General features: G+C 64.2%; 114 protein-coding genes, 1 tRNA gene and 1 pseudogene (1 of these 116 running past the window's edge). 48 read left to right on the forward strand and 68 right to left on the reverse strand.

The features are described 5' to 3' along the window. Positions 1-273: 273 nt before the first annotated feature. Positions 274-1,110 (forward strand): amidohydrolase family protein, encoded by an 837-nt coding sequence (locus AB4136_RS00860; RefSeq protein WP_024923013.1) that lies wholly within the window; start codon positions 274-276, stop codon positions 1,108-1,110. A 120-nt stretch (positions 1,111-1,230) separates the two neighbouring features. Here AB4136_RS00860 and AB4136_RS00865 read toward each other — a convergent pair whose 3' ends face one another. From AB4136_RS00865 to AB4136_RS00890, 6 genes and pseudogenes are all read right to left on the reverse strand, one after another. Continuing rightward, a complete protein-coding gene (locus AB4136_RS00865; RefSeq protein WP_024923014.1) occupies positions 1,231-1,638 on the reverse strand; it encodes a F0F1 ATP synthase subunit epsilon in 408 nt (135 codons plus the stop codon). Positions 1,639-1,737: 99 nt separating this feature from the next. After that, the gene (gene atpD, locus AB4136_RS00870; protein ID WP_024923015.1) at positions 1,738-3,330 is read right to left on the reverse strand and encodes a F0F1 ATP synthase subunit beta; all 1,593 of its coding nucleotides are present in this window, start codon (positions 3,328-3,330) and stop codon (positions 1,738-1,740) included. 73 nt (positions 3,331-3,403) lie between these two features. Further along, a complete protein-coding gene (locus AB4136_RS00875) occupies positions 3,404-4,285 on the reverse strand; it encodes a F0F1 ATP synthase subunit gamma (protein ID WP_024923016.1) in 882 nt (293 codons plus the stop codon). Positions 4,286-4,315: 30 nt separating this feature from the next. Further along, the gene (atpA, locus tag AB4136_RS00880; RefSeq protein WP_024923017.1) at positions 4,316-5,845 is read right to left on the reverse strand and encodes a F0F1 ATP synthase subunit alpha; all 1,530 of its coding nucleotides are present in this window, start codon (positions 5,843-5,845) and stop codon (positions 4,316-4,318) included. Further along, entirely contained in the window at positions 5,845-6,405 is a 561-nt protein-coding gene (locus AB4136_RS00885; protein WP_024923018.1) for a F0F1 ATP synthase subunit delta, read from the reverse strand. Before AB4136_RS00885 ends, atpA begins: the two co-directional genes overlap by 1 nt. 255 nt (positions 6,406-6,660) lie before the next feature. Further along, positions 6,661-6,927: pseudogene (locus AB4136_RS00890) on the reverse strand (DUF4345 domain-containing protein); the annotation flags it as partial. Between the two features lie 152 nt (positions 6,928-7,079). Between AB4136_RS00890 and AB4136_RS00895 the strand changes: the two are divergent. From AB4136_RS00895 to AB4136_RS00905, 3 genes are read left to right on the forward strand one after another with little or no spacing between them, the layout of a single operon-like run. Beyond that, positions 7,080-7,814, forward strand: coding sequence for an NAD-dependent epimerase/dehydratase family protein (locus tag AB4136_RS00895; RefSeq protein WP_024923020.1), 735 nt, complete (start codon positions 7,080-7,082; stop codon positions 7,812-7,814). Then, the gene (locus AB4136_RS00900; RefSeq protein WP_024923021.1) at positions 7,811-8,353 is read left to right on the forward strand and encodes a cupin domain-containing protein; all 543 of its coding nucleotides are present in this window, start codon (positions 7,811-7,813) and stop codon (positions 8,351-8,353) included. Before AB4136_RS00895 ends, AB4136_RS00900 begins: the two co-directional genes overlap by 4 nt. Continuing rightward, on the forward strand, positions 8,337-8,846 hold the full coding sequence (locus tag AB4136_RS00905) for a MarR family winged helix-turn-helix transcriptional regulator (protein WP_051504818.1): 510 nt from the start codon (positions 8,337-8,339) through the stop codon (positions 8,844-8,846). Before AB4136_RS00900 ends, AB4136_RS00905 begins: the two co-directional genes overlap by 17 nt. A gap of 37 nt (positions 8,847-8,883) precedes the next feature. Here the strand turns inward: AB4136_RS00905 and AB4136_RS00910 are convergent, their stop codons facing one another. The 6 genes from AB4136_RS00910 to AB4136_RS00935 form a co-directional block, all read right to left on the reverse strand. Continuing rightward, positions 8,884-9,351: an SRPBCC family protein gene (locus tag AB4136_RS00910; RefSeq protein ID WP_081766838.1), complete on the reverse strand. Its 468-nt coding sequence runs from the start codon at positions 9,349-9,351 to the stop codon at positions 8,884-8,886. Between the two features lie 2 nt (positions 9,352-9,353). Then, positions 9,354-9,686, reverse strand: a complete 333-nt coding sequence (locus AB4136_RS00915) for an ArsR/SmtB family transcription factor (RefSeq protein WP_024923024.1) — start codon at positions 9,684-9,686, stop codon at positions 9,354-9,356. A gap of 9 nt (positions 9,687-9,695) precedes the next feature. Then, positions 9,696-10,388, reverse strand: a complete 693-nt coding sequence (locus tag AB4136_RS00920; RefSeq protein WP_024923025.1) for a glutathione S-transferase family protein — start codon at positions 10,386-10,388, stop codon at positions 9,696-9,698. A gap of 137 nt (positions 10,389-10,525) precedes the next feature. Continuing rightward, positions 10,526-11,032 carry a GNAT family N-acetyltransferase gene (locus tag AB4136_RS00925; protein ID WP_137900866.1) on the reverse strand — a complete coding sequence of 169 codons (507 nt, stop codon included), beginning with the start codon at positions 11,030-11,032 and terminating at the stop codon, positions 10,526-10,528. Between the two features lie 60 nt (positions 11,033-11,092). Continuing rightward, positions 11,093-11,788, reverse strand: a complete 696-nt coding sequence (locus AB4136_RS00930; RefSeq protein ID WP_024923027.1) for an aspartate/glutamate racemase family protein — start codon at positions 11,786-11,788, stop codon at positions 11,093-11,095. Positions 11,789-11,799: 11 nt separating this feature from the next. Continuing rightward, positions 11,800-13,983: a primosomal protein N' gene (locus AB4136_RS00935; RefSeq protein WP_024923028.1), complete on the reverse strand. Its 2,184-nt coding sequence runs from the start codon at positions 13,981-13,983 to the stop codon at positions 11,800-11,802. 90 nt (positions 13,984-14,073) lie between these two features. Here AB4136_RS00935 and fsa point away from each other — a divergent pair, with 90 nt between their 5' ends. After that, complete coding sequence (gene fsa / locus AB4136_RS00940; RefSeq protein ID WP_024923029.1) at positions 14,074-14,727, forward strand: fructose-6-phosphate aldolase; 654 nt, start codon at positions 14,074-14,076, stop codon at positions 14,725-14,727. Positions 14,728-14,799: 72 nt separating this feature from the next. Here the strand turns inward: fsa and AB4136_RS00945 are convergent, their stop codons facing one another. Beyond that, positions 14,800-15,237: an Lrp/AsnC family transcriptional regulator gene (locus AB4136_RS00945; protein WP_024923030.1), complete on the reverse strand. Its 438-nt coding sequence runs from the start codon at positions 15,235-15,237 to the stop codon at positions 14,800-14,802. Positions 15,238-15,370: 133 nt separating this feature from the next. On the opposite strand from AB4136_RS00945, the gene AB4136_RS00950 reads away from it, so the two are divergent. Continuing rightward, positions 15,371-16,270: a DMT family transporter gene (locus tag AB4136_RS00950; RefSeq protein WP_024923031.1), complete on the forward strand. Its 900-nt coding sequence runs from the start codon at positions 15,371-15,373 to the stop codon at positions 16,268-16,270. Positions 16,271-16,275: 5 nt separating this feature from the next. On the opposite strand, the gene AB4136_RS00955 is transcribed toward AB4136_RS00950, so the two are convergent. The 3 genes from AB4136_RS00955 to leuS are packed head-to-tail and all read right to left on the reverse strand — an operon-like array spanning position 16,276 to position 20,648. After that, positions 16,276-17,403: an AAA family ATPase gene (locus AB4136_RS00955; protein ID WP_024923032.1), complete on the reverse strand. Its 1,128-nt coding sequence runs from the start codon at positions 17,401-17,403 to the stop codon at positions 16,276-16,278. A gap of 43 nt (positions 17,404-17,446) precedes the next feature. After that, a complete protein-coding gene (lptE, locus tag AB4136_RS00960; protein ID WP_024923033.1) occupies positions 17,447-18,022 on the reverse strand; it encodes an LPS assembly lipoprotein LptE in 576 nt (191 codons plus the stop codon). Next, complete coding sequence (gene leuS, locus AB4136_RS00965) at positions 18,009-20,648, reverse strand: leucine--tRNA ligase (RefSeq protein WP_024923034.1); 2,640 nt, start codon at positions 20,646-20,648, stop codon at positions 18,009-18,011. Before leuS ends, lptE begins: the two co-directional genes overlap by 14 nt. 153 nt (positions 20,649-20,801) lie before the next feature. Here leuS and AB4136_RS00970 point away from each other — a divergent pair, with 153 nt between their 5' ends. From AB4136_RS00970 to AB4136_RS00980, 3 genes are all read left to right on the forward strand, one after another. After that, entirely contained in the window at positions 20,802-21,464 is a 663-nt protein-coding gene (locus AB4136_RS00970) for a YggS family pyridoxal phosphate-dependent enzyme (RefSeq protein ID WP_024923035.1), read from the forward strand. A 69-nt stretch (positions 21,465-21,533) separates the two neighbouring features. Continuing rightward, entirely contained in the window at positions 21,534-21,788 is a 255-nt protein-coding gene (locus AB4136_RS00975; RefSeq protein ID WP_024923036.1) for a type II toxin-antitoxin system Phd/YefM family antitoxin, read from the forward strand. Between the two features lie 11 nt (positions 21,789-21,799). Further along, positions 21,800-22,201, forward strand: a complete 402-nt coding sequence (locus AB4136_RS00980) for a type II toxin-antitoxin system VapC family toxin (protein ID WP_024923037.1) — start codon at positions 21,800-21,802, stop codon at positions 22,199-22,201. 65 nt (positions 22,202-22,266) lie between these two features. On the opposite strand, the gene AB4136_RS00985 is transcribed toward AB4136_RS00980, so the two are convergent. Beyond that, entirely contained in the window at positions 22,267-23,373 is a 1,107-nt protein-coding gene (locus AB4136_RS00985; protein ID WP_024923038.1) for a branched-chain amino acid ABC transporter substrate-binding protein, read from the reverse strand. 128 nt (positions 23,374-23,501) lie between these two features. Then, entirely contained in the window at positions 23,502-23,774 is a 273-nt protein-coding gene (locus AB4136_RS00990; protein ID WP_024923039.1) for an usg protein, read from the reverse strand. A gap of 291 nt (positions 23,775-24,065) precedes the next feature. On the opposite strand from AB4136_RS00990, the gene acs reads away from it, so the two are divergent. Beyond that, positions 24,066-26,021, forward strand: coding sequence for an acetate--CoA ligase (acs, locus tag AB4136_RS00995; protein ID WP_024923040.1), 1,956 nt, complete (start codon positions 24,066-24,068; stop codon positions 26,019-26,021). 10 nt (positions 26,022-26,031) lie between these two features. On the opposite strand, the gene AB4136_RS01000 is transcribed toward acs, so the two are convergent. Next, entirely contained in the window at positions 26,032-26,898 is an 867-nt protein-coding gene (locus AB4136_RS01000) for a LysR substrate-binding domain-containing protein (RefSeq protein ID WP_024923041.1), read from the reverse strand. 88 nt (positions 26,899-26,986) lie between these two features. Between AB4136_RS01000 and AB4136_RS01005 the strand changes: the two genes are divergently transcribed. Then, complete coding sequence (locus AB4136_RS01005; protein WP_024923042.1) at positions 26,987-27,562, forward strand: DUF4865 family protein; 576 nt, start codon at positions 26,987-26,989, stop codon at positions 27,560-27,562. A gap of 290 nt (positions 27,563-27,852) precedes the next feature. Here AB4136_RS01005 and AB4136_RS01010 read toward each other — a convergent pair whose 3' ends face one another. Beyond that, entirely contained in the window at positions 27,853-29,235 is a 1,383-nt protein-coding gene (locus tag AB4136_RS01010) for a TadE/TadG family type IV pilus assembly protein (RefSeq protein ID WP_024923043.1), read from the reverse strand. 258 nt (positions 29,236-29,493) lie between these two features. Then, positions 29,494-29,715 (reverse strand): DUF1674 domain-containing protein, encoded by a 222-nt coding sequence (locus AB4136_RS01015; protein ID WP_024923044.1) that lies wholly within the window; start codon positions 29,713-29,715, stop codon positions 29,494-29,496. A gap of 96 nt (positions 29,716-29,811) precedes the next feature. Here AB4136_RS01015 and htpX point away from each other — a divergent pair, with 96 nt between their 5' ends. From htpX to AB4136_RS01030, 3 genes are all read left to right on the forward strand, one after another. After that, on the forward strand, positions 29,812-30,867 hold the full coding sequence (gene htpX, locus AB4136_RS01020) for a zinc metalloprotease HtpX (RefSeq protein ID WP_024923045.1): 1,056 nt from the start codon (positions 29,812-29,814) through the stop codon (positions 30,865-30,867). After that, the gene (locus AB4136_RS01025; RefSeq protein ID WP_441930238.1) at positions 30,864-32,252 is read left to right on the forward strand and encodes an RsmB/NOP family class I SAM-dependent RNA methyltransferase; all 1,389 of its coding nucleotides are present in this window, start codon (positions 30,864-30,866) and stop codon (positions 32,250-32,252) included. Before htpX ends, AB4136_RS01025 begins: the two co-directional genes overlap by 4 nt. 162 nt (positions 32,253-32,414) lie before the next feature. Beyond that, positions 32,415-34,139 (forward strand): heparinase II/III family protein, encoded by a 1,725-nt coding sequence (locus tag AB4136_RS01030; protein ID WP_024923047.1) that lies wholly within the window; start codon positions 32,415-32,417, stop codon positions 34,137-34,139. Positions 34,140-34,158: 19 nt separating this feature from the next. On the opposite strand, the gene AB4136_RS01035 is transcribed toward AB4136_RS01030, so the two are convergent. Next, on the reverse strand, positions 34,159-34,782 hold the full coding sequence (locus tag AB4136_RS01035) for a DUF2239 family protein (protein ID WP_024923048.1): 624 nt from the start codon (positions 34,780-34,782) through the stop codon (positions 34,159-34,161). A 120-nt stretch (positions 34,783-34,902) separates the two neighbouring features. Between AB4136_RS01035 and AB4136_RS01040 the strand changes: the two genes are divergently transcribed. Both AB4136_RS01040 and purH read left to right on the forward strand, forming a co-directional pair. Continuing rightward, entirely contained in the window at positions 34,903-35,232 is a 330-nt protein-coding gene (locus tag AB4136_RS01040) for a GIY-YIG nuclease family protein (RefSeq protein ID WP_024923049.1), read from the forward strand. Between the two features lie 104 nt (positions 35,233-35,336). Continuing rightward, entirely contained in the window at positions 35,337-36,953 is a 1,617-nt protein-coding gene (gene purH / locus AB4136_RS01045; protein WP_024923050.1) for a bifunctional phosphoribosylaminoimidazolecarboxamide formyltransferase/IMP cyclohydrolase, read from the forward strand. A gap of 140 nt (positions 36,954-37,093) precedes the next feature. On the opposite strand, the gene AB4136_RS01050 is transcribed toward purH, so the two are convergent. Continuing rightward, positions 37,094-38,479, reverse strand: a complete 1,386-nt coding sequence (locus AB4136_RS01050; RefSeq protein WP_024923051.1) for an MFS transporter — start codon at positions 38,477-38,479, stop codon at positions 37,094-37,096. A gap of 200 nt (positions 38,480-38,679) precedes the next feature. Here AB4136_RS01050 and AB4136_RS01055 point away from each other — a divergent pair, with 200 nt between their 5' ends. Beyond that, positions 38,680-39,630 (forward strand): transglutaminase-like domain-containing protein, encoded by a 951-nt coding sequence (locus AB4136_RS01055; RefSeq protein ID WP_024923052.1) that lies wholly within the window; start codon positions 38,680-38,682, stop codon positions 39,628-39,630. A gap of 17 nt (positions 39,631-39,647) precedes the next feature. Continuing rightward, a complete protein-coding gene (locus AB4136_RS01060; RefSeq protein WP_024923053.1) occupies positions 39,648-40,484 on the forward strand; it encodes an AraC family transcriptional regulator in 837 nt (278 codons plus the stop codon). Here the strand turns inward: AB4136_RS01060 and AB4136_RS01065 are convergent. Beyond that, on the reverse strand, positions 40,477-41,361 hold the full coding sequence (locus tag AB4136_RS01065) for an NAD(P)-dependent oxidoreductase (RefSeq protein ID WP_024923054.1): 885 nt from the start codon (positions 41,359-41,361) through the stop codon (positions 40,477-40,479). The genes AB4136_RS01060 and AB4136_RS01065 overlap by 8 nt on opposite strands. A 30-nt stretch (positions 41,362-41,391) precedes the next feature. Continuing rightward, positions 41,392-41,988, reverse strand: a complete 597-nt coding sequence (locus AB4136_RS01070; protein ID WP_024923055.1) for a LysE family translocator — start codon at positions 41,986-41,988, stop codon at positions 41,392-41,394. A gap of 98 nt (positions 41,989-42,086) precedes the next feature. Between AB4136_RS01070 and AB4136_RS01075 the strand changes: the two genes are divergently transcribed. Next, entirely contained in the window at positions 42,087-42,956 is an 870-nt protein-coding gene (locus AB4136_RS01075) for a LysR family transcriptional regulator (protein ID WP_024923056.1), read from the forward strand. Between the two features lie 80 nt (positions 42,957-43,036). On the opposite strand, the gene AB4136_RS01080 is transcribed toward AB4136_RS01075, so the two are convergent. After that, the gene (locus AB4136_RS01080; protein WP_024923057.1) at positions 43,037-47,833 is read right to left on the reverse strand and encodes an NAD-glutamate dehydrogenase; all 4,797 of its coding nucleotides are present in this window, start codon (positions 47,831-47,833) and stop codon (positions 43,037-43,039) included. Positions 47,834-47,973: 140 nt separating this feature from the next. Between AB4136_RS01080 and AB4136_RS01085 the strand changes: the two genes are divergently transcribed. Further along, positions 47,974-48,537, forward strand: a complete 564-nt coding sequence (locus tag AB4136_RS01085) for a peroxidase-related enzyme (RefSeq protein WP_024923058.1) — start codon at positions 47,974-47,976, stop codon at positions 48,535-48,537. Between the two features lie 139 nt (positions 48,538-48,676). Here AB4136_RS01085 and AB4136_RS01090 read toward each other — a convergent pair whose 3' ends face one another. Further along, complete coding sequence (locus tag AB4136_RS01090; RefSeq protein ID WP_024923059.1) at positions 48,677-49,291, reverse strand: LysE family translocator; 615 nt, start codon at positions 49,289-49,291, stop codon at positions 48,677-48,679. A gap of 569 nt (positions 49,292-49,860) precedes the next feature. Here AB4136_RS01090 and AB4136_RS01095 point away from each other — a divergent pair. After that, a complete protein-coding gene (locus AB4136_RS01095) occupies positions 49,861-50,478 on the forward strand; it encodes a DUF1062 domain-containing protein (protein WP_024923060.1) in 618 nt (205 codons plus the stop codon). A gap of 61 nt (positions 50,479-50,539) precedes the next feature. Here AB4136_RS01095 and typA read toward each other — a convergent pair whose 3' ends face one another. Further along, positions 50,540-52,363 carry a translational GTPase TypA gene (gene typA, locus AB4136_RS01100; RefSeq protein ID WP_137900864.1) on the reverse strand — a complete coding sequence of 608 codons (1,824 nt, stop codon included), beginning with the start codon at positions 52,361-52,363 and terminating at the stop codon, positions 50,540-50,542. A gap of 211 nt (positions 52,364-52,574) precedes the next feature. Here typA and AB4136_RS01105 point away from each other — a divergent pair, with 211 nt between their 5' ends. Continuing rightward, positions 52,575-52,850, forward strand: coding sequence for a hypothetical protein (locus AB4136_RS01105; RefSeq protein WP_024923062.1), 276 nt, complete (start codon positions 52,575-52,577; stop codon positions 52,848-52,850). A 9-nt stretch (positions 52,851-52,859) separates the two neighbouring features. Here the strand turns inward: AB4136_RS01105 and AB4136_RS01110 are convergent, their stop codons facing one another. Further along, on the reverse strand, positions 52,860-54,437 hold the full coding sequence (locus AB4136_RS01110) for an alkaline phosphatase D family protein (RefSeq protein ID WP_137900863.1): 1,578 nt from the start codon (positions 54,435-54,437) through the stop codon (positions 52,860-52,862). 109 nt (positions 54,438-54,546) lie between these two features. Next, the gene (locus tag AB4136_RS01115; RefSeq protein WP_137900862.1) at positions 54,547-55,830 is read right to left on the reverse strand and encodes an MFS transporter; all 1,284 of its coding nucleotides are present in this window, start codon (positions 55,828-55,830) and stop codon (positions 54,547-54,549) included. Between the two features lie 71 nt (positions 55,831-55,901). Here AB4136_RS01115 and AB4136_RS01120 point away from each other — a divergent pair, with 71 nt between their 5' ends. After that, positions 55,902-56,516, forward strand: coding sequence for a TetR/AcrR family transcriptional regulator (locus AB4136_RS01120; protein ID WP_137900861.1), 615 nt, complete (start codon positions 55,902-55,904; stop codon positions 56,514-56,516). 34 nt (positions 56,517-56,550) lie between these two features. On the opposite strand, the gene AB4136_RS01125 is transcribed toward AB4136_RS01120, so the two are convergent. From AB4136_RS01125 to AB4136_RS01150, 6 genes are all read right to left on the reverse strand, one after another. After that, positions 56,551-58,605 carry a M3 family metallopeptidase gene (locus tag AB4136_RS01125; RefSeq protein WP_137900860.1) on the reverse strand — a complete coding sequence of 685 codons (2,055 nt, stop codon included), beginning with the start codon at positions 58,603-58,605 and terminating at the stop codon, positions 56,551-56,553. Between the two features lie 116 nt (positions 58,606-58,721). Continuing rightward, the gene (locus AB4136_RS01130; RefSeq protein ID WP_024923067.1) at positions 58,722-59,138 is read right to left on the reverse strand and encodes a DUF4440 domain-containing protein; all 417 of its coding nucleotides are present in this window, start codon (positions 59,136-59,138) and stop codon (positions 58,722-58,724) included. Between the two features lie 59 nt (positions 59,139-59,197). Then, positions 59,198-59,842, reverse strand: coding sequence for a carbonic anhydrase (locus AB4136_RS01135; protein ID WP_024923068.1), 645 nt, complete (start codon positions 59,840-59,842; stop codon positions 59,198-59,200). Positions 59,843-59,993: 151 nt separating this feature from the next. After that, complete coding sequence (locus tag AB4136_RS01140; protein ID WP_275040858.1) at positions 59,994-60,770, reverse strand: DUF429 domain-containing protein; 777 nt, start codon at positions 60,768-60,770, stop codon at positions 59,994-59,996. Continuing rightward, positions 60,767-61,651: a pyridoxal kinase PdxY gene (pdxY, locus tag AB4136_RS01145; protein ID WP_024923070.1), complete on the reverse strand. Its 885-nt coding sequence runs from the start codon at positions 61,649-61,651 to the stop codon at positions 60,767-60,769. The genes AB4136_RS01140 and pdxY overlap by 4 nt, the downstream gene beginning before the upstream one ends. Positions 61,652-61,658: 7 nt before the next feature. Then, positions 61,659-61,889, reverse strand: a complete 231-nt coding sequence (locus tag AB4136_RS01150; protein ID WP_024923071.1) for a hypothetical protein — start codon at positions 61,887-61,889, stop codon at positions 61,659-61,661. A 171-nt stretch (positions 61,890-62,060) separates the two neighbouring features. Between AB4136_RS01150 and AB4136_RS01155 the strand changes: the two genes are divergently transcribed. The 5 genes from AB4136_RS01155 (at position 62,061) to ppa (ending at position 65,593) form a co-directional block, all read left to right on the forward strand. Further along, positions 62,061-62,693 (forward strand): LemA family protein, encoded by a 633-nt coding sequence (locus tag AB4136_RS01155; RefSeq protein WP_024923072.1) that lies wholly within the window; start codon positions 62,061-62,063, stop codon positions 62,691-62,693. A 42-nt stretch (positions 62,694-62,735) separates the two neighbouring features. Beyond that, entirely contained in the window at positions 62,736-63,602 is an 867-nt protein-coding gene (locus tag AB4136_RS01160; RefSeq protein ID WP_024923073.1) for a TPM domain-containing protein, read from the forward strand. A gap of 2 nt (positions 63,603-63,604) precedes the next feature. Continuing rightward, positions 63,605-64,243: a TPM domain-containing protein gene (locus tag AB4136_RS01165; RefSeq protein WP_024923074.1), complete on the forward strand. Its 639-nt coding sequence runs from the start codon at positions 63,605-63,607 to the stop codon at positions 64,241-64,243. A gap of 96 nt (positions 64,244-64,339) precedes the next feature. Next, positions 64,340-64,846 carry a GNAT family N-acetyltransferase gene (locus tag AB4136_RS01170; RefSeq protein ID WP_024923075.1) on the forward strand — a complete coding sequence of 169 codons (507 nt, stop codon included), beginning with the start codon at positions 64,340-64,342 and terminating at the stop codon, positions 64,844-64,846. Between the two features lie 207 nt (positions 64,847-65,053). Further along, the gene (gene ppa / locus AB4136_RS01175) at positions 65,054-65,593 is read left to right on the forward strand and encodes an inorganic diphosphatase (protein ID WP_024923076.1); all 540 of its coding nucleotides are present in this window, start codon (positions 65,054-65,056) and stop codon (positions 65,591-65,593) included. A gap of 51 nt (positions 65,594-65,644) precedes the next feature. On the opposite strand, the gene AB4136_RS01180 is transcribed toward ppa, so the two are convergent. Genes AB4136_RS01180 through AB4136_RS01190 form a run of 3 tightly spaced genes read right to left on the reverse strand, consistent with a single transcriptional unit; the run spans position 65,645 to position 66,904 of the window. After that, the gene (locus AB4136_RS01180) at positions 65,645-66,238 is read right to left on the reverse strand and encodes a hypothetical protein (RefSeq protein WP_137900377.1); all 594 of its coding nucleotides are present in this window, start codon (positions 66,236-66,238) and stop codon (positions 65,645-65,647) included. Between the two features lie 52 nt (positions 66,239-66,290). Continuing rightward, positions 66,291-66,605 (reverse strand): DUF167 family protein, encoded by a 315-nt coding sequence (locus AB4136_RS01185; RefSeq protein WP_024923078.1) that lies wholly within the window; start codon positions 66,603-66,605, stop codon positions 66,291-66,293. An 8-nt stretch (positions 66,606-66,613) separates the two neighbouring features. Next, positions 66,614-66,904, reverse strand: a complete 291-nt coding sequence (locus AB4136_RS01190; protein WP_024923079.1) for a YggT family protein — start codon at positions 66,902-66,904, stop codon at positions 66,614-66,616. 250 nt (positions 66,905-67,154) lie between these two features. Between AB4136_RS01190 and AB4136_RS01195 the strand changes: the two genes are divergently transcribed. Further along, a tRNA-Ala gene (locus AB4136_RS01195) sits at positions 67,155-67,230 on the forward strand. Positions 67,231-67,594: 364 nt separating this feature from the next. Further along, positions 67,595-67,891: a hypothetical protein gene (locus tag AB4136_RS01200; protein ID WP_024923080.1), complete on the forward strand. Its 297-nt coding sequence runs from the start codon at positions 67,595-67,597 to the stop codon at positions 67,889-67,891. A gap of 288 nt (positions 67,892-68,179) precedes the next feature. Here AB4136_RS01200 and AB4136_RS01205 read toward each other — a convergent pair whose 3' ends face one another. Together AB4136_RS01205 and AB4136_RS01210 are read right to left on the reverse strand one after the other, a co-directional pair. Beyond that, complete coding sequence (locus AB4136_RS01205) at positions 68,180-69,340, reverse strand: glycosyltransferase family 87 protein (RefSeq protein ID WP_137900376.1); 1,161 nt, start codon at positions 69,338-69,340, stop codon at positions 68,180-68,182. A gap of 209 nt (positions 69,341-69,549) precedes the next feature. Beyond that, positions 69,550-69,732 carry a hypothetical protein gene (locus AB4136_RS01210; RefSeq protein ID WP_024923082.1) on the reverse strand — a complete coding sequence of 61 codons (183 nt, stop codon included), beginning with the start codon at positions 69,730-69,732 and terminating at the stop codon, positions 69,550-69,552. Positions 69,733-69,812: 80 nt separating this feature from the next. On the opposite strand from AB4136_RS01210, the gene AB4136_RS01215 reads away from it, so the two are divergent. Next, a complete protein-coding gene (locus AB4136_RS01215; protein ID WP_024923083.1) occupies positions 69,813-70,622 on the forward strand; it encodes an FkbM family methyltransferase in 810 nt (269 codons plus the stop codon). A 484-nt stretch (positions 70,623-71,106) separates the two neighbouring features. On the opposite strand, the gene AB4136_RS01220 is transcribed toward AB4136_RS01215, so the two are convergent. Then, positions 71,107-73,176, reverse strand: a complete 2,070-nt coding sequence (locus tag AB4136_RS01220) for a 3-hydroxyacyl-CoA dehydrogenase NAD-binding domain-containing protein (RefSeq protein ID WP_137900375.1) — start codon at positions 73,174-73,176, stop codon at positions 71,107-71,109. Between the two features lie 160 nt (positions 73,177-73,336). On the opposite strand from AB4136_RS01220, the gene AB4136_RS01225 reads away from it, so the two are divergent. The 3 genes from AB4136_RS01225 (at position 73,337) to AB4136_RS01235 (ending at position 76,460) form a co-directional block, all read left to right on the forward strand. Further along, the gene (locus tag AB4136_RS01225; protein ID WP_024923085.1) at positions 73,337-73,912 is read left to right on the forward strand and encodes a TetR/AcrR family transcriptional regulator; all 576 of its coding nucleotides are present in this window, start codon (positions 73,337-73,339) and stop codon (positions 73,910-73,912) included. Positions 73,913-73,988: 76 nt separating this feature from the next. Then, complete coding sequence (locus tag AB4136_RS01230) at positions 73,989-75,089, forward strand: aminotransferase class I/II-fold pyridoxal phosphate-dependent enzyme (protein WP_024923086.1); 1,101 nt, start codon at positions 73,989-73,991, stop codon at positions 75,087-75,089. 129 nt (positions 75,090-75,218) lie between these two features. Beyond that, entirely contained in the window at positions 75,219-76,460 is a 1,242-nt protein-coding gene (locus tag AB4136_RS01235) for an MFS transporter (RefSeq protein WP_024923087.1), read from the forward strand. A gap of 13 nt (positions 76,461-76,473) precedes the next feature. Here AB4136_RS01235 and AB4136_RS01240 read toward each other — a convergent pair whose 3' ends face one another. The 6 genes from AB4136_RS01240 to hemC all read right to left on the reverse strand — a co-directional run bounded on the left by AB4136_RS01240 (position 76,474) and on the right by hemC (position 82,425). Then, the gene (locus AB4136_RS01240) at positions 76,474-77,208 is read right to left on the reverse strand and encodes a glutamine amidotransferase (protein ID WP_024923088.1); all 735 of its coding nucleotides are present in this window, start codon (positions 77,206-77,208) and stop codon (positions 76,474-76,476) included. Then, complete coding sequence (locus AB4136_RS01245) at positions 77,205-77,687, reverse strand: TerB family tellurite resistance protein (RefSeq protein ID WP_024923089.1); 483 nt, start codon at positions 77,685-77,687, stop codon at positions 77,205-77,207. Before AB4136_RS01245 ends, AB4136_RS01240 begins: the two co-directional genes overlap by 4 nt. 45 nt (positions 77,688-77,732) lie before the next feature. Beyond that, positions 77,733-79,286 carry a heme biosynthesis protein HemY gene (locus tag AB4136_RS01250; RefSeq protein WP_024923090.1) on the reverse strand — a complete coding sequence of 518 codons (1,554 nt, stop codon included), beginning with the start codon at positions 79,284-79,286 and terminating at the stop codon, positions 77,733-77,735. Positions 79,287-79,290: 4 nt separating this feature from the next. Further along, positions 79,291-80,652, reverse strand: a complete 1,362-nt coding sequence (locus AB4136_RS01255) for a COG4223 family protein (protein ID WP_024923091.1) — start codon at positions 80,650-80,652, stop codon at positions 79,291-79,293. Positions 80,653-80,750: 98 nt separating this feature from the next. Beyond that, positions 80,751-81,467, reverse strand: coding sequence for a uroporphyrinogen-III synthase (locus tag AB4136_RS01260; protein ID WP_024923092.1), 717 nt, complete (start codon positions 81,465-81,467; stop codon positions 80,751-80,753). A gap of 31 nt (positions 81,468-81,498) precedes the next feature. Next, positions 81,499-82,425 carry a hydroxymethylbilane synthase gene (gene hemC / locus AB4136_RS01265; protein ID WP_137900374.1) on the reverse strand — a complete coding sequence of 309 codons (927 nt, stop codon included), beginning with the start codon at positions 82,423-82,425 and terminating at the stop codon, positions 81,499-81,501. Between the two features lie 109 nt (positions 82,426-82,534). On the opposite strand from hemC, the gene tsaD reads away from it, so the two are divergent. The 6 genes from tsaD to AB4136_RS01295 are packed head-to-tail and all read left to right on the forward strand — an operon-like array spanning position 82,535 to position 86,488. Beyond that, positions 82,535-83,620, forward strand: coding sequence for a tRNA (adenosine(37)-N6)-threonylcarbamoyltransferase complex transferase subunit TsaD (gene tsaD, locus AB4136_RS01270; RefSeq protein WP_171020920.1), 1,086 nt, complete (start codon positions 82,535-82,537; stop codon positions 83,618-83,620). Further along, positions 83,617-84,615 (forward strand): NAD(P)H-dependent glycerol-3-phosphate dehydrogenase, encoded by a 999-nt coding sequence (locus tag AB4136_RS01275; protein ID WP_137900372.1) that lies wholly within the window; start codon positions 83,617-83,619, stop codon positions 84,613-84,615. The genes tsaD and AB4136_RS01275 overlap by 4 nt, the downstream gene beginning before the upstream one ends. Positions 84,616-84,630: 15 nt before the next feature. Next, positions 84,631-84,927: a YciI-like protein gene (locus AB4136_RS01280; protein ID WP_024923096.1), complete on the forward strand. Its 297-nt coding sequence runs from the start codon at positions 84,631-84,633 to the stop codon at positions 84,925-84,927. A gap of 20 nt (positions 84,928-84,947) precedes the next feature. Beyond that, the gene (locus AB4136_RS01285; RefSeq protein WP_024923097.1) at positions 84,948-85,373 is read left to right on the forward strand and encodes an EVE domain-containing protein; all 426 of its coding nucleotides are present in this window, start codon (positions 84,948-84,950) and stop codon (positions 85,371-85,373) included. Beyond that, positions 85,328-86,023 carry a class I SAM-dependent methyltransferase gene (locus AB4136_RS01290; RefSeq protein WP_171020914.1) on the forward strand — a complete coding sequence of 232 codons (696 nt, stop codon included), beginning with the start codon at positions 85,328-85,330 and terminating at the stop codon, positions 86,021-86,023. Before AB4136_RS01285 ends, AB4136_RS01290 begins: the two co-directional genes overlap by 46 nt. Positions 86,024-86,071: 48 nt before the next feature. Then, on the forward strand, positions 86,072-86,488 hold the full coding sequence (locus tag AB4136_RS01295; protein ID WP_024923099.1) for a DUF1761 domain-containing protein: 417 nt from the start codon (positions 86,072-86,074) through the stop codon (positions 86,486-86,488). A 27-nt stretch (positions 86,489-86,515) separates the two neighbouring features. Here the strand turns inward: AB4136_RS01295 and AB4136_RS01300 are convergent, their stop codons facing one another. Next, positions 86,516-87,466 (reverse strand): LysR substrate-binding domain-containing protein, encoded by a 951-nt coding sequence (locus AB4136_RS01300; protein ID WP_024923100.1) that lies wholly within the window; start codon positions 87,464-87,466, stop codon positions 86,516-86,518. Between the two features lie 135 nt (positions 87,467-87,601). Here AB4136_RS01300 and AB4136_RS01305 point away from each other — a divergent pair, with 135 nt between their 5' ends. Then, positions 87,602-87,850: a hypothetical protein gene (locus AB4136_RS01305; RefSeq protein WP_024923101.1), complete on the forward strand. Its 249-nt coding sequence runs from the start codon at positions 87,602-87,604 to the stop codon at positions 87,848-87,850. Positions 87,851-87,917: 67 nt separating this feature from the next. Here the strand turns inward: AB4136_RS01305 and AB4136_RS01310 are convergent, their stop codons facing one another. After that, positions 87,918-88,433, reverse strand: a complete 516-nt coding sequence (locus AB4136_RS01310) for a L,D-transpeptidase family protein (protein WP_024923102.1) — start codon at positions 88,431-88,433, stop codon at positions 87,918-87,920. 175 nt (positions 88,434-88,608) lie between these two features. Between AB4136_RS01310 and AB4136_RS01315 the strand changes: the two genes are divergently transcribed. The 3 genes from AB4136_RS01315 to AB4136_RS01325 all read left to right on the forward strand — a co-directional run bounded on the left by AB4136_RS01315 (position 88,609) and on the right by AB4136_RS01325 (position 90,578). Beyond that, complete coding sequence (locus AB4136_RS01315) at positions 88,609-89,292, forward strand: response regulator transcription factor (RefSeq protein WP_024923103.1); 684 nt, start codon at positions 88,609-88,611, stop codon at positions 89,290-89,292. Between the two features lie 294 nt (positions 89,293-89,586). Beyond that, positions 89,587-90,042, forward strand: a complete 456-nt coding sequence (locus AB4136_RS01320) for a cyclic nucleotide-binding domain-containing protein (protein ID WP_024923104.1) — start codon at positions 89,587-89,589, stop codon at positions 90,040-90,042. Positions 90,043-90,053: 11 nt separating this feature from the next. Further along, positions 90,054-90,578, forward strand: a complete 525-nt coding sequence (locus tag AB4136_RS01325; RefSeq protein WP_024923105.1) for a GNAT family N-acetyltransferase — start codon at positions 90,054-90,056, stop codon at positions 90,576-90,578. On the opposite strand, the gene AB4136_RS01330 is transcribed toward AB4136_RS01325, so the two are convergent. The 6 genes from AB4136_RS01330 to tesB form a co-directional block, all read right to left on the reverse strand. Continuing rightward, entirely contained in the window at positions 90,568-91,371 is an 804-nt protein-coding gene (locus AB4136_RS01330) for an exodeoxyribonuclease III (RefSeq protein WP_024923106.1), read from the reverse strand. The two genes, AB4136_RS01325 and AB4136_RS01330, sit on opposite strands and share 11 nt — an antisense overlap. A 193-nt stretch (positions 91,372-91,564) precedes the next feature. Beyond that, positions 91,565-92,254, reverse strand: coding sequence for an outer membrane lipoprotein carrier protein LolA (locus tag AB4136_RS01335; protein WP_024923107.1), 690 nt, complete (start codon positions 92,252-92,254; stop codon positions 91,565-91,567). 74 nt (positions 92,255-92,328) lie between these two features. Continuing rightward, positions 92,329-95,061 (reverse strand): DNA translocase FtsK, encoded by a 2,733-nt coding sequence (locus AB4136_RS01340; protein ID WP_024923108.1) that lies wholly within the window; start codon positions 95,059-95,061, stop codon positions 92,329-92,331. A 234-nt stretch (positions 95,062-95,295) separates the two neighbouring features. Then, a complete protein-coding gene (locus tag AB4136_RS01345) occupies positions 95,296-96,636 on the reverse strand; it encodes an ammonium transporter (RefSeq protein WP_024923109.1) in 1,341 nt (446 codons plus the stop codon). A gap of 29 nt (positions 96,637-96,665) precedes the next feature. Next, positions 96,666-97,004: a P-II family nitrogen regulator gene (locus AB4136_RS01350; protein WP_024923110.1), complete on the reverse strand. Its 339-nt coding sequence runs from the start codon at positions 97,002-97,004 to the stop codon at positions 96,666-96,668. A gap of 219 nt (positions 97,005-97,223) precedes the next feature. After that, positions 97,224-98,099 carry an acyl-CoA thioesterase II gene (gene tesB / locus AB4136_RS01355; protein ID WP_024923111.1) on the reverse strand — a complete coding sequence of 292 codons (876 nt, stop codon included), beginning with the start codon at positions 98,097-98,099 and terminating at the stop codon, positions 97,224-97,226. Positions 98,100-98,207: 108 nt separating this feature from the next. On the opposite strand from tesB, the gene AB4136_RS01360 reads away from it, so the two are divergent. Continuing rightward, complete coding sequence (locus AB4136_RS01360; protein ID WP_137900370.1) at positions 98,208-99,473, forward strand: ubiquinone biosynthesis hydroxylase; 1,266 nt, start codon at positions 98,208-98,210, stop codon at positions 99,471-99,473. A 130-nt stretch (positions 99,474-99,603) separates the two neighbouring features. After that, positions 99,604-100,086: a YbaK/EbsC family protein gene (locus AB4136_RS01365; RefSeq protein WP_024923113.1), complete on the forward strand. Its 483-nt coding sequence runs from the start codon at positions 99,604-99,606 to the stop codon at positions 100,084-100,086. A 9-nt stretch (positions 100,087-100,095) separates the two neighbouring features. Here the strand turns inward: AB4136_RS01365 and AB4136_RS01370 are convergent, their stop codons facing one another. Continuing rightward, positions 100,096-100,452 (reverse strand): YciI family protein, encoded by a 357-nt coding sequence (locus AB4136_RS01370; RefSeq protein ID WP_024923114.1) that lies wholly within the window; start codon positions 100,450-100,452, stop codon positions 100,096-100,098. Between the two features lie 199 nt (positions 100,453-100,651). Here AB4136_RS01370 and AB4136_RS01375 point away from each other — a divergent pair, with 199 nt between their 5' ends. Then, positions 100,652-101,077, forward strand: a complete 426-nt coding sequence (locus tag AB4136_RS01375; RefSeq protein WP_024923115.1) for an OsmC family protein — start codon at positions 100,652-100,654, stop codon at positions 101,075-101,077. A 126-nt stretch (positions 101,078-101,203) separates the two neighbouring features. On the opposite strand, the gene AB4136_RS01380 is transcribed toward AB4136_RS01375, so the two are convergent. The 10 genes from AB4136_RS01380 to AB4136_RS01425 all read right to left on the reverse strand — a co-directional run bounded on the left by AB4136_RS01380 (position 101,204) and on the right by AB4136_RS01425 (position 108,324). Then, positions 101,204-102,307 carry an NAD(P)-binding domain-containing protein gene (locus AB4136_RS01380; RefSeq protein ID WP_024923116.1) on the reverse strand — a complete coding sequence of 368 codons (1,104 nt, stop codon included), beginning with the start codon at positions 102,305-102,307 and terminating at the stop codon, positions 101,204-101,206. A 2-nt stretch (positions 102,308-102,309) separates the two neighbouring features. After that, positions 102,310-102,954, reverse strand: coding sequence for a YceH family protein (locus tag AB4136_RS01385; protein ID WP_024923117.1), 645 nt, complete (start codon positions 102,952-102,954; stop codon positions 102,310-102,312). Positions 102,955-102,961: 7 nt separating this feature from the next. Continuing rightward, positions 102,962-103,453 carry a hypothetical protein gene (locus AB4136_RS01390; RefSeq protein WP_137900369.1) on the reverse strand — a complete coding sequence of 164 codons (492 nt, stop codon included), beginning with the start codon at positions 103,451-103,453 and terminating at the stop codon, positions 102,962-102,964. 47 nt (positions 103,454-103,500) lie between these two features. Further along, positions 103,501-104,280: a succinate dehydrogenase iron-sulfur subunit gene (locus AB4136_RS01395; RefSeq protein WP_024923119.1), complete on the reverse strand. Its 780-nt coding sequence runs from the start codon at positions 104,278-104,280 to the stop codon at positions 103,501-103,503. Beyond that, a complete protein-coding gene (locus AB4136_RS01400; RefSeq protein ID WP_024923120.1) occupies positions 104,280-104,714 on the reverse strand; it encodes a DUF3052 family protein in 435 nt (144 codons plus the stop codon). The genes AB4136_RS01395 and AB4136_RS01400 overlap by 1 nt, the downstream gene beginning before the upstream one ends. 1 nt (position 104,715) lies before the next feature. Beyond that, positions 104,716-105,033, reverse strand: a complete 318-nt coding sequence (locus AB4136_RS01405) for a hypothetical protein (protein ID WP_024923121.1) — start codon at positions 105,031-105,033, stop codon at positions 104,716-104,718. Positions 105,034-105,037: 4 nt separating this feature from the next. Next, positions 105,038-106,876: a succinate dehydrogenase flavoprotein subunit gene (gene sdhA / locus AB4136_RS01410; RefSeq protein WP_024923122.1), complete on the reverse strand. Its 1,839-nt coding sequence runs from the start codon at positions 106,874-106,876 to the stop codon at positions 105,038-105,040. Positions 106,877-106,880: 4 nt separating this feature from the next. Then, positions 106,881-107,276, reverse strand: a complete 396-nt coding sequence (sdhD, locus tag AB4136_RS01415) for a succinate dehydrogenase, hydrophobic membrane anchor protein (protein WP_024923123.1) — start codon at positions 107,274-107,276, stop codon at positions 106,881-106,883. Between the two features lie 3 nt (positions 107,277-107,279). Beyond that, a complete protein-coding gene (gene sdhC / locus AB4136_RS01420; protein WP_024923124.1) occupies positions 107,280-107,684 on the reverse strand; it encodes a succinate dehydrogenase, cytochrome b556 subunit in 405 nt (134 codons plus the stop codon). A gap of 235 nt (positions 107,685-107,919) precedes the next feature. Continuing rightward, positions 107,920-108,324, reverse strand: coding sequence for a hypothetical protein (locus AB4136_RS01425; RefSeq protein WP_024923125.1), 405 nt, complete (start codon positions 108,322-108,324; stop codon positions 107,920-107,922). Between the two features lie 175 nt (positions 108,325-108,499). Between AB4136_RS01425 and AB4136_RS01430 the strand changes: the two genes are divergently transcribed. Continuing rightward, positions 108,500-108,862, forward strand: a complete 363-nt coding sequence (locus AB4136_RS01430) for a hypothetical protein (RefSeq protein ID WP_137900368.1) — start codon at positions 108,500-108,502, stop codon at positions 108,860-108,862. Here the strand turns inward: AB4136_RS01430 and AB4136_RS01435 are convergent. Further along, positions 108,846-109,589, reverse strand: the 3' portion of a protein-coding gene (locus AB4136_RS01435) for a GGDEF domain-containing protein (RefSeq protein WP_024923127.1). The gene runs 480 nt beyond the window's last position; only the last 744 of its 1,224 coding nucleotides appear in the window; its start codon lies beyond the right edge, outside the window; it ends in the stop codon at positions 108,846-108,848. The genes AB4136_RS01430 and AB4136_RS01435 overlap by 17 nt on opposite strands.

Raw genomic sequence — 109,589 nt, forward strand, 5'->3', positions numbered from 1 at the left:
GCGATCCGCAAGATGGACGCCGCGGCCGCCTCCTGGCCGTTCCGTCCGCATCCCTCGCCATGATGATCGCACGCACGGATAGTGCAGCCGATAGGGCCGGTCCTTGAGGGCCGACCGGCCGTACCTTACGGAAAGGCCATTGTCTTGGCCACCTCGTCTTGACGCCGGCATTGCAAAAAAGCTTCCCGGCAAGAAGCATTTCCTTCCCGTCCGATTGATGCTCTCATGGACAAAATGGGAGGCATGCCTTCCGCCGTTTCGAGGGAAGCAGCCATGATCGTCGACACCCATCTGCATCTGATCGACAGGCGGGCGCTGCGCTATCCCTGGCTGACCGGTGCACCAGCACTCAACCGGGATTTTTCGCATGCGGACTATGCGGTCGAAGCGCGCCGCGCCGGCATCGAGACGGCCATGCATATGGAGGTCGATGTCGATCCCGCCGACATCGAAGCCGAGACGGCCTATGTGAAGGCACTGGCGTCGGACAGGGAAAGCCTGGTCAGCGGCGCCATCGTTTCCTGTCGGCCGGAACTGGCGAGCTTTCCTGCCTATCTGGAGCGTGTGCGCGCCGATCCCTTCGTGAAGGGCTTTCGCCGTGTCCTGCATGTCGTGCCGGACGATGTCTCGGAAGGCGCGCTGTTTCGCGAGAATATCCGCAAGATCGGCGGCAGCGGTCTTACTTTCGACCTCTGCGTACAGCCGCATCAGATCCCGAAAGCGATCGCGCTCGCCGACCTCGCCCCGGATGTCCGCTTCGTGCTCGACCATTGCGGCGTGCCGGACATCAGGGGCAAGGCCGATCATCCCTGGCGCGCGCATGTCGCCGAGATCGCCCGCCGGCCGAATGTGATCGCCAAGATCTCCGGCATCGTCGCCTATGCCGATCCGTCGAGCTGGACGGTCGCCACCTTGCGCCCCTATGTCGAACACGTCATCGCCAGTTTCGGCTGGGATCGCGTGGTCTGGGGCAGCGACTGGCCGGTCTGCACCCTTGGCGGCGGCCTTTCGACATGGGTAGCAGCAACGCACGCTTTGCTCGAAGGCTGTAGCGAGGACGAACGCAGCCGGCTTCTGTCGGCGAATGCGAGACGGTTCTGGAATCTGTAGCGGCCGGGTATTTCCCACCCTGGCGGGAGACACTCCAACCCGCCCGAAACTGCGAAACACGGGCCAAAAAACAAAAAAGCCGGGCTGAGACCCGGCTTTTCGTTCTTTGATGCAGGCCGCTCAGGCCGGCAGGATGGCGCCTTCCAGCGTGGTCAGCTGGTGCAGGAACTGCTCTGCCTTGGTGCGCGATGCATCGTCCTTGGCGTCGTTCATGTCCTCGCGCGCTTCCTGGATGCGGCGAGCGATGTCGGCGCGGTCGATGTCCTTCACGGCCACCGCCGATTCGGCCAGCAGCGTGCAGCCCGAGGGCAGGATGTCGGCGAAACCGCCGAATACCACGTAGCGCTGTTCCTGGCCGCCGGCGGTCTTCACCGTCACGACACCCGGCTTGATGGTGGTCATGACCGGCGCGTGCTGCGCCATCACGGTCATCTCGCCTTCCGCACCCGGAATGACGACGGACTCGACCTGTTCCGAGACCAGCAGGCGCTCGGGCGAGACCAGTTCGAATTTGAAAGCTTCAGCCATGTCGTTCTAGCGAACAGCGAATAGTGATTAGCGAATAGATTTCGCCACTGGCCATCACATCTTCCTTATTCGCTACTCCCTATTCGCTTTTCGCTCCGATCAAGCCGCTTCGGCGGCCAGACGCTGGGCCTTCTCGACCGCCTCGTCGATGTTGCCGACCATGTAGAAGGCGGCTTCCGGCAGGTGGTCGTAGTCGCCGTTGCAAAGGCCCTTGAAGCCCTTGATGGTGTCGGCGAGGTCGACCAGCTTGCCCGGCGCACCGGTGAACACTTCGGCGACGAAGAACGGCTGCGACAAGAAGCGCTCGATCTTGCGGGCGCGCGCCACCGTCTGCTTGTCCTCTTCCGAAAGCTCGTCCATGCCCAGGATGGCGATGATGTCCTGCAGCGACTTGTAGCGCTGGAGGATCGACTGCACCTGGCGGGCGACCTGGTAGTGCTCGTCGCCGACGATCAGCGGGTCGAGCATGCGCGAGGTCGAGTCGAGCGGATCGACGGCCGGGTAGATACCCTTTTCCGAGATGGCGCGGTTCAACACGGTCGTCGCGTCAAGGTGGGCGAACGAGGTTGCCGGCGCCGGGTCGGTCAAGTCGTCGGCGGGCACGTAGATGGCCTGCACCGAGGTGATCGAACCCTTGGTCGTGGTGGTGATGCGTTCCTGCAGCGCGCCCATGTCGGTGGCGAGCGTCGGCTGATAACCCACGGCCGAAGGAATACGGCCGAGCAGAGCCGACACTTCCGAACCCGCCTGGGTGAAGCGGAAGATGTTGTCGACGAAGAACAGCACGTCCTGGCCCTGGTCGCGGAAATATTCAGCGACCGTCAGACCGGTCAGAGCGACGCGGGCGCGGGCTCCCGGCGGCTCGTTCATCTGGCCGTAAACCAGCGCTGCCTTCGAGCCCTGGCCGCCGCCCTTCTTGTTGACGCCCGACTCGATGAACTCGTGATAGAGATCGTTGCCTTCGCGGGTGCGCTCGCCGACGCCGGCGAACACCGAATAACCGCCATGCGCCTTGGCGACGTTGTTGATCAGTTCCTGGATCAGAACGGTCTTGCCGACGCCAGCGCCGCCGAACAGGCCGATCTTGCCGCCGCGGGCGTAAGGTGCCAGCAGGTCGAGAACCTTGATGCCGGTGACGAGGATCTGTGCCTCGGTCGACTGATCGACATAGGCCGGGGCCGGCTGGTGGATGGCGCGGATTTCAACGCCGTCGACCGGACCGGCTTCGTCAACCGGCTCGCCGATGACGTTGATGATGCGGCCGAGCATGCCCGGACCGACCGGAACCGAAATCGGCGCGCCGGTGTCGTAGACGGCCTGTCCGCGAACCAGACCTTCCGAGGTGTCCATGGCGATGCAGCGCACGGTGTTTTCGCCGAGGTGCTGGGCGACTTCGAGAACCAGGCGGTTGCCGACGTTCTCGGTCTCCAGCGCGTTCAGAATCGCCGGCAGGTGATCTTCGAACTGCACGTCGACGACGGCGCCGATGACCTGACGGACCTTGCCGGCGGCACCGACCGGCTTCTTGACCGGAGCCGGCGCCTTGACGCTTGCCACGGCCTTGGCCGGAGCTGCCGCCTTGGCGGGAGCCGCTGCCTTCTTAGCCGGAGCGGCCTTTGCCGCCGCCGGCGCCTTGGGAGCGGCCGCGGCCTTGGCCGGTGCTTCCTTCTTCGGGGTCGCTGCTTTCGCCATCGTCTTTACCCTTTTTCGTCCGTTTGGTTACCGCGTGATCCGTGCGAAGGCGGCGTGCCTTCGCGGTTCACGCTTAGAGCGCTTCGGCGCCCGAAATGATTTCGATCAGTTCCTTGGTGATCTGCGCCTGGCGCTGGCGGTTATACGTGATCGACAGCCTGTTGATCATGTCGCCTGCGTTGCGCGTCGCACTGTCCATTGCGCTCATCTTGGCGCCCATCTCGCCGGCCGCGTTTTCAAGCAGCGCCCGGAAGATCTGCACCGCGATGTTGCGCGGGATGAGGTCGGAGAGGATTTCGCCCGGCTCCGGCTCGTATTCATAGACGGCGGCGCCGTTCGCGGCCTCGCCCGAAGACTGAGCGGAAGCGGCGGGAATGATCTGCTGCGCGGTCGGAACCTGGCTGATCACCGACTTGAACTGCGAATAGAACAGCGTGCAGACGTCGAACTGGCCGTCATTGAACAGGCCGATCACCTTCTTGGCGATCCCGTCGGCGTTGACGAAGCCCAGCGTGCGCACTTCGCGCAGGTCGACGCGGTCGAGGATTTGCCCGGCGAAGTCGCGACGCAGGATATCGTAGCCCTTCTTGCCGACGCAGATGATCTTCACCTGCTTGCCATTGGCGAGCAGCCGGCGGATGTGGTCGCGCGCCAGTCGGGCGATCTGCGAGTTGAAGCCGCCGCACAGGCCGCGCTCGGCCGTGCAGACGACGAGCAGATGCACGTCGTCCTTGCCGGTGCCGGTCATCAGCGCAGGAGCGTCGCCGCCACCGCCGACCGCCTGGGTGATGTTGGCCAGCACCGCGCCCATCCGCTCGGAATAGGGACGCGCCGCTTCCGCGGCCTCCTGGGCACGACGCAGCTTCGCCGCGGCGACCATCTGCATCGCCTTGGTGATTTTCTGCGTCGCCTTGACGGAGGCGATGCGGTTACGAAGGTCTTTTAGTGAAGCCATGCTCCGAACCCGGTCCCGTCTTCCGCCGCTTTACGCGAAGGTCTTGGCGAAGTTGTCGATTTCGGCCTTGAGCTTGCCGCGCAGATCGTCCGACAGCGCCTTCTCCTTGCGGATCGCATCGAGAATGGCCTTGCCGGCCGTGCGCATATGGGTGAGCAGGCCCTGCTCGAACTTGCTGACCTGGTTCAGCGCCAGCTTGTCGAGATAGCCGTTCACGCCGGCGAAGATCACCGCGACCTGCTCTTCGGTCTTGAGCGGCGAGAACTGCGGCTGCTTGAGGAGTTCCGTCAGACGCGAACCGCGGTTCAACAGGCGCTGCGTGGCGGCGTCGAGATCCGAGCCGAACTGAGCGAAGGCCGCCATTTCACGATACTGGGCGAGCTCGCCCTTGATCGAGCCGGCAACCTGCTTCATCGCCTTGATCTGCGCCGACGAACCGACGCGCGACACCGACAGACCGACGTTCACGGCCGGACGGATGCCCTGGAAGAACAGATTGGTCTCGAGGAAGATCTGGCCGTCGGTGATCGAGATCACGTTGGTCGGGATGTAGGCCGAGACGTCGTTGGCCTGCGTCTCGATGACCGGCAGCGCGGTCAGCGAACCGTTGCCCATGTCGTCGTTGAGCTTGGCGGCGCGCTCGAGCAGGCGCGAGTGCAGGTAGAAGACGTCGCCCGGATAGGCTTCGCGGCCCGGAGGACGGCGCAGCAGCAGCGACATCTGGCGGTAGGCGACGGCCTGCTTGGACAGATCGTCATAACCGATCAGCGCGTGCTGGCCGTTGTCGCGGAAATATTCGCCCATGGTGCAGGCGGTGAACGGCGCCAGGAACTGCATCGGAGCCGGGTCCGAAGCGGTGGCGGCGACGATGATCGAGTAGTCGAGCGCGCCGCGCTCTTCCAGAACCTTGACGAACTGCGCGACGGTCGAGCGCTTCTGGCCGACAGCGACGTAGACGCAGAACAGCTTCTCCGATTCAGGGCCGGTCTCGTGCACCGACTTCTGGTTCAGCATGGTGTCGAGAATGATGGCTGTCTTGCCGGTCTGACGGTCACCGATGACCAGCTCGCGCTGGCCGCGACCGACCGGGATGAGCGCGTCGATGGCCTTGAGGCCGGTCGACATCGGCTCGTGCACCGACTTGCGCGGAATGATGCCGGGGGCCTTGACGTCGACGCGCATACGCTTGTCGGCCTTGATCGGGCCCTTGCCGTCGATCGGGTTGCCGAGGGCGTCGACGACGCGGCCGAGCAGGCCCGGACCGACCGGAACGTCCACGATGGCGCCGGTGCGCTTGACGGTGTCGCCTTCCTTGATGTCGCGGTCGGCACCGAAGATGACGACGCCGACATTGTCGGCTTCGAGGTTGAGCGCCATGCCGCGGATGCCGCCGGGGAACTCGACCATTTCGCCCGCCTGGACGTTGTCGAGACCGTAGACGCGGGCGATACCGTCACCCACCGACAGAACCTGACCGACTTCGGAAACTTCGGCTTCCTTGCCGAAATTCTTGATCTGGTCTTTCAGAATTGCGGAAATTTCCGCGGCGCGGATGTCCATCAGCCGACCTCTTTCAGTGCAAGCTTGAGCGAATTGAGTTTGGTTTTGAGCGACGTATCGATCTGGCGCGAGCCCATCTTCACGACCATGCCGCCGAGCAGCGAGGGATCGACCGTAACGGCGATCGTCACATCCTTGCCCGCGACGCTTTTCAGCGCGGCCTTGAGTTCGGTTTCCTGGGCGGAAGTCAGCGCATGCGCCGACGTAACCTCGGCCGCCACTTCGCCGCGGTGTTCGGCGGCGATACGGCGGAACGCCTTGATCATGCCAGGCACTGCGAACAGGCGGCGGTTGCCGGCCACGACACGCAGGAAGTCACCGGCGAGACCGCCGATCTTGGCCTTGTCGACGATGGCGGAAATGGCACGGACCTGCTCCTCGGTCGAGAAGACCGGGCTGCCGATGAGGCGCGTCAGGTCGGCACTGCCGGCAAGCATCGCGTCGAAGCTGTTAAGGTCGGCCTCGACCTTGGCAACGGATTTCGCTTCGAGCGCGAGCTCGAAAAGCGATGACGCGTAGCGTTCAGCGACAGCGGAGATTGGCGAGGACGTTTGGGCCACGGACCGTCTTTTCTCTTGTCTGACAGGCCGCAGATTGTTGGCGCGAGCGAAAACTCTGGCTAAATCTTTGACCTTACTAAATTTTTCCAAGCCAAGGGACGTGGCTTCCGCTGTTCCCCGGCCGAAAGTCGGTTGCCGTCTAGCACAGGCTTTTCAGGACCGCAATGCGTCCACGGACACGCTTTCAAGGCACTTTTGTCGCATCCAGCGGTCGAGTTCAATGGGCGCGGCCGGATTCGGCGCGATTCAGGGCAAAAAGCCGAAGGCGAAGGCGAGCGCCATGTAGAGCAGCGGCTGGGCAAGCAGGATCGCGCACAGCCCGACGCCCAGGTAGAAACCGGCCATGCGGGCGCGCCCCTCGGCGATCGCCTCGGGTTTCTCCGGCTTGGGCTGGAGCCGCAGGAGCTTGAAGCAGAGGCCGGGCGCGAAGAACAGCGCCAGACCCAGGACGAGCGTGACGGCCGCGCTCGACCAGGCGAGCCATTCACCGTGGCTGGTCGGCCATGGAAACGAAAATGCCATTTGCTCGGATCCCCTCGAAAGCGTGCGCCGCATTGAAGATCATCGCCTTGGGAAGTCAAGCACGGCCGGCGCCTGGCCGGCAGCGCACGGTGCCCGATTGACTTATTATCAGCACACTGATATCAGTGCTTTGATACATGAAGGAGAGCGAGATGGCTCATCGGATTTTCGTCGCTGGCGCCACCGGGGCGATTGGACGCCGCCTCGTGCCGCTTTTGATCGAGGCAGGCCATACGGTCTGGGGCACGACCCGCTCCGCTTCCAAGGCGACGGAACTGCAGAGCGCCGGCGCCAATCCGGTGATCGTCGACGTGTTCGATGCAGCGGCCCTGTCGGCGGCGATGCTTGCCGCCCGCCCGACCATCGTCGTCCACCAGTTGACCGACCTGCCGCAAGGCCTCGACCCGGCGCGGATGGCCACCGCGATCGCCGGCAACGCCCGCATCCGCGACGAGGGCACCCGCAATCTGATCGAGGCGGCGAGAAAAGCCGACGTGAAGCGGCTGATCGCGCAGAGCATCGCCTGGGCCTATGCGCCCGGGCCACTGCCGCACGGCGAACAGGACCCGCTCGACGCCGGCGCTGAAGGTCCACGCGCCATAAGCGTGAACGGCGTCATCGCGCTGGAACGCCAGGTTCTTGGCGCACCCGGCATGGACGGCATCGTGCTGCGATACGGCCAGCTCTACGGCCCCGGCACCGGGGCGGACGCGCCGAAACCAGGCGCGTCGGTGCATGTCGACGCCGCAGCCCATGCCGCCCTGCTTGCCGTCGAGCGCGGCACGGCCGGCGCCTACAACATCGCCGAACCGAACGAGCAGGTGTCCACCGACAAGGCCGTCGCCGAGCTCGGCTGGCGTGCCGGTTTCAGGAGGGCCCGGGCATGAGCAGCCAGGGTTTCGAAGCCGAGATCTTCAGCGGCCGGCGCAAGCGGTACTATCTCGGCGGCCTGACCGCCGCCGCGGCGATCGGCGCCAGCATCGCCGGTTTCCATGCGCTGGCGACATCGCCGCGCCCGGCAACAATCCATATGGCCGAAAGCGCCTCGCCTGTCAGCGCGTCCGGCCGGCCGGTCACCGAGATCAAGCCGATTTCCTGCACGCCGCTGCCCGACATTACCGGCAAGGCCGTCACCATGGCGATCGTCAACTTCCCGCCCGACGCCTACACGCCGCGCCATCGCCATCCCGGCAATGTCACTGCCTTCGTGCTCAAGGGCACGCTCAAGTCACAGCTCGCCGGCGAGCCGCCAATGACCTACACCGAGGGGCAGAGCTGGTTCGAGCCGACCGGGGCGATCCACCTCTATGCCGAGAACGCCAGCAAGACCGAGCCGGCATCGCTGCTCGCCATGTTCATCGCCGACGAGAATTGCGGCCCCTTGACGATCCCGATGCCCGACGGACACGATGGCCACGCCAGTTAAGCAGGGGGACGGCATCATAACCAGGACAAAGCCCGAGAAACCGATACCGCGTGCCGGCGAGGGCAAGCGTGGCGAGGATGGCTATTTCGGCTATCTGCTGCGCCAGGCCGCGGGTGCCTATCGCTACCGCATGGAGGCAGCCCTGGTCGATCTCGGCATCACCCAGCCGCAATTCGCGGTGATGGCGATGCTGGGCGCCTATCCCGGCCTCTCCAATGCCGATCTGGCGCGCACCGCGCTTTTGACGCCGCAGACGCTCAGCGTCATCATCGCCAATCTCGAAAAGGCCGGATTGATCGTCAAGCGCCGCCACGCCGCCAACGAACGCATCCGCCAGCTCGAATTGAGCGAAAAGGGCAAAACCATCTATGCCGAGGCGCGCGACCGCGTGCGTCTCCTGGAAGCCGACCTCGCCGCCGGCTATTCGCAGGACGAGCAGAAGATCGTCCGCCGCTGGCTCGCCGCCGTCACCGCCGGCACCCGGGACGGCTAGCCGTCATCGGCGGTCGATTTCGGCGACGCCGTGCTGTTCAATGCACGCTGGCGACATCCATGGCGATGATATCGACCAGCCGGTCCAGACCGTCGCCGGTACCGGCAATGCGCTGGCGCATCGAGGCCGCATCGCCGAGATAGGCCATCTGCTCGGTGAACACCATGCGGGTGCCGGCGCCCTCCGCCATCAGCTCGACGGTGGCCAGCGAGGCCGAGACGCGCTCGCCCGCGGACGTCATGTCGAAGGCATAGATGATGCGCCGGGCCGGCACGATATCGAGATAATGGGCGAGGAAGGTTTGTTCCTGTCCGTTGGTCATGCGCCAGCGTTTGGCCTCGACGCCGCCGATCTGGAAATCGAAGCGCTCCTCCAGCACCGTCCAGTCGGGGTGACAGCCGGTCCAGCGCTCCTTCAGCGCCGGCTCGGAAAAGAAGCGGAAGGCGTGTTTCGGACTTGCCGCCAACATGCGCTCGACGACGAAGGTCTTGTGTTCGATAGCCATGATCATTCCTCTTCGGGCATATCGGCGATGGCTTGGACGAGCCGGTCGAAGGCCGCATTAAGCGCGGTCTCGCGCGCCTGCACCCAGTCGTTGACGGCCAGGAACGCATCCCGCCGCATGCTATAGGTGCGGGTGCGGCCGGCCTTGCGCGACGCCACGATGCCGCCCTCCTCCAGCACTTTCAGGTGTTTCACCGCCGACGGCAGGCGCATGTTGGTTGGTCGCGCCAGTTCTTTCACCGTGGCCGGCCCGCGCGCCAGCTGTTCGATCATGCCGCGCCGGCCGGGATCGGCGAGCGCCAGGAAGATGCGGTCGAGAGTTTGGGCTTGCTGCATCGCACCACCTCAGGCGAAAGCGGAGCCGTTCGCGAAACGCTCCGGCATCACTTCGCGATAGGGGAACATCGAGAAGAACGGCCGCGCTTCCTCGAGCGTTCTCTTGATCGAAGGCCGTGCCAGCAGGCGCTCGAAATAGGCGCGCAGATGATGCTGGTCGGGCGCGAATGGATGGACCATCGAGCCGAAGAACAGGCCGGGCGTCGCGGCGCAATCGGCAATGGTGAAATCGTCGCCGGTCGCCCATGTCTTGTCGGCCATCTGGCCGTCGATCATCGCATAGGCGGTGTCGAGCGCGCGATGCGCGTCGGCAACGCCGATGGCATCGTTGCCGCCGGCTGGGCGCAGCCGGTCGGTGACGATCTTCTGCATCGGCACGCCGACATAAAGGTCGAAGAAGCGATCCCACAGGCGGGCGTCCAGCCGCTGCTCCTCGTTGCGGGGCAGCATCGGCAGCGAACCGGGGTAATGCTGCTGGACATATTCGATGATGATGCTGGTTTCCGGCACCACGCGGTTGCGGGCGCCATCGTGCAGCACCGGGATCTTGCCCACCGGCCAGCGAGCCAGATGGTCCGCCGTCGAGCCGGCTTCCATCAGGTCAACCGTCTCGGAACGGAAGTCGACAGCGTTCTCATAGAAGGCGATCAGCACCTTGTGGCAGAACGAGGCGAGCGGATGGATGTAGAGCGTCAGCGACATGAGCAAATCCAGATAGTTTCCCTCCAAAGAAACTATCTGGATGACCTTCCAGTCGCAATCAAAAGTTTCCATGCAAGGAAACTGTCCTGACAAACCTTGCCACTAGGCGTTGTGGACAGAACCGATGAGGAACGGGTTCACAAGGCTCTGGTCAGCCGGTGTAACACGTGGACTTTGGAACCGATCTGTCGTGGTTCAAAACTCTTCTCGATCACAAATCCCTCGCGTTCCCAGAAGGCCCGACCGCGCGCATTTTCATCCAGCACCGCGACCAGCATCCGCTTGCACTTCCGCAACCGCGCCTCGTTGACGAGGCACTCCAGGAACTGCCGACCAACACCTTGCGAACGGACGCCGGGATCGATGAGCAGGAGCCCGATATAGGCATCGGGTTTTTCCGGATAGCCGAAAGACATGTCGGCAATGCCAATGATTCCGCCGTCCGCCCTGGCGCACGCGGATTTCAACGAATCGCCGGGATCGCAGCCGGGCGCACGGTCTTCGAAGAAGGCGCCGGCTGTCGACGCATCGGCAAGCTGCCCGCTCTCGAACATCACATAGTCGGCCGCCCGCTCGAAAAATGCCGCCACCGCATCGACGTGCCGTTCACGCGAGAGTGGATGAAAGTCGAGTTCGGTTTTCATGGACAATGGCGGCTCGCGAAATCAGCCCAATGATCGAAAAACGGGCAGGTCAAAGCTTTTTCAACCCAGCGCGAACTCCACCGCCGCTTCGGCGTGGATCCTGGTCGTGTCGAACACCGGTAGGTCAAAATCGTCCTGGCCGATCAGCATGGTGATTTCGGTGCAACCCATGATGACGCTGTCGATCTCGTTGGCCTGCCGCATCTTCGCGACCTCGGCGATATAGGCCGTCTTCGATGCCTTGCTCACCACGCCACGGCACAGTTCCTCATAGATGACGCGGTGGACCATGGCGCGGCCTTCCGCGTCGGGAACGACCGGGGCCATGCCGTGCCTGCGCGCCAGCCTGCCCTTGTAGAAATCCTGTTCCATGGTGAAGGCGGTGGCGAGCAGCGCCGGCTTCGTCGCCCCGGCCCGCTTCATCGTACCGGCCGTGGCATCCGCGATATGGATGAGCGGGATGGAAACGGCGGCCTGCACCTCGTCCGCCATGCGGTGCATGGTGTTGGTGCAGATCAGAAGGCCTTCCGCTCCGGCGCCCTCCAGTCGGCGCGCGACATCGGCAAGCAGCCTGGCGGCGGCATCCCAATCGCCGGCGCTCTGATGCGCCGCGATGGCGGCGAAATCGAATGAGTAGAGCAAAAGCTCGGCCGAATGCAGCCCACCAAGCCGTTCCCGCACGATCTCGTTGAGCAGGCGATAGTAGATCGCCGTCGATTCCCAGCTCATGCCGCCGATCAGGCCAAGCGTCTTCATGGACGTCCTCCTCAAAGGAAACTCTGCGGGTCGATGTCGACGCTCACCCGCACCGAGCCGCGCAGCTTTGGCCCGTCGGCCAGCATGCGGCGCACGAAGCCCTGAATGTCCGAACGCTTCTCGCCATGGATCAAAAGACGGAACCGGTGGCGGCCGCCGACCAGCGCCAGCGGCGCTTCGGCGGGACCCAGCACGAAGATATCCGACGCCTCGGGCACCGCGCGACGCAGGCCGCGCGCATGCGCCTCCGCTTCCTGCCGGGTCTCCGCGCTGACGATGATGCCGGCCAGCCGGCCGAAGGGCGGCAGCGCGGCACGTTCGCGCTCGGCGATCTCGCGCTCGTAGAAGGCAGCGGCATCGCCCGAAACGATCGCCTTCATCACCGGGTGGTCCGGTTGATAGGTCTGCAAAAGGCCGAGGCTCTTCTTGCCGGTGCGCCCGGCGCGGCCGGTGACCTGCGACAAGAGCTGGAACGTGCGCTCGGCGGCGCGCGGGTCGCCATTGGCGAGGCCGAGATCGGCATCGACGACGCCGACCAGCGTCATGTTCGGGAAATTGTGACCCTTGGCGACGAGTTGCGTGCCGATGACGATATCGGCGTCGCCGTTGGCGATCGCCTCAAGTTCGAGCCGCAGCCGCCGCACGCCCCCGACGAGGTCGGAGGAGAGCACGATGGTCCGCGCTTCCGGAAAGGTTGCCACCACCTCTTCGGCGATGCGCTCCACGCCCGGCCCGCATGCCACCAGATGGTCGAACGTGCCGCATTCCGGGCAGGCGTCAGGCCGTTTCTCGTTGTGCCCGCAATGATGACAGACGAGCTGTCCGCGGAACCGGTGTTCGACCAGCCAGGACGAGCAGACCGGACAGCCGAAACGGTGACCGCAGACCCGGCACAGCGTCAGCGGCGCATAACCGCGCCGGTTGAGGAACAGCAGCGACTGCTCGCCCTTTTCCAGGGTCTTGCCCATCTCCGCCACGAGCAGCGGCGACAGGAAGCCGCCGCGCGGCGGCGGCGCGCGGCGCATGTCGATCGAGCGCAAGGTGGGCAGCGCCGCCTCCGCGAAGCGCGTCGGCAGGTCGACCCGGCCATAACGGCCCTGATTGGCATTGACCTGGCTTTCCACCGAAGGCGTGGCGGAAGCCAGCACGACCGGGAACGCGCCGATATGGCCGCGCACCACCGCCATGTCGCGCGCATTGTAGAAGACACGGTCCTCCTGCTTGTAGGCCGGGTCGTGTTCTTCGTCGACGACGATCAGGCCAAGCTCCTTGAACGGCAGGAACAATGCCGAGCGCGCGCCGGCCACCACCCGCACCGTACCTTCCGCCACCTGCCGCCACACCCGTTCGCGGGTCTTTGGCGCGAGGTCGGAATGCCATTCCGCCGGCTTGGCGCCGAAGCGCGACTGGAAGCGTTCCAGGAAGGCATGGGTGAGCGCGATTTCCGGCAGCAGGATGAGCACCTGCCTGCCCTTGTCGAGCGCCGCCGCCACCGCCTCGAAATAGACCTCCGTCTTGCCCGAGCCGGTGACGCCGTCCAGCAGGGTGACGCCGAAGGCCCCGGCCGATGCGCTGGCGTGCAGCGTTTCCGCCGCCGCGGCCTGGTCCGGCGTCAGTTCCGACCGGGCATAGGTCGGGTCCGGCGGCGCCACGACGGGCCGTGGCGGGATCATCACCGTCTCGAACGCGCCTTGTGCCTTCAGCCCGTCGATGACGGTCGAGGAAACGCCGGCCGCGTGCGCGAGGCCCGACCGGGTCCAGGCCAGCCCGCCATCGGCGGTTTCCAGCACCCGCGCCCGCGCCGCCGTCATCCGGTCGGGCGCGATCGCGGTGCGCTGCAGCCCTTCGATCCACGGCTCGGGGTCGAAAGCTTCCGGCGCACGCAACAGCATGCGCGCGACAAGGCCCGGCGGCGTCAGCGTGTATTGCGCGATCCAGTCGACGAAGCGTCGCATGTCGTGGTCGATCGGCGGGCAATCGAAGACGTGGTCGATGGGTCTCAGCTTCTTCGCCTCGACCCGTTCGACCGCCCCGTCCCAGACGACACCCGCCACCAGCCTCGGTCCCAGCGGCACGCGCACGATGGAACCCGGCACCACCAGCATGCCTTCGGGCACGGCATAGGTATAGGCGCGTTCGGCGGGCATCGGCACCAGCACCGGTGCGGCCGTCATGAAGGGCGAATCTTCTTTCATCAGGCGTGACCTTGCCCCGACTTTGGTCTAGAGCAAAGGGCGGCGCCAAACCCCGGGCGAACTGCCTTATTCCTTCCCAAGGAGATCACCATGAAATTCTTCGTCGACACTGCTGATGTAAAAGAGATCCAGGAACTCAACGCGCTTGGTTTGCTGGACGGCGTCACCACCAACCCGTCGCTGATCCTGAAATCCGGCGGCAAGATCGACGAAGTCACCAAGCAGATCTGCGACATCGTCGAAGGCCCGGTTTCGGCCGAAGTCACCGCCACCGACTACGACGGAATGATGAAGGAAGCCAAGGTGCTCGCCAAGATCGCCGACAATGTCTGCATCAAGGTGCCGCTGACGCTTGACGGCCTCAAGGCCTGCCGCGCCATCCGCGCCGAGGGCCGCATGGTCAATGTCACGCTCTGCTTCTCGGCCAACCAGGCGCTGCTCGCCGCCAAGGCCGGCGCCACCTTCATCTCGCCCTTCATCGGCCGTCTCGACGACATGGGCTTTGACGGCATGGAGGTGATCGCCGAGATCCGCCAGGTCTATGACAATTACGGCTTCGACACCGAGATCCTGGCCGCGTCGATCCGCACGCCCGACCACGTCAAGCGCGCCGCATTGATCGGCGCCGACGTCGCCACCATCCCGCCGGCGACGCTGAAGGCATTGGTCAAGCATCCGCTCACCGACAAGGGCCTCGAGCAGTTCCTCGCCGACTGGGCAAAGACCGGCCAGAAGATCAGCTGATTTCGACAAGCCGTCGAATGAAGACCGAAACCGGCGCCCTCGCGGCGCCGGTTTTTTCATGCCCGAAAATGCTCAGGAAAATGGCGGCAGCCGTCGCTTCACCGGCTGCGCCTTGACGATGGCGCTGCTGGTCTCGGCCTTGTCGGTGATCTTGTCGAGGATCTGGTCAAGGTCGCTGATCGAACGGATAAGCAGCCGCGCGACGAAACAGTCGTCGCCCGTCACCTTGTCGCATTCGGTGAACTCGGGAATCTCCTCGATCAGCTTCTGCACCGCGTGCAGCCTGCCAGGCAGCGGCTTGATGCGCACGATCGCCTGCAGCGTATAGCCGAGCGCGGCGGGATCGATATCCACCGTGAAAGCGCGGATGACACCGCGCTCCTCCAGCCGCCGCAACCGTTCCGACGCACTCGGCGAAGACAGGTTCACGCGGCTCGCCAGTTCCTTCAGCGAAATGCGCGCATCGTCGACCAGGATTTCGACAATGCGTCGGTCAAGATCGTCCAGCATCACACATCCTTAGGATTCTGTGTTTGAGCACCTTACAGAATTAGGCATCGCTCCGCAAACACCTTATCCAAAGCATGGTTTTCGATCCGACCCGGGCTTACAAAAGCGGCCTGTCGGGAAGAAGGGTCGCGAGATGTCAGAGAAGACGCGTGGTACGGTCGAAATGACCGCCGCAATGATGATTTCGGGAACGATAGGACTGTTCGTGGTCCTGTCGGGCCAGCCGGTCATGGACGTGGTCTTCTGGCGCTGCGCCTTCGGCGCCGTCACGCTGCTGATCGTCTGCGCCGCGCTCGGCCTGTTCAGGCCGGATGTGATCTCGCGCCGCCAGTTCGCCTATGCGGTCGTCGGCGGCGTCGCCATCGTTTCCAACTGGCTGCTGCTCTTCGCCGCATTCCCGCGCGCCTCGATTTCGATCGCCACCGCGGTCTACAACACGCAGCCCTTCATGCTGGTGGCTTTGGGCGCATTTTTGTTCGGCGAACGGCTCACCATCGCCAAGCTGACCTGGCTGGCCATTGCCTTTGCCGGAATGCTGCTGATCGTCCAGGCAAAATCGAATGCCGGCCATGTCGGCTCGAACTATCTGGCCGGCATCCTTTTGGCGCTGGGCGCAGCGTTCTTTTATGCGATTGCCGCGATCGTCGCCAAGAAGCTGAAGGGCGTGCCTCCGCATCTCATCGCGCTGATCCAGGTCACGGTCGGCATTCTCATGCTCGCCCCCTTCGCCAATTTGACGGCATTGCCGACGGATTGGCGCAGCTGGGCGCTGCTCGCCGCCATCGGCGTCATCCACACAGGGCTGATGTACATCCTGCTCTACGGCGCCATCCAGAAGCTGCCGACCAACCTCGTCGGGGCATTGTCCTTCATCTACCCGGTCGTCGCCATCGCCGCCGATTTCCTGGCCTTCGGTCAGCGCCTGCAGCCGCTGCAGCTGGTCGGCGCCGCCGCCATCCTCATCGCCGCCGCCGGCATGACGCTGGGATGGAACCTTGTAAGGCCCCGCGTCGCGGTGCCCAGCGCGCGGTAAGGCTGTCAGTCCTCGTCCGACAGCCGGCCGGTGATGCCGAGGCCCTCGATCGCGGTTGCGCCGTCGATCCGCACCATGGCGAGCGCCTGGGCTCCGGTGCGATCCGTGATCAGCGCGGCCAGTTCCTGCGAATGGGTCACCACCCACAGCTGGGTGCGCTCCGCCGCCTTGGCGATCATATCGGCCAGCGCCGGCAGCATGCGCGGATGCAGGCTCGCTTCCGGCTCATTGAGCGCGATCAGCCCCGGCAGGCGATAGGACATCAGCGCACCGGCCAGCGCCAGGAAGCGCATCTGCCCGTCGGACAGTTCTTCCGGCCGAAACAGGCGCTGCGGAAACTCCGGCAACTTCAGGCCGAAGGTTGCCGCCTCTCCCGGTTCGGGAACATCCAGTTCCGCGCCGAGCGCATCGGCCACGGCCCGATCGAGATCGACCGTGTCCTGCCGGATATGGGCCAGCGTCGCGAACACCGCGGCCAGGTTGCCGCCATCCTCATCGAGCATCGTCGAGGTAATCGCGAGAGACGGTTTCCTGGCCGGAGAATCGCGGTCGGTGCGGAAACCATGATAAAAACGCCAGCCGGCAACAGCGGCGCGCAGATCGCCGGCTTCCGGATAACGGCCCGAGGCACCCAGCATCGCCAGCGCTGTCTCCGAGTTGAGCAGACGCACCGGATATTCGACACGCCGTCCGTCGCCGTCGCGGGCAAAGGCGGCCGGGCCTTTGCGTGTCATCATCTCGACCGGTCGACGACCGGCTTCCACGGACAATTTTTCTTCCTTGACCTGCGGCTCGAAGGCAAAGCCGGCTGAAACAGGCGGCGGCAGGCCGATCTCAACCTGATAGGAGAACTTCGCGGCCGTCTCGTCATTCTCGAGCTCGGCGCCGAGGATCACGCGCGCCGGTTGCGCCAGGCGGCGCCCGCCCGACCAAAGCGCCGATTGCATGCCGCCTTCGCGTGCGATCTCGTAGGCAAGCGAGCCCTGGCCCGCGGCTTTGATCAATTGCAGCGCACGATAGAGATTGGATTTGCCAACGCCGTTTTCACCGACGAACAGCCCGACCTGGCCGAATTCCAGCCGGATCGACTTCAACGAACGATAACCCTCGGCGACCAGTCCGGTCAGGCGCATGATGCGACGCTCCGGCGACCCCCTGGCATCGCGGCCCGCAGCTCTATTTGGCGCCTTGTTTTGCCAGATCCTGCGCCAGCGCCAGATGCAGCAGCTCGGCCAGTTCGCGGGCCGCGCGATTCTCGGCATCAATCTGCGCGCGATAGGACGCGAATTCCTGGCTCGGCTTGTCGAAAGATGACGAAATCGAGCGCGAACCCGTCGATACGGACTTGCCGGTCTTGGCGTCGGTGAGCGTATAGGATGCGCTCATAATGACGGTACCGGCAGTCGGCTGATCCTGGTCGGTGGCGACCTGAACGCTCGCCGACGCGATCACCGATTCGGTCACGTTGAGCGTCAGCGAATAGGCGGGCGCGGCCGTCCGTTCGGAACCGCCGGTGAGCCCGAAGATCAGGTTGTTGCGCACCTGCTGCGCGTAGCGCGAAGACACGGGCTTGACCGCGATCGAGGCCAGTTCCTCGCGCGCGCCGACCGTCGAACCCGGCGACAGCGGCGCCTTCGAATAAAGCGGCCGCACCTGGCAGGCCGAAACCAGAGCCATGCCGGCAAGCAGGCCGAACAGAGCAAAGCGGCGCAGAAGCGCCGCGCCTGTCTTGTGATTGTCAGGCAACGACATTGACGATCCTCTGGGGCACGACGATCACCTTGCGCGGCGCCTTGCCCTCGAGCGCCTTCTGAACGAAGTCCAAGGCCATGGTGGCCTGTTCGACGGCAGCTTGGTCCGCGTCGCGGGCGATTGTCAAATCACCGCGTTTCTTGCCGTTGATCTGCACCGGATAGACGACTTCATTGTCGACCACCAGCGCCGGATCAAAGGTTGGCCAAGGCTGATTCGCAATGAACCCCTTGCCGCCGAGCGCCGACCAGCACTCTTCCGCCAGGTGCGGCATCATCGGCGCGATCATCACCACCAGCATCTCGATCGACTGGCGCAGCGCCTGCGCGCTCGCCGCATCGGCCTTGCCCTCTGCAAGCGCCGCCGCCGGCGTCTGGATCGCATTGACCAGTTCGTAGAGCCGGGCGACAGCCTTGTTGAAGGACAGGCGCTCGATGTCCTCGCCAACGGCCTTGACGATCTTGTGGGCGGCCTTCGAGATAGCGCCAGCTTCGCCGTCGACCGCGGTCCTGGGTTCGACGCCAGCCAGTTGCGGCGCGGTTTCGGAAACCAGTCTCCACACACGCTGCACGAAACGATGCGCGCCCTCGACGCCGGCTTCCGTCCAGATCACATCGCGTTCGGGCGGCGAATCCGACAGCACGAACCAGCGTGCCGTATCGGCGCCATAGCTCGCCAGAATATCGTCGGGATCGACGACGTTCTTCTTGGACTTCGACATCTTCTCGATCGGGCCGATCTCGACCGGGCTGCCATCCGACAGCAGCGAAGCGCGGCGCGCGCCATCGATGTCCTCGATCTTGACCTCGACCGGCTGCACCCAGCGAGCGCTGGGGCCGCTGCCGGCGCGGTAGGTCTCGTGCACCACCATGCCCTGGGTGAACATGCCCTCGAACGGCTCCTTCACCTCGTTGAGATGGCCGGTGACGGTCATGGCGCGGGTGAAGAAGCGCGAATAGAGCAGATGCAGGATCGCGTGCTCGATGCCGCCGATATACTGGTTGACCGGCAGCCAGCCTTGCCTGCCGTCGACATGGGCGAGCGTCGTCGGCGCCTTCTCGTTCCACGGGTCGGTGAAACGGGCGAAATACCACGACGAATCGACAAATGTGTCCATCGTGTCGGTATCGCGCCTGGCCGGCTTGCCGCATTGCGGGCAATTGGCGTGCTTCCAGGTCGGATGATGGTCGAGCGGATTGCCCGGCTTGTCGAAGGTGACGTCCGTCGGCAATTCCACCGGCAGGTCCTTGGCCGGCACCGGCACGGCGCCGCAGGCCTCGCAGTGGATGACCGGGATCGGGCAGCCCCAGTAGCGCTGGCGCGAGATCAGCCAGTCGCGCAGGCGGAACTGCACCTTGCGCTCGCCCTGCGGGCGATTGCCGATGGTGACGCCGGACAGCCTTGTCGCGACTTCGTCGAAGGCCTCCTTGAACCGCATGCCGTTGAGGAAGCGCGAATTGATCATCGCGCCATCGTCGACAAAGGCCTCTTCGGTGACCTGGAAACCCTGCGGATCGGCGCCGTCCGGCAGCACCACCGGGACAACCGGCAGACCGTATTTGTTAGCGAAGTCGAGGTCGCGCTGATCGTGCCCCGGGCAGCCGAAAATGGCGCCGGTGCCATAGTCCATCAGAACGAAATTGGCGACATAGACCGGCAGCGTCCAGTTCTCGTCGAACGGGTGGACGACGCGCAGGCCGGTGTCGAAACCTCTCTTCTCGGCTGTCTCAAGCGCGGCCGCCGAAGTGCCCATGTGGCGCACCTCCTCGATGAAGGCGGCGAGGTCGGGATTGTCGGCGGCGGCCTTCTTTGCCAGGGGATGATCGGCGGCGATCGCCACGAAGGAGGCGCCGAAGATGGTATCGGGCCGCGTCGTGTAGACCTCGAGTTCGCTCTCGCCGGCTGGCGGATTGGCCAGTGCCCAGCGAATCAGCATGCCTTCGGAGCGGCCGATCCAGTTGGCCTGCATGACGCGGACTTTCTCCGGCCACTTGTCCAGCGTGTCCAGGCTGTCCAGCAGGTCCTGGCTCATCGAGGTGATCTTGAAGAACCACTGCGTCAGGTCGCGCTGCTCGACCGGCGCGCCCGAGCGCCAGCCACGGCCGTCGATGACCTGCTCGTTGGCGAGCACGGTCATGTCTTCCGGATCCCAGTTGACCTTGGCCGACTTGCGCTCGACCAGGCCGGCGCGCCAGAAGTCCAGGAACATCTTCTGCTGGTGCTTGTAGTAGCTCGGGTCGCAGGTCGCGAGTTCGCGCGCCCAGTCGAGCGACAGGCCCATCGTCTTCAGCTGGGCCTTCATGGTGGCGATGTTGGCGTAGGTCCAGTCGCGCGGGTTGACCTTGTTGTCGCGCGCGGCGTTCTCGGCCGGCAGGCCGAAGGCGTCCCAGCCCATCGGATGCAGCACGTTGTAGCCCATGGCGCGGCGCCAGCGCGCCACCACGTCGCCCATCGTGTAGTTGCGCACATGGCCCATATGGATGCGTCCCGACGGATAGGGGAACATCTCGAGCACATAGTATTTCGGCCGCGGATCGTCGTTCTTCGTCTCGAAGAGCTTGGCCTCGTCCCATGCCGTCTGCCACTTGGGCTCTGCAGCGCGGGGGTTGTATCGTTCGGTTGCCATGGCCGGTTTTTCACTTACAAAGCATGCGGGAAACCGCCGGCTGATCCGGTGGTTCAAGGACATGGTCCGGGTCTTCACCATGCTTTCGGGAACCCGTCAACCATATGGGCCGCAACGCCCGGCAAAAACAGCAGGATCAGGACGGGATGCCACATGAGTGACGCGGTTCAGCAACTCGAGGCGGTCAACGCCAGGATCGCGACAGCCGAGCGCGAAGCGAACCGGACGGCCACGACGGTGACACTGGTCGCCGTCTCCAAGACCTTCGAGGCCGACGCCATCCGCCCGGTGCTTGCCGCCGGCCAGCGCGTCTTCGGCGAAAACCGCGTCCAGGAAGCGCAAGGCAAATGGCCGGCGTTGCGCGAGCAATTCCCCGGCGTCGAGCTCCACCTGATCGGCCCGCTGCAATCGAACAAGGCCAAGGAGGCGGTTGCCCTCTTCGACTGTATCGAAACCGTCGACCGCGAAAAGATCGCCGCGGAACTGGCGAAGGAAATTGCCCGCCAGGGCAAGGCGCCAAAACTCTATGTGCAGGTCAACACCGGCTCGGAACCGCAGAAGGCCGGCATCGAGCCCAAGGACGCCGTCGCCTTCGTCGAACGCTGCCGCGGCGTGCACGGCCTCGCCATCGAGGGGCTGATGTGCATTCCGCCGGCCGATGAGAACCCCGGCCCGCATTTCGCGCTGCTGGAAAAGCTCGCCCGCCAGGCCGGCGTCGAAAAACTGTCGATGGGCATGTCCGGCGACTACGAGCTGGCCGTGGCCTTTGGCGCCACCTCGGTGCGTGTCGGCTCGGCCATTTTCGGGACACGCTAGTCGCGACCCTTGATTGGATTTGGGGCAAGGCGCATATTACAAGCTAGCCAAGCTAGCTAGGTGATGTTTATGAACTGGCATCTTCAGGACGCGAAGAACAATCTATCGAAACTGGTGCAGCGGGCTCGCGAAGAGGGTCCGCAGACTATCACCCTGCGCGGCAAGCCCGCGGCGGTCGTTCTCTCTGCTGAAGAATATGAAGCGCTTTCCGCGAAGAAGCCATCGCTTGCGGAATTCCTGCTCACCGGCCCGGTGTGGGACGACGATTTCGTCGAGGAGGTCAATCGGCGCGACAAAACGCCATCGCGCGACATCGATTTCTGATCGGCAGCCATATGTTTCTTCTCGACACTAATGTGGTTTCGGCCGCTCGCAAGCGCCAACCGGCAGTGACGAAATGGCTAGCCGATCGGGAGCGCGGAGATCTGTCTCTGAGCGTCGTCACACTTGGCGAAATTGCGCGCGGCATTCACATGAAGCAGCGCCACGATCCGACGACGGCTAACCACCTCGCCGTATGGCTGCAAATGCTCAGACACGACTATGGCAATCGAATTCTTGGTATTGACGAACGTATCGCCATCGAATGGGGAAGGATCGCCGCACTACGCACGCGAGGAGTTCCCGACGGCCTGATCGCGGCGACAGCGGCAGTCCACGGATTGACGATCGTGACCCGCAATGTCGCCGACTTCGAAGATACCGGCCTCGCCATAGTCAATCCTTGGGCGGATTGAGTGGCCATCGGATCAAAAGAAAAGGCCGGGAAACTCCCGGCCTTCTTGTTTTTATGCCGCGAACCTTACTCGGCCGCGACGATCTTGCCGTTGTCCCACTTGAACAGCGAGAAGCTCGGGCTGGTCAGGTCGCCGGTCTCGCCATAGGTCAATTTGCCGATGGCGGTCGGGATCGCCTCGCCGCCCTTCAGCGCCTTTGCCACGGCAGCCGCATCGTCGGCCTTGCCGGCCTTTTCGATGCCGGCCTTCAGCACCTGGACGGCGGCATAGGCGTTGAGCGTGAAGGCTTCCGCCGGAATGTTCTTTTCCTTCAGAACGGCGACGGCTTCGGCCGAATCCGGGTTCTTCAGCGCGTCGGTGGCGTTGGTGAAGAGCGTGCCGGCGGCGGCCTGGTTGCCGATCGCCCAGTATTCGGTGTTGGACAGGCCTTCGCCGCCGATGATCAGCGCCTTGACGCCGGCGTCGGCGAGCTGACGGGCGAGCAGGCCGCCTTCAGGGTGATAGCCGCCGAAATAGATCACCTCGGCGCCGTCGGACTTCAGGCGCGTGACCAGCGCCGAAAGATCCTTCTCGCCCGGTGTCAGCGAATTGTGGCTGACTTCCTTGACGCCGCCGGCATTGATCGCCTTCTTGAAGGCGTCGGCCAGACCCTTGCCGTAGGTGCCCTTGTCATCGACGATGGCGACCTTCTTGTCCTTCAGGTTCTTCACCACATAGGCAGCGGCCACTTCCGCCTGCTGGTCGTCGCGGCCGCAGGTGCGCAGCACGTTGGTCAGGCCGCGGGCGGTCAGGCCGGGCGCGGTGGCGGTCGGCGTCACCATCAGAACGCCGTTCTCGGCGAACACGTCCGAGGCCGGAATGGCCACGCCCGACGTGACCGGACCGACAACGAACTTCACGCTTTCACCAACCAGCTGGTTGGCGGCGGAAACGCCCTGCTTCGGATCGCCGGCATCGTCGGCCAGCTTCAGCACGACCTTTTCGCCGAGGATGCCGCCGTTCTTGTTGATGGTGTCGACGGCCGCCTGGGCGCCGTTCTTGACCTGGTCGCCATAGGCGGCGACCGGGCCGGTCAGCGGCGCAACGAGGCCGAACACGATATCTGCCCGGGCGGTCGACGCGAAAGCCATAAGGGCGGCAAAGGCAACGCCCGCGAACATCTTGGTTTTCATAAGCTCTTCCTCGAAAAATGGAGTAGGAGCCCGCACATGAAACGTTCGCGGCCGCAAGGCCAATCAGCCAGTCACGGAATTCGATTGACCGGCGCCGACCTCGGTTTCAATTGGTCCGGTCCCGTCGGCTAGTGCAGAACGATCTCGCCGTCGACCTTGCGCCATTCATTGGCCGAAATCAGCGTCTTGTGCGTGAAGCAGATCGAATGCAGCGGCCCTTCCAGCTTCTGTTTCCAGAACTCGATGAAGCCGAACAGCGCCGGGAATTTCGGCGCGATGTCGTAGTCTTGCCAGACATAGGTCTGCAGCAAATGCGGATGATCGGGGAAATGATAGAGGATGCGGGCGGTCGTCAGACCGTAGCCTTTGAGGAGAAGTTCCAGTTCGGGATGGTCGCGCATGGTTGTGCTCGCAAGCTGGTCTTGCAGTTCCTCCTGTAAAGACTGTGCGCTTCGAATGTTAACCACGTCTTTATAACGTTCGGCGCGGCATTTCGGTTCACCGCACTTGGCGCAGTATGAGCATTTTCACGCAAATTTGCTCCAGATGCCCGGCCGTTCGGGGCAGGTATCGCACAAACCCAATGTCTAATATTGCCGCAGCCCCCGAACTGGTAATAAATGCCGGCGATTTCGCGGCTGCCAGCCGTGTTGCCGCCATCGCGCGGCCGATCTCAGGAGGAAGACCAAGACATGTCCGAGGCGAAGGTCCATCGCGTTCAGCCGGCGTGGAAGAAGAATGCGCTGATCGACAACGACACCTATCTCAAATGGTATGCCGACAGCGTGAAGAACCCGGACAAGTTCTGGGGCAAGCACGGCAAGCGCATCGACTGGTTCAAGCCCTACACCAAGGTCAAGAACACCTCGTTCGACGGCAAGGTCTCGATCAAATGGTTCGAGGACGGTCTGACCAACGTCTCCTACAACTGCATCGACCGCCACCTGAAGAAGCGCGGCGACCAGGTGGCGATCATCTGGGAGGGCGACAATCCTTACGACGACAAGAAGATCACCTATAGCGAGCTGCACGAGCATGTCTGCCGGCTCGCCAATGTGATGAAGAAGCACGGCGTCAAGAAGGGCGACCGTGTCACCATCTACATGCCGATGATCCCGGAAGCGGCCTATGCGATGCTGGCCTGCACCCGGCTGGGCGCCGTCCACTCGGTCGTCTTCGGCGGCTTCTCGCCGGACGCACTGGCCGGCCGCATCGTCGACGCCGCCTCGACCTTCGTCATCACCGCCGACGAAGGCCTGCGCGGCGGCAAGACCATTCCGCTGAAGGAGAACACCGACAAGGCGGTGGAGATCGCCGCCAAGCAGAAGATGACCGTGAAGTCGGTGGTCGTGGTGCGTCGCACCGGCGGCAAGATCGGCTGGGTCGAGGGCCGCGACCTCTGGTATCATGACGAAGTCCGGACCGTTAAGGCCGAGTGCAAGCCCGAGAAGATGAAGGCGGAAGACCCGCTGTTCATCCTCTACACCTCGGGCTCGACCGGCAAGCCCAAGGGTGTGCTGCACACCACCGGCGGCTATCTCGTCTACGCCTCGATGACCCACCAATATGTCTTCGACTATCACGACGGCGATATTTACTGGTGCACGGCCGATGTCGGCTGGGTGACTGGCCACAGCTACATTCTCTACGGTCCGCTCGCCAACGGCGCCACCACGCTGATGTTCGAGGGCGTGCCCAACTACCCGAGCGTCTCGCGCTTCTGGGAAGTGGTCGACAAGCACCAGGTCAACATCTTCTACACCGCCCCAACCGCCATCCGCGCGCTGATGGGTGCCGGCGAGGCGCCGGTGAAGAAGACCTCGCGCAAGAGCCTGCGCGTGCTGGGCTCGGTCGGCGAGCCGATCAACCCAGAAGCCTGGGAATGGTATTTCAACGTCGTCGGCGAGAAGAAGGTGCCGATCGTCGACACCTGGTGGCAGACCGAAACCGGCGGCATCCTGATCACGCCGCTGCCCGGCGCCACCGATCTCAAGGCCGGCTCGGCGACGCGTCCCTTCTTCGGCGTGAAGCCTGAACTGGTCGACAATGACGGCAAGGTGCTGGAAGGGGCTGCCGACGGCAATCTCTGCATCACCGACTCTTGGCCGGGCCAGATGCGCACCGTCTATGGCGACCATGAGCGCTTCATCCAGACCTACTTCTCTACCTACAAGGGCAAGTACTTCACCGGTGACGGCTGCCGCCGCGATGCCGATGGCTATTACTGGATCACCGGCCGCGTCGACGACGTCATCAATGTGTCGGGCCACCGCATGGGCACGGCCGAAGTGGAATCCGCGCTCGTCGCCCACGACAAGGTCTCCGAGGCCGCCGTCGTCGGCTACCCGCACGACATCAAGGGCCAGGGCATCTACTCCTATGTCACGCTGATGGCCGGCGTGGTGCCGACGGAGGATCTGCGCAAGGAACTTGTCGCGCATGTGCGCAAGGAGATCGGTGCCATCGCCTCGCCCGACAAGATCCAGTTCGCGCCCGGCCTGCCGAAGACGCGGTCCGGCAAGATCATGCGCCGCATCCTGCGCAAGATCGCCGAGGACGATTTCGGCGCGCTCGGCGACACCTCGACGCTGGCCGACCCGGCCGTGGTCGACGACCTCGTCGCGAACCGCCAGAACAAGAAGGCCTGAGCGGAAATCCCTATCTCGCCGCCGCGCCCCTGAAGGCGGCGGCGAGGACTTTCAGCACGTCGCGGGCTTCGCGCCGCGCCGGTCGCGCCATCAGCACCACATCCTGCGCCGGTAGCCGCGGCAGGCCGAACGCTTCGCCGACCTCGATGGCGCCGGTCGGCGCCACGCGATGCGCCAGCGTGGCCACGGCAAGCCCGGCGCTAACCGCCGCGCCGAGCGCCAGAACCCCGCCGCCGACAAACGCTTCCGTCCACGGCAGGCCGGCCTCGTCCAGCGCGTCGATGGCCAATGTACGGATACCACAGGGTGCGGCCAGCGTTGCGAGCCGAAGCGGCTCGCCCGGGCGATACGCGAAGGACGGGGCCGCGAACCAGCCAAACGGCTCGCGAAACAGCGTCTCGCCGTCGGCGCCTTCCTCGCCGCGCCGTGCAATCGCCGCGTCCAGTTCGCCCTGGCCATAGCGGGCGATCACATCGCGCGATGACGACACCCTCACCTCCACCACCAGCGTCGGATCGTAGGCGTTCAGCCTTGCAAGCAATGTCGGCAGCTCCGCTCCGGCGACATGATCGCTGATGCCAAGCGTCAGCCGGCTGGGCGGCGCGGTTCGGACACCGGCCAGCGCGCGCTGATGGGCATCGAGCAGGTTGCGGGCGGCGGGAAGGAAGCGCTCGCCGTCTCCGGACAAGGCGACATGGCGCGGCGTTCGTTCCAAAAGGCGATGGCCGAGCAGGCCCTCCAGCCGCTTCAGCTTCAGGCTGACCGTCGCCTGCGCGGTATCCAGCGCTTCGGCCGCCCGGGTGAAACTGCCGAGATCGGCGACAAGCACGAACGCCCGCACCGTGTCGATATCGAGGATCTTCGCCGGATTATTCATTTCCAATTCTTATGGCAGATATATGTATACATACATTTTCACAATGACTCAGTGATGGCAAGTTGCTGCCGAGACAAGGAGCACCGCCATGCTGATGAAACAATACATCCACCGTCTGCCGGCCGATTACGACATGGGCAGGATTGTCGAGCGCGCGACGAAGCTCGGACCCGACTGGGACGACACACCCGGCCTCGGCTTCAAGGCCTTCATTGCGCAGCGGCGTGGCGAAAACGGCGCGCTCAACAACGCCTATTCCTCGCTCTATCTGTGGCTGGACGACGAAGCGGCGGTGGATTTCATCACCGGCGAGCGTTTCCGCAAGGTGATCGACGGCTTCGGCCGCCCCGCCATCGAGACGTGGCTGCCGCTGGATATCCATATCGGCTCTTCCGGCATTGCGCGCTCGGTCTACCGCGAGGATATCCTGCTCGACGCCGATACCGATTTTTCGGCGCTGCGCCGCCGCGAGGGCGAACGCAACACGGCGGCCGTCAAGCAGCCGGGCAGCTTCGCCGCCATCACCGCGATCGATCTGGCCAGCTGGCGGCTGTCGCGTTTCCTGCTTTCGGCGGAGGCAGCGCGCCAGCCGGAACGTGGCGCGGCCTATGACGTCCTGCATTTCGCCAAGCCCGGTATGCCGGCGCTTGTCGCGGCGGCCTAAAAACTGTTGCAGCCGTGCACTTGCGCTTCGCCGCGAAACACCCCACCTTGGCGAAGTGTTCAACGAACTGAAAGGAGGTGATCCGATGTCGAGTGATTTCGTTTTCCAGAGCGTGATCCCGGCGGATCGCCTTCACGGAGAGCAGCCTCTCCGCTGAAGCGCGTGACGCGCGGCGCACGGTCCGAAGGGATCGTGGCCACGAGCCGCGCCTGGACGAAAGCCACGGAAGGCCGCCCATCGAAAGATGTGGCGGCCTTTTCCGTTTCGGGCGAAGTGGCTTGGCCGGCCGGCTATTTCGTCAGCGCCAGCCTCTGCATGTTGGAGGCGATCGTCGTGAAGGCCTTTTCCAGCTCCGTCCCCGTCGATGCCTGATAGAAATGCCTCAGCCCGCCGGTATCGGGACTGGCGCAGCTTTGCAGCGTCCCCTTCGCGTTCACCTCTGTCAGGTCGAAGCCGATCGTGAAGATCTCGATGCCTTGCGCCTTCATCTTCGTGCACAGCGTCGTCGCGGCATTCCGCGTCGCAGGTTTGCCGTAGTCGTTGTAGACGGCGTCGGGAGAGTCAACGTCGAAATAGGAGAGGTTGAACTCGCCGTCGGTCATCAGGATCGCATATTTGGAAACCTTGGTGGTGTCGAAAGGCTCCGGCTGCTGCGACTGAGCCAAGGCGCCGGCCCATTTCGGCGACAGCATGTACCAGCCCCATTGGATGCCGATATGGCCCGCCGTGCCGCCGGATGCGGCAAAGGAAGCAATCCTTGACTTCAGTGCCGCCGCGTCCGCCGTCAGCGGCATCATCGCTGCTTCCGGACAATCCCTGGTGCCATAGCCGCGATTGCCTTGCGAGACGAACTCGGCCAGCAGATAATCACGATTGACCATGGACGCCTGCGGCCCGTCGTCGGTATATTGGTAGGCACCCTTGCGTTCGGTGGCGCAACCGTTCGGGTTGTACGAGCTCCCGGGAGGCCGGGGCTCGTTGCTGCCGGGCGCTTGTCCACGATCGTTCGCCGTCGGTTCCACGAAAACGGAACTTGCCGCCAGCGTGCTGCCGACATTGACCGAATTCGCATAAGGCACGACCGCCACCCGCACACGCGGGCGATTGGGATTCTGATCCTTGAAGATGATGTCGACGGCCTTCGCGGCCGCGGTCCTCAGCGCGCCGATCTTGTCGTTTTCTTTCATCGAGCCGGTCACGTCGAGGATCATCGCCACCTCGATCTGCCTGAACGAATAGGCCGCCGCACTTGTCTGTGAAACCCGGCGCGTCTTCTCGAGACCGAACACCGGGAAGAACAGCGGCACGTCGACATGCGCGGCGACCTCGACCGTATAGGCCGAGCGGTTCAGCGTCACCCTGTCGAGCACGATCTTGCCAGATGGCAGAGCACCGCCGCCGCCGCTGTTGGCATCAAGGAACGCCTTCACCGATGCGCTCGCTTGCTGCTCGGTGACGTTTCCAAGGGTGAGATCGCGTGTCGTCGAAGTAACCGCCGCATCGACGGCGGCGCCGAGCGCGGATTTGGCATTCATCAATTGCGCGGTGCCGACGCCGAAGCCCACCGCCAGCACCAAGACCGCGATGACGACCCCGGCCACAACCATGAAATTGCCGCTTCGGTTGTCACCGAAACGGCGGACCAATTGTCTGAACTCGATGAAACGCAACATTGCCCTTCCCGTCCCGCCGGCGGATCGCCCGATCCGTCCGCGCAGGATTCCCGCTTGATCGTCGGCATTTGCCAGAGGACCGGTGGCGGCTTGGTAAATTTCGGACTTTTCGCGACGCCAAAAATGGAAGAGGGGTGAATGCCGGGTAAAGTTTTTCGCGCAACCCGTAACTATCGACCGGTCGCCTGGCGCATTCGCGCCGACAACACCCTGTCCGGGCGCCATCGCGGATCGGGGAACCGGGACGCGAGAGGCCGTTCAGAAATCGCTGGTCAGGCCTTTCACTTCCCAATCGCCGTAGCGGTTGGGATCGTTGCCGCCACGGCCGCCGAATTCCTTGGGCAAGGCCGCCTCGGCCTGCCGGTAGGCCGAGCGCCGCGCTTCCGCCTCGGCCAGCGCCCGCCGCGCTGCCGGCGTCAGCGCCTTGTCCTGGTCGGTTTGCCCCGAAGTCTCGTTCGGCTTGCGGTTTTCGTCCGGCATGCGATCTTTCCGATGGATTGAAACGGGTTGGCCTTCTTCCCATCATATAGTGGAACCAGGGCAAGGGATCGACCCTTCCAGGCGATGGAGAAACATTTGAACACGATGCGCACAGCCATGCTTCTCGCCGCGATGACGGCGCTGTTCATGGGTGTCGGCTATCTGATCGGCGGTTCCGGCGGCATGATGATCGCGCTGATCATCGCCGCGGGCACCAATCTGTTCAGCTATTGGAATGCCGACAAGATGGTGCTGTCGATGAACCACGCCGTCGAGGTCGACGAGCGCAGCGCTCCGGAATTCTACGCCATCGTGAAGAGCCTCGCCGCCAATGCCGGCCTGCCGATGCCGCGCGTCTATCTGATCGACACAGATCAACCCAACGCGTTTGCCACCGGCCGCAATCCGCAGAATGCCGCCGTCGCCGCCTCGACGGGGCTGTTGCAGCGCCTGTCGCATGAAGAGGTCGCCGCCGTCATGGCGCACGAGCTTGCCCATGTGCAGCACCGCGACACGCTGACCATGACCATCGTTGCAACCTTTGCCGGCGCCATTTCCATGCTCGGCAACTTCGCCTTCTTCTTCGGCGGCAGCCGGGAGAACAACAACCCGCTTGGTTTCGTCGGCGTGCTGGTGGCGATGATCGTCGCGCCCTTCGCCGCCATGATCGTGCAGATGGCGGTCAGCCGCACCCGCGAATACGAGGCCGACCGGCGCGGCGCCGAAATCTGCGGCCACCCGCTGTGGCTCGCTTCTGCCCTTGACAAGATCGCTCGCGGAGCCGAACGCATCCGCAACGACGATGCCGAACGCAATCCGGCGACCGCGCATCTGTTCATCATCAACCCGCTTTCCGGCGAGCGCATGGATAATCTTTTCTCCACCCACCCGAATACGGAAAACCGCATTGCCGCGCTGCAGGCGATGGCGGCTCAGATGGGCCCGGCCGGAAACGCGCAGACGAACGGCCGCGACTACGGCCGCGAAGCAACACAGCAGGCAGCACCGCCGTCTCCCCGGCATCCGCAGGCCGATACGACTGGCCCATGGGGCAGCGCTGACGGCGCCGGCCCGCGTGCTGACGAGCCCGAGCAGCCGCAACCCAATCCGTGGGGTCGCAACCCGACCGGGCCGAAGGGCCCGTGGTCGTGAGGCAGGACGGCAGGGCTGCCCGCAAGCCGACGTCGCACCGCCAGGACGACACGCCCGAAGCACCCGGCCTTACCGCGCGCAAGGCGGCGGCGCGGCTGCTGGCTGCCGTGATCGACGCGCATACGCCGCTCGACGGGCTGACCGACAACGAACATGGCCACCCGCAATACCGCGCGCTCGACGGGCGCGACCGCGCGCTGGTGCGCGCCATTCTGGTGACGGCGCTGCGCCATCGCATGACCATTGCGGGCCTGCTCGCGCGCCGGCTGGAAAAACCCTTGCCCGCCAACGCCACCACGCTGTCGCACATCCTGCATGTGGCAGCCGCACAGGTGCTGTTCCTCGATGTGCCCGACAGCGCCGCCGTCGATCTCGCCGTCACCCACGCCAAGGCCGATCCGCGCACCGCGCGTTTTTCCGGCCTCGTCAACGGCGTGCTGAGAACACTGGTACGCGCCAAGAATGCCGAGCTTCCAAAGGTGCTTGCCGCCACCGACGACGCCCCGGCCTGGTTCGCGGAACGCTTGCGCGCCGCCTATGGCTCCGAAGCCGCGCGGACGATCCTCGCCGCGCACCGGCTCGAGGCGCCGGTCGATTTCACGGTGAAAGCCGATCCGACGCTCTGGGCTGAACGGCTCGGCGGCATCGTCCTGCCGACCGGAACGGTGCGCGTGGAAAAGCTGCCCGCGCCGGTGCCCGAACTGCCCGGCTTCGCTGAAGGCGCCTGGTGGGTGCAGGACGCCGCCGCTGCCCTGCCGGCCAGGCTTTTCGGCGATATTGCCGGCAAACGCGTTGCCGACCTATGTGCTGCCCCCGGCGGCAAGACCGCGCAGCTCGTGTTGGCGGGCGCCAGGGTGACGGCAGTCGACGCGTCGAAAAACAGGCTGGTCCGGCTCGGCCAGAATCTCGACCGGCTCGGCATGAAGGCCGAGATCGTCCAATCCGACTTGCTCGCCTTCGCGCCGGCAGAGCTTTTCGATGCCGTTCTGCTCGACGCGCCCTGCTCGTCGACCGGCACCGTGCGCCGTCATCCCGACGTGCCCTGGACCAAGACGCCGGCCGATATCCAGAAGCTGGCCGACCTGCAGCGCCGGCTGCTCGAACGCGCGGTGATGCTGGTGCGTCCCGGCGGCCGCATTGTCTTTTCCAACTGTTCGCTCGACCCCATCGAGGGCGAGGATCTTCATCGCGCCTTCCTGGCGGAAGTGGCGGATGTCGACGACGACCCGATTCGGGCCGACGAGGCCGACGACGCCGAGGGCATCGCCGCCTTCGTCACGCCGCAAGGCACGCTGCGCACCACGCCGGCGGGCTTCGACCTTGGCAATCCAGCTCTTTCCGGTCTCGACGGCTTTTTTGCCGCACGGCTGCGCCGGAAGCCCTGAAAGCCCGCATCCGCACCGTTCCCGGTGCGGAAAAACGGCCCGATACCTCCAAAAAAGGTATGGCCCAGCCCTGATCTGTGGGCTTCCGGTGGAATTCGCTTTCAAGGATATTGCTGAATCCTATAATTCAGCCGGGCGGACGGGACAAATCGAGGAGGTTTTTTGGCACTCGCTGCCGACGACACGACGCGTCTGTGGACGCTCGTCGCGAAGGAGGTTTGGCGCAAGGCGCGCCGACGCCTGCGCGCCGGGCCTGTCTATCGCTGGCGTTATTCGGGACGTACGCCCGAACGCGTGCTGATCGCGCCGCCTGACTTGAGGCTGGCCGACCCGCAGATCGCGCTCGAGATCTATTATGGACGTTTCCCGCTCTCCGGCCATCTGGTCGAGACCGGCGGCCAGTCGCCGTTCCAGCTCGACGTCGCCCACAATGGCTGGCAGCGATCGCTGCACGGCTTCCGCTGGCTGCGCCATATGCGCGCCGCCGGCACGGAGCTTGCCGCCGCCAATGCCCGCGCGCTTGCTTCCGACTGGATCGCCGCGCATGGCAACCGCATTGCCGGCATCGCCTGGGAGCCGGGCACCACGGCCAAGCGCATCATCGCCTGGCAGCAGCATTCTTCCGTAGTGCTGCAGGGCGCCGAGTTCCCCTTCTACCGCGCTTTCTTGAAATCGCTCGCCGTCCAGATCCGCTACCTGCGTTCGGTGACACGCGAGATGCCGGACGGCAAGGACAGGCTGCGCGCCCGCGTCGCGCTCGCCTTCGCGGCGCTGTCGCTGCCGGCGCCAGCCTCGGCGCTGCGCGCGGCGACACGCAATCTCGGCGAGGAACTCGACCGGCAGATCCTGCCCGACGGCGGCCATATCTCGCGCAATCCGTTGGCCGTGCTGGAGCTGCTTGCCGACCTTCTGCCGCTGCGCCAGACTTATGCCAACCAGGCCGAGACACCGCCCGCGGCCTTGATCGGCGCCATCGACCGCATGCTGCCGGCGCTGCGTTTCTTCCGCCACCATGACGGCAGCCTCGCCCGTTTCAACGGCATGGGCGCCACCATCCAGGACCGCATCGCCGCCATCCTGCGCCATGACGACACCGCCGGCCAGCCGCTGCTGCATGCACCCTATTCCGGCTATGAGCGGCTGGCCATGGGCGACGTCACCGTCATCGCCGACACCGGCGCCCCGCCACCGCTCGACGTTTCCAATTCCGCCCATGCCGGCTGCCTGTCCTTCGAACTGTCGTCCGGCCGCCAGCACTACATCGTCAATGCCGGCGTCGACACCTATGGCGCCGCCGAATTCCGGCCGCTGGCGCGCGCCACCGCCGCCCATTCCACGGCAACCCTCAACGACACATCGTCGGCGCGCTTTGCCCTGTCGCTGCGTGTCGGCGGCCTGCCGGGTTCGCCTTTGCTCGGCGGTCCACGCAACGTTTCCAGCCAGCGCCTCGACGACGGTGGCCGGCAAGGCTTCGTCGCCCGCCACGATGGCTACGCGCAGCGTTTCGGCATTGTACACGAGCGCGAGCTGATCCTGTCGGCGAATGGCAATGTGCTGACCGGCCGTGACCGCTTCCTGCGCTCCAGCGGCGGGGCGATCCGCAATGACGGCCGCGACGACGTCGCCATCCGCTTCCACATCCACCCCGACACTAGCCTGTTCCGCGATGAACACGACCGGCTGGTGCTGGCCGCCGAGGGCGGCGACATCTGGGTGTTCACCTCACCGGAAATCCAGCCCGAGGTCGAGGAATCGATCTTCTTCGCCGGTATCGCCGGTCCGCGCCGCAGCCGCCAGATCGTCCTGCATTTCAACGCGTCGGCCTTGGCCGAAGCGCATTGGCAGTTCGTCCGCACCGGCCCGGCCGGTTTCGCCGCCCGAAGCTGACGGCTCCGCCGGCAGCCTTTCACAGACCCCGCGCGAAGCCGGCGAGTTTCAGCGCATGGGTCCTGATATCGACCGGCCAGCCCGCTGTTTTCGCCTCGAAACCTTCGCCGTCTCCGGCAAACAACGCCCGCATGGCTTCCTCGAAACCCGGCAGGTTTCCGGCCATTGCTGAGAGGAACCGGTAGGCAACCTCCTGGCGGGAGCGTCGGACGCTCTCGCCGCCATCGGCGCGGCGCGCGGCGTCGACCAGCCGGCGCAGCACCTGCGAGGCGCCGCCCGGCTGCGCTGCCAACCATTCCCATTGCCGCGGCAGCAGCGTCACCTCGCGCGCCACCACGCCGAGTTTCGGCCGACCCCGGCCACGCGTGCCGGCCTCGCTCGCTTGCGTCGTGGATGGCGGCTCGGTTCCGGTCGGTGGGGTTGGCGGAAACCGTTCGGCCAACCGGGACATAATTTCGGCATCCGAACCGCGCAGATCGAGATCGACGACGGACCCGGTCGAATCGTCGAACACGAGCACCGGCACATCCGCTGGCGCATTGCCAAACGCCCTGATCGCCAGGGCCACCTCGACAAGCGGTCCACTGGCGACGATGCGGTCGCCCTGGAAGGCGGTGCTGGCTCCGGTCAAGGACAGGGACATGAAGAGGCTCCTTTGCAGTCGCCTTCTTGCCCTGTCGCGGACGCCCTGTCAATTATTACCCGGGTATAATTGACAAAACCGTTTATGGCTCCTACATGCCGGCCGGGAAAGGTTCGGATCATGACGAGCATCGACAGGAAAGCCGCCATCGCGGCCTACAAGAAACGCGCGGCCCCGGCGGGCATCTATGCATTGACCTGCGCGAAGGCGGGCAGGCGCTGGGTCGGCCATGCGCCGGACCTCGACGCCATGCCGAACCGGCTGTGGTTCACGCTGCGGCTGGGCAGTCACCGCTCGGCAGACCTTCAGGCTACCTACAACCAGTTCGGCCAGGACGTTATCGCCATCGAAATCGTCGAACGCTTCGAGGACGACGCCCGACCGGAAGGTGCTGCGCTGAAGGAGCGCCTCGCCTTCTGGCGCGACAGGATCGGCGCGCAGCCGGCCTGAGTTTTCCGCCACGAACATTTTGCGGCGCCGACTGCGTTTGATTTTGGCCCCCCTTGTGCTACGGCCCGGACGATCCTCATCAGCCCGCAGAAAGGCCGCCCGCCATGGCCGTCGCCGCCAAGAACATTCCCGCGCCGGACCTCGTCCCCGTCCGCCGCGCGCTGCTCTCCGTTTCCGACAAGACCGGCCTCATTGATTTCGCGGCGGCCCTTGCCAAGGCGGGTGTCGAACTGATCTCCACCGGCGGCACCGCCAAGTCGATCGCCGCAGCCGGCATTGCCGTGCGCGATGTCTCCGAACTCACCGGCTTTCCCGAGATCATGGACGGCCGCGTCAAGACCCTGCACCCCTCGGTGCACGGCGCCTTGCTCGGCGTGCGCGACGATCCCGAACATGCGGCCGCCATGCGCGAGCACGGCATCGAACCTATCGACCTCGTCGTGGTTAATCTCTACCCGTTCGAGGAAGTGCGCGCTTCCGGCGCCGCTTATACGGCGGTGGTCGAGAACATCGATATCGGCGGCCCGGCCATGGTACGCGCCTCGGCCAAGAACCACGCTTATGTCGCCATCGTCACCGAACCGGAAGACTATGCCGCCGTGCTGGAAACGCTCGCCGCCAATGGCGGCGCGCTGCCGCTCGATTTCCGCAAGCGGCTGGCGGCCAAGGCCTTCGCCCGCACCGCCGCCTATGATGCGGCGATTTCCGGTTGGTTCGCCGAGGAGCTGAAGATCGAGCAGCCGAGCTGGCGCGCCTTCGGCGGCCGGCTGCACTCGGTCATGCGTTATGGCGAGAACCCGCACCAGTCGGCCGGTTTCTACGTCAACGGCGACAAACGCCCCGGTGTCGCCACCGCGCGCCAGCTACAGGGCAAGCAGCTCTCCTACAACAACATCAACGACACCGACGCGGCCTATGAACTGGTCGGCGAGTTCGACCCGGCGCGCACGGCGGCGGTTGCCATCATCAAGCACGCCAATCCGTGCGGCGTTGCCGAAGGCGCGTCGCTGAGGGAAGCCTATCTCAAGGCACTGGCCTGCGATCCGGTCTCGGCCTTCGGCGGCATCGTGGCACTGAACCGCCTGCTCGACGCCGAGGCGGCGGAAGAGATCGTCAAGACCTTCACCGAGGTCATCATCGCTCCAGAAGCCTCCGAGGCGGCCGCCGCCATCGTCGCCGCCAAGAAGAACCTGCGTCTGCTGGTCACCGGCGGCCTGCCAGACCCGCGCCAGGCGGGCATCATGGTGAAGTCCGTCGCCGGCGGCCTGCTGGTGCAGGGCCGCGACAATGCCGTGGTCGACGACCTCGACCTCAAGGTGGTGACAAGGCGCGCGCCGACCGAAGCCGAAATGGCCGACCTGAAATTCGCCTTCCGCATCGCCAAGCATGTGAAGTCGAATGCCATCGTCTATGCCAAGGACCGCGCCACCGTCGGCGTCGGCGCCGGCCAGATGAGCCGCGTCGATTCCTCGCGCATCGCCGCCCGCAAGGCGCTCGATGCCGCTGAAGCCGCGGGTCATGCCGAGCCGCTGACCAGGGGTTCGGTCGTTGCCTCCGACGCTTTCTTCCCCTTCGCCGACGGCCTGCTCGCCGCCGTCGAGGCTGGCGCGACGGCCGTCATCCAGCCGGGCGGCTCGATGCGCGACGAGGATGTCATCAAGGCAGCCGACGAGCACGGCATCGCCATGGTCTTCACCGGGATCAGGCACTTCAGGCATTAGTGCCTTTCCTTCTCCCCGTTGACGGGGAGAAGGTGGCCCGAAGGGCCGGATGAGGGGCGGCACTCAATCTCGCGAGTTGCCTCTCGCCTGTCGGCCTGCGCCGATATCCTCGTCCTGCAAACGGGGGAGGAAGAAGACGGCTACTCGTGTTCCGTCTTGTCCGCCGGGTAGGGCGTGCCGGCCAGGATCGCCATGCCGCCGACCAGGAACAGGATGATCATCGCCATGCCGAGGCGCGGCGAGCCGGTCGTCGCCGTTACGGTTGCGATCAGGAATGGCGCCAGGAAGCTGGTTGCCCGGCCGGCCAGCGCATAGATGCCGAAATAACGGCCGGATTCTTCGGCCGTGACGCTGCGCGCCATATAGGAGCGTGACGACGCCTGCACTGGGCCGAAGGCCAGGCCGATCAGCAGGCCGTAGGCGATATAGGCCTTCTCGGCCGGCGTGCCGAACAGCTTGTGCGGGTCGGCCTCGGCCGCCGTGAACTGCAGCCAGCCGAACAGCGTGTAGCCCGGCCCCGTCGAGATGATGCCGATGGTGGCGATGCACAAAAGCACCAGCGCGATCATCACCACCACTTTCGAGCCGAGCGCGGTGTCGAGACGTGCCGCCACCCAGCAGCCGAGGATGGCGACGACGTTCAGGATGATGCCGAAGATGCCGATCTCGGTGATCGACCAGCCGAACATCGCGGCCGCGAAGGCACCGCCGAGCGAAAGCAGCGCGTTGACGCCGTCCTGGTAGATCATGCGGGCGACGAGGAAACGGAAGATGCCGGCGCGCTTGCGCACCTCGGCGAGCGTCGACTTCAGTTCCGTCAGCCCGCGCCGCACCGCCGGCCCCACCGGCACGCCCTTCACCGCGTCCGGCGTGAAGAAGAACATCGGCAGGATGAAGATAAGATACCACAGCGCCGAAAGCGGCCCGGTGGCGCGCGCGTCCTCGCCGAGCTTCGGATCGAGGCCGAACAGCGGGTCGAGACCGGCGATGGTCTTGCCGGTTTCCGGCGACCCGGCCAGCATCGTCACCACGAAGATCAGCGCCACCATGCCGCCGAGATAGCCGAGCCCCCAGGCGACGTTGGAGATCTTGCCGATCTCGCTCTTCGGCACCAGGCGCGGCATCATGGAATCGTTGAACACCGTCGAGAACTCCGCCGCCACCGAGGCGAGCGAGAAGAACAGCACGATCAGGAACAGGTTCGAGCCCGGCGCGGCGAACCACAGCATCGACAGGCTGATGATCTTGATCGTCGCGAAGAAGGCGATCCACGGTTTGCGCGGGCCCGTCTGGTCGGCGATCGAGCCGAGGATCGGCGACAGGATGGCGATCACCAAGCCGGCCGCGGCGAGGCCGTAGCCCCACACCGCCTGGCCCATGGCGGGGTCGGCCGACAGGCGCGAGACGAAATAGGGGCCGAAGATGAAGGTGGTGACCACGGTGAAGAAGGGCTGCGCCGCCCAGTCGAAGAACATCCAGCCCCAGATGCCGCGCCCGGAGGCGCGCTGCATGGTCACGTCGCTCATCTGTCCTCCAGCCGCTCGGTCCCGTTCGCGGTGTGCCCATGTCTGCACGTTTTTGCCGGCACTGCAAAGGCCCGATGCCGGTTCGCGGCCATGACCCTGCGCGAGGTCGTCGCGTGCCGGCTGCTGCAAACGCGATCAAGCGCGGCGGCGAGTCCTGCGGCAGAACAGAGCGATAGCCGTTTCGAACTCGGGAGACCGCCATGGACACCCTCAATGCCGCACGCACGCACCCCGCTCACGCCCGCCTTGCCCACAAATGCCCCGAAGCCGTCCTCGACTATTATGCGCGGCAATCCGCCTTCAGCACGCCCGGCCGCCACGCCGCACTGTTCGACGCCTTGCCGTCCGACCCCGCCGACATAGCGCGCATCGTCCAGGGCCTGCTGATCTACGAACACGTCACCGAGCCGTTCTACGGCTGCCCGATCACCACCGAGCGCCGCGCCGAGAGCCATATCCGCCCGGTCGAGGCCATTGTCGACCGGCTGTTGGCGCTTGATGGCCAGCCCCTGTCGGTCGCCCGTCCGCCCGAGCGGCGGCTGGTCGGCATCTGTCGGCATTTCATGCTGCTCGCCGTCGCCATCTTCCGCCACCACGGCATCCCAGCACGCGGCAGGGGCGGTTTCGGCGCTTATTTCAACCCCGGGAAATATGAAGACCATTGGGTCTGCGAATACTGGAAGGCGGATGAAGGCCGCTGGGCACTGCTGGACGCCCAGTTCGACGCCATCTTCATACGCAACCTCGCCATCGGCCATGGCATCCATGACGTGCCGCGCGACCGCTTCCTGACGGCGCCCGACGCCTGGCGGTTATGCCGCGCCGGCGCGCTGGACCCGGAGCTGTTCGGCATCGAGTTCTCGCAGATGCGCGGCCTCTGGTTCATCGCCGGCAACATGACGCGCGATCTCGCCACCCTGAACGGCTGCGAAATCCTGCCATGGGACGTATGGGGCGCGCAGCCGGCCATCGATGCCCGGCTTTCGAACGATCAACTCGTCTTCTTCGACGAGGTCGCCCGGCTGACCGCCAATCCGGACGCGAATTTTGATGCGATGCGCCGCCGTTTCGCCGATGATGCCGGGCTCGCGCTGCCGCGATCCGTCTTCAACGCCTTGCGCCAGCGACAGGAGCAGGTTTTCGAGGTCTGAAAGGCGGACCGTCGCGGATGCGGACACCGGTCGAAAAGGCGATCTGGTTCATCGAAAGCCACTTCGCCGAAGATGTCACGCTCGATGCCGTGGCCAGGGTCTGCGGCCTTTCGCGGTTCCAGATGTCGCGCCTGTTCTCTCACGCCACCGGGAAAAGCGTCAGCGCCTATCTGCGCGGACGGCGGCTGAGCGAAGCCGCCCGCGCGCTGGCCGCCGGCGCTCCTGACATCCTCGCCGTCGCGCTGCAGGCCGGTTACGGTTCGCATGAAGCCTTCTCACGCGCCTTTCGCGATCAATTCGGCCTGACGCCGGCCGAAATCCGCACGCGCGGCGATCTCAATGGCATCGCCCTGGTCGAGCCCTTGCGCGAGGACCCCAAGGTCAGCGTCAGCCTGCCGCCGCCGCGCATCGAGACGCCCGGCCCGTTGCTGATAGCCGGCCTCGGCCGCCGTTTCGCGAGTGATGATTTCGCCGGCATACCGGCGCTGTGGCAGGAATTCACGCCGCATCTCGGCGCGATCCCGGGCCAGAAGGGCAAGGCCACTTACGGGCTGGTCACCGGTGTCGGCGCCGGCGACGGCTATTTTTATCTGGCCGGTGTCGAAATGCGGACCCTCGCCGATCTCGATGGCACCTTCACCGGCATCAGGCTGCCGGCGCAGCGTTGGGCCGCCTTTCGGCATGCCGGGCACGTCACCACCATCGCCGCCACCATTCACGCGGTCTTTACGCAGGCCCTGCCGGCGGCCGGACTGATACCGGGAGACATGCCCGACCTGATCGAACGTTATGGCGAAGGTTTCGACCCCGTCACCGGCGCCGGCGGCTTCGAAATCTGGGTTCCGGTCAGGTAGCCCGCGCCGCCGCCGTGCGCTGTTCAAGCGCGCGGATAACGGCGGCCATGTCTTCCTGGCCCAGTCCCATCGCTTCCGTTTCGCCATAGAGCGCGTGGCAAACATCGAGCAGCGGCGAAGCCACCTTGGCCGTGCGCGCCGCTTCAGTGATCAGCCGGTTGTTCTTGAACACGTCGGTGATCGCCGCCTGCACGGAGAAATCTCCGCTAAGGAGCTTGGCCGCCTTGATGCGGGAGACGTCGCTCGCCATCGGCCCGGCATTAAGCACGGCGACCAGCCGTTCGAGATCCAGCCCGTGCCGCTCGGCGAAATGCACGGACTCGGCAAGGCCCGTCACCATGGTGATCAGGAATATATTAACCGCGAGCTTCATCAAGAGCGCATTGGGCACCACCCCGCATGGCACCATGTCGCGACACATCGGCTGGAGCAGCGGCCGGACAGTCTCGACCACCTCCGGCGCGCCGGCCAGCATCGCCACCAGTTGCCCGGCCTCCGCCGGCTTGCGCGAGCCGGAAACCGGCGCTTCGACATAGGTACCGCCGGCGGCCTCGATGTCGGCGCCGAGCCGGCGCGAATAGTCGGCCGAGGTCGTGCCCATATGCACGATGGTGCGGCCGCCGACATGCGTTGTGAAATCCGCTGAGCCGCGCCCCAGCACGGCATCCATGGCCGCTTCCGTCGCCAGCATCAGGATAACGATGCGTGTAACCGCGAAAACCTCGGCGGCATCGGCCGCCACTTTTGCGCCCGCCGCGCGCAGCGGCTCGCAACGCTCGGCCGAGCGGTTCCAGACCGTCAGCGGCTTTCCCGCGCGCGCCAGATTGAGCGCCATCGGCTGGCCCATGACGCCGAGACCGATAAAGCCGATGTCCATAACCTCTCCCCGGTTGCGCATGGTCCGGACTCAAAGCCACATCGGCAGGATCGACAGCGCAAGCAGAACGCCCAGCGCCATGTTGACGACACGCCATTGGCGCTCGGTCCTCAGCACCCGGGCCATCAGCAAACCGGCCGCGCACCACACCGACAGTGAAAGCGCCGCCGCCAGACCAAAGGCCAGTGCCAGCAGCACGCCGAGCGCGGCCGGGCTGCTCGCCAGCGCCGCAAAGGAGGCGGCGGCGCCCAGCGTCATCGCCCAGGCTTTCGGATTGCACCACAACAGCCAGGCGCCACCCAGAAGGCTGGTCGGTTTTGCTAGGTCTTTGTCGAGGCGCGGCGCACCCGAAGTCGCCACTTTGCCAGCAAGCCACAAAAGATAGGCCGAGCCGATCGCCTTCATGGCCAGTTGCAGCGACGGCATTGCTTCCAGAACACCGGCAAGTCCGGCAGCGGCGGCCGCCGCCATGCTGGCCAGCCCGGCGGCGATGCCCACCATCAGCGGCATCGAACGGCGGAAACCGAAATGGGCGCCGGACGCCGTCGCCAGCGTCGTAGCGCCGCCCGGCGACCCGGTCGAAATCAGGGCGAAGACGGCGAGCGGCAGAATGGTCTCGGGCGACATGCGGTTTGTCCGTTGAAACGGCACCATTGCTACCGTGCCGCCTGCCATTAGAAAATCGCATGTTGATTATAATTGGCATTAGCAATCATAATGCTGCGATGACCCGTAACCTCGACATCGCCCTGCTCAGAACCTTCCTCGCCGTTGCCGACCGCGCCTCGATGACCGCCGCCGGCAATGCCCTGCATCTGACGCAGAGCGCGGTCAGCCAGCAGGTCGCCCGTCTGGAACAGGCCTTCGGCAAGCCGCTGTTTTTCCGCGACCGGCGCGGGCTGCGCCTCACCCCGGCGGGAGAGCGCCTGTTGGGCAAGGCACGGCGCCTGCTCAGCCTCAACGACGAGATATGGGCGGATATGACGACGCGCCGCGTCGAGGGCCCGGTGCGGCTCGGCGTGCCGTTCGACCTCGCCGGCGCCTTCATCGCGCCCATCCTGAAATCCTATGCGCAGGCCTTTCCGCAGGTCGAGATATCGCTGGTCTGCGCCTCTTCGCCCGATCTCGCTCGCGCGCTCGCCAATGGCGAGATCGACCTTGCCCTCGTCGAGGAGCCGGTCGGCGCTTCCACGGGCGAATGCCTTGTTGTCGAGCGGCTGGTCTGGGTCGGCGCCAAGGGCGGCCAGGCGTATCTGAAGACGCCGCTGCCGGTATCGATGGTCGCGGAAACCTGCGCCTTCCGGCCGGCCGTGCTGGCCGCGCTGCGCGACCAGGGCCGGGAATGGCGCACCGTGTTCGAGAACGGCAGCATCGATGCCACCACGGCCACCGTAACCACCGATCTGGCGGTGACCACCTGGCTCGCCTTCACCGTGCCGCAGCATCTCGACATCCTGCCGGTCGAGGCCGGCCTGCCGCCGCTGCCTTCCTTCGCCATCAATTTGCGCATGCCCGAGCGCGACGCCGCCCCGGCAACGGCAGAGCTTGCTCGCCACATCCGCGAAGGGCTCGCCCGCACCCGGCTGGCGGCGTAGGCGCAACCGCTAGCCCGGAATGAAGATTGCGTGCGGCGGTGACATTCAGCTCACCGCCGCCACAGAATCGACGTTGCTACCTACGCCCCGATCAGGTCGCTCATCAGCCCGGACGCCACCGACAGCCTGGACACCGTGATCTCGCCGCCCTCGGTCAGCGCCTGCAGCCGCTCGCGCACGCGGCTGATGCGTTCGCCGCCGGCTTCCAGCCAGGTCGCGACGGGATCGGCCGCCGTGCCATGCTGGGTCAGCGCCGTCACCGCGATGCCGCGCCTGGCCGCGCCGATCGTGTCGGTGGCCCGCGAAAGCGCCAGCTGGTCGTAATAGTCCGGCGGTGTCACCGAACGCGCCGCTTCCTCAATGCGCGGAATGCGGAACGCCTCGCTGACGGCGAAGAACGCCTTGGCGGCCGCGACGATGTCGGCATTGGCCAGCCGCGCGGTGAGCGCGATGTCGGGGATCAGTTCGGCGACATCGGCCAGCGCCAACCGATCCGCCAGACGGTCCGGCGTGCCAACCTTGAACAGCCCGTGCCGCTTCTCCTCCAGCCGCTCGCGCGAGAAATCCGACAGCAGCGAGGCAAGCTTCGGCTCCAGTGCCTTGCGCGCTTCCTGCAGTTCGGCGATGCGCTGACCAAGCGGCGCCGACCCGGTATCGTTCTTCAGATACCAGCCGGCGGTCACGTAAATAAGCCGGCTTACGACCTGGTAGAGATCGATCTGCACCTGGCCGTCGATCTTGTTGTCCAGCGCGTCGATCTCGCGATAGAGCGCCGACAATCCGAAGCCGGCGCGGATCACCGCGAAGGTGCGCACCACGTCGGCGGCGCTGCGGCCGGTTGCCTCCATCAGCCGGTTGGTGAAGGAAGGCCCGCCGCGATTGACCAGATCGTTTGCGACGACGCGGGCGATGATTTCGCGGCGCAGCCTGTGGCCATGGATTTCGGCCGCGAACTTCCTGGCCATGCGGTCCGGGAAATATCCCATCAGATCGGCGTCGAACTGCTGATCGTCCGGCACGTCGGAAGCAACGATATCGGAGAACAGCACGATCTTGGCATAGGCGAGCAGCACGCCGAGCTCGGCCCTGGTCAGCGGTTCGCCGCGCGCCTCGCGGTCGGCCAGCGCGGCCGGCGAAGGCAGCGTCTCGACCGCGCGGTCGAGCAGGCCGCGCGCCTCGAGCGCCGCCATGAAGCGGCCTTGATGGGCGATGTCAGCCAGGCCGCGCTTGCGGGCCAGCGAAAGCGCCAGCGTCTGCTCGTAATTGTTGGCCAGCACCAGCCCGCTGACCTCGTCGGTCATCTCGGCCAAGAGCTTGTTGCGCGCCGGCCGCGCCAGCGAACCCTTGCGCATGGCCGAGGCCAGCGCGATCTTGATGTTGACCTCGACGTCCGAGCAATTGACGCCGCCGGAATTGTCGATGGCGTCGGAATTGTTGCGGCCGCCGGCGAGACCAAACTCGATGCGGGCGCGCTGGGTGACGCCGAGATTGGCGCCCTCGCCGATCACCTTGGCGCGCACGTCGATCGCGTTGACGCGGATCGGATCGTTGGCGCGGTCGCCCGCGTCCTGGTTGGTCTCGCTCGACGCCTTCACATAGGTGCCGATGCCGCCGAACCACAGAAGATCGACCGGCGCCTTGAGGATGGCGGTCATGATCTCGGCCGGCGTCGCGGTCGTCTTGGCGAGCCCGATCGCGGCGGCGGCGTCCGCCGGCAGCGTGATCGATTTCTGGTTGCGCGAGACGACGATGCCGCCCGCCGACAGCTTCGACTTGTCATAATCCTGCCAACTCGAGCGCGGCAGGTCGAACATGCGCTTGCGCTCAGCGAAGGAGGCGGCCATGTCCGGTTCCGGATCGATGAAGATGTCGCGATGATCGAAGGCGGCGATCAGCTTGGTCTGCTCCGACAAAAGCATGCCGTTGCCGAACACGTCGCCCGACATGTCGCCGACGCCCACCACGGTGAAAGGCGAGGTCTGGATGTCGCGGTTGATCTCGCGGAAATGCCGCTTCACCGCTTCCCAGGCGCCCTTGGCGGTGATGCCCATCTTCTTGTGGTCATAACCGGCCGAGCCGCCGGAAGCGAAGGCATCGTCCAGCCAGAAGCCATGCTTTTCCGAAATCGCGTTGGCGGTGTCGGAGAAGGTCGCCGTGCCCTTGTCGGCGGCGACGACGAAATAAGGATCGTCCTTGTCGTGCCGGATCACGTCGACCGGCGGGATGACACTGTCGACGCCGATATTGTCGGTGATCGACAGCAGGCTGGAGACGAAGTTGATATAGGCCTGCCGGCCCGCCTCGAACCACAGGTCGCGCTGGCTGGCCGGCGGCAGGCGCTTCGGGAAGAAGCCGCCCTTGGCGCCCACCGGCACGATGACGGCGTTCTTCACCTGCTGCGCCTTGACCAGGCCGAGCACCTCGGTGCGATAGTCCTGCGCCCGGTCCGACCAGCGCAGGCCGCCGCGCGCCACCGGGCCGAAGCGCAGGTGCACGCCTTCCACCTCGGAACCGTAGACGAAGATTTCGCGCCATGGCCGCGGCTCCGGCAGACCTTCGACGGCGCGCGACTCGAGCTTGATCGCCAGCGACTGGCCGCGCTCCTTCTTAGCCGGGACGAAGTGGTTGGTCCGCAGCGAGGATTCGATCAGGTTGAGATAGCGGCGGATGATGGTGTCGTCGTCGATGTTGGGAACGTCTTCCAGCGCATCCTTGATCTTGGCCTTGAGGTGTTTCGCCGTCGTTACGCCCTCGCCGGTAGCGGCCGGCCCCAGCCGGGCGACGAACAGCGCATGCAGGCCGCGCGCGATGTCGGGATAGCGGTTGAGCGCGGCCGCGATGAAATCCTGGCTCTGCGGAATGCCCGCCTGCTGCAGGTAGCGGCCATAGGCGCGCAGCACCAGAACCTCGTGCGACCACAGGCCGGCGGTCTGGGCGAGCCCGTTATAGCCGTCATTGTCGATGTCGCCGCGCCACACCGCCAGGAACGCGTCCTCGAACAGGCCGCCGCCATCGGCAAGATCGATCGGCCGGCCATAGGCATTTTCCAGTTCCATGTCGTGGATGAAGACGCGGTCGCCATTCTCGCCCACCTCGAAGGTGCGTTCGCTGATGACGCGGAAGCCGATGTTCTCCAGAACCGGCACGCGCCTGGACAGCGCCACCGGGCTGCCGTGATGATAGATCTTCAGCGAAGCCTGTTCCGGCGCCTGGCCGGCGTCGCGGTAATAGTCGATGGCGATCGGGTTTTCGGCGTTGATCCTGGCGATGCGCGCCGCGTCCACCAGCGCCACGGCGGGCGAGAACGAATCGCGATAGCTTTCCGGGAAGCGCGCGGCGATCGCCTTCAATGCCGGATCGTTGCCGCCGGCCTCGGCGGCTTCGGCCAGCGCATCTTCCCAGGTCCGCACGATGTCGCGGATCGCCGCCTCGACCGTCTCCTGCTCGACCTTCGGCGTCTTGCCGCCGGACCGGCCGATGATGAAATGGACACGCGCCAGCCCGCCTTCAGGGAAAGCCGGATAGTAAGCCGACAAACGACCGTCGAAAACCGTCTTCAGATAGGCGCCCACCTTCTCGCGTACAACGCTGTCGTAACGATCGCGTGGCACGAAAACGAGGATGGAGACGAAGCGGTCGAATTGATCGGCGCGCACCAGCGCACGCACGCGCGGCCGCTCGATCAGGCCGAGGATCGCCTCGGCATGCTTGCGCAGGATCGGCACCGGCACCTGGAACAGCTCGTCGCGCGGATAACTCTCCAGCACATTGATCAGGGCCTTGCCGGAATGGTCGTCCGGATTGAGGCCGGATTTGGCGATCACCGTTTCCGCCTTGGAGCGCAGATAGGGGATCTTCATCACCGAGCGCGTATAGGCGGTGGAAGTGAACAGGCCCACGATGCGCAGTTCGCCCGCCAGCTTGCCGTTCTTGTCGTAGGTCTTGACCCCGACATAGTCGAGATAGATGCGCCGGTGCACCACCGACTTGGCGTTGGCCTTGGTGACGATCAGCGGCTCCGGCCCGTGCAGGAAGGCACGGATTTCCGGCGTCGTCGTCACCGCTTCGGTGCCGCGCCGCAGCACCAGCACGTCGGGATCGGCAAGGATGCCCAGCCCCGGCTTGTCGGCGCGCTCCAGCGTGCCGCTCTTCTCGCCGCCGGAATAGGTGAACTCGCGCATACCGAGGAAGGTGAAATTGTCGTCGCGCAGCCATTCGAGGAAGGCGATGCCTTCGGCCACGTGTTTCTTGTCGAGCGGCACCGGCGCATAGCGGAATTCCGAGATCGCCTGGTCGAGCCTGGCCAGCATCGGTTTCCAGTCGGTAACGGCGGCGCGCACTTGCGCCAGCATCTTCGTCAACCGCGCGCCAAGTGCCGCGGCGGTCTCTTCGCCGAGCCGACCAATATGGACATGCACGACGCTGACCTTGTCGAGCCCGGCGTCTTCCTTGACCAGGCTGCCGTCGCCGACGATCTCGGCGACGCCGGTCTTGGAATGCCTGACCGCGATGACCGGATGGGTGACCAGCGTCGGCTCGCCGGCCGTCTCGGTGATCTCGCCAAGGATCGAATCGAACAGGAACGGCATGTTGTCGTTGACGACGGTGATGACCGTCACCGGCCGGCCCTGCCGCGACACGCCGGAAGCCGCATCGACGGCAACGATGCTCTCGCCCTTCTTGTGGCGGGCAACCGCTTTTTCTGCGAGTTCGGCGGCTCGGGCGAGGTCGGCCGCCTCATAGGCGGCAACGTCTTCGGAGGGCGCTCTTGCCAGGAGAAAATCCGCGAGCCGTCCCGGCTTTTGACCTTCCTTCGTCGCACCTCCCTTCGCCATTGTCGATTTTTTCGGCTTGGACGCGGACTTCAGGCTGGCCATGATGCGATTTTCCTCCGCCATAGGCTGCATTGCTACTATCGTAGCAGATGAACGCCTTTTGGCGACAAAGGTTTGACGGCTGCCTAAGAAAAATGCCGTCTGCACAATAAATTTGCAGCTCGCATCCGGGAGAGAATGCCATGGCCGAAAAGATCACCGCGCTGGATTTGCCGCAAGCCGAACTCAGCGAAGCCACGCAGGCCTATTTCGCCAAATGCGAGGAAAAACTCGGCCTCGTGCCCAATGTGCTGAAGGCCTACGCCTTCGACGAGAAGAAGCTGCGCGCCTTCACCGACACCTATAACGATCTGATGCTGGGCGATTCCGGCCTCACCAAGCTCGAACGCGAGATGATCGCGGTCGTCGTCTCATCGATCAACCACTGCTATTATTGCCTGACCGCGCATGGCGCGGCGGTGCGGCAATTGTCGGGCGATCCGGCCTTCGGCGAGATGATGGTGATGAATTTCCGCGCCGCCGATCTGTCGGACAAGCAGCGCGCCATGCTGGAATTCGCGGTCAAGCTGACCGAGCAGCCGGCAAAGATCGTCGAGGCCGACCGCGAAACATTGCGCAAGGCCGGCTTCTCGAACCGCGACATCTGGGACATCGCCTCGACCGCCGCCTTCTTCAACATGTCGAACCGCGTCGCCGCTGCCATCGATATGCGCCCGAACGACGAATATCACGCGATGGCGCGGTAGCGCTCTTCACCCCGTGAACAGGAAAAGATGCCGGCGGGCAGATGAGGGGCGGAGCTAACTTTCGAAAGGCAGGCGCAGCCCCTCATCCGACCCTTCGGGCCACCTTCTCCCCGTGAACGGGGAGAAGGTAGAAAGAAATTCAGCTGCGCGCCGCGATCGCCGCCGCCGCCCCGGCCATGGTGCCGGCCGAGATACGGTTGGCGATCTTCATGGCGCGCTGGCTTTTCAGGAGCCTACGTGCCTGCGCGGCCGCCAGCACCCAGGCGAGATCGATGGCGATCAGCACCACCGCCATGGTTGCGGTCAGCTCCATCCAGCCGACGACGCTCACCGAGGCGAGATCGATGATAGTCGGCAGGAGCGCCAGGTAGAACATCATGATCTTGGGGTTGCCGAGCGTCACCGCCATGCCGGCCATGAAGAGTTTCGCCGGCGAATCATCCTTCGGCAGCGAACCGCCGGTGGTGTCGACCGGCGCCGTCCACATCTTCCAGGCAAGATAGGCGAGATAGGCGACACCAAGCCATTTCACCGCAACGAAGGCGAGGTGGAAGGTCTGCGCCACCATGGCCAGGCCGAAGACGGCGAAGGAAAGCCAGATCGCCTCGCCGATCCACATGGCGGCCAGGAACGGGAACACATCGCGAAAGCCCTTCGAGATCACCCTTGCCACCAATGCCGCGATCGACGGCCCCGGCGAACCGGCCGCAACCAGCAAAGCACCGGCGAAGATGAGAAGCGAGGTAAAGGTCATGACGGGCTCCAAACCGACCATTGTCGTCTGGAGAATAGGCGGATCGACACCGGACGCAAGCAAACGACGTTCCGCTGTCGATTGAAAACCGGCCTGGCGGGTCCGGCCGCCAGAATCCCGCACCGCGACGGCGTGTCGGCGTTCCGGCATGGTTTCCCGACTTCCCCCCAAAAAAGGGGGCGTTCTTTGACAATGAGCCAGATTGCGAAAGCAGGCGTGGCAACGAATAGATTTGGCTACACGACAGCTGGCGGCGTCAAACGTGCGCTTGATCTCGCCCATGCCACCCGCTAGGAACGCGCATCTTCATCAGCCTCAGGCTACCGACTTTGCCATCGTAATCACCGGTCTCGTCAGCTCTCCCTGAACTCGCATGGCAGCGCGCGAGCGTTGCCGTTTTTGATTGCGTTCGTTCCTGTGGCGGTTCGAGACCGGTTTGGCCAGCGCCCCGGCGCCAGAGCCGCAGGCACGTCGCCTGATCTCCACACGAACGCCATTCCGCGCCTCCGCTCGAGGCACCTCGCTCATCGTCGCTCGGACGGACTTCCCAACGGGAAGGACCAACCGGCATGTCGTTCACGCTCCGCGTTCGATGGACCCTTATTGCAGATCGTTTCCCCGAGCCCTGGCGCGCCTGCGCACGCTGTGGTGCCCAGCGGCCGTTCCGTTGCAGCGGCAAATTCCGGCTGAATGCCAATGGCAGGCGCCTCGACGCCTGGCTCGTCTACAAATGCTCGGCCTGCGACGACACCTGGAACCACACGTTGTTCGAGCGCCGCAACGCGCACGACATCGACGTCGATCTGCTTTCGGCACTGGAAAGCAACGATCCCAAGCTGGCGCGGCGTTGTGCATTCGATGTCATCGCCCTGCGCCGCAACACGTCGCGGGTCGAGGAGTTCGCGAACGTCGCCGTCCGCAAGGAGCGCCTTGACGGATCGGGGCATGCGCCGACGCGGCTGGAGATTGTGCTGGCCGCCCCCGATCCCGTCTCCCTGCGGCTGGATCGCCTGTTGGCGACGGAACTCGGCCTGTCGCGCAGCCGCATGGCCGCCTTGGCCGACCGGGCAAGGATCAGGACGACCGGCAAGCTCAACCGGGCGGTGCGCGACGGGTTGCTTGTCGAGATCGAGTTGGATGGAGACAGCGCGGCGGAGGCGATCCTGCGCAATGCGCTACCGGAATGATGACGTCGATCCGGCGGTGAAAATGAAAAGGGCGGGGAAATCCCCGCCCTTTCTGAAAGCATCAGGCCGCGCTGACCTTCGACTTCTCGAAGCGCTTGCGCTCGTTCGGGTCGAGATAGAGCTTGCGCAGGCGAATGGTCTTCGGCGTCACCTCGACCAGCTCGTCGTCCTGGATCCAGGCCAGCGCGCGCTCCAGCGTCATGCGGATCGGCGGCGTCAGCTTGACCGCTTCATCCTTGCCGGCGGCGCGGATGTTGGTCAGCTTCTTGCCCTTCAGCACATTGACCTCGAGGTCGTTGTCTCTGGAGTGGATGCCGATGATCATGCCCTGATAGACCTTGACGCCGGCGTCGATGACCATCGGGCCGCGGTCTTCCAGGTTCCACATCGCATAGGCCACGGCTTCGCCCTGCTCGTTGGAGATCAGAACGCCGTTGGTGCGGCCGGGCAGTTCGCCCTTGTAGGGCTGGTAGGAGTGGAACAGACGGTTCATCACCGCAGTGCCGCGCGTGTCGGTCAGAAGTTCGGACTGGTAGCCGATCAGGCCGCGCGTCGGCGCATGGAACACCAGGCGCTGGCGGTTGCCGCCCGAAGGACGCAGTTCGACCATTTCGGCCTTACGCTCCGACATCTTCTGCACAACGACGCCGGCATGCTCCTCATCGACGTCGATGACGACCTCTTCGACCGGCTCCAGCAACTCGCCGTTCTCGTCCTTCTGCATAACGACGCGCGGACGCGACACGGCAAGCTCGAAACCTTCGCGGCGCATCGTCTCGATCAGCACGGCAAGCTGCAATTCGCCGCGGCCCGACACGTAGAACGAATCCTTGTCAGCCGATTCCTCGATCTTGAGCGCGACGTTGCCTTCCGCTTCCTTCATCAGGCGGTCGCGGATGACGCGGCTGGTGACCTTGTCGCCCTCGGTGCCGGCCAGCGGCGAATCGTTGACGATGAACGACATGGTGACGGTCGGCGGATCGATCGGCTGGGCATGCAGCGGCTCGGTCACGGCCGGGTCGCAAAAGGTGTCGGCGACGGTGCCCTTCGACAGGCCGGCGATAGCGACGATGTCGCCCGCCTGCGCTTCTTCGATCGGCTGGCGCTCGAGGCCACGGAAGGCCAGGATCTTGGAGACGCGGCCGGTTTCCAAGAGCGAACCGTCATGGTGCAGCACCTTGACCGGCTGGTTGGACTTCAGCGTGCCGGATTCGATGCGGCCGGTGATGATGCGGCCGAGGAACGGGTTGGCCTCGAGGATGGTGCCGATCATGCGGAACGGGCCGGGGTGAACCGTCGGCGCCGGCACATGCTTCAGCACGAGGTCGAACAGTGGCGCCAGGCCCTGGTCCTTCGGGCCTTCCGGGTTCTCGGAGACCCAGCCGTCGCGGCCCGAACCGTAGAGGATCGGAAAGTCGAGCTGCTCGTCGGTGGCGTCGAGCGCCGCGAACAGGTCGAACACTTCGTTGATGACTTCCTGGTGGCGGCCGTCCGGGCGGTCGATCTTGTTGATGACGACGATCGGCTTCAGCCCGACCTTGAGCGCCTTGCCGACGACGAACTTGGTCTGCGGCATCGGGCCTTCGGCAGCATCGACCAGAACGATGGCCGAATCCACCATCGACAGGATGCGCTCGACCTCGCCGCCGAAATCGGCGTGGCCGGGGGTGTCGACGATGTTGATGCGGGTGTCCTTCCAGTCGACCGACGTCGCCTTGGCAAGGATGGTGATGCCGCGTTCCTTTTCGAGATCGTTCGAATCCATCGCGCGTTCGGCGACGCGCTGGTTCTCGCGGAACGAGCCGGATTGCTTGAGAAGCTGGTCGACCAGCGTGGTCTTGCCATGGTCGACGTGCGCGATGATCGCGATATTGCGGAGGTTCATGCTGGGTCTCGGAGGTTGCACAGGCAGCATGCCCGGATAATCAAATCGAGACGCCGCCTTTTTCGGTTGCGCGGCTCATACAGGTTTTTTCGCATTTGCGAAAGGGGCGGCGTGCGGGCAATTCGTTGGTCACCTTTTGTTAAGTGGCGCGGGCGTAGAATTTCATTAACCAAAGGCGGAACCTTTTCCGCAGTCGAGCATTCGGGCGTCCATGATACGTGCACTCAACCGCTTCGGCATGATCTTCGCGTCGGCAACGACGGTAGCGCTTCTGGCGCTGGGCGTCGCATGGTCGGCCGCCACGCCAGCCGACAAGCCGATCGCGGCGGTTGTCACCCAGGCCGAACGGATGTTCCCCGATGCGCCGGATGGCGTCGACCCCGTCGTTACCGGCCCGGTCAGCGCGGCCTTCAAGCAGCGCCAGGCCGATGTGGGTTGCGACAAGGCAGCCTGGCCGAACGTGCCCGCCGCCTGTTTCGAGCACTAATCTCCACCACTACGCCGCGCGCACTGGATCAAGCGTCGTCTTGTAGAGCTCGTTGTCGTCGCGATCCATCAGCCTGACGGTGAGCTGCTCCGTCCCGCCGTCGATATCGACCAGGCCGAAGAATTGCAGGCCGGCCGAGGGCGGCAGGTTCTGGCCTTGCTCGGCGCTCGGCGCCTTCACGAACTTCACTTCGGGGCCGAAGGTCATGTCGAGATCGTTGGGATCGAAGGTGCCGGAATGGATCGGCCCCGAGACGAATTCCCAGAACGGATTGAAATCCTGGAATTGTGCCTTGTCGGGGTTGTAGAGATGGGCGGCGGTGTAGTGCACGTCGGCCGTCAACCAGACCGTGTTGGTGATGCCGGCATTCTTGATGAAGCGCAAAAGGTCGGCAAATTCCAGCTCGCGGCCCTTGGCCGAACCGTTGTCGCCATTGGCGACCGCCTCCGAACCCTTCTTGTTGGCCGCGTCGTCCCACACCACCAGGCCGATCGGCATGTCGGCGGCGATCACTTTCCAGGTCGCCTTCGAATTGGCCAGCTCGCGCTTCAGCCACCTTGTCTGCTGCTCGCCCAGCATGCGCGCCTGCGGGGTGAGTTCCGTCTCCATATTGGGACCGTTGGCGCCACGATAGGAGCGCATGTCGAGGAAAAACACGTCGAGCAGCGGGCCATAGGCGATCTTGCGGTAGACGCGGCCGGGCTCGGCTGGGGTGAAGCGGATCGGCGTCATCTCGTGGAAGGCGCGCCCGGCGCGGGCGGAAAGCACGGAGACGGACTTTTCCTTGTAGCGGTCGTCGGCTGTCAGGTTCTTGGAGCTCGACCAGTTGTTGACCACCTCATGGTCGTCCCATTGGAAAAAGGTGGGCAGCGCGGCGTTCATCGCCAACAGGTTCTTGTCGAGCAGGTTGTATTTCCACTGCGCGCGGTATTCTTCCAGTGTTTCGGCCACCTTGCGCTTTTCGTCGACGAGAACGACGTTCTTCCACTTGGTACCGTCCTTGAGGTCGACCTCGTCCTTCATGACGCCGTCGGCATAGATGGTGTCACCCGAATGCAGGAAGAAGTCGGGCGTGTGCTTGGCGATCGTGGCATAGGTCTTCATGCCGACCTCGTCGATGCCCCAACCCTGGCCGGCGGTATCGCCGGACCAGGCGAAGCGCACCGAGCGGCGCGACATCGGCGCGGTGCGGAAGCGGCCGACCACCGGCTCGGAGACGGCGTTGACGTCGTTCAGGTCGGCAATCGTCATGCGATAAAAGATGTTCTGATCGGCGGCGAGATCGGTGAGCAGGCGCTTCACCGCATAATCGCTGTCGGGCAGTGCGGTGAGCGGCGCCAGCCTTTCGGCATTGGCGAAACTCTCGGTCGTCGCCACTTCGAACATCACGCGCGAGGGCCGGTCCGCTCGGGTCCAGATCATGCCCGAGGCGGAATCGACATCGCCGGACTGAACGCCATGCGTGACGACGGGCCGCGTATTCGCCCGCGAATAATAGGGCATCGCCAAACCGGAGAAGCCGACCAGACCCGCTGCCCCCGTCGAGGCGAGGAAGACACGACGGCTGATTTGGACGGGCGAGTTCATGGCTGTCTCCTTGGCTGTGAACGCTGGCCAAGGTCGGCGGCCAATGTTTCAGCAGCATTTCGGAGACGTGAAACTTTCTTGACGGCCCACAGCCAGCGGGCCGCCTCGATCAGGCCGGTTGTCCTTCCGGCTGGGATATCGGGCGATTGGTGTTGATCAGCAGCGACAGGCAGGCGGCGATGATGCCGGTCATGCCGGCGATGACGAAGGCCAGTTCGTAGCTGCCCTGGAATTCACGCATCGCTCCGCCGAAGAAAGCGGCTGTCGCGGCACCGACCTGATGGCCAGCGACGATCCAGCCGAACACCAGCGGCCCCTTGCCATCGCCAAAGGCCTCGTTCGAGAGACGCAGCGTCGGCGGCACGGTGGCGATCCAGTCCAGCCCATAGAAGATGGCGAAGATGATCAGGGCCGTTGCCGAGAAACCGGAATAGGGCAGGTAGATCAGCGACAGGCCGCGAATGGCGTAATAGACGCCGAGCAGCTTGCGCGGGTCGAAACGGTCGGTCAGCCAACCCGACAATGTCGTGCCGATCAGGTCGAAGATGCCCATCATCGACAAAAGGCCGGCGGCCTGGATCTCGTTGATGCCCATGTCGGCGCAAAACGCGATCAGATGCGTGCCGACCAGGCCGTTGGTGGTGAAGCCACAAATGAAGAAGGTGGCGAACAGATACCAGAACACGCGCGTTCTGGCGGCCTCACGCAGCGTTCCCAGCGTATGGGAGATGAAGTTGCCGGCAGCGGCGGGTGGAGTCGGCGGCACATCGTCGGGCTCGGCGCCGAAGCGCACCTGGCCGATCGACGACGGCCGTTCCGGCACCAGCAGCCAGACCAGCGGCACGAGTGCCGCTGTGGCAATGGCAATGACAAGCGCCACCGGCTTCCAGCCGCCGGATTGCGCAAGCCAAGCCAGGAAAGGCAGGAATACCAGCAGGCCGGTGGCACTGGAGGCCGACATCAGGCCCATGACCAGGCCGCGATTGGTCTTGAACCAGCGGTTGACGATGGTGGCGCCAAGCACGGTGGCAACGGCACCGGACCCGACACCGGAAAAGACGCCCCAGGTGGCGATGAGCTGCCAGGACTGCGTCATGAACAGCGACAGGCCGGTCGAGGCGGACATCACCACCAGCGAAGCGATCACCGTCTTGCGCAGGCCGACGCGCTCCATCAAGGCAGCGGCGAAGGGACCGGTGAGCCCGTAGAGGAAGATGCCGATGGCGGCTGCCAGCGACACCACGTCGCGGCGCCAGCCGAAGTCCTTTTCGAGCGGCAGCATCATCACCGAAGGCGCGGAACGCAGGCCTGCCGCGATCAGCAAGGACAGGAAGATGACGGCAACGACAACGAAGGCGTAGCGCTGGCCAAACGGGCGGGACTGGGCTATCATGTTACTGACCGGTACGTTGCAGTTGGTTTCTGTGTACGTACCGGTCGGTAACATGTCAATCGGAATGCATCATGCCTGCTGACAAAAATTTTGATCCAAGCGTTTCGCAGGAGATCGTTGCGCTGCCGCCGGCGGCCGAGAAGATCCTCGACGTGGCGCGCGACCTGTTCTATCGCGAGGGTATCCGGGCGATCGGCGTCGACGAGATCGTGAAGAAGGCGGGTGTCACCAAGCCGAGCCTCTACCGCTCCTTTTCATCCAAGGATGAACTGGCTGCGTCTTATCTCAGGAAATACGATCTTGAATTCTGGGAACGGTTCGACGAGGCCGTCGCCGCTCATCCCGGCGACCCGCGCGCGCAAATCATCGCCTTTCTCACGCGTGTCGGCAAACGGTCGCAGAAGCTTGGTTATCGCGGTTGCGGCATGACCAACGCCGCCGTCGAATATCCGGAGCCCGGCCACCCGGCGCGCGTGGTCAGCGAGGAAAACAAGCGCGAACTGCGCCGCCGCCTGCGCGAAATGGCCAAAGGCATGGGCGCGGCCGACCCCGATATGCTGGGCGACGGCCTGCTGCTCCTCATCGAGGGCGCCTATATCTCCAGCCAGATCTTCGGCCCCGGCGGGCCTTCGCAATCGGTGGCCAAACACGCCGACTTGCTGATCGGCGCCAGCCTGAAGGGCTAGCGCCTCGTTCTCTCCGCAGGAGATGGCAGCGGAATCACACCAGACCGCGCTTGGCCATCATCGCATCTGCCGTCGGCATCTTGCCGCGAAAAGCGGTGTAGAGCTCTTCCGGATCTTTTGAGCCGCCGGCCGCATAGATGTTCTCGCGCAGCTTCTTCGCCAGCGCCGGGTTGAACGGATCGCCGGTTTCCTCGAAAGCCGAAAAGGCATCGGCGTCCAGCACCTCGGACCACATGTAGGAATAATAGCCGGCGGAATAACCGTCGCCGGCGAAGACGTGGTTGAAATGCGGGGTGCGGTGACGCATGGCGATCATCTCCGGCATGGAGAGCTTCTCCAGCGTTTCCGCCTCGAAACGCAGCGGTTCGGCCGGCGCCTCGGAGCGCGCGTGATAGGCCATGTCGACCAGCGCCGAGGCGGTGAACTCCACCGTGGCGAAGCCAGCGCCGAAGGTGCGAGCGGCAAGCATCTTGTCGAGGAGTTCCTTGGGCATCGGCTTGCCCGTTTTCACGTGCAGCGCGTGTTTTTCCAGAACGGCCGGAACCGTCAGCCAGTGCTCGTAGAGCTGCGAGGGCAGTTCGACGAAATCGCGGCTGACCGAGGTGCCCGCCACCGACGGCCAGGTGACATTGGTCAGCATGCCGTGCAGCGCGTGGCCGAATTCATGGAAAAGCGTCTTCGCCTCGTCCACTGAAAGCAGCGCCGCCTCGCCGGCCGGCGGCTTGGCGAAATTCATGATGTTATAGATGACCGGCGTGGAACCCTTGCCCAGGCTGTAGCCCGACTGCAGCGCGCTCATCCAGGCGCCGGAACGCTTGGAAGGCCGCGCGAAATAATCCGCCAGGAACAGCGCCCGCTCGGATCCATCGGCATTCTTCACCACGAAGACGCGCGCGTCGGGATGCCAGCCGGCGATGCCCTTCTTCTCTTCAAAAGTGATACCGAACAGTCTGGTCGCCACGTCGAAACAAGCGGCAATGATGCGCTCGAGCTGCAGATAGGGTTTCAGCTCGGCCTCGTCGAAGGCAAATTTTTCGGCGCGCAGCTTCTCCTGATAGAAGCGCCAGTCCCATGCCATGAGCTGTTCGTTGCTGCCGGTGGCTGTCGCCAGCCGCTGCAGCTCCTTCTGGTCGGCCGCTGCCTTCTCCAGCGCCTTCTCCCAGACCGGGTCGAGCAGATCGTGCACCGCCTTCGGCGTCTTGGCCATGGTTTCGTCGAGCTTCAGCGCCGCATAGGACGCATAGCCGAGCAGCTTGGCTTTTTCGGTACGCAGCCGCAGCGTGTCGCGCACGACAGCGGTGTTGTCGCTGGCGCCGCCATTTTGGCCGCGCTGCGTGAACGCGCGCCAGGCCACTTCCCGCAAGTCGCGACGCTCGGAGAAGGTGGTGAAGGGCTCGTAGATCGACCGCGACAGCGTCACCGCATAGCGGCCCTTCTGGCCGCGCGTCTCGGCGGCTTCCGCCATCGCGCTTTTCAGGAATTCCGGAACGCCGGTCAGATCGGCTTCGTCGAGGAACAGCGCCCAATCGCGCTCGTCGGCCAGCACGTTCTGCCCAAAGCTGGTGCCGAGCGAGGATAGCTCTTCGTTGATGGCAGCGAGCCGCTTCTTGCCGGCGGCATCGAGCTTGGCGCCGGACCGCACGAACCCCTTCCAGGTCTTCTCCAGCACGCGCAGCGCCTCGGCATCGAGCTTGAGGGTGGCGCGCCGCTGATAAAGATCGTCAATCCGCGCGAACAGCTTCTCGTTCATCGAGATGGCCGAGAAATGCCGCGACATCTTCGGCGCAACCGCGCGTTCCAGGGCCTGGATCGCGTCGTTTGTATGGGCGCCTGCCCGGCACCAGAAGATCGACGAGACGCGATCAAGCGCTTCGCCGCCGAGCTCCAGCGCCTGCAGCGTGTTTTCGATGGTTGCCGGCGCCGGATTGGCGGCGATCGCCTCGATCTCCGCTTCATGCGCCTTCAGCGCCGCATCGAAAACGGCATCGAAATCTCCGTCGCGAATCCTGGCGAAATCGGGAAGACCGAGCGGCCCGTTCCAGGAAGTCAGCGGATGCAGGGCGAGGTCGAGGCTTGGGACTGCGGTCATGGAGAGGCTTTCGCTGGATTGCGGAGGCGGGTGTTGTCTTCCGATGTAGGCCGCCGGTGCCGCCCATGCAACGGCAGGCCGCAACTGCACCGCATCGCAGGCAGGCGACGCCCCTCTCAATAACCGCTGCAACTTTCCGCGATGGTTTCCTGCGACGACGCGGTGATGCGGCTGCCGGACAAGGCGAAACTTTCGCGTGTCAGAAGATCGTTGCCGGGAAAATCGTAGCAGACGATGACCGTCACCAAACCGGTCTCGGCTTTTTCGATGCGGTGGCGAATGGTGGCACCAGCCACCGCGCCGCGCCATTCGTCCATCGAAGCGATGAATTCGGGCTTCGTCTGCTCGACGCCGATATCGTGCAGGCGGATGCGCGCGTCGTCGGAGAGCAGTTCGGCAAGGCTGGTACGATCGGCGGTAAGCAGCGCCGAATACCAGCGGTCGATAAGCGCCGCCTCGTCGGCACGCGCCGAGACGAGCATCAGGCCCAAAAGCGTCGCAGTGGAGAATTCCCGCCAGCCAACGACAGACATCGCGCGGCCCTCCCACATGCAACCTAGGCCTGCAAGGCAAGGATGGGAAGTGCGATTGGTCAGCCGATATCGGGCTTCTCGAAGTCGCCGGTCTCCTTGTTCATCACCCACAACTCGCCCGTGGAGATGTCGAACCAGGCGCCATGCAGCGCAATTCGGCCCTTGCCTTCGAGAATGCTGACACAAGGAAAAGTGCGCAGATTGGCGATCGAGTAGCGGATCGAGATACGCTCCAATGCCGTCTGGCGCTCGGTGGTCGTCATCATGGTCGAGGCCGATACCGCCTCGGCCGCGGGTGCGATCAGGCTCATCCATTTGCCAATGAAATCACCCGGCGACAGCGGCGCCGACGTGGTGTCCAGCGCCGAGCGGATGCCGCCGCAGCGCCCGTGGCCCATCACGACGATGTTCTTCACCTTGAGGCTCTGCACGGCGAATTCCAGCGCGGCGGACGTCGAATGATATTCGCCGTCTGGCGCATAGGGCGGCACGAGATTGGCGACGTTGCGCAGGACGAACAGCTCGCCGGGGCCGGCGTTGAAGATCACTTCCGGCGCCGCGCGCGAATCGCAGCAGGCCACGATCATCGTTTCCGGCGCCTGCCCTTCGCGCGCCAGCGATTTGTAATGACCGCTTTCGGCGACGTAGCGACCATTGATGAAGCTGCGATAACCGGCGAGGAGATGTTCTGGGAGATGCGGCATCTGGCGGCGGGGACCTTTCCAGGCTGAACGGCAGCGGCTCTGTTCCACTGTGCAACGCACTAACGGCAAAACCACGCCACGATCAATGCGAAATCGTTCATGGCTGAATGGCGCGAGCCATGCGCGCGCATGGCTCGCCGTGCCGCATCGCTCAGACGCGGATCGCCACCGGAATGCCCTTGCCGTCGACCAGCGGCGGATTGGGATAGCAGGCCGCCTCGCCCCGCGCGATTCGCCCGGCAATCGCCAACATCGCGGCGGCATCAAGGAAATCGTCGGCGGCAGCGCCCTTCGGCGGCGGCTGATCGAGGAAGGCTCGATCATAACCGTGACGGGCAAGCAGCGTGCGGCGCTCGTCCATGCCGGCTGCGTTGACTGCGCCTTTTATCTTCTTCGGCAGCGCCATCGCCTTTCCGCCATTGAGGCGCCAGAACGCCACTTCGGGATGCGATTCGAACACCCGGCCGCGCAGTTGCGGCCGGGACGCCAGCAGCGTGTCGATTTCGCGGATCTTGGCGAAGATGCCAAAGGCCTGGATTGAAACGCCGCGTGGCGGATCGGACGTTGCCATTGCCACCGCGCTGGCCCGCCGATGCGCCTCGTGCCAGGCCTCCACCGTGGTGAAAGCGGCGGTATCGGCATAGACCGCTGCCCGCGATGGAATGGAAAAGACGCTGGACTGCCGCTCTCCGAGCAGAGGCCGCACCAGCATTTCCGGCCCGCGACCGCCCTTTCCGGAGACATCCGGCAGGCCGATCGGCATGTCGACCGCGACGATCGCATCGGCGGGCAAGGCCGCGAGCAGATCGACGAAACTGGTGTGGACGCTGACGGCTGGCGCCCCGGCTGGCGTGCGTCGCACCATGATCCAGCCGGCCTTGCAGCCATCGACCCCGGCCAGCGTCAGCGTGGCCGTGCCGCCTGTCACGCGCGGCGATCCCGCCCCGGATGGGTCAGGTGGCGCATCTGCACCATGGCCATCGGATGCGACAGGCTCTGCGCATCGGTTTCGAGTTGCAATTCGTCGCCACCACGCTTGGCGGTGCGCGCCAGGATCTCGTAGACAGCGGCGGTGGTCGACTGCAACGCCTTGGCCGGCGGCTGGCCGGCGAGCGTGCGCGCCAGATAGATGGCGCCGGTCAAATCGCCGAGGCCATTGGGCGGCCGGTCGATCAGCCGATGCTCGGCCAGCAGTACCTGACTGGCGTCGAGCAGCAGATTGCCGGTGCTGCCGGCCATCATCGCCGGCGCCGACGTCACCAGCATGGTCGCCGGTCCCGCGTGCAGTGCCGCGGCCACGGTCGATTTGAGGTCGGGCAGTTCGGCGCCGGCCATCCAAGCCAGCTCAAAGCGATTGGGCGTGGCGATGTCGGCCAGCGGCATCAGCCGGTCGCGCAAGGCTGCAGCCGTGGCCTCCGGCACATAGAGCCCGCCGGAATCGCCCATCACCGGGTCGCAGACATAAAGCGCCGACGGGTTCCTGGCCTTGACCGCACCGACCAGCTCGGCCACGGCATCGGCCTGGCTCGCCTCGCCCAGATAGCCCGACAGCACCGCGCCGACCTCGCCGAGCCATGGCGCGCGCGCCAGATCGGCCATCAGTGCCGCGAACTGTTCCGCAGGCGGAACGATCCTTGTGGCGCGGCCATGACCGGGATGCCAGGGCAGGATCACCGTAGGCACGGCCCAAACCGGAAAGCCAAGAGTTTCCAGCGCAAAGACGGCGGCGCGATTGCCCACCGAGCCGCGCGCGACATGGCTGGACACGACGATGACGGCGCGGGGCGCCTCGGCCTGATTGGTGTTCATGCTGATCCTATATGTGGCGGGCCAGGTAATAGACGACGGCGATCATCATGGCGACAGCCAGGATGAGCCCAAGCGTGCGGCCGATGCGTGTGCCCCAATATTCGATCGGGTCATCGACATCGGGGCGCTCACCGGAGTGCCGATCGGAAGGCAGGCCGCCCGGCTCCGTCTCGCGCGCGATGCGGTCGAGGATGCGGCGCGATTCATGCTCGCTGTCCCTGTCGGCAGTCCCTGCCATGTCGATCCCTCGTTTGAGACGATTCTAGACCGATCCGTGCGCCGGTTACAGGGCCTCCTTCACGGCTGGGCTAAGCCAACGGACTTCAGTGGCGCCACATCGACCAAGAGGCGTTTTCTTGGCCGATCTTTATGGTATTGCTTGACTATTCGAGCCAATGAGGGACCGCTCATGCACGCCCAGCGCCTGTCCACCCTTCCCCGCAGCCTTCCCGCCTTCCTTTTGATGGCGGTTCTGCTGCCCTTCCTGTCCGCCTGTGGCTACAACACCATCCCGACGGCGGAAGAAAATGCCAAGGCCGCCTGGAGCGAGGTGCTGAACCAGTATCAGCGCCGCGCCGACCTGATCCCCAATCTGGTCGAGACGGTCAAGGGTTATGCCGCGCATGAGAAGGACACGCTCGACGCCGTCGTCGAGGCGCGCTCCAAGGCCACGCAAGTGACGGTGACGCCGGAAACGCTGAAGGACCCGGAAGCCTTCAAGAAATTCCAGGACAGCCAGTCGGGCCTGACCAGCGCGCTGTCGCGCCTGCTTGCCATCACCGAAAACTATCCCGACCTGAAGGCCAATCAGAACTTCATCGCCCTGCAGGCCCAGCTCGAAGGCACGGAAAACCGCATCGCCGTCGCCCGCCGCGACTACATCCAGGCGGTCAAGGACTACAATCTGACGCTGAAGACCTTCCCTTCGGTTCTGTGGGCCACCTTCTGGTTCCGCGGCAACGAGCCGTTCCAGAACTTCACCATCAGCGACGACAAGATGCAGACGCCGAAGGTGGACTTCGGCACCAAGCAGGGCGGCTAGGCGCCGCCCTCATCCAGGATCGGCCGCGCCGTGCCCTCGATCATGACCTCCAGCCGCCAGCCGGTGCCGTTCCGGACCCGGTATCGCGTCGCGTTGACCGCGGTTGTTGCCGCCATCCTGGGCTTGTTCCTCGCCTTCGGAGCTTTCGCCGATGACCTGCCGGCGCTGACGGGGCGCGTTGTCGACAATGCCGGCATGATCGATGCGGCGACGAAGGCAGCGCTGACCCAGAAACTGGCGGATTTCGAGAAGAAGGGCTCCGACCAGATCGTCGTCGTCACCGTCGACAGCCTCGGCGGCGAAGAAATCGAACCCTACGCCAACCGGCTTTTCAGGACCTGGAAACTCGGCCAGGCCAGCGACAACAATGGCGCACTGCTGCTCGTCGCCAAGAATGACCGCAAGATGCGCATCGAAGTCGGCTATGGGCTCGAAGGCACGCTGACCGACCTGCACACCAAGCTGATCATCGAGAACGACATGGTTCCGGCCTTCCGCGCCGGCGATTTCTCGGGCGGCATCTCGAAGGCTGTCGACGACATGATCATGGTTCTGGAGGGCAACCCGGAGGAACTGGAAGCGCGCGGCAAACGCCACCAGCAATCCACCCTCGACGGCATCGATCCCGATCAGATCATCTTCTTCCTATTCGTCACCATCTGGGTGGTACTGTTCTTCGGCGGCTTCGCCATGGCGATCCTGCCGCCGATCTTCGGCACCAAGATCGGCCCCGGCCGCTATCGCTGGCTGGGCATGACCTTCGACACCAACAGGTCGTCATCCGGCGGCGGTGGCGGCGGCGGTTGGTCCTCCGGTGGCGGTGGTGGTGGGGGCTGGTCGTCGGGTGGTGGCGGGTTTTCGGGCGGCGGCGGCTCATCCGGCGGCGGCGGTTCTTCGGGGAGCTGGTGACCATGGCGACACGACCGCTCACCCATGCCGACCATGAACGCATCGCCGATGCGATCCGCGACGCCGAGACGAAGACCGGCGGCGAAATCTACTGCGTCGTGGCGCGCTCGAGCGAGGGCTATTTCTTCCAGGCGGCCTTCACCGCCACGCTGGCCCTGTTCGCCGTCAGCATCGCCTTCGCCTATGTTCTCGAAGCCTTGTGGGTCAGCATACGCCTGCCGCATTTCCTCATCGCGCAGGCGGTGGCGGCGATCAGCCTGTCCATCGTTTTGTGGCTGGCGCCACGCCTGCGCATCCATTTCGTGCCACGCCGGCAGCGCTACAAGGCGGCCCATGCCAATGCTGTGAAGCAGTTCCTGGCACGCAACGTCCATCGCACCGCCACCCGCACCGGCGTTCTGATCTTCGTCTCGATCGCCGAACGCTACGCGGAAGTGGTGGCCGACAGCGGCATCGACGCCCGTGTCGGGCAGCACGTGTGGGACGGTGTCGTGCGTGACCTGACCGCGCATGCCGGCGACGACCGCCTCGCCGACGGGTTCGTTCACGCGACCGGCGTGGTCGGCGCCGTGCTGGCCGAGCATTTCCCGGTCACGCCGGACGACGTCAACGAGCTCGACGACCACCTCGTCGAAATCTAACCGACCCTACCCATATCGGCCGACGAAGCTTTCGTATGTGCGAAAGCAGCAAGGAGTCTTTGCAAGCCTTGCGCCTCGGTCTATGGTTAACAAATCATGAACACGTTGACCATCGACATCCGCAGGGCCGAGCCGCAAGACGCAGCGGCGATAGCCGATGTGCATCTCGAAGCGTGGCGCGGTGCCTATAGCGGCATCATCCCGCACAAGACGCTGACGGGCATGATCAACCGCCGCGGCACAGACTGGTGGGCGAACGCGATTCGCCGCGCCGCGACCGTTCTGGTGGTCGAGATCGGCGGCGTTATCGCCGGCTACGCGACGGTCGGCCGCAACCGCGCCCGCGAACTGCATCAGCAGGGCGAAATCTACGAGCTCTACCTGCGGCCTGAATATCAGGGCATCGGCATCGGCCGGCGGCTGTTTTCCGCCGCCCGCCGCAAGCTTGCCGACCACGGCCTCAAGGGCATGGTCGTATGGGCACTGGAAGACAACCAGAACGCGCTGGCCTTTTACGCCGGCGAAGGCGGACGCGACGTCGCCGAGGGCGTCGAAGTGTTCGAGCAGAAGGCGCTGAAGAAGGTCGCTTTCGTCTGGGATTGAGATGCGGGGCCCGCAAACCGCGGCTTCGACTTCTTCTCCCGTCATTCCCGCATTGCACAAAACCGCTTCGCCCGCTATCGGTGCGCGCGATTGCGGCGACCCGTGCCTTCGAGGTGCGTGACAGACGTCGCAAGCCGTTTCATTCTGCGTGTCGCAGCCCGGAACCGCTTCGGCTTTCGGGCTCATGCGCCAAAGAGAGGATAGCCCATGCGCATCGAAGCCATATCGATCGGCAAGAACCCGCCGGAAGACGTCAACGTCATCATCGAAGTGGCGGTCGGCGGCGAGCCGATCAAATACGAAATGGACAAGGAAGCCGGCACGCTGTTCGTCGACCGCTTCCTGTATACGCCGATGCGCTATCCCGGCAATTACGGCTTCGTGCCGCACACCCTGTCGGGCGACGGTGACCCGATCGACGTGCTGGTCTGCAACACGCGCGAACTGGTGCCGGGCTGCGTCATCAATGTGCGCCCGATCGGCGTCCTGATCATGGAAGACAATGCCGGCCAGGACGAGAAGGTGATCGCGGTGCCGTCGCCGCACATTACCAAGCGCTACGAAAACGTCTTCAACCACACGGACCTGCCTGAGATCACGCTCAAGCAGATCGAGCACTTCTTCGAACACTACAAGGATCTCGAGCCCGGCAAATGGGTGAAGATCGGCGGCTGGCACGACTCAGCCTATGCCAAGAAGATGATCGTCGAGGCGATTGAACGCGCCAAGACGCACAAGGCTGGCTAACAAGTCCGACTAAGCGGAAAGATCACGGGCGGTCGTTGCGGCCGCCCGTTTTCAATTGTCCACCCGCCCGAACGGCGGCACCTCTCCGATCGCGATGCGCTTGTCTTTCCCGCACACGAAATCGCGCGCCTTTTCGTCGGCAATCTTGCGGGCGTCGTCATTGGCGCCGGCATTGCCTGTCGCCAGCACCAGGCCGACGGTACAGCCTTCGCGCCCCTCTATCTGGGCCACCTTGGCCACCACCAGCACATCCACCTGCTTGGCAGCATCCTCGCCGCTGGTATTGACCGAACGGCGATGGATGGCGGCGAAGGGGATGGAAACATTGCCGGTCGTTTCGACCCGCCATTCCACCTTCGATCCGGAGCTGTTGAAACCGGCGAAACTCTCCCAGGTAGAGGTCATGTCTTCAGGAGGAAAACCGAAGAAGACGGATTCGCGCGCATCACCGTATGAAAGCAGGACCGGGTAGCCGAGATAACCCGAGCAGGAGAGATCGGCCCAATCGCCGTCATTCTCGCCGGCCTGTGCGTAGGTCAGGCAATCCTTTTCAGGAACGAGGTCGGTATAGACGCTGGTGACCTGCCCCGCCGAGGCACAGCTGCAGAAACCGGCAAGGACAAGCATCGCAAAAACAATCCGCATGACGGCCTCCGGCTAATGGATTGCGGACAATAACGCCAAACGCCGCCAGCGACTATGGCGCGCCGAGGTCCGACGCACGCCGTGCGAGTTCAGCCGGATCGCCTGTTATGCGCAGCGTCTTCAGTCGAGCGGTGCCGCCGGCGACGACCGTCACCGACGACGACGGAACGCCGAGAGCCTTGGCCACGAGCTTCTCCAGGGCACTGTTGGCCGCGCCCTTTTCCGGCACGGCGCGTACGCGCGCCTTGACATGGCAACGACCGTCCGCCGCCATTTCCACGCCTTCCAGCGCATCCGCCGCCGATTTCGGCGTCAGCCGCACGATGAGATCGATGCCGTCGGCGCGCCGCCGGAAGGGCTCCGCCATCGCAGCGCTCAGACGAGCGCGGGATAGATGGTGGTGAGAATGAATTGGCGCAGGAAGAACAGGATCAAAAGCAGGATGATCGGCGAAATGTCGATGCCGCCGAGATCGGGCATAACGCGGCGGATGGGCCGCAGCGCCGGTTCCGTCAGCCGGTAAAGCGCGTTGCCGATAGTGCCAACGAACTGATTGCGCGGGTTGACGACGTTGAACGCGTAAAGCCACGAGAAGATGGCCGAGGCGATGATGATCCACCAATAGAGGTCAAGCGCCAGAATGACGGTTTGAATGAGGGCGGTCATGCAGGTCTCCGAGTGTTGCCGACATGTAGCCATTACACGCGGATGCGGCAAGAGCCGGGCGAACCGAGAGCGAAACCCGACATCAGACGGAGGCTTATTCGGCTCGGGGTCGGAATGACAGGACCGGAATGAACCAACGCCGGAGCATCTGGCGTTCGCAAACTGGCAACGCCGGCTGGACCGGCTCCGCCATCCAAAAGCTCGCTTGACAGTGAAGCGCCTCGCCTCATAAATGCGCCATCCGCTGGACGGGGCTGTAGCTCAGCTGGGAGAGCGCGTCGTTCGCAATGACGAGGTCAGGGGTTCGATCCCCCTCAGCTCCACCAACGGCGGATAATTTGACTTTGATTCCCCTTGATCTTTTGGACCGCGCTCAAAGCGGCAGATGAATTTTCGCATTCGCTCAGAATGAGGAATCGTCCGCTCGCGATGACGCTTCTGAGAATTCTGGCCGGCGGATATTTTTTCGCGCGTTGTGATCGCGGAAAAATCTTGGCGTATTGCGCAGAAAAGCATAGCCCCGGCTCCGGCTGGGGTTTTCGTTTGAGCTTTAGCACCTCCGGTCGGGCCAATCAGATCTCGGCTTGCTTGCGTACAATTCAGAAACAAAATTCTACACGCTGGAAAAACTGGAGAAATGAGCTCGTGTCACAACGTTTGTGGCCTAGTCCTCAAATCAAAGGAATTTCCATGAAGACCGTGACATTTGTTGCCTCTGTCGTTTTCGCCGGCTTCCTCTCGACTGCCGCGTTTGCAGCGAGCAAGCCCGCAGCAAGCACGACAACCGCTCCCGCCGCAGCAAGCACGGCAACGGCTCCCGCCGCAGCGAGCACGACCGTCAAGAAGACGACCCCGACGAAGTCTCCGGAGAAGACGGCCATTTCCAAGCAGTGCTCGGTACTCGCCGACGCCAAGGGCCTTCACGGCAAGGACCGCGAGAAATTCCGGGCGGAATGCAAGAAGAATGGTGGCAAGGCGCCAAAGTAAGCTGAACATGGTTCGATCCGATAGCCCCCGCGTCAGCGGGGGTTTTCATTTCGACTAACATTCCGAAGTTTTTTGACTCGCTCGCACCAACACGAACGAGCATGAAGCAAAAAACTATTCGCGACGAATAGCGAGCGAGGCCAGCATGCGGGCCTTGGCGTCAGTCGGGCCTGGCTTCACGATCATAACGGCCTGATGGGCCGCAAAGTTAACCGTGACTGGCTCGCATAGCGAGATCAATGAAATCGGGAGTGAGGGGAGGCTTCCGGGCCTCCCTCCCATCCCCGTCTAAATACGCTTTCCAATGGACAATTTGAGCGTCGCGACTTTCTGCAAAAGGCAAAATAGCAATGGTACGGAAATGAGGGTGACCATCATGGGTTTGAACCATGGGTTCAGCGCCGCATGCAGGTCTGCGTCAATTCCGGTCCACCCGCAGAGGAACAGCATCGAGCCGAGGGCAGTGGGGACATATGACGTTGGCTCGCGGGTTTTGAGATAGGCAACCGCAAGGCCCAGCGGAACAGCCACCATCACATATGTGTTGGACTCAACGCGCGGGTTGAAAACCGTCATGTAGTAGGCTGCGATCAGGAAGATCACAAAGCGGTGCAACGGTTCATTTTCGCGGTCAAGTCGAAATACGGCGCCAAGCACAATCGCCGCCACCGATAGCCTGACTATCATTGCGGCCGGACCGGTGATCGAAATGCCGGCAGCAGCCAATATCCCCGTAAAATCGGCGGCCTCGAACGCCTCCCGCGCGCTGTTGGAACTCATCGAAGTGAGGAGCTGGAAGAACTCCAGATGCTGAGCATTGACGTACTCTGCAGGCGCGAAGGCATAGGGTACTGCGAGCATCAACGCGACCGCACCAACAATCCACGGAATAAGGCGCGGTCTCAGTGCGGCGATAAGGAGGATGACGACAATCGCGGTTGGTTTGGCGGTTAGCGCGGCGAATGACCAAAGCAGCGTCTGCCATCGTTTGTTGTCCAGCGCCGACATGGTTAGAAACCAGCAGGCAGCAGTGAGCAGAATTGTCGATTGCCCGTTGCGAACAGCTCCCAGGGAAAGCGGCAGAGCCAGGAACAAGCCGAGCGAGACAATCCAGCCGTCCTTTTCCGGGTCGAGCTTTTTTGCCTGCGTAAAGACAGCTGCCGTCAACAAGCCAACGCCAAGCACACGCCAGAGCAGGCCACCAACAGTTGGACCAAGTTCGTAAAACGGCAGGTAGAGGGCAGCAAAGGCCGGGGCATAGAGATACCCCATGGCTCGTTTCAAATCGTAGAGAGGCTGATGTTCAAAGAACATCTGCGATCCAAAATCGTAAGCGACAAGAACTGAGCGAACCTGCGGCTTCAGCGCACACAAAACCAGCACCGTCGCAATAGCGAGCGCGCAAAGAATGAGGCCGCTGCGCTCATAGAGCGACTTCAGAAAACGCACGACTTCCCCCTCGAGAAGACCACAAACCCGGTCCTCCCTTAGCACATACCGGGTTAAATGAATGGCAAACAATCTTGCCTCGGCAATTCTCAATGCGTCCAGGCAGCTCGGAATTGGCCCCGTAAGAAGGGCCCTTGGGAAGGGGACCACAACGCGCGAGGAACTCAGCGGTTCAGGTCGTTAGGAGCGTCCACGGCGCTTGTCTCAATCTACGTAAACAGTCGCTCCTGTGACGGCGTCCGCCAAAAGCGGCACCCCATCATCGACATGAAATTTCGCTGTCCCTCGCTTTTCAGCAAGACTTCCCGGGTGGCTTTCACGGCGCCGTGCCGGTCCCGTTTAGGATCGATATCATCCAGATGCCGCCCAGCGCCCGCGAAGATGCGGCTCATCGTGGCTTCCTTCCGATATTCTTGCAGTTCGCGAAATCGCGCTCTATCCAAGGAGCAGCGATTGCTTGGGGAGCACGGGCATGCGGCTCACGGAGTTCTTCTACCTGCTGGGCCTGAAGCCGAGCGCGCGGGTCTACGGCCATTCGACCGAGACCGTTCATCTCGAAAAGGACGGCGAGGTCAAATTCGCGTTGTGGCGAAATCCCCGATTCAACGGATTTGAAATTCTACAATCGGAAATCGACGAGCTGCGCACCTTCATTTCCGACGGTGACGTGGCCATCGATATCGGCGCCCATTGTGGGGACACCGCGCTTCCCATGGCACTCGCCTGCGGTCCGAACGGATTTGTTCTTGCCTTCGAGCCAAACCCGTTCGTGTTCTCGATCCTTGCCAGCAACGCCATCCTGAACCCGGGCAAATACAACATCGTCGCCTTCCCTTATGCCGTCACGAACCAGGACGAAGCCTTGGTGTTCAAATACAACGGCCCGGACTTCCCCAATGGCGGCGACAAGCACGGTTCGTCCGTCTGGAAGCACGGCAGCACCTACTCCCTACCTGTCGAAGGCAGGAGGATCGGCCCGATGATACGTGCTCGCTTGGGCGAAAAGGTCTCGAAACTCCGCTACATCAAGACGGATATCGAAGGTCACGACCTTTCCGCGCTCAAATCGATCGAGGATCTGGTCGATGAAGCGCGCCCCCGCGTCAAATCCGAGGTCAATGTTCACAACACCCCGGAGGAGCGCCGTGCTTTGTACCGCTTCTTCGCGGAAAAGGGCTACGCCGTACACCTAGTGGAGCAGAGCACGCTGTTCGGGCGCAAACTTGCCGAGAACGATATGGCGAGCATCCGGCACTTTGATATCTTCGCGGTGCCAGAATAGCTTCGAGCCTTCCGAAGCTGCCTGCTCGGGCTTTGCGAGGGTATCGGGTTGGCTAAGCCTGCGGAAACATCCGCGCTCGGTTCGGGCACTGATAGTCAAGCCATTCCGAAACATCACCGCCTGCTAATAAGTACAATAGCGAGCCCAGCGCCAGGCGCTATTGTCGGGCCGCTCTATCCATGCGGAGCTATTTCGTACGAGGAGCGGCCCGCCTGCAGGCATCAGCCTACAAAAGTAGCAGGCGGGCTTCCATTTTCCGGACGCTGCGTAGAAACGCCATCGGTCCACGGCTGTCCTTTTGGTTGAATTGCTGGGTGTCTTGCGTGAGGTTACGCTAATTCTGCCGGCGTCCTACAACCGGCCTGTCCCGACCGCCGGACCATCCTACCCCCAACCCCGCGGGTGTTCGGCGGCCGGGCTGTGAGCCATCGCCAATAGCGAACCGTCGTTGGCAGGCCTCAGTCCACCAACGGAAATCCTTCCATCACGCTTCAGCGGCCATCGCCTTCAACCGTTCGGACGGCTTGAAGACATCCTTGCCGGTATGGTCGTGCCAATAGCTCAGGCGTCCGGCGATCGTCGCCAGACCCTTCTGCCGGGCCCAGAACATCGGCCCGCCCTTGCCGAGCGGAAAGCCGTAGCCGTTCACCCAGACGAGATCGATATCGGATTCGCGCGCGGCAATGCCTTCCTCGAGAATGCGCATGCCCTCATTGATCAGCGGGTAGAGCGTGCGCTCTATGATTTCTTCGGCCGTAATCGCGCGCGGCGCGACGCCAATGCGTTTGGCCTCTTCGGCGATATGCGCCGCGAGTTCCGGATCGGGCTGCGCGGTGCGGCCATCGGCGTAGAGATAGAAGCCCCGACCGGTCTTCTGGCCGAAACGGCCCTGCTCGCAGAGCCAGTCGGCGATCAAGGCCGTCTTGCCCAGGGCCTTGCGGTTGCGCCAGCCTATGTCCAGTCCGGCAAGATCGACCATCTGGAACGGTCCCATCGGCCAGCCGAAATCGGTGAAGGCCTTGTCGACCTCCGCTGGGCTGGCACCTTCGAGGAGCAGGGCCTCGATCTCCGTGCCGCGTGCCGCCAGCATGCGGTTGCCGACGAAGCCGTGACAGACGCCGACCACGACCGGCACCTTGCCGATCGAACGGGCGAGCGACAGCAGCGTGACCAGCACGTCCGGCGCCGTTTCCGCGCCCCGCACGATCTCCAAGAGCTTCATGACATTGGCCGGCGAGAAGAAATGCATGCCGGCAAAATCCTGTGGCTTTGAGACGGCGCCGGCCAGCGCGTTGACGTCGAGATAGGAGGTGTTGGTGGCGATGATGGTGCCCGGCTTCACGGACTTGTCGATGGCCGCCAACACCTCTTTCTTGACCGTCATCTCCTCGAACACCGCCTCGATCACCAGATCGCAATCCGCCAGCGCCGCATAGTCGGTCGTGCCCGAAAGCAGTGCCAGGCGCGCCGTCTTGTCGGTCTCGCTGAGCGAACCGCGCGAGACGGAGATCGCGTAATTCTTCGCTATCCGCTCCAGACCGCGTTGCAGTGCCTCGGTTGCCGCTTCGACCAAGGTCACGGCGATGCCGCCATTGGCAAACGCCATCGCGATGCCACCGCCCATTGTGCCGGCGCCGATGATGCCGACACGGCGGATCGGCCGCGGCTTGATCGTCTTGTCGATGCCAACCACCTTGGCGGCCTCGCGTTCGGCGAAGAACAGATGCCGTTGCGCGCGCGACTGTTCGGATCCCACCAGTTCGATGAAAAGGGCGCGCTCGCGCGCCAGCGCCTCGTCAAAAGGCAAAAGCACGGCGTTGCGCACCGCCTGCGCGCAAGCGACCGGCGCCTGCAATCCCCTGGCCTTTGCCGTCACGCCCTTGATGCGCGCCTCAAGCTCATCCCGATCGACACTTTCGAGCTTGTCGCGCCGGTTGCGCACGGCGATGAACGGGCCGCCCTCCGCCGCCTTGACCGCCGCGAAGGCGGCGGCATCGGCAACCAGGTCGACACCGGCAAGGCTGTCGACAAGACCAGCCTCCAGGGCCTCCGCGGCGACAATCGGCATGCCGGAGGTGATCATATCCAATGCCTTGAACGGTCCAACCAGCGCCGGCAGGCGAACGGTGCCGCCAGCCCCGGGCAACAGGCCGAGCTTCACTTCGGGCAGGCCGAGCCGGGCCGTCTCGTCGGCGACCCGAAAATGGCAGCCGAGCGCCAGTTCCAGCCCACCACCCAATGCCGTGCCATGAATGGCGGCGACGGTCGGCTTTTCGATCGTCTCCAGCAGCGCGATCAACGCTCCCAGGTCCGGATCCTGCATCGGCTTGCCGAATTCGGCGATGTCGGCGCCGGCAACGAAAGTGCGTCCTGCGCAAGCGATCACGATGGCGGCCGTCGCCTGGTCGTCGCGCAACCGGGTGAGCGCATCATGGAGAGGACTGCGCACGGAAAACGACAGCGCATTCACCGGCGGATTGTCGATGGTGACGATGGCGACGCCGCCGCGATGCGCGACGCTGACCTTGGCCTCGGGTGTCTTGATGTCGGTCATCGGTTGGCCTCTTCGAACAAGGCGCTCAAGCCAGACGTCGCGGCCTCGGGCGCCGATCATATTTACAAACCAGCTGGCCGGTAATAAAACACGGTGCATGCCTCGTCAACGACCAGACACCGTCCACGCAGGGAAGGCCCCGGTCGGTCGGCCGCCAACCATGCCGGCGCCACGTGCCACCATTCTCGGCGCCGCCGCGAAACTGTTCGCCGCCAATGGCTTCGATGGCACCTCGTTGAACGACGTCGCCCAAGCCGTTGGCGTCACCAAGGCGGCCGTCTACCACTACTTCCCCACCAAGAAGGACATCTTCGACGAGATGGTCGTCGACCTGCTGGAGCGGCAATATCTCGCCGTCGGCGCGGCGATTACGGCAGCTCCGGAACCGGACGAAAAGCTCAAGGCCTTCATGCAGACGCAGGCGATTTTCTTCGAAACCAACTACGCCGCCTTCGTCGTCATGCTGCACGGTTTCGGCGGCGTCGAGAGAAATCACTGGACCGACGAGCAACTGGCTTTGCGGGATCGCTTCGAGAAATTGCTGCGTTCCCTGTTGGCCGACGGCAAGGCTGCGGGAACCTTTGCGATTGACGATGTCGCCATCGCGGCACGTGCCGTGCTTTCGCTGATGAACTGGATGGTGCGCTGGTTCCGGCCTGAAGGCGAGGTTCGCGCCGAAGACTTCGCCCTGCAATATCATTCGCTTATCGTCTCGGGCCTGCAGCCGAGAAAGTAGGCTGGATCGACCTGTCGGGATTGTCTGGCCTCATCCTTGTCCCTTACGCTGCACGACAAAGGGTGGAGGCTTGCCGATGAACTACGCACGCATGGTGATCGAGAAGGAAGCGCCGGAGGAATACGGCTACGACCGCATCCGCTACAATCTTTCGGAAAGTTCGATTGCCGACCAGAAGCTTTCCGACATCGGGATCGCCTTGCTGGACCTCACTCTGTTCTACGGCGAACATCGCGGCGACCGTGCGCTGAGGGAACTGATCGCGGCCCAGGACCGGGGCCTGTCGCCTGACGACGTGCTGGTTACAGCCGGTGCCGCCGGCGCGCTTTTCATCATCGCCACGTCGCTTCTGTCGGAACGCGATCATCTGGTCGTGGTGCGGCCGAACTACGCGACCAACATCGAAACGCCAAAGGCGATCGGCTGCGCCATCACCTATATCGATCTCGCCTTCGATACCGGCTTCGCCATCGATGTCGACCGTATCGCGGTGGCGATGACGCCACGGACGCGCTACATCAGCATCACCTGCCCGCATAACCCGACCGGCACGATGATGAGCCGCGCGGACCTCGACCGGCTGATCGCATTGGCGGAAGAGAAAGGCTGCTATCTTCTGGTCGACGAGACCTATCGCGATCTCAGCTACGGCACCAAATTGCCGACGGCCGCCTCGCTCAGCAAGCGGGCGATCAGCGTCTCGTCGCTGTCGAAGGCCTTCGGTATTCCCGGAATCCGCATCGGCTGGCTGATCACCCGCGATGTTGCCTTGCAGGAGAAATTCCTGTCGGCCAAGGAGCAGATCGGCATCTGCGGCAGTGTCATCGACGAGGCGATCGCCCGCGCGATGCTGGAACGGCGCGATAGTTTCCTGGCCGGGCTGCTGCCGGAAATGGCGGCCCGTCGCGGCATCGTGCAGAACTGGATCGACAAGGAACCGCTGGTCGACTGGGTGCCGCCTTCCGGCGGTGTCGTCGGCTTTCCGCGCATCGACGTCGCGCCCAATTTCGACCTCGACGGCTTCTACACCCGGCTTCTGGAGAAACATGGCACCTATGTGGGGCCTGGCCATTGGTTCGAAATGCCGAAAACCTTTTTCCGCGTCGGGTTCGGCTGGCCGACCGCCGAACAATTGCGTGGCGGTCTTGCCGCCATATCTGCGGCGCTGCGCGACTGACGCGCGGCGAAGACAGGGCGAAATTCCACACCCGCGGTGCGGAAATCTGCGCTATAGCTCGGCGACCGGACCAGCGCCCATCGTGGAAGAGCCCCGCCGGCCTGTGCAACTGCTATGGGGCCGACATCCATGAAGACCGACAGATCACCGTCTCCGGAACGACGTTACGCAGCGTTCCGGCACGCGCCGTTCCGCAACTATTGGGCCGCGCGCTTCCTCACCACCTTCGCCGCCCAGATCGTTTCGGTGGCGGTCGGCTGGCAGATCTATGACCTGACACGCGACCCGTTCGACCTTGGCTTGGTCGGCATCGTGCAGTTCTTGCCCTCGCTGCTCCTGGTGCTGGTCACCGGTGTCGTCGCCGACCGCTTCGGGCGGCGCAGGATCATGGCGCTGGCGATCGTGATGGAAGCGGCCTGCGCGGCGACACTACTTTTGTTGACCTGGCACGGCCTGGGTTCGCCGCTGCCGATCTTTTCCGTGCTCGTCCCGTTCGGCATTGCCCGCGCCTTTTTCGGCCCGGCCTCGGCCTCGCTCTTCGCCAATCTGGTGCCGCCGCAGGACTTCGCCAACGCGATTGCCTGGAATTCATCGGCCTGGCAGACCGCCACCATCGTCGGTCCCGTCGCCGGCGGCCTGCTCTATGGGCTGTCGGCAGAGGCCGCTTATGGCTGCGCCGCATTGTTGATGCTGCTGGCAGTCGTATTGATTCTCGCCATTCCAAAACCGGCGCAGCGCGGCGAGACGGACAAGCCCAGCCTCGAAACCCTGTTTGCCGGCTTCCGCTACATCTGGGGCGAAAAGGTCGTCCTGGGAGCGATATCGCTTGACCTGTTCGCCGTGCTTCTTTCAGGCGCATCGGCTTTGCTGCCGGTCTATGCGCGCGACATCCTCGATCTCGGCCCATGGGGCCTTGGCCTGTTGCGCTCGGCGCCGGGCGTCGGCGCCATCTGCGTTGCCGTGTGGTTGGCCGGCCATCCGATCCGCGACCATGCCGGTGCCGTCATGCTCATCTTCGTGGCGCTGTTTGGCGCCGTTACCGCTCTGTTCGGCCTGTCGGTCACCACATGGCTGTCGATCGTCGCGCTTGCTCTTTTGGGCGCTACCGACATGGTCAGCGTCTATATCCGTGAAACCCTGATCCAGTTGTGGACTCCGGACGACGTCCGTGGGCGGGTCAATGCCGTCAACCAGGTATTTGTCGGCGCCTCCAACGAAGTGGGCGAATTCCGCGCCGGCACCATGGCGGCGATCGTCGGTACGGTCCCGGCGGTGGTTGTTGGCGGCATCGGCGCGATCGCCGTCGCCGGCCTATGGGCGCTGATCTTTCCCAATCTGCGCAAGGTCCGCCGGCTGGATGCCCGGGAGTAACCGGCCCGCCGCGTCAGCCCGCAGCCGGTCGGCCAAAGATCGTGGCCAGGAATTCGGCAAGCCAGCGTTTCAGATGCATGTCCCAGACCAACCGGCCGCCGAGATGATCGCGGCCGGGCTGCGCGCCGGGTAGCTCGAAACGATGCGCGCCATGCACCACCCAGCGCTGCATCATCATCCGGGTCAGTTCGCCGTGGAACTGGATGCCCCAGGCATTGTCGCCATAACGGAAGGCCTGGTTCGGATAGGTATCCGCGGTCGCCAGCAGCGTGGCGTCCTTCGGCAGTGAAAACCCCTCGCGGTGGAATTGATAGACCATGTCAGGCCAATGCATCAGCTTGCGGCCCTCTTCCGTGGCGCGAAGCGGGTACCAGCCGATCTCGACCAGCCCTTCGCCATGACCTTCGACATGACCGCCGAGATGATTGACCAGCATCTGCGCGCCGAGACAGATGCCGAGCAGCGGCTTGCCCTCCTTGAGCGGCACCGCCAGCCAGTCCGTCTCGCGCCGCACGAACTCCTCGTGATGGTCGTTCGCGCTCATTGGCCCGCCAAAAACCACCACGCCAGCGTGATGGGCGAGCGTTTCGGGAAGCTGGTCGCCAAGCGGCGGCCGGCGTATGTCGAGATCGTAACCCGCTTCGATCAGCATATGCCCGACACGGCCGGAACTGGACGTCTCCTGATGCAGGACGATCAGGATCCGGGGACGTTTTCCAGCTGCCGTGAACGGATGGACCCGGTTCATTCGTCGCCGGTCTTGCTCTCACTGCCAGGAGCCTTGGCCGCGGCTGCGCGCTTCGCCGCCACCCGGTCCACGCGCTCGACATCGAGGAGCTCGGCAACGCGCCAGACGGTGTTGTCCTCCAGCTCGTGAAGCTCGCCATCGGCGTAAACGATATCCCACATCAACCCGATGAAGGCTTTGCGCGCTTCAGGATCGAGATGACGCTTCAGCACGCTGGTGAAGGCGTAGAGGTCGATCGCTTCGTTGTCGGCCTTCTCGCCGGCATCGGCGAGGTCCTCCAGTTCCCGACCGCGAACCGCATAGGTTTCGCCGAGAATTGTCTTGAAGCGCTCCCACTCGACATCCTGCCTGACGCCGTCGGCGTTCATGACATGGTAGAGCAGGGCCGCGGCCGCGATATGCGGGTCATCTTCCCCAGCATGGGCACGGCTGCCGCCGGAGGGCAGGTCTTTCAGGAATGACAGAACGCGTTCGAACATCGGGACTAATTTGGCTCCTTCGCGGTCGCGATCAAGACACTGCCTTCAAAACAACCGGAAGCGGCGCGGCGTGTCCGTCCCGTCCTCGGGCTCGACACCGGGATCGTCCGGCAAGCGGGGAGGGTCCGTTTCACCCTTGGCCGTCTTGACCGGGCGGTCGCCCGCACCATCGACCTTCTCAGTCGCTGCCGTGGAGACCGTGACCGCCTCCGCATCGACCACGATGGCATCGTCGTCCTCGCGTTCCGGGGCGGCCAGAACGGGCGCCGCAATCTCTGGCGCGGGACGGTGCGCCTCGATCAAGCGGCCGGCGCGTTCCACCGGACCGCGCCATTCGAACGCATCCAGTCGCCCGGTAACAGGCGAGACCGGAGCCCAGCGATCGGTGCTGACGCCGTCGGCCACCCATGCCGCGTCGTGCGGCGCGCGAACGGCCTGGGACAGCAATTGCCGCACCTTGCCCTGGTTGCCGGTATCGGCCTCCTCGATGTCGGCAAGCAGCAGATAAGCGCCTTCACTGGGCTGCATCCGGGTCGCGGCTTCCGCTTCCTGGCGGGCAAGCGCGAAATCCTGAGCGTCGAGCGCGGCACGCGCGACCGCCAGCGACGATTCGACGTGATTCTTCCTCATCTCCTGCAGCTTGCGGGCCCTGCCCAGACGATCGAGCACTGCATCGCCGGGCCGCGCGCGAACATAAAGGTCCGCCACGTCGGGATGCGGCTCGGCGCGCCATGCCGCCTCCAGGACCTTCGAGCCCTTGCGCAGGTCGTTCTGCTTGAACAGCACCTTGGCCGCAACGAGCGCAGCCGGCGCGAAGTCCGGCAACAGGCGATTGGCGTCCAGCGCGGCCGCCTTAGCGCCGGTCGGGTCGCTGTCCATCAACGCCCCGGCCTTTGCCGTCAGAAGCACGCCACGCCGGCGGTTGGCGGCATCGCGCTCGATCTGCCGGGTCGATTTCTGGGCGTCGGCTAGCTTCAAGGCGCCATCCCAATCGCCGCGCGCGGCCAGTTCTTCCATCGTTGCCTCGGCGGCCCAGGCAAGCTGGGGCGCCGTGGAAGCAGCACGGCCGGCATAGTGCCGGGCTGCATTGCGATCGCCCAGCCGCTCTGCCTCCAGATACAGTCCGCGCAGGCCAAGCAGCCGCATCTCGGGATCGTCGAGCATGGCCTCGAATTTCTGACGGGCACCCTCGTGATCGCCTTCCAGCAGCGAAGCCTGTGCATCGAGCAGGTTGACCAGCGGTTCCTGATCGGAGCGGATCAGCTTGGCCGCCTCCTTGGTCTTGCGCCGCGCCAACGCGCCGTCACCCGCGCCAGCCGCGATCATGCCGGTCGACAGCGCCTGATAACCCCGGTCGCGACGGCGGACCCGGAAGTGCCGGGCGATCGCATAGGGACTGTTCCAGATCGACTTCAGCAGCCACCAAACGATCATCACCGCGGCAACGACCGCCACGACGGCAACCGCGGCCACCATCAGGCTGACCTTGTATTGATAGCCGCTGAAGGTGACGACCATCTCGCCAGGGCGATCGGCTAGCCAAGCGAAGCCCAATCCAAGCGCGAAGACGATGGCAAGATAGAAGAGGATGCGGATCATCGGATCATCCCTTCATCGCGCCGGACACCAGGGCATCGACCGCCGCCTCGGCATCAAGCCGCGACTTGAGCTTGCCGGCAAAGTCGGCGCCGGCGGCCTTGGCCGGCTCGGGCAGCGTGTCATATTCGGCGAGCGCCTTGGCGTAGTCGCCCTGGGTTACCGCCACTTCCAGACGCGCGACGGTTTCCGGTGCGCCCTTGCCTTCGACGGCACCGATCGGGCGTACCTTGACCAGCGATTCGGCACTGCTGACAAGCCGCTGGAAGATGCCCTGATTGGGATCGACCGGCGTGGCCGCGGCAATCATCGCATTGGCGGCATCGCTCATGCCGGCGGCGAGATCGACCCGCGTCGAGACGCCTTTTTCGGCATAGGGCCGCAACACCGCTATTTGCGGTGCATCCGGGCGGACAGCGGCGAAGGTATCGAGCTCGGCCGTGAACGGCGCCCCCCTGTCGAGCGCCGCCTTCAACGCGGAAGCAGCGATCGCCAGCGCGATCTTGGGTTGCGAGGCCTGCGCGTCCACCTTGCCTGACAACTGCGATGCAAGCTGCTCCAGCGCAACCACGCGACCGTCCAGCGTTCCGGCCGCCTGATCGGCCGATTTGATCAGACTATCGAGAGCATCGAGCTTTTCGGTTACCGGTCCAAGATCGACGGTTGTAGTTGGGGCCTTGCTCAGCCCGGCCAATGCGGTTTCCAGTTGCGCGATCTTGTCCGAAAGCGCCGCAACCTTGCTGTCGTCGCCATTGCCGGCCTGCGGAACAGCCTTCAGCGCGGCGACGTCAGCCTTGACCTGATCGAGCGCGGCCGAAAGCCGCGCCACCACGTCGCCATCGGCATTGGATTTGAGGCCGGCGACCTCGCTTTTCAGGGTCGCGATATCGCCGGCGCTGGCGCCGGACGATCCCGGCGCCCCGAGCAGGCCGGCGAATTGCAGGCCGCCTGCGCCAACCAGAGCTATGGCACCGCCGATCAGGCCGGCAGCGAGAAGCCCGATACCGCCGCGCTTGGTTTCCGCCGGCTGGCTATTCGACCTCGAGCCGTCGGAGTTGGCCTCTTTCACCTGGGCCGCGGCAGCCGGTTCCGGCTGCGGGCGGGCCGATTGTTCGGCGAAATCGTAGTCGAAGCTCTTATGCTGCTGCGCGGCACTTTCAGGCGCGGACGTCTCGGCGGACGAATCGCTCCGGCCTGCCTGGACGCTTTCCCGCGATTCGGCGCCCACCGGTTCCGATATCGTCGCCCGGTCCTTTGCCTTGTCGCCGCCATCCGCCGCGGTCACGCGCGAGACGTCAGCGGGATCGAGATCGATCGTCACCGGCTCATGCCGGCTTCTCGAATGTCGCGTCTTCGGCGTCTTGACCATACTTGGGCTCCGCAGGGTTATCGGGACGGCAAGGAAGGCTCAAAAAAGGGTCTACCACACCTCCAAGCTGTGAAAAGGGGCGGCGTGATGGCGCAGTATCAATCTGCGGGATCGAGCAGCGCCAGCAAGGCGTCCTCATTTGGCTCGCCAGCCACCACCAGCCGTCCGGGCGCAACGGGACCGAACGAGCTCGCGACGCGCTCCGACAGCACAAGGATCCGCGTTTCGTCGAAATACCGTGCCAGTTCGGGCCGCCGCGCCAGTTCCGAAAAAGCCTGCGCGGCCTTGGCCGAATAAAGCAGCACCGCGTCCGCCGGCCGCCCGGCCAGCCGTTTCATGACGACGACGCCGGCTTGGTGGATGGCAAGCGTGTCATAGATCTCAAGCGGCACCACATTGACGTTTTTCGCCGACAGCCCTGTCTCGAAGGCCGAGAACCGCACATGACCGCACAGATAGACGACCGTTTTGCCGGCCAGCGAGGGAGCGATCCTGTCAGCCAACGCTTCGGCATCGCCTTGCCCAATCTCCGCAACCGACAGCCCGGCTGAACGCGCCGCATCGGCGGTTTTCGGCCCGACGACGTGGCAGGGAAGGCCGGCCAGCCGCTGGATCAGTTCGGCGGACGCATGACGGATGGCGTTGGAGCTGGTCACTGCCGCCGCCGCTATATCGGCCGGGAGAGACTGGATATCGATATCGAGCGCCTTCGTCTCCGACAGCGGGATCAGGATTGGCTCCAGACCCAGTTTTCGAAGACGGGCCGCTGTCCGGCTGGCGCCGGGCTGCGGTCGCGTGACCACGACGCGAACCATTCAATGGGTTCCTGAGCCGGCGCGCATCGGATCAGCTCCAGCCCTCGAAGAACTCGGCGCCGGCCCGCGCCCTGACGTCGGCGCCGGCCTCCGCTCCGATCAGGGCCGCGTCAGCGGCAAGACCTTCGCGTGCGACCTCGCATATGTCGGTGCCGTCGGGCGTCAGGATCAGGCCTGAGAAGACCAACCTCTCCCCATCGACAGTCGCATAGCCGGCGATCGGCGTTCGGCAGGAACCGTCAAGCGCCGCCAGGAAAGCCCGTTCGCAGGCCAGCGCCTGACCGGTCGGCACATCGTGAATGGGGGCGAGCAAGGCACCGGTTTGTTGATCGCCGATACGGCTTTCGATGCAGATCGCGCCTTGCCCGGGCGCCGGCGGAAATGCCTCCAGCGACATGAGATCGGTGACCAGATGCTCCAGGCCGAGTCGCTTGAGCCCGGCTAGGGCAAGGATGGTTCCGTCGGCGACGCCCTCGTCCAGCTTGCGGAGCCTGGTCTGCACATTGCCCCGGAACAGCACGACGTCGAGATCGGGGCGCATGCGGCGGATCAGTGCCTGGCGGCGCAGCGACGACGAGCCGACCTTCGCTCCTGCGGGCAGGTCGGCGATCCGCGCCGCCTTGCGGCTGATGAAGGCCTCGCGTGCATCCTCGCGCGGCAGAAACGCCGAAAGCTCAAGCCCATCCGGCAGCGCCGTCGGCATGTCCTTGGAGGAATGCACGGCGATGTCGATGCGGCCGTCGAGCAGCGCCTCCTCGATCTCCTTCGTGAAAAGGCCCTTGCCGCCGGCTTCCGAAAGCGGTCGGTCTTGGATGCGGTCGCCACTGGTCGTGATGACGACAATCTCGAACGCCGCCTCCGGCAGGCCATGGGCAGCCACGAGCCGCGCCCGTGTTTCATGTGCCTGCGCCAGCGCCAGAAGGCTGCCTCGCGTTCCGATCTTCAAGGTTGTTTGCATCAAGCGCGGTCCGTGATAACCCCGGCTCGGAGCCCAAAGCTCCAGATATCCGGCTCTCTCCTAACGGGGAAGTCGCGCATGGGCAATCATCGAGGTTTGCGGCGAATTGATCCGCGTTCTGGGCATAGAGACGAGCTGCGACGAAACAGCGGCCAGCGTCGTGGCGCTGGACGGCGCTTCCGCGCCCGATATCCTGTCCAATGTCGTGCTCAGCCAGATCGCCGAACATGCGGCTTTCGGTGGTGTCGTACCCGAGATCGCGGCGCGCGCCCATGTCGAGGCGCTGGACGGCATTGTTGCCGCGGCACTTGCCAATTCGGGCGTGAAGCTCGATGAGATCGACGCGATTGCCGCAACCGCCGGTCCCGGCCTCGTCGGCGGGCTGATCGTCGGCCTGATGACGGCCAAGGCGATCGCCGCCGCCGCCGACAAACCTTTGCTGGCCATCAATCATCTGGAAGGCCACGCCCTGACCGCGCGGCTCACCGACGGGCTGGCCTTCCCCTATCTGCTGCTGCTGGTCTCCGGCGGTCACACCCAGATCGTGCGCGTGGCCGGCGTCGGCGACTATCAGCGCTGGGCCACCACCATCGACGATGCGCTGGGCGAAGCTTTCGACAAGACCGCGAAAATGCTCGGCCTGCCCTATCCCGGCGGTCCCAATGTCGAAAAGGCGGCCGCGAAGGGAGACCCGACGCGTTTCGCCTTTCCAAGGCCGATGAAGGGCGCCGCCCAGCCCGACTTTTCGTTCTCCGGGCTCAAGACCGCGGTGCGCCAGGCCGCACAGGCGATCGCGCCGCTGACCGACCAGGATGTCGCCGACATCTGCGCCTCTTTCCAGACGGCCGTCGCCGATGCCCTGGCCGACCGCGTCTCGCGCGCCCTTGGCCGCTTCCGGACCGAGTTTCCGGATCAGCACGAGCCGGCCCTGGTTGTCGCGGGTGGCGTGGCAGCCAACCGCGTCATCAAGGCGACGCTCGAGCGGCTTTGCACCACGGCCGGCTTCCGTTTCGTGGCACCACCGCTGAAACTCTGCACTGACAACGCCGCGATGATCGCCTGGGCCGGCATAGAGCGCCTGCGCGCCGGGCTCGATGAGGAAAACGCTTTCGATTTCGTGCCACGTTCACGCTGGCCGCTCGATACGGTCTCGGTGCCCGTGGTGGGCTCGGGCAGACGGGGAGCCAAGGCATGAGCGAGGCATTGCCAGGCGGCCGGCGCATAGCGGTGCTGGGCGGCGGTGCCTGGGGCACGGCATTGGCGCAGGCCATGCTGCGAGCCGGCCATAGCGTGACGCTTTGGGCGCGCGACGCCGAGATGGCCGACGCCATTCGCAAACGCGCGAACCCGCGCTATCTGCCGGGCATCGTCCTCGACGCCGGCATCGAGGCGACTTCCTCTCTGGCAGAGGCTCTTAAGGGAGCAGACTGCGTTCTGGCGGTGACACCGGCACAGTCCCTGCGCCAGGTTCTCAACGAGGCGAAACCATATCTCGCCCCCGCCATACCCGTCGTGTTGTGCGCCAAGGGCATCGAACGCAACAGCGGTGCCCTGCTCTCCACGATCGCAGGCGAAATCCTGCCCGGCACGCCAATCGCCGCCCTGTCCGGACCGAGCTTCGCCACCGACGTCGCCAAGGGTCTGCCCACCGCCGTCGTGGTCGCGGCGCGGGAGGAGAGCCTGGCAGCGGAGCTTGCCGCCCTCTTCTCGGCCCGCAACCTGCGCTGTTATTCCAGTGACGACCTCGTCGGCGTCGAGATCGGCGGCGCGTTGAAGAACGTCTTCGCGCTCGCCGCTGGCGCCGTTGCCGGCGCCGGACTGGGCGCCAGTGCGCAGGCGGCGATGGTCACGCGCGGCTTCGTCGAATTGCGGCGTATCGGCGCTGCCTTCGGAGCAAAGCCGGAGACGCTGATGGGGCTGTCGGGCCTGGGCGACCTGATGCTGACCTGTTCCTCGGCCCAGTCACGCAATTTCGCCTATGGGCTGGCATTGGGTCGTGGTGAGGCGCTTGCCGGCCGGCCGCTGGCCGAAGGCGTGCCGACGGCGGCGATTGCCGCCAGGCTGGCCGCCGAGCAGGGCATCGATGCTCCAATCATTTCCGCCGTGGCCGCCATCCTGGAGGGCGCGATCACCATCGGTGAAGCGGTCTCCATGCTGATGACGCGGCCCCTGAAAACCGAAAACGACTGAGGAAGCGAGCCAAACATGCTGTTTGCACTGATCTGCAAGGACAAACCCGGCCACCTCCAGGTGCGCCTCGATGCGCGGCCGGACCATGTCGCCTTTCTCAACGGGCTGAATGCCGACAAGAAACTGGCCTTTGCCGGTCCGTTCCTCGATGCCGACGGCAAGCCCAATGGCAGCATGGTCGTGATCGAGGCCACCGATCTTGCCGGTGCCGAGGCGCTGGCGGCGGCAGACCCCTATGCCAAGGCGGGCCTGTTCGAGAAAGTCGAGATCAAACCCTGGACCTGGGTGTTCAACAAACCCGCCGAAGCCTGATACCGCCGCAGAGGATCACCATGAACTACTGGCTCTTCAAATCCGAACCGTTCAAGTTCTCCTTCGACATGCTGAAGGAAAAGGGCAAGGCCGGCACCCAGTGGGACGGCGTGCGCAATTATGCCGCGCGCAACAACATGAAGGCCATGCAGATCGGCGACCTCGGCTTCTTCTATCACTCCAATGACGGGCTCAACATCGTCGGCATCGCGGAAGTCTGTGCGCTGGCGCATCACGACACCACCACCGACGATCCACGCTGGGAGTGTGTCGACATCCGCGCCGTCCGCGATGTGCCCACGCCGCCGACGCTGGCAGACATCAAGGCCAACCCGAAGCTGTCGGAAATGGCGCTGGTCAGGCTCGGCCGCCTGTCGGTGCAGCCGGTCACGCCCGAGGAGTGGAAGGAAGTCTGTCGCATGGGCGGTCTCAACCCCGCGCCGTGACACTGACGCCCGAAACCGCCGAACGCTTCATCCTCGACAACACGGCGTTGATGACGCCGCCGCATGTGCCGGAAATCCGGCTTCATCTCGCCGATGAGGCGCATGATCTGTGGCGACGTACCGAAGAGGAATTGGCCGAGATCGGCCTGCCGCCACCCTTCTGGGCCTTTGCCTGGGCCGGCGGGCAGGGGCTGGCTCGTTACATCCTGGATCATCCAGAAAGCGTGCGCGGCCGCCGCGTATTTGATTTCGCCTCCGGCTCCGGTCTGGTGGCGATAGCGGCGATGAAGGCCGGCGCGTCGGCCGTCGAAGCGGCCGACATCGACCCGTTCTGCGATACCGCTATCCGCCTGAATGCCGCCGCCAATGGTGTCGACGTCACATTCACCGCCTCCGATCGCGTCGGATCGGATGAAGGATGGGACGTCATCCTTGCCGGCGACGTCTTTTACGAAAAACCCTTTGCCGGCCGCCTGCTACCCTGGTTTTCCGCGCTGAAATCGCGTGGCGCCGACATCCTGATCGGCGACCCCGGCCGCGCCTATCTGCCGAAGACCGGCCTGGAGCGGCTGGCAGCCTACGAAGTGCCGGTCACCCGGGCTCTGGAAGATGCCGAGGTCAAGCGCACCACGGTCTGGCGCTTCGCTTGACGCGACCTCCGAACAAGCGTTCCATGCGGGTCAATGGAGGGGGACACCATGGATTTTTCTGCCGTAAACTGGCTTGCAATCATCGCGGCCGCCGTTCTGGGCTGGCTGTTCGGCGCGGTATGGTACACCGCGCTGAGCAAACCGTGGCTCAAGGCAGTGCGGATTGACCCCACGACGATGCGCAATTCGGTGATGCCGTTCGTGATCGGCTTTGTCGGCCTGGTCGTCATGGCCTTCGTCCTGTCCTTGGTCATTCCCGGCATGACCGGAGGAGAACCGAGTGTCGTTGCCGGGATCGTGCTGGGGTTCGTGCTGTGGCTCGGCTTCGTTGCCACCACGCTTACCGTCAACCACCGCTATCAGGGTTTCGGCTGGGCGCTGACGGCCATCGATTCAGGCCATTGGCTGGGCGCGATGCTGATCATGGGCGCTGTCATAGGCTGGTTCGGCGCGCCCGCTTCGTAGCACCTGTCCGGCTGCCGACACTTCCGATCAGAAATCGTCCCAGCTTCGCTGCGTGACATCCATCTGCGGCGCATGTGCCTCCGCGAGCAGCCAGTTCTTGAAGGCGATGATGCGCGCATCCTGCGCCGAACCCTCGGGATAGATCAGGAAGTAGGCAAATTCGGGCGGCACCTTGATGCTGAGCTCGAACGGCCTGACCAGCCGCCCTTCCGACAGGTCGTTGGCGACCATGGCAAAATCGGCGAGCGCCACCACATTGCCGCCCGCCGCGGCTGCGATGGCGTCGGTCGACGTCGTCATCACCACCGTACGACTGTCATCGAAATCCTCGATGCCGGCCGCCGCCATCCACATGCGCCAGTTCGGCCAGGTGATGCCCTGGCGGGACCACTCGATGTGAACCAGCGTATGTTTGAGCAGGTCGCGGGGTTCGTCGAGCGGCGGTCCGGAACGCAGCAGTCCCGGGCTGCAAACTGGAATGATGACGTTTTCGAACAATCTGTCGGCGCACAAGCCCGGATATTTGCCGGTGCCGAAACGGATGCCGATATCGACGTCGTCGCGGTCGAAATCGCGCGGCTCGTAGGTGATATCGAAACGCAGTTCGATGTCGGGATGGAGCTTGCGGAAGCCGTCGACACGGCGCAACAGCCAGCGTGTTGCGAATTCCGCGCTGGCGGTCACCTTCAATAGCGCCCCGCCGCGCGCAAGCTTCTTGGCCCGGGTCACCGCGCGGTTGAGTGTCTCTAGCGCGTCCGCGGACGCGTCCACCAGCGCCATCCCCGCCTCGGTCAGGCGTATGGTGCGGCTGGTGCGGGTGAACAGCACCAGACCAAGCTGGTCCTCGATTTCCTTGATCTGGTAGCTGACCGCCGCCGGCGTCAGGCCAAGTTCGTCGGCGGCGCGGGTAAAATTGAGATGCCGGCCGGCCGCTTCCAGCGTCCGCAGCGCACGGGTCCCAGGCAGCAGACGGGACATGGCTATCTTCAAGCGCTCCTTGATGATCAGCCAAGAACTACTCGTTTCCCCCTTTCATTTCAATGCGAGATACTGACCCCAATCGAAAATCTCCAAGCTTGGCTTGAAGCCAGGCCGCCTTGAAAGAACTCCCTCATGTCCGCCATTGTTTTGAAATCCGAAGTCGCGCGCCCAAACCGCATCCGCCCGCTGCTCGACTGGCTGCGCCATGCCCGTATTGCCATCAACCTGCCGCCGCAGGATTCCGGATATCTGTCGGATGCGCATTTGCGTGACATCGGCCTGCGACGCACCGACATTGCCCGCAGCGTATCGGACGCGCCGCAGCGGCTCGGCCTGCTCGATCTCGGCTGGCAGCCACCCCGTTCCAACAAGCACCGGTAATCCAGCCGACTCGTCGCTCTATTCCGCTTCCGCCGGGATCATCGCCCGGCAGAAGCAGAATCCTGACCTAGCGCACCACCTTCATCACCGTGCGAGCTGACAACAGCGGCAACAGCCGCGCCATGGTTTGCGCGGAGACGGCGACGCAGCCTTGCGTCGGCGTATAGCCCGGACGCGCCAGATGGAAGAAGATGGCGCTGCCGCGCCCGCGCCGGCGTGGCGCGATGTTCCAGTCGAGCACCAGGCACGCGTCGTAGAGCCGGTCGTCGCGCTTCATGCGCTCGTGGCTGGCGCCGTAGGGGATCGTCACCGGCCGGTTGTAGTTGCGGTCATCCGGCACCTCGCACCAGCCGAGATCCGGTCCGATCGTCGCCATTGCAAGGCGCGTGCGTCGCGCCTTGGCGAAATGGTCGTTACGGAAATAACCGGAGCGGATGCGCATCGAAGCAAGCGGCGTGGCGCCGTCGCCCTCCCGCTTGTTCGACGAAATCCCGCCACTACCCAGAGCACAGGGAAACACCAGGCTGCCGGCCTGCAGCAGGCCCTTGGTTCCGTCGCCAGGCCGCGCACGCACGACCAATATGCGAAGACCTGTTGGTTGCGCCTTGTTCGCCCCATTGCGCACAAGGTTTTTCGGATATGATAGAACCATGGAACAAATTACCGTGATCGGCTGTTGTAGCCGACAGCTTCCGCATAAACGGTCGTCGGTCAACGGCGTCCTAACATTTTGTGATTTTGAAACAACGGATTGATCCATGACTTCACGCACCATCCTGGTTGTCGACGATGACGAAGACCTGCGCGGCACGCTGGCCGAGCAATTGTCGCTCTACGAGGAATTCGACGTGCTTCAGGAGACGACCGCGGCCAAGGGCATCGCCACCGCCCGCGCCGGCATGATCGACCTGCTCATCATGGACGTCGGTTTGCCGGATATGGACGGTCGCGAGGCGGTGAAGTTGCTGCGCAAGGGCGGCTATAAGGCGCCGATCATCATGCTGACCGGCCATGACACCGATTCCGACACGATCCTGGGGTTGGAAGCCGGCGCCAACGATTATGTGACCAAGCCTTTCCGCTTCGCCGTGCTGCTTGCCCGCATCCGCGCCCAGCTGCGCCAGCACGAGCAGAGCGAAGACGCCACCTTCTCGGTCGGCCCCTACACATTCAAGCCCAGCCAGAAGCTTTTGATCGACCAGCGCGGCAGCAAGGTGCGGCTCACCGAAAAAGAGGCATCGATCATCAAATACCTCTATCGGGCCGAGCAGAAGGTGGTGACCCGCGACGTGCTTCTGGAAGAAGTGTGGGGCTACAATTCTGGCGTCACCACGCACACACTGGAAACCCACGTCTATCGCCTGCGCCAGAAGATCGAGCACGATCCGTCGAACGCGGCGATCCTCGTCACCGAAAGCGGCGGCTACAAGCTGGTGCCCTGAACAGCTTCCGCGCGCCCGCGCGGACTTAACTTCGCTGTTTCCCGGATTCGATTTCTTCAGCGCCGCACCGCGGCGCCGTGCTTTGGCCGCAAAAGCGGAGCGTGCCAGCCTCGTGGCTCGGCGCGGTGACGGTTGCCGCGCGCTTGACCACTCTTTTCGTCGCCCGCTGCCCTCACCGATGAGATTCTGTTAAAGGCTCTATATTATTGGTCAATTAATTGTATTTGGCCGAAGGCGATTCAGGGCGGGGTCGCAAAACGGAGGGAACGACCTGTCGGTCCGGGGACATAGCTGATGGCGCTGGATGACGACATACGCATCCTCTCCACCGTGCGGCTCTTCGAGGGCTTCACGGCGGAACAGTTGCGCCTGCTCGCTTTCGGCGCGGAGACGACTTCGTTGCCGGCGGAGAGAAAGCTCTATCGCGAGGATGACGAGGCCGATTCGGCCTATGTCGTCATCAGCGGCTCCATCGCCCTCTACCGCGAAGCCGAGGGCACCCGCATCATCATCGGCACGGCTGGCCCCGGTGCGATCCTGGGCGAACTGGCACTGATTGCCGACACCCGGCGGCTGACCAGCGCATCGGCAGCGGCCGATTCGCAGGTTCTTCGCCTCAACCGCAAGATGTTTCGACGCATCCTCGAAGAATACCCCGATATCGCCGTTCACCTGCATCAACGCATCACCGACGAACTTCAGGCGCTGATCGAACGCATCGAAGCGCTGGCACCGCGCTTCGCTGGCTGAGGCATTCCGACATGGACGCGACCTTCACACTCGTCCGTGCCAGGGAGGATGACCTCCCTTTCATCATGGCGACGGAACGGCTTGACGGTTACGACAGGCTGGTCGGCCGTTGGGACGAGCGGCGCCATCGAGAGGCGATGGTAGATGGCAGCCACGCCTATTTCGTCGGCTACGAAGGCGAGGCGCCCGCCGGCTTTTCCATTTTGCGCTTCTGGAACGCGATCGAACGCGTAACCCTGGTTCGCCGCCTGGCGGTCGTCAGTCCGGGACAAGGCCAGGGACGACGCTTGCTGAATGCCGTTGTTTCACGCGCCTTCATGGAAACCGAACTCCATCGCCTCGTCATCAGTCTGTTCCCGGAAAACCTGCGCGCCCGCCGCATGTACGAAGCGGTCGGTTTCCAGGCCGAAGGGGTCGCGCGCGGCAACGCCTTCTTCGGCGGGCAATTTCACGATGAACTGGTGATGGCGTTGCTGAGACCCGAATGGGAAGCCCGGCAGGCACTGGCCGCGTCGGCTGACACGATCAGAGGCTGAACCGCGCGATCACCGGGACATGATCCGACGGCCGCTCCCAGCCGCGAGCGGTACGCAGGATCTCATAACCTTCGAACGCCGGCACCAGGTTGTTCGACGACCAGATATGGTCGAGCCGGCGGCCGCGATTGGAGATTTCCCAATCGGCCGCCCGATAGCTCCACCAGGTATAGAGCTTCTCATCGACCGGCACATTGAGACGCATCAGGTCGGCCCAGGCACCTGCCTTGCGCATGGCCTCGAAACTCTCCGTCTCGACTGGCGTGTGACTGACCACATTGAGCAGTTGCTTGTGCGACCAGACGTCGTGTTCGAGCGGCGCGATGTTGAGGTCGCCGACCAGGATTGAGCCTGCCCCGTCGGGCTGGTCGGCGCGCACGTCGTGCATTTCCTGGACGAAACCGAGCTTGTGCTTGAACTTCGGATTGATCGCGGGATCGGGTTCGTCGCCGCCGGCCGGCACGTAAAAATTATGAAGCAGGATCGCCTTGTCGCCGGCCTTGAAACGCACCGAGATGTGCCGGCTGTCCTCGATCTCGCAGAAGCGGCGCTTTTCCACGATTTCGATCGGCCGCCGCGATACGGTGGCAACGCCGTGATAGCCTTTCTGCCCATGGATGGCGATGTGCTCGTAGCCGAGCTTGCGGAAGGCCGCCGCCGGGAAAAGATCATCCGGACATTTGGTTTCCTGAAGGCACAGAATGTCGGGATTCCGTTCAGCGATCAGCTGCTCGACCAGCGGCATGCGCAGCCGCACCGAGTTGATGTTCCAGGTTGCCAGCGTAAAGGCCATTCGCGTGTTCCGAACCCGTGCCCGTTAAGCCGGCGGGCTCAAGCGAAGGCATCATCGACAGAAAGATTGGGGCGGAACCTGCCAGCCTCAGGCTGCAAAGACAAGCCGGAGGGTAGCGCAACACGACTGCGTTGCACATTTCCACAGAAGTCGTCGAGGAACCGGCAACTGCGGAAGCGTTGCCTAAACTGCCTCAGCGCATACCCTTGTTGACGTTGAGTTCGCGATTGGCGGTGTAGTCGATCTTGAACGTGTCGGGCGCGAAGCTGACGCCCTCCTTGGTGTTGAATATCATCACCGTGGTGTCCTTGCCCTGCGCGTCGGTGATCGTCCATTGGCGCAGTTCATAGGTCTTCGGATCGAACATCATGGTGATGGTCGAATTGCCGAACACCTGCTTGTCCGACAACTTGATGGTGATGAGGTCTTCCTCTTCCTTGACGCTCTTCACGCGGTCGCCCGACAGGTCGATCCTGTCTTCAAGCAAAAGCTTCAGCGGCGTCTTCGACAGAGGATAGAGATCGGAAGTCTGGAGCTTCTTGTTGAGCAGCACGACCGACTGACCGTCGGAGATCACCTTGAAATTGTTGGCGCCGTCATAGTTGAAACGGATCTTGCCCGGACGCTCGAGGAAGAACTTGCCGCCGGTCTGCTCGCCTTTCGGCCCGAACTGCACGAACTCACCCGTCATCGACTTTACCGACGAGAAATGATCGGCGATCTTCTGCGCCGCAGGCGGCACGCTGGCCTGGGCAGCCGCGACGGGCAGGAAGCCCGGCACGACGTTGACGGCAGCGGCACCGGTCACCATCAGGCCGAGCCCAAGCAGGCGCCGCCGCGTCATGGTCAGGCCGATGGTCGCTCCGAAAAGGTCGTCTTTCATGCAGCTCGCTCTTGTCTGGTTGTTCCGGACAGGTGGTGAACCCTCAGTTGGGCTTTAGTTTGACCGTCCCCGCCTCAGAGCTTGTCGTCTTCCGTCGGCACCAGAATCTCGCGCTTGCCGGCGTGGTTGGCCGCACCGACGATGCCTTCCTTCTCCATCCGCTCGATGATCGAGGCAGCGCGGTTGTAGCCGATGCCGAGGCGCCGCTGGATGTAGCTGGTCGAGGCCTTGCCGTCGCGCAGCACCACCGCGACCGCCTGGTCGTAAGGGTCGTCGGACTCGTCGAAATTGCCACCGCCGCCGCCTGAGCCGCCGCGGCCTGACGGTTCATCACCATCCTCCTCGTCGTCCTCGGTGATCGCGTCGAGATATTCAGGCACGCCCTGCAATTTCAGGTGCTGCACCACCTTCTCGACCTCGTCGTCGGCGACGAACGGGCCGTGCACGCGCTGGATGCGGCCGCCGCCGGCCATGTAGAGCATGTCGCCCATGCCGAGCAGTTGTTCGGCGCCCTGCTCGCCAAGGATGGTGCGGCTGTCGATCTTCGACGTCACCTGGAAGGAGATACGGGTCGGGAAGTTGGCCTTGATCGTGCCGGTGATGACGTCGACCGACGGGCGCTGCGTCGCCATGATGACGTGGATGCCGGCCGCGCGCGCCATCTGGGCGAGGCGCTGGACGGCGCCCTCGATATCCTTGCCGGCCACCATCATCAGGTCGGCCATCTCGTCGATGATGACGACGATGTAAGGCATCGGCTCGAGGTCGAGATTCTCGGTTTCGTAGATCGCCTCGCCGGTCTGGCGATCGAAGCCGGTCTGCACCGTACGCGAGATCTTCTCGCCCTTCTTCTCGGCCTGCGCCACGCGCTGATTGAAGCCGTCGATGTTGCGCACGCCGACCTTGGACATCTTGCGGTAGCGGTCTTCCATCTCCCGCACCGTCCATTTCAGCGCCACCACTGCCTTCTTCGGGTCGGTGACGACGGGCGTGAGGAGATGCGGAATGCCGTCATAGACCGACAATTCGAGCATCTTCGGATCGATCATGATGAGGCGGCATTCTTCCGGCCTCAGCCGGTAGAGCAGCGACAGGATCATGGTGTTGATGGCGACCGACTTGCCGGAACCGGTGGTACCGGCCACCAGCACGTGCGGCATCTTGGCGATGTCGACGATGACCGGCTCGCCATTGATCGTCTTGCCGAGCGCCAGCGCCAGCTTGGCCTTGCTCTCCTCGAAATCGCGGCTGGCCAGGATTTCGCGCAGGTAGACCATTTCGCGCTTGGCGTTGGGCAGTTCGATGCCGATGGCGTTGCGGCCGGGCACGACGGCGACACGGGCGGCGATCGCGCTCATCGAGCGGGCGATGTCGTCGGCCAAGCCGATGACCCGGCTGGATTTGATGCCGGGCGCCGGCTCCAGTTCGTAGAGGGTGACGACGGGGCCGGGCCGCACATGGATGATCTCGCCCTTGACGCCGAAATCCTCGAGAACGCCTTCGAGCAGTCGCGCATTCTGTTCCAGCGCATCCTTGGACAGGCTGGCGTCGCGCACCACGCTCTTTGGTTCCGACAGGAAATGCAGCGACGGCATTTCGAAACTGTTGGCGGCAATCAGCGAAGTCTGTGCCTCGCGCTGCACGCGCGCGCCCTGGGTGGGCCGGGGCGCCGGCGCCTCGACACGGGTCGCGGCATCGGAACGGAAGTTGCGGACCTGCGTGCTGGCCCCGGCCGGCGCCGCGGCGCGCGGGGCGGCCACGGGCAGGCTCTGCGGATAATCGTCCTCGTCGCGCTCGAAATCGGCGCCGTCGAAACCGTCATTGTCGTAATCGTCCGCATGGGCGGAGCCGCCGGCCACGGGATCGACCGCGACATGGCGATCGTTGACCATCGCCGCGAAGAACTTCGGCTCGACACGGGCGCGGCCGGTCGTGCTCATATGGGCTTCGGCGAGTTCCGCCGATTCGACACGGTCGGCGGCGCGGCGCCACGCGCTTTCGCGCGCCGGCATTTCCGCGAAATCGAATTCCTCTTCCTCCTGGCGCCGCTTGGCGGCGGCGCGGCGATGCATCCAGGCGCGGAACGACAGCCACCAATGGGTGATGGCGCCGAGCGCCAGCAATCCGCCATTGTCGTCGTCGTCCTCCTCGTTCTCGAAAAGGATCGAGTCGCGATCTTCCTCCGCCTTGCGGCGCTTCGGCTCCTGCTCCTCAATGACCGCAAAGCCGTTGCTGCGCGCGATCAGCCCCGAACCATAAGCAAACAGCCAAAGCGTCGGCGCGACCAGCAGGATGGCAATGACGCTGGCGGCGACACCGGTCGGATAACCGCCCAGGAAAAGACCGGGCACCTTCAGCACCATGTCGCCGAAGACGCCACCGAGACCGCTCGGCAGCGGCCAGGTCTTGGGCGGCACCACGCAACCCGCCATGCCGGCGGCAAGCAGCGAGAAACCGAACCAGGACACGCCGCGGCGCGGCAGCTTGTCGACGCCGCGGGCCGAAAACAGCAGGAAACCCCAGATGATCGCCGGCACCACCGCGGCAACCGCCGACAGGCCGAAGAACTGGGTCGCCAGATCCGAGAACACCGCGCCAGGATAGCCCATCGCATTGGTGACGTGATTGTCGGTGGCATGCGAGAACGAAGGATCGGCAACGTTCCAGGTAGCCAGCGCGGCCACGCCGAAAGCGACGAAGGCGAACAGCGCCCCACCGACGAGCCGGCCGGCCTGCCGCCGCAGGAACGCCTGGAACCCGTGCCCGGTATTGGTCAGCGCGAGCGGTGCCGATGCCCCTGAACGCATGCATTTCCCCGTCAGTCATTGCCTGGGCCGGAAGCAGCGCGCACTCCGGCAGATTCGAAGACCAGACTATCGGGGGGAAGGTTAAGGCAGCATTAACCATGGCGATTTTGCGTGCCAGTCGGCGCGCAAAAAAGGGCCCGGATTGCTCCGGGCCCAAGCGCGTGAGTGCGTTCGCAGCGGCTCACGACGGGATCTTTTCTTCTTCGTAGTGCGTATCCCGCAGGCGGGCGCCGGCTACTGCACGACTTCGCCGTGCAGGGTCACGTCCAGCCCCTCGACCTCCTCCTGCTTGCTCGGACGCAGTCCGACCAGAGCCTTGACCACATGGAGGATCACGAAGCTGACGACCGCGGTCCAGAGAATGGTGAAACCGATGCCGTAGAGCTGCTTGGCAACCGAAGCATCCTTGCCGAGCGCGTTGATGGCCGGGTCGGCGAAGACACCGGTCAGCAGCGCACCGATGATGCCGCCGATGCCGTGCACGCCGAAAGCATCGAGCGAATCGTCGTAGCCGAGCGCATGCTTGAGCTTCACCGCGGCGAAGTAGCAGACGATGCCCGCCACGATGCCGATGATGAAGGCGCCCGTGGGATTGACGAAGCCCGATGCCGGCGTCACCGCGACAAGACCGGCGACGGCGCCCGAGATGATACCCAGCACCGAGGGCTTCTTGGCGACAAGCCATTCCGTGAACATCCAGGCAAGGCCGGCGGCGGCGGTGGCAACCTGCGTGTTCATCATCGCAGCGCCGGCCAGGCCGTCGGCCGCGAGTTCGGAACCCGCATTGAAGCCGAACCAGCCGACCCACAGCAGCGAGGCGCCGATCACCGCGTAGACGAGATTATAGGGCGCCATGTTGACGGTTCCGTAGCCCTCGCGCTTGCCGAGCACCAGGGCGCAGACCAGGCCGGCGACGCCGGCATTGATGTGGACGACCGTACCGCCCGCGAAGTCCAGCACGCCGGCCGAACCGAGGAACCCACCGCCCCAGACCCAATGCGCGATCGGCGCATAAACGAAGATCAGCCACAGACCGCTGAACAGAAGCAGCGCCGAGAACTTCATGCGCTCGGCGAAGGCGCCGGCGATCAGCGCTGGCGTGATGATGGCAAACGTCATCTGGAACATCGAGAAGACGAATTCCGGGATGTTGGAGACACCCGGCAGCCACAGCGTCGAGACCGTGATGCCCTTGTGCATCACCTTCGAAAAGCCGCCGATGAAGCTGTTCCACGAACCGCCGTCGGAAAAGGCCAGCGAATAGCCGACGACGAACCACAACACCGTGACAAGGCAGCAGATCGCGAAGCTTTGCATGATGGTGGCAAGCACGTTCTTCTTGCGCACCATGCCGCCATAGAACAGGGCGAGGCCTGGAATGGTCATCATCAGGACCAGGGCCGTCGAGGTCAGCATCCACGCCGTGTTGCCGGTGTCCAGGGTTGGCGTCGGCGCGGCCGCAGCCGGTGCCGGGGTGGCGGTTTGGGCATAGGCGGCGAGGGTGCCCAGCAGCCCGACGAGAGCAGTCAGCGGCGCGACGCGCCCTGCCGTCTTCAGCTTGGGAAGAATATTCATCGATATCTCCATGGAGGTGCGTGACCCGCTCACAGCGCGTCGGTGTCTGTTTCGCCGGTGCGGATGCGCACGGCCTGGTCGATGCCGAAGACGAAGACCTTGCCGTCGCCGATCTGGCCGGTTTTGGCGGCGCTTGTTATCGCCTCGACCGCCCTGTCGACGAGGTCGGTCGCAACGGCGACCTCGACCTTGATCTTTGGAAGGAAGGAGACGGCATATTCCGCCCCGCGATAGATTTCCGTGTGCCCCTTCTGACGCCCGTAGCCTTTGACTTCGGTGACGGTCAGGCCCTGGATGCCGACGGCGGTGAGCGCCTCGCGCACCTCGTCCAGCTTGAACGGCTTGATGATAGCCATCACGATCTTCATCAGGATTCGCCCTTTGTTCGTTGCGGTCCCCGCGTTCCACGCGACATCGCCGGCCTCGACATGGGTCGGCGATGCCCATGGCAATTCAAGCTCCGTGCCAAATGCCGAAACGACAAGCTAAGCCATTGAAGATAAAAGATTGTCGAGCGGAGGGGCGCCGGCCGCTGTACAGAGGCCACCCATCAATTGCCCATCAATTGAGCAAATTGATAAAAATGCCTATTCTGTAGGCGACCGCTTGAGGCGGATCAGGCCTTCCTGCGCCACCGAGGCGATCAGCGTGCCGTCCCGGGCAAACAGCGAGCCGCGCGTGAAGCCGCGCGCACCCTGGGTCGAGGGACTGTCCTGTGTGTAGAGGATCCAGTCGTCGAGCGGATGGCTGCGATGGAACCACATCGAATGATCGAGGCTGGCTGCCTGGATATCACGGTCGAAGATGGCCCGGCCATGGGCAAAGGTGGATGTGTCGAGAAGCGTCATGTCCGACAGATAGGCGAGCACCGCGGCCTGCATCGCGCGGTCGTTCGGCACCGGCCCGGTCGTGCGGATCCAGATATTCTGCTTTGGCTCCAGCCGTTCCCGGCTGGTGTAGTGCTTGAGCATGATCGGCCGCATTTCGATCGGCCGTTCGCGTTGCCAGTAGCGCTTGATCCCCTCGGGCACCGCTTCGCCGAACTTCTCCAACAGGTCGCGCTGCGTCATCAGCGTGTCGGGCTCGGGAATGCCATGCGGCATTGGAACCTGGTGCTCGAGCCCGCCTTCGTCGAGCTGGAACGACGCTTCGAGCGAAAAGATGGCATGGCCATGCTGGACGGCGACGACGCGCCGCGTGGTGAAGGAGGAACCGTCGCGAATGCGGTCAACCTCGTAGACGATCGGCAGTTTTGTATCGCCAGGCCGCATGAAATAGCCGTGCAGGGAGTGGACGTGCCGATCGGCGTCGACGGTGCGCTGCGCGGCAACCAGCGCCTGCGCGATCGTCTGGCCGCCGAACACGCGCTGCCAGTCGGTTTGCGGGCTGCGACCACGGAACAGATTGTCTTCCAGCTTTTCCAGGTCGAGAATGCCGAGAAGCTCATTCATGGCTTGCGTCATGCGTTCGATCCTTGCCACGACTATAGGGCGGTTTCGGACAGCAACGGCGGCCAGTCAAGGCTTAAGCGGGTGCGGCCCGATACCGGCGGGCAGGAAAGGTGGCAGGACATGGCGTCGAAACGCGAATCGGAAGCGTCTCAGAACACGCGGCTCGACGTACTGATCGCCGGCGCCGGTTATGTCGGATTGGCCGCGGCCGTCTCGCTGAAACAGGCGCGCCCGGCTCTGCGGGTTGCGATCGTCGACGCGGCGCCCGCCGGCGTATGGCAGAAGGACGGCCGCGCCTCGGCGATCGCTGCCGCCGCCTCGCGCATGCTCGAACAGCTCGGCGTCTGGGCCGAGATCGCGCCAGGAGCCCAGGCGATAACCGAGATGATCGTGACGGATTCGCGCACCGCCGATCCCGTGCGGCCGGTCTTCCTGACTTTCGACGGTGAGATCGCCCCAGGTGAACCGTTCGCCCATATGGTCGCCAATCGCGACCTTAATGGCGCGCTGCGCCGCCAGGCGGACAGGCTAGGCATCGACCTGATCGAGGGCGTGGCCGTGCAATCCTTCGATGCCGGCGGCGGCGGCCTTACCGTCCACTTGGCCGATGGTGCAGCGCTACGCGCCCGCTTGCTGGTTGCCGCCGACGGCGTCAACTCGAAGCTGCGCGACATGGCCGGCATCAAGACCGTGAAGTGGGAATACGGCCAGTCCGGCATCGTCTGCACGGTGGCGCATGAACGACCCCACAATGGCCGCGCCGAAGAGCATTTCCTGCCGGCCGGGCCTTTCGCCACCTTGCCGCTGAAACCGGACAAGGATGGCAACAACCGTTCGTCCATCGTCTGGACCGAGCGCACCGACGATGCCCGCAAACTGGTCGAGGGCGACGATCTGGTCTTCGAGATGGAGCTGGAGCAACGCTTCGGCCTGAAGCTCGGCGAAATCCGCGCTGTCGACAAGCCGCGCGCCTGGCCACTCGGCCTGACACTTGCCCGCGCCTTCGTGGCGCCGCGCATAGCGCTGGCGGGCGATGCGGCGCATGGCATCCACCCGATCGCCGGGCAGGGTTTGAACCTCGGCTTCAAGGATGTCGCCGCGCTTGCGGAGGTCATCGTCGAAGCGGATCGGCTCGGCCAGGACATCGGCGCGCTTGATGTGCTCGAACGCTACCAGCAGTGGCGTCGCTTCGACACCATGCAGATGGGCGTCACCACCGATGTCCTGAACCGGCTGTTCTCCAACGACATCGCGCCGCTGCGCGCCGTGCGCGATATCGGGCTCGGCGTTGTCGAACGCATGCCGAGGCTGAAGGAGTTCTTCATCCGCCAGGCATCGGGCCTCGGCGGCGATACCCCACGGCTGCTCAAGGGCGAGGCGATATAGCCGCGCTTCCTCGGGCCATTGGCGCCGGTCTCGGGCCGGTCGAAAGAGGACCAATCGATAGCACGACTGGCTGTCCGGCAGGGTTGCCATGCTGGTTGCCTGCCAGGTCCGGCAACCTTATGGTCGCGCCATGAGCCTTGAATCCGTTCGCGCCTTCTTCGCCGCCAAAGCCCCGGACATTGAAGTCATCGTCACCGAGGCGAGCTCCGCCACCGTAGCCCTTGCCGCTCAAGCGCATGGTGTCGAACCGGACCAGATTGCCAAGACGATCTGCCTCAGGGTCGGCGATACGGCCATGCTGGTCGTTGCCGCCGGCACGGCGCGGCTCGACAACCGCAAGTTCAAGGACCGGTTCGGCGGCAAGGCGCGCATGCTGGAGGCCGAAGAGGTCGTCGCCCTCACCAGCCATCCGGTCGGCGGCGTCTGCGCCTTCGGCCTGCCGACACCGCTGCCGGTCTATTGCGATGTCTCGCTGAAAGCCTTCGACGAGGTGGTGCCGGCCGCCGGCGCCACCAATGCCGCGGTACGGCTCAATCCCGACCGCATGGCGGCGCTCGTCGGTGCCGAATGGGTCGATGTCTGCCAGGCACCGGCACCCGCGATCCAGGGCTGACCGCGCCGGTCAGGGCACCGGAATGTCGTAGATCGCACGCACCTCCACCATGCCCATCGCCGCCAGCGGGATGTCGGCTGCAATGGCGAGTGCCTCGTCGAGATCGCGCGCCTCGATCATCACGAAGCCGAGCAGCTGTTCCTTGGTTTCGGCGAACGGACCGTCGGTCACCAGCGTCTTGCCCTTGCGCTTGCGCACCACCTTGGCCGTCTTCACCGATTGCAGCGCCTGCGCCATGACCAGATGGCCGCTCTTTTCCAGTGCCACGTCATAAGCGAGCGAGTCGGCGTCGAGCGTTCTGCCCGCCTCGGCTGAAAGCGCATGCAACGCCGATTCCTCGTGATAGACTAGACAGATATATTGCATCGTTGTCTCCCTGTTGCAGCCCGCATGGCCCGCGCCTGCGTAGCGCCGTCCGCAGGACGGTTTGGCGGCAACAAAGCCGACATTTTTGCACGGCGATTTTTTCGTCCACCGATCCCATCGCCCCGCGAAGGATGTTGTGGCCTTGTCAGGCTGCGGCGCTATAGTCGGCCTCTTGCAACCACCCAGCCAGGAGAAAACCATGGACCGCACTGCAAAAGCCGTCTGGAAAGGCAATCTGAAGGAGGGTGGCGGCACCATCGACACCCAGAGCGGCGCGCTCAAGGCCACGCCCTATTCGTTCAAGACGCGTTTCGAGGATGAAAGCGGCAGGTCCGGCACCAATCCCGAGGAACTGATCGCGGCTGCCCATGCCGGCTGTTACGCCATGCAGCTTTCGCATTTCCTCGCCGAAAACGGCACGCCGGCGGCGAAGCTGGAAGCCAGCGCCGCGGTTAAGCTCACCCCCGGCACCGGCATCACCGAGAGCAACATCACGCTTGTCGGCGACGTTCCCGGCATCGATGCCGCAAAATTCCAGGAGCTGGCCGCCAAGGCCAAGGCCGAATGCCCGGTCTCGCGCGCGCTTGGCGCGATCAAGATTTCGTTGGACGCCAAACTGGCCTGATCGCGGGGACCAGGCCGCGTCGCCATCCAGGCTGCGCGGCCTTCTGCACCGCAGCCGATTGCGGCCTGCCGGTACCGGTCTTGCGGAACATCAGGACCATCACCGCCGCCGCCAGTATGATCTCGCTCAGATCAAACCGAGATGGGCTGCAAGCTCTCGGGCCGCGGCACCGCCGGCCCTGTTCGCTCCGATGGTGGAGGCCGACGGGCCGTAGCCGACCAGATGGATGCGAGGGTCCTTCTTCACCTCTGTCGCCAGCCGTCCGGTCATGACGATACCGCCATTGTCCTCGCGCAGCTGCAGCGGCGCCAGATGATCGAGCGAGCTGCGGAACCCCGTCGCCCACAAGATGACGTCGGCCTTCTGCATCGAACCGTCCGGCCACAGCACGCCATCTTCGGTGATCTCGCTGAACATCGGCAAGCGTTTCAACACACCGCGCTCCCTGGCGGCACGCAAAGCCGGCGTGAGCGGGATGCCGGTGACGGAAACCACCGACCCCGGAACCAGTCCGCGCCTGACCCTGTCCTCGACCATGGCGACGGCCGCGCGGCCGTCTTCCTGCACGAAGGGCGTGTCCCGGAAGCGCGGTTCGTGGCGGGTCACCCATGTCGTGCCCGCCACCTTGGAAATCTCGTCCAGATGCTGCAGCGCCGAAATCCCACCGCCCACGACGATCACATGCTGTCCCGCGAATTCGTCCGGGGTGCGATAGTCGTGTGAGTGAAGTTGCCGGCCCGTGAACTGCGCCGCGCCGGGATAATCGGGAATGACGGGCGTCTCCCAGGTTCCCGTGGCATTGATGATACCGCGCGCCGAGAACATCTCGCGGTCCGTCTCGATCCGCAGCCGTCCGGACCGCTCGCAGACGACCTTGACGGTGACGGGGCGATAGACCGGCAGCTCGAACTTGCGTTCATAGGCGGCAAAATATTCGGGCACCGCCACGGATGCCCTGGCTTCGCCGCTGGAGGTGTCGACGGCTTCGGAAAACTGCATGCCGGGCAGATCGTGCAGGCGATTGACGGTGCTGAGCGTCAGAGACGGCCAGCGGTGCTGCCAGGCACCACCTGGTGTCGGATTCCTGTCCAGCACGAGGAACTGCCGCCCGACGGCGAGGCCCAGCCTGCCGAGATGATAGGCCGACGACAGGCCCGCCTGGCCCGCGCCGATGACGACGATGTCGACCTTGAAGATTGTGTTTGTCGAAGCGGCCTGCTGCTCGGCCACGCTTATGCGCCTACGGCATCGAGCCGCGCCTTGAGCGCCGCCACGTCCTCTTCAAGCGTACGCACGCGTTCTTCCAGTTCACTCAGGGCCGAACCGGCAGGCGCGGCGGCACGCGCGGCCGGAGCCGGAATCGACGACACATCGACATCGCCCGAAAGCAGATGCGCGAAACGATCCTCGCGCTGACCCGGCGCACGGCCGATCTCCTTCACCAGCGGTGGGCGCCGGCCGACCAGCATGTCGAGTTCGGTTTGTACCGCTTCGGCCGAACCGAAATTGGCCATGCGATCAGTGCGGGTCTGCAATTCGTTGAGCGTCTGCGGCCCGCGCAGAAGCAGCATGGCGACCAGCGCGCTTTGCGGGGTCGTCAGGCTGAATTTTCGTGAAGCCATCTGCTCGTAGCGGTCGGCGCGCGATGCCATCATCCGCCGCGCCAGCCCCTTCTCCTCAAGCGACTTCAAGGTTCGGCTGATGTCGACCGGCTCCAATGCCATCACCGGTTCGCGCGAGGTCTTCTGGTTGGTCGCGGATTGCAGCGCGTTCAACGTCAGCGGATAGACGTCTGGCGTCAGAAGCTGCTTTTCCATCAGGCATCCGAGTACGCGGACTTCGAGAGCGTTGAGGTGAGGGAAGTCTTCACTGGACATTGGCGATTTACTCTATCGTGCAGACTATTTCTTCAACCCGCTCGTTCAAACGGTCAAGCTTGACGGGAGCGATCAGTTTCTCGGCAGCACGCACGCCAATCGTCTTCACATCCGGAAGGTTTCGGCTTGCGATCACATAGAACTGCCATTGCAGGGGGTCTCGATGATCCGCGTTTTCATCCGCAATGGTATGTAGTGACAACACATACATATGTGCGTTGCGGCCAGGTGAAGGGACCCATGTGTCGCCATCGACCCAAAACCCTGTGCGTGGTGCAATATCCCAGGACGCCTTTGAAAGCCGTGACTTCGACCAAGTCTGCAAAAGCGCGCTCTGCTTGACCTCCAGCTTTATGCTACCGCGCTCGAAATCATGTCCCGCATAGTCCGACGAACACCATTTCCAAGTGGGAAGTGCTGCGGCTACGATCGCTTCAACGATGACGGATCGGTAGACATTTGTAACAAGTGGTTTGCCAAAAATGGCTTCCGAGGCCAAAGCGACGACTTCGGCACTCGTTGACGGTCTGGGTTTTGCGCTCCCCGTCAGACCCTTCTCTCCACCATCATCTTCTTGATCTCGGCGATCGCCTTGGCCGGGTTAAGACCCTTCGGGCAAGTCTGCGCGCAGTTCATGATGGTGTGGCAGCGGTACAGACGGAACGGATCCTCGAGATTGTCGAGGCGTTCACCCTTGGCTTCGTCCCGGGAATCGATCAGCCAGCGATAGGCCTGCAGCAGCGTCGCGGGACCGAGATAGCGGTCGCCGTTCCACCAATAGCTCGGGCACGAGGTCGAGCAGCAGGCGCACAGGATGCACTCATAAAGCCCGTCAAGCTTCTGGCGGTCCTCATGGCTCTGCAGCCATTCCTTCGCCGGCTCCGGCGACACGGTCTTCAGCCAGGGCTCGATCGAGCGGTGCTGCGCGTAGAAATTGGTGAGGTCGGGCACGAGGTCCTTCACCACCGGCATGTGCGGCAGCGGGTAGACTTTCACGGCGCCGGAAATGTCGTCGCAGCCCTTGGTGCAAGCCAGCGTGTTGGATCCGTCGATGTTCATAGCGCAGGAGCCGCAGATGCCTTCGCGGCAGGAACGGCGCAAAGTCAGCGTCGGGTCGATCTTGTTCTTGATGTAGAGCAGCGCATCCAGAACCATCGGCCCGCAATCGTCCATGTCGACGAAATAGGTGTCGATGCTGGGGTTCTCGCCATCGTCCGGTGACCAGCGGTAGATGCGGTATTCGCGCAGGTTCGTGGCGCCTTCCGGCTTCGGCCAGGTCTTGCCCTCTTTGACCTGCGAATTCTTGGGGAGTGCGAGTTCGACCATTACCTGCGGTCCTTTCGGATGACGAGCTTCAGCCCGGACCAGATTTCATCGATTGCCGCGACCTTGACGTCGACCAGGTCGAGCTTGAGCGCCTCAGTGCGCACCACGTCCTCGGTCACGTCGGTCGGCACTTTGGATGCCTTTTTCGGCCATGACACCCAGATCATGCCGTCGCGCTTGATCGCGGCCTGCAGACGAACGAGACCGTCCTCGATCTCGCCGCGCTGCCTGGTGAAAGCGTGGACGACATCATGGCCGGTATCGGCCTCGATCTCCGCCCAGGCCGCGAAGCGCTTCACCGAGGCGAAGCGGACCGCATCGGCAAGCCACGCCAACTGCTCCGGCAAGGCCAGGAAGGCGGCATTCATGCCGTCCTTCAAGCCCAGCTTCGCCGCAAGCGGCGTGCCGGAGTATCCTGCGGCCGCCAGCGCCATTCTATTTCTCCGCGTGAACGTAGACGGCGTTCACAAAGCCCGTGCAACGACCATGCACGCGCACTTCAAATGCTTTGCCAACTTTTTGCTTCAGCTCGCCACCGACTGGGGGCTTTGCTAGGCATCTGATGTGCCCGACGTTCTTCGAGTAAAAATCTCTACTTGACGATTGGGCAGTCGCGGCATCTTTCCAAACGGGTATGTCGTTCACCATCTTCGCGGTTTTGCTGGAATTGTCATAGATATAGACCGTCTCAGCTGACGCCACTTGCGTCGCCAAGCCAACCAAAACCACCGAAGCGATCAGACCCTTTATCATCCTCTCAGTACACCCTGGCCTTCGGCGCGATCTTCGCCGGGTCGATGCCGCCCTTGTCGACCGGCAACTGGGTTTCGGTGTGCACGCCGCGATAGGTCAGCGTCACCTTGCCGTCCTCGCTCACCTTGGCCAGCGTGTGCTTGCGCCAGTTGGCGTCGTCGCGCGCCGAGAAGTCCTCGCGGGCGTGGGCGCCACGGCTCTCCTTGCGCGCCTCGGCGCCATAGACGGTGGCGATGGCGTTGGCCATCAGGTTTTCCAGCTCCAGCGTTTCCACCAGATCCGAATTCCAGATCATCGAGCGGTCGAAGACCTTGATGTCCTTCAGTTCGCCCCAGATCGCGGAGATGCGCTTGCAGCCCTGTTCCAGCGATTCTTGGGTGCGGAACACGGCTGCGTCTTCCTGCATGGCGCGCTGCATCTTGTCGCGCAGCACCGCCGTCGGCGTGCTGCCATTGGCATGACGCAGACGGTCGAAACGGTCCATGATCTTTTCGAGCGAACGCGGATTGGCCGACGGCACGGACGAGGTGCGGTCCACCACCTGGCCGGCACGGATCGCCGCGGCGCGGCCGAACACGACCAGGTCGATCAGCGAGTTGGAGCCGAGGCGGTTGGCGCCGTGCACCGAGGCGCAGCCGGCCTCGCCGACGGCCATCAGGCCGGGCGAAACGCGGTCCGGGCTCTTGGCGGTCGGGTTCAGAACCTCGCCCCAATAATTGGTCGGCACGCCGCCCATATTGTAGTGCACGGTGGGCAAAACCGGGATCGGCTCGCGCGTCACGTCGACGCCGGCGAAGATTTTCGCCGATTCCGAAATGCCGGGCAGGCGTTCATGCAGCACGGCCGGGTCGAGATGGTCGAGATGCAGGAAGATGTGGTCCTTCAGCTTGCCGACGCCGCGGCCCTCGCGGATTTCCATCGTCATGCAGCGCGAGACGACGTCACGCGAGGCCAGATCCTTGGCCGACGGTGCGTAGCGCTCCATGAAGCGCTCGCCTTCCGAATTGACCAGATAACCGCCCTCGCCGCGCGCGCCTTCGGTGATCAGGCAGCCGGCGCCATAGATGCCGGTCGGATGGAACTGCACGAACTCCATGTCCTGCAGCGGCAGCCCGGCGCGGGCGGCCATGCCGCCGCCGTCACCCGTGCAGGTATGCGCCGAGGTGGCCGACAGATAGGCGCGGCCGTAACCGCCGGTCGCCAGCACCACCATCTTGGCCGAGAAACGGTGAATGGTGCCGTCGTCGAGGTTCCAGGCAACGACGCCCGTGCAGGTGCCGTCGTCGTCCATGATCAGGTCGAGCGCGAAATACTCGATGAAGAACTGCGCGTTGTTCTTCAGCGACTGGCCGTAGAGCGTGTGCAGGATGGCGTGGCCGGTACGGTCGGCCGCGGCACAGGTGCGCTGCACGGGCGGACCGTCGCCGAAATTCATCATGTGGCCGCCGAACGGGCGCTGGTAGATCTTGCCTTCCTCGGTGCGCGAGAACGGCACGCCATAGTGCTCGAGCTCGTAGACCGCGGCCGGCGCTTCGCGCACCATATATTCCATGGCGTCGACGTCGCCGAGCCAGTCGGAGCCCTTGACGGTGTCGTAGAGGTGCCACTGCCAGCTGTCGGGACCCATGTTCTGCAGCGATGCGGCAATGCCGCCCTGCGCCGCCACGGTGTGCGAACGGGTCGGGAAGACCTTGGTGATGCAGGCGGTGCGCAGCCCCTGCTCGGCCATGCCGAGCGTGGCGCGCAGGCCAGCGCCGCCGGCGCCGACGATCACCACGTCGAACTTGTGGTCCACATAGGTATAGGCGGAAGCTGCGCTGCCGCTTTTTGCGTCCTTGGCCAAAACGTCAGCCTCCGAATGCCAGCTTGAGCAGGGCGAAGATCGAGGCCACGCCGACCGCTATGGTGAAGAATGTGTTGAGGATCAAAAGCACCAGCTTGCCGCCCTCGCCGTGGACGTAGTCCTCGATGATGACCTGCATGCCGAGCCGCATGTGATAGAGCCCCGAAACCAGGACCAGGATCATCGCCAGCGCAACCAGCGGATGGGCCAGCGCGGCGCGGACCTCGGCGTATCCCGCGCCATTGATGGCGATGAGAAACCCGACGAAGAACAGAAGCAGCGGAATGTTGGCGATGGCCGTCAGCCGCTGGCGCCAGAAATGCATCGTGCCTTCGCGGGCTGAGCCCAGGCCGCGCACCTTGCCGAGCGGCGTGCGCATGTCGGAACGGTTGGCGCTCATCGTTCAGCCTCCCCGGACCATAAGGCCGACGACCCAGACGAGGATCGTCAGCACGACCGAAACGGCCAGCGTCGCCCAGGCGATCTTGGAGGCGGTGTGCTTCTCCAGCCCGACCCCGGTGTCCCAGATCAGGTGGCGGATGCCGCCCGCCATGTGGTGCATCAGCGCCCAGGTGTATCCAAACAACACCAGACGGCCGAACCAGGAGCCGAAGATTCCATTGACGAAATCGAAATAGGACTGCGGGCCGGCGGCCGCGGTCAGCCACCATGCGACCAGAAGCGTACCGAAATACAGCGCGCCACCGGTGATGCGGTGCACGATCGACATCGTCATGGTGATCGCCGGCCGATAGATGGTCAGATGCGGCGAAAGCGGTCTGTCTCGGGTGGCTGGTGAGTGGCTCATGGCTCCCCCGTTCGGCACTCTTTTCGGCAATGCAAACGCGGCATCGACGATGCGGAATGCGACTATGGACTGCCGGGTTCTAAAACGCTTTTTGCACCGCGTCAAAGCCAGAAAATCGTTTCGGAAAAGTCATTTAGTATGACGAATAAGCGCACCCGAGCCTTCAACCGATTGAACTTCTCGGCCCAGGGAAACCCTTCCCTTCGGCTGGCCCATCGGAAGTGAGCGCCAAGGATCAGCGCGTGCAGGGGATCGGCGTTGCATTGCCTTTCATGACCAGCACCTCGCGGCCGTCGATCACGATTGCGTCATGGGCAGCGCCGAATCGGCTGTTCTGCCCCGCCGGCGAAGCCGGCAGCTCCTCGCTGATGCCGTCCGGGCCGAGCACACGGATCGCCGTACCGACATTCTCGATCGTCATCATGCCGCCGTCGGCGCAATTGTAGGTGGCCGTGCGCGGCTGCGGCGTATCCTTCGCCACCAGTGTCGCCTTGGGCTGGCTGACTGCCGCAGAGGATGACGACTGCACCTTCGGGGTACCGCTGTTCATGCCGGGATGACCCGGTTCCGAGACACAGGCCGAGAGCGCGAAAAGCGCGATGAAAGCGGGCACAATTCGGGAAATCTGGCCTAGCGCCATGCGAATCCTCCAGGCGGCCAAACTAGTCGCGGTGGTCTCGATAGATCAAGCCATGACATTAACCATGTTAAGCAATGCCGCGCTTCGAAGCGCGGCAGCCTCTTAACAAAGGTTAAGAAAAGGTTAATTGTGCGATTCGTTGAAGCTCAGCTCGCCTCTCGAAGGAGGATGCATCATGCGTTCGAATTCCGCCGGATGGCGCATTGTCGGCCTTATGCTTGCCGCAACGGTGCTCGGCCAAGCGACGCCGGCATCGGCCCGGTCCAGCAACCGCGATCATGTCTATGCCGACTCGTTCGGCAACCTCGTCATCGACGGTGCTGCCGGCTACAAGCGGATTCTCGTCGGCGAAGGCGCGATGGCCAGGAAGATGGCCGACTATACGTCTGCCGGCCAGCCCAAGGTCAGATATCTCGATCGCTCCGGCTATTCCTCGGACGAACGCGACTGTTATCGGCCGCCGGCCTTCGTCAAGGGCCGCACCTATATGTACGGCCTGGCCGACGGCGAAATGCCGGAGATCAGTCCCTGCCGTTGAAGCCGTTGCCGGCTGGCTTGCCATTGGGCTTCGGCACCATGGCGATCGGCCCTGCCGCAACCCTAACCTGGTCGCGCCCGCTCTTCTTGGCGCCGTAGAGCGCTTCGTCGGCCCGGTTCATCAGATCGGCGAATGCCTCGCCGGGCCGAAGCTCGGCAACGCCGAAGCTTGCCGTGCAGCGATAGGTCTGCGGCAATCCCTTGATGCTCAGGGCGCTGAAAGCGCTGCGGGCTCCCTCCGCGAACAGGCGCGCCGTCGCCAGATTGGTGCCGGGGAGCATCACCGCGAATTCCTCACCGCCCAACCGCGCGGCAAGGTGGCTCTGTCCGGCCGCGTCGCGCAGGAATGAGGCGAAGATCTCGATGACGCGATCGCCATAGGCATGGCCGAAATTGTCGTTGACCAGCTTGAAATGATCGAGATCGGCGATCACGAGCGACACCGGCAACCCCTGCCGCGCCGCCTCGCGCAGCGCCACTTCGGCATGACGCTTGAAACCGCCGCGGTTGAGCAGTCCCGACAGCGTATCGGTCTCCGACTTCGATGTTGCCTCGGCAAGCACGTCCCGCACCAGGATGACCAGCAGCAACAGCGCGATGGCCATGGCAAAGACCGTGCCCAGCGACTGCGAGACCATGGCGTAGTTGGTTTGCAGATAGGCCTGGGGATCGGCGCCCCAGCCACCCAGCGCATGAGCGATCAGCGGCTTCGATGCAAACTGCAACGC

It is taken from the genome of Mesorhizobium sp. 2RAF21, from assembly GCF_052115345.1.
Taxonomy (GTDB): domain Bacteria; phylum Pseudomonadota; class Alphaproteobacteria; order Rhizobiales; family Rhizobiaceae; genus Mesorhizobium; species Mesorhizobium terrae.

Coding starts and splice junctions, on each gene's coding strand:
- AB4136_RS00925 (WP_137900866.1), bottom strand. CDS start 11,032: ATGAAAACCGAACTCGACTTTCATCCACTCTCGCGTGAACGGCACGTC.
- pdxY (WP_024923070.1), bottom strand. CDS start 61,651: ATGAACACCAATCAGGCCGAGGCGCCCCGCGCCGTCATCGTCGTGTCC.
- AB4136_RS01225 (WP_024923085.1), top strand. CDS start 73,337: ATGCCGGCGCCACGTGCCACCATTCTCGGCGCCGCCGCGAAACTGTTC.
- AB4136_RS01035 (WP_024923048.1), bottom strand. CDS start 34,782: ATGTCCCTGTCCTTGACCGGAGCCAGCACCGCCTTCCAGGGCGACCGC.
- AB4136_RS01050 (WP_024923051.1), bottom strand. CDS start 38,479: ATGAGCGACGTGACCATGCAGCGCGCCTCCGGGCGCGGCATCTGGGGC.
- AB4136_RS01170 (WP_024923075.1), top strand. CDS start 64,340: ATGAACACGTTGACCATCGACATCCGCAGGGCCGAGCCGCAAGACGCA.
- leuS (WP_024923034.1), bottom strand. CDS start 20,648: ATGGCAACCGAACGATACAACCCCCGCGCTGCAGAGCCCAAGTGGCAG.
- AB4136_RS01345 (WP_024923109.1), bottom strand. CDS start 96,636: ATGAATATTCTTCCCAAGCTGAAGACGGCAGGGCGCGTCGCGCCGCTG.
- AB4136_RS01135 (WP_024923068.1), bottom strand. CDS start 59,842: ATGCCGCATCTCCCAGAACATCTCCTCGCCGGTTATCGCAGCTTCATC.
- AB4136_RS01425 (WP_024923125.1), bottom strand. CDS start 108,324: ATGGCGCTAGGCCAGATTTCCCGAATTGTGCCCGCTTTCATCGCGCTT.
- AB4136_RS01065 (WP_024923054.1), bottom strand. CDS start 41,361: ATGGACATCGGCTTTATCGGTCTCGGCGTCATGGGCCAGCCGATGGCG.
- fsa (WP_024923029.1), top strand. CDS start 14,074: ATGAAATTCTTCGTCGACACTGCTGATGTAAAAGAGATCCAGGAACTC.
- AB4136_RS01105 (WP_024923062.1), top strand. CDS start 52,575: ATGATACGTGCACTCAACCGCTTCGGCATGATCTTCGCGTCGGCAACG.
- AB4136_RS01210 (WP_024923082.1), bottom strand. CDS start 69,732: ATGAGCCGCATCTTCGCGGGCGCTGGGCGGCATCTGGATGATATCGAT.
- AB4136_RS01360 (WP_137900370.1), top strand. CDS start 98,208: ATGGCGTCGAAACGCGAATCGGAAGCGTCTCAGAACACGCGGCTCGAC.
- AB4136_RS00875 (WP_024923016.1), bottom strand. CDS start 4,285: ATGGCTTCACTAAAAGACCTTCGTAACCGCATCGCCTCCGTCAAGGCG.
- AB4136_RS01385 (WP_024923117.1), bottom strand. CDS start 102,954: ATGTCCAGTGAAGACTTCCCTCACCTCAACGCTCTCGAAGTCCGCGTA.
- AB4136_RS01190 (WP_024923079.1), bottom strand. CDS start 66,904: ATGACCGCCCTCATTCAAACCGTCATTCTGGCGCTTGACCTCTATTGG.
- AB4136_RS00930 (WP_024923027.1), bottom strand. CDS start 11,788: ATGAAGACGCTTGGCCTGATCGGCGGCATGAGCTGGGAATCGACGGCG.
- AB4136_RS01325 (WP_024923105.1), top strand. CDS start 90,054: ATGGACGCGACCTTCACACTCGTCCGTGCCAGGGAGGATGACCTCCCT.
- AB4136_RS01350 (WP_024923110.1), bottom strand. CDS start 97,004: ATGAAGATCGTGATGGCTATCATCAAGCCGTTCAAGCTGGACGAGGTG.
- AB4136_RS00970 (WP_024923035.1), top strand. CDS start 20,802: ATGAGTGACGCGGTTCAGCAACTCGAGGCGGTCAACGCCAGGATCGCG.
- AB4136_RS01185 (WP_024923078.1), bottom strand. CDS start 66,605: ATGGCGGAGCCCTTCCGGCGGCGCGCCGACGGCATCGATCTCATCGTG.
- AB4136_RS01200 (WP_024923080.1), top strand. CDS start 67,595: ATGAAGACCGTGACATTTGTTGCCTCTGTCGTTTTCGCCGGCTTCCTC.
- AB4136_RS00905 (WP_051504818.1), top strand. CDS start 8,337: ATGGCCACGCCAGTTAAGCAGGGGGACGGCATCATAACCAGGACAAAG.
- AB4136_RS01095 (WP_024923060.1), top strand. CDS start 49,861: ATGTCGTTCACGCTCCGCGTTCGATGGACCCTTATTGCAGATCGTTTC.
- AB4136_RS00860 (WP_024923013.1), top strand. CDS start 274: ATGATCGTCGACACCCATCTGCATCTGATCGACAGGCGGGCGCTGCGC.
- AB4136_RS00920 (WP_024923025.1), bottom strand. CDS start 10,388: ATGTCGCTGACGCTCTACATCCATCCGCTCGCCTCGTTCTGCCACAAG.
- AB4136_RS01275 (WP_137900372.1), top strand. CDS start 83,617: ATGAGCGAGGCATTGCCAGGCGGCCGGCGCATAGCGGTGCTGGGCGGC.
- AB4136_RS01180 (WP_137900377.1), bottom strand. CDS start 66,238: ATGCGGATTGTTTTTGCGATGCTTGTCCTTGCCGGTTTCTGCAGCTGT.
- AB4136_RS01130 (WP_024923067.1), bottom strand. CDS start 59,138: ATGTCTGTCGTTGGCTGGCGGGAATTCTCCACTGCGACGCTTTTGGGC.
- AB4136_RS01165 (WP_024923074.1), top strand. CDS start 63,605: ATGGCGACACGACCGCTCACCCATGCCGACCATGAACGCATCGCCGAT.
- AB4136_RS01300 (WP_024923100.1), bottom strand. CDS start 87,466: ATGTCCCGTCTGCTGCCTGGGACCCGTGCGCTGCGGACGCTGGAAGCG.
- atpA (WP_024923017.1), bottom strand. CDS start 5,845: ATGGACATCCGCGCCGCGGAAATTTCCGCAATTCTGAAAGACCAGATC.
- AB4136_RS00895 (WP_024923020.1), top strand. CDS start 7,080: ATGGCTCATCGGATTTTCGTCGCTGGCGCCACCGGGGCGATTGGACGC.
- AB4136_RS01365 (WP_024923113.1), top strand. CDS start 99,604: ATGAGCCTTGAATCCGTTCGCGCCTTCTTCGCCGCCAAAGCCCCGGAC.
- AB4136_RS01085 (WP_024923058.1), top strand. CDS start 47,974: ATGGCCGAAAAGATCACCGCGCTGGATTTGCCGCAAGCCGAACTCAGC.
- AB4136_RS01005 (WP_024923042.1), top strand. CDS start 26,987: ATGCTGATGAAACAATACATCCACCGTCTGCCGGCCGATTACGACATG.
- AB4136_RS01370 (WP_024923114.1), bottom strand. CDS start 100,452: ATGCAATATATCTGTCTAGTCTATCACGAGGAATCGGCGTTGCATGCG.
- sdhD (WP_024923123.1), bottom strand. CDS start 107,276: ATGAGCGCCAACCGTTCCGACATGCGCACGCCGCTCGGCAAGGTGCGC.
- AB4136_RS01060 (WP_024923053.1), top strand. CDS start 39,648: ATGCGGACACCGGTCGAAAAGGCGATCTGGTTCATCGAAAGCCACTTC.
- AB4136_RS01375 (WP_024923115.1), top strand. CDS start 100,652: ATGGACCGCACTGCAAAAGCCGTCTGGAAAGGCAATCTGAAGGAGGGT.
- AB4136_RS01295 (WP_024923099.1), top strand. CDS start 86,072: ATGGATTTTTCTGCCGTAAACTGGCTTGCAATCATCGCGGCCGCCGTT.
- AB4136_RS01070 (WP_024923055.1), bottom strand. CDS start 41,988: ATGTCGCCCGAGACCATTCTGCCGCTCGCCGTCTTCGCCCTGATTTCG.
- AB4136_RS00935 (WP_024923028.1), bottom strand. CDS start 13,983: ATGAAAGAAGATTCGCCCTTCATGACGGCCGCACCGGTGCTGGTGCCG.
- AB4136_RS01240 (WP_024923088.1), bottom strand. CDS start 77,208: ATGAACCGGGTCCATCCGTTCACGGCAGCTGGAAAACGTCCCCGGATC.
- AB4136_RS01245 (WP_024923089.1), bottom strand. CDS start 77,687: ATGTTCGAACGCGTTCTGTCATTCCTGAAAGACCTGCCCTCCGGCGGC.
- AB4136_RS01340 (WP_024923108.1), bottom strand. CDS start 95,061: ATGCGTTCAGGGGCATCGGCACCGCTCGCGCTGACCAATACCGGGCAC.
- AB4136_RS01280 (WP_024923096.1), top strand. CDS start 84,631: ATGCTGTTTGCACTGATCTGCAAGGACAAACCCGGCCACCTCCAGGTG.
- AB4136_RS00950 (WP_024923031.1), top strand. CDS start 15,371: ATGTCAGAGAAGACGCGTGGTACGGTCGAAATGACCGCCGCAATGATG.
- AB4136_RS01075 (WP_024923056.1), top strand. CDS start 42,087: ATGACCCGTAACCTCGACATCGCCCTGCTCAGAACCTTCCTCGCCGTT.
- AB4136_RS01125 (WP_137900860.1), bottom strand. CDS start 58,605: ATGACCGCAGTCCCAAGCCTCGACCTCGCCCTGCATCCGCTGACTTCC.
- AB4136_RS01260 (WP_024923092.1), bottom strand. CDS start 81,467: ATGGTTCGCGTCGTGGTCACGCGACCGCAGCCCGGCGCCAGCCGGACA.
- AB4136_RS00910 (WP_081766838.1), bottom strand. CDS start 9,351: ATGGCTATCGAACACAAGACCTTCGTCGTCGAGCGCATGTTGGCGGCA.
- atpD (WP_024923015.1), bottom strand. CDS start 3,330: ATGGCGAAAGCAGCGACCCCGAAGAAGGAAGCACCGGCCAAGGCCGCG.
- AB4136_RS01395 (WP_024923119.1), bottom strand. CDS start 104,280: ATGGTCGAACTCGCACTCCCCAAGAATTCGCAGGTCAAAGAGGGCAAG.
- AB4136_RS01335 (WP_024923107.1), bottom strand. CDS start 92,254: ATGAAAGACGACCTTTTCGGAGCGACCATCGGCCTGACCATGACGCGG.
- AB4136_RS01405 (WP_024923121.1), bottom strand. CDS start 105,033: ATGATAAAGGGTCTGATCGCTTCGGTGGTTTTGGTTGGCTTGGCGACG.
- AB4136_RS01330 (WP_024923106.1), bottom strand. CDS start 91,371: ATGGCCTTTACGCTGGCAACCTGGAACATCAACTCGGTGCGGCTGCGC.
- AB4136_RS00990 (WP_024923039.1), bottom strand. CDS start 23,774: ATGCGCGACCATCCCGAACTGGAACTTCTCCTCAAAGGCTACGGTCTG.
- AB4136_RS01010 (WP_024923043.1), bottom strand. CDS start 29,235: ATGTTGCGTTTCATCGAGTTCAGACAATTGGTCCGCCGTTTCGGTGAC.
- AB4136_RS01160 (WP_024923073.1), top strand. CDS start 62,736: ATGACCTCCAGCCGCCAGCCGGTGCCGTTCCGGACCCGGTATCGCGTC.
- AB4136_RS01315 (WP_024923103.1), top strand. CDS start 88,609: ATGACTTCACGCACCATCCTGGTTGTCGACGATGACGAAGACCTGCGC.
- AB4136_RS01120 (WP_137900861.1), top strand. CDS start 55,902: ATGCCTGCTGACAAAAATTTTGATCCAAGCGTTTCGCAGGAGATCGTT.
- acs (WP_024923040.1), top strand. CDS start 24,066: ATGTCCGAGGCGAAGGTCCATCGCGTTCAGCCGGCGTGGAAGAAGAAT.
- AB4136_RS00985 (WP_024923038.1), bottom strand. CDS start 23,373: ATGAAAACCAAGATGTTCGCGGGCGTTGCCTTTGCCGCCCTTATGGCT.
- AB4136_RS01115 (WP_137900862.1), bottom strand. CDS start 55,830: ATGATAGCCCAGTCCCGCCCGTTTGGCCAGCGCTACGCCTTCGTTGTC.
- AB4136_RS01285 (WP_024923097.1), top strand. CDS start 84,948: ATGAACTACTGGCTCTTCAAATCCGAACCGTTCAAGTTCTCCTTCGAC.
- AB4136_RS00865 (WP_024923014.1), bottom strand. CDS start 1,638: ATGGCTGAAGCTTTCAAATTCGAACTGGTCTCGCCCGAGCGCCTGCTG.
- AB4136_RS00975 (WP_024923036.1), top strand. CDS start 21,534: ATGAACTGGCATCTTCAGGACGCGAAGAACAATCTATCGAAACTGGTG.
- hemC (WP_137900374.1), bottom strand. CDS start 82,425: ATGCAAACAACCTTGAAGATCGGAACGCGAGGCAGCCTTCTGGCGCTG.
- AB4136_RS01155 (WP_024923072.1), top strand. CDS start 62,061: ATGCACGCCCAGCGCCTGTCCACCCTTCCCCGCAGCCTTCCCGCCTTC.
- AB4136_RS01055 (WP_024923052.1), top strand. CDS start 38,680: ATGGACACCCTCAATGCCGCACGCACGCACCCCGCTCACGCCCGCCTT.
- AB4136_RS00915 (WP_024923024.1), bottom strand. CDS start 9,686: ATGCAGCAAGCCCAAACTCTCGACCGCATCTTCCTGGCGCTCGCCGAT.
- AB4136_RS01090 (WP_024923059.1), bottom strand. CDS start 49,291: ATGACCTTTACCTCGCTTCTCATCTTCGCCGGTGCTTTGCTGGTTGCG.
- AB4136_RS00980 (WP_024923037.1), top strand. CDS start 21,800: ATGTTTCTTCTCGACACTAATGTGGTTTCGGCCGCTCGCAAGCGCCAA.
- AB4136_RS00955 (WP_024923032.1), bottom strand. CDS start 17,403: ATGCGCCTGACCGGACTGGTCGCCGAGGGTTATCGTTCGTTGAAGTCG.
- lptE (WP_024923033.1), bottom strand. CDS start 18,022: ATGTCGTTGCCTGACAATCACAAGACAGGCGCGGCGCTTCTGCGCCGC.
- AB4136_RS01255 (WP_024923091.1), bottom strand. CDS start 80,652: ATGGTCAAGACGCCGAAGACGCGACATTCGAGAAGCCGGCATGAGCCG.
- AB4136_RS01320 (WP_024923104.1), top strand. CDS start 89,587: ATGGCGCTGGATGACGACATACGCATCCTCTCCACCGTGCGGCTCTTC.
- AB4136_RS01215 (WP_024923083.1), top strand. CDS start 69,813: ATGCGGCTCACGGAGTTCTTCTACCTGCTGGGCCTGAAGCCGAGCGCG.
- AB4136_RS01220 (WP_137900375.1), bottom strand. CDS start 73,176: ATGACCGACATCAAGACACCCGAGGCCAAGGTCAGCGTCGCGCATCGC.
- AB4136_RS01430 (WP_137900368.1), top strand. CDS start 108,500: ATGCGTTCGAATTCCGCCGGATGGCGCATTGTCGGCCTTATGCTTGCC.
- AB4136_RS01230 (WP_024923086.1), top strand. CDS start 73,989: ATGAACTACGCACGCATGGTGATCGAGAAGGAAGCGCCGGAGGAATAC.
- AB4136_RS01110 (WP_137900863.1), bottom strand. CDS start 54,437: ATGAACTCGCCCGTCCAAATCAGCCGTCGTGTCTTCCTCGCCTCGACG.
- AB4136_RS01000 (WP_024923041.1), bottom strand. CDS start 26,898: ATGAATAATCCGGCGAAGATCCTCGATATCGACACGGTGCGGGCGTTC.
- AB4136_RS01250 (WP_024923090.1), bottom strand. CDS start 79,286: ATGATCCGCATCCTCTTCTATCTTGCCATCGTCTTCGCGCTTGGATTG.
- ppa (WP_024923076.1), top strand. CDS start 65,054: ATGCGCATCGAAGCCATATCGATCGGCAAGAACCCGCCGGAAGACGTC.
- AB4136_RS01080 (WP_024923057.1), bottom strand. CDS start 47,833: ATGGCCAGCCTGAAGTCCGCGTCCAAGCCGAAAAAATCGACAATGGCG.
- AB4136_RS01015 (WP_024923044.1), bottom strand. CDS start 29,715: ATGCCGGACGAAAACCGCAAGCCGAACGAGACTTCGGGGCAAACCGAC.
- AB4136_RS01235 (WP_024923087.1), top strand. CDS start 75,219: ATGAAGACCGACAGATCACCGTCTCCGGAACGACGTTACGCAGCGTTC.
- AB4136_RS01400 (WP_024923120.1), bottom strand. CDS start 104,714: ATGGCGCTGGCGGCCGCAGGATACTCCGGCACGCCGCTTGCGGCGAAG.
- AB4136_RS00945 (WP_024923030.1), bottom strand. CDS start 15,237: ATGCTGGACGATCTTGACCGACGCATTGTCGAAATCCTGGTCGACGAT.
- AB4136_RS01040 (WP_024923049.1), top strand. CDS start 34,903: ATGACGAGCATCGACAGGAAAGCCGCCATCGCGGCCTACAAGAAACGC.
- typA (WP_137900864.1), bottom strand. CDS start 52,363: ATGAACCTCCGCAATATCGCGATCATCGCGCACGTCGACCATGGCAAG.
- tesB (WP_024923111.1), bottom strand. CDS start 98,099: ATGACGCAAGCCATGAATGAGCTTCTCGGCATTCTCGACCTGGAAAAG.
- purH (WP_024923050.1), top strand. CDS start 35,337: ATGGCCGTCGCCGCCAAGAACATTCCCGCGCCGGACCTCGTCCCCGTC.
- AB4136_RS00900 (WP_024923021.1), top strand. CDS start 7,811: ATGAGCAGCCAGGGTTTCGAAGCCGAGATCTTCAGCGGCCGGCGCAAG.
- sdhC (WP_024923124.1), bottom strand. CDS start 107,684: ATGAGCCACTCACCAGCCACCCGAGACAGACCGCTTTCGCCGCATCTG.
- AB4136_RS01305 (WP_024923101.1), top strand. CDS start 87,602: ATGTCCGCCATTGTTTTGAAATCCGAAGTCGCGCGCCCAAACCGCATC.
- AB4136_RS01150 (WP_024923071.1), bottom strand. CDS start 61,889: ATGGCAGGGACTGCCGACAGGGACAGCGAGCATGAATCGCGCCGCATC.